Source organism: Aeromonas sp. 55A (assembly GCF_051919665.1).
Classification (GTDB): domain Bacteria; phylum Pseudomonadota; class Gammaproteobacteria; order Enterobacterales; family Aeromonadaceae; genus Aeromonas; species Aeromonas veronii.
Window position 1 is genome coordinate 1 of the sequence record NZ_JBQBEH010000008.1, and the last position, 115,343, is coordinate 115,343.

The following is a 115,343-nucleotide window of genomic DNA, read 5'->3' on the forward strand; positions in this document are numbered from 1 at the left end:
TTTCTAACTCGACTGTTCAGATTGGGTCAACTCACTTCTCCTCTTTCTCATCGATTCTCCCTTCAGTGACAGCCGGTGAGCGTTGTGCATCAGCCGGTCCAGGATCGCATCTGCCAGGGTGTTGTCACCCAAGCTCGCGTACCACTCTTCAGTTGGCAGCTGACTGACTACTACCGTCGAGTATTTCCCGTACCGATCATCCATGATCTCCAGCAGGGCGTTGCGCTGCTCGGCATTCACCGCTTCCAGTCCCCAGTCATCGAGGACCAGTAGCTCTATCCTGGCCAGTTGACCCAGCAGTCTGGCGTAACTGCCATCTACCTTGGCCTGGCTCAGCTCAAGTAGCAGACGCGGCAGCCGGTAGTAACGAGTGCTATGCCCTTGCTGACAGGCTTGGTAGCCCAGCGCACAAGCCAGGTAGGTTTTTCCACAGCCACAGGGGCCGGTAATGAGCAGGTTCTGGCCTCGGCGCAGCCACTCTCCTTGGGCCAGGTTTGCAACCTGTGACCGCTCCAGGTTGCGTGCAGACTGGTAGTCCACCTCTTGCACCGTGGCTTGGAGTTTGAGCCGCGCCTGCTTGACTAGCCGAGCTTGTTTACGTTGCTCCCGGCTCAGTTGTTCGTGTTCGACCAGCAGGCTTAGACGCTCGATGAAGGGCAGCCCTTCGTAGGTACTGGCCTGTTCCAGTTGTTGTTGCACTGCATCCGCCATGCCGGTCAGTTTCAGGTTTCTCAGGCGGGTCAGGGTTTGTTGGGTCATGGGGCGTATCCTCTTTAGTGGAAGCTCTGGGGGCCACGGATGTTCTCGTGCTCTTGCGGTAACTCTGGGTAGCTCAGCGGGCTTTCGGGCAGTTGGTCGCGGCCACTGGTCAGCACCGACTTGAGCTGTTTGAGTCGCACCAGTCCTTCCCGATTAGCCAACTGACAGCAGGCCTCGACCCGTGATGGCGGATACTCCCGGCTAAGACTCAGTAGCCCCAGGCAGAGTCGGTATGCCTGCTCGACATGGGCTTTCTCTTCCAGCCGTTCGCTCACCCAGCACAAGGTGCCCGGTCCGATATCAGCAGCCCACTGCTTGAGACGGCCTGGCGTCCAGCGTTGCTGCTTGCTGTGGCGTTCCGGCATGTGCTCCGGGATCGTGCTCATCCCCGGGATGGTTTTACGCGGATGGCTCGCGACCAGCTGTTGCTGGTGATAGACCTGAAGCAAAGTGTCGCCAGCATGGAGCTCCAGTTGCTGGCCCACATACTGGTGTGGCACCGAGTAGTGGTGCTGCTCATAGCTGACGTGATAGTCGATGTTGACCTTGACCGTTTTGATGGCGACATAGCGATAGGGATGCACCGGCAGTGGTCCCAGCGCCGGGCGGTCCAACTGCTCAAACGCCTCGCGCCGGTTACCGGGCAGTTGCTTGAACGGGCGCTCGTTGAGTTCGTCCAGCAAGGCCCGGATGCACTGGTTGAGCTCGGCCAGCGAGAAAAAGGTCTGGTGGCGCAAGCGGGCGAGGATCCAGCGCTCGACGATCTGCACACCCACCTCAGCCTTGGCTTTATCCTTGGGCTTGTAAGGGCGAGCTGGCATCACTGCCACCTGATAGTGCTCGGCCAACTGCTGGTAGCTGGGGTTGAGCTCGGGATCGTATCGGCAAGCCTTGCTGACACCGCTTTTGAGGTTGTCGGGGATCAGCAGTGCAGGTGTACCGCCGAAAAACTCAAAGGCACGGACATGGCTTTGCAACCAGTCCGGCAGTGACTGTGACCAGGTAGCCTCGGCAAAGGTGTAGTTGGACGCACCAAGCACGGCGACAAAGATCTGGGCCTGACGGACCTCCCCCGTGGAGGGCGAGGCGATGGGCACCGTGGGCCCGCAGTAGTCGATAAAGAGCTTTTCCCCCGCCTTGTGGATCTGGCGCATGGAGCGCTTTTGCAACTGACACCAGGATTTGTAACGGTCGCAGAACTGGGAGTAGCTGTAACAGCTGTTGGGATAGCGCTGGGTGTACTCCTCCCAGAGCAGTTGTTTGGAGACCCCCTTACGCTTGAGCTCCTGATGGACAGAGGGCCAATCCGGTACAACATGGCGGGCCGAGATGGTGGTATCGGCCTGCGGATAGAACAGGGCCGCCAGTTGGCCATCATCAAGCTGGCTAGGTAAGGGCCAGGTCAGGCCGAGCGTCTGGGCACTTTTGAGGAGTTTCTGGATGGAGCCAACGCTGACCTTGGTGCAGCAACTTATCTGGCGAACAGAGAGGTCAGCTTCCAGCCGCAGTCGCAGCACTTCACGAATTTTACGCATTGCAATCCTCTTGGCAGACATAGGCTCTTCCCTGGCAAAAGGGAGAGCGTATCAAAGGTTGTTAAATCAATGCGTTAAGGATGATTCCGGTGAATGTGAACAGTGATTCCGGGATGTTGAACACTGTTTCCGGAAAGGAGGAGCAAAGTGTTCAGGTTGAGCCGGAATGAGCGTTCACATTGGTCCGGAAATGGTGTTCACGTTGAACCGGAATCGGTGTTCATGATCGGCCGGAATATGCAGCAGCAGCGGGCCACTGGAGTATGCACCCGCTTCCCTTGCAAAGCAGACCATTCCTGAACTTGCGGTGGGTATTCCGGCCAATGTGCTGGCACGCCGCCCCGACGTCAAAGCGGCCGAATTGCGGCTGCGCAAGACGCTGGCTAAAGGGGATGAGATCCGCACCAGCTTCTACCCCAGCCTGACCCTGACCGGCAGTGCCAGCACCGCATCCGATAGATTGGCGCAGGTGCTGCAAAATCCGGTTGGTACGCTGGGAGCCAGCCTCGCCCTCCCCTTCCTTGAATACAACCGCACCCAGCTCGCCATCGAAAGCTCAGAGCTGGATTACCAGATTGCTGAAACCGAGTTTCGCAAACAGCTCTACACCGCACTGGTGGAGGTGGAAGACAACCTGGCCGCACGCCACTATGGCCAGCAGCGACTCGATTATCTGCAGGAACAACTGAGTTATGCCCAGGAGGCCGAACGACTGGCCAAGGCTCGCTTCCAGGCGGGTGCAACCGGCGTGCAAGCCTGGCTTGATGAGCAGAACCGGCTGTGGGATGCCCAGCAGAGCCTGCTGGCCCAGCAAAAAGAGCAGCTCACCACCACTGCCAAAATCTATCGCGCCCTAGGTGGCAGCGATAGCGTGACGCCCCGATAACGCCTCCCCCCAATATTCCCCACTCTGCCTGTAGAGTGGGGAATACCATCGCCATCGACCGCACCGAATTCCCTCGCCCACACGGCATACGAACGCCATTGCTCATCATCAGGGGCAGTTACGGCAGCGCAGCCAATTACATGCATCGGCGACCCAGAATATCCCGGCTATACCTTGCGGCTATCTCTATCCCTCACGCACCCTGTGGAGATAACGATTACCGGATATTCCATCAGCAGAGAGCTCGCGGCTCTTGCCGAGCGGCTCCCCGCGAATCATGAGAGACATATCCGAAGCGCATATCTGCACGACGCATACAAATAGCGATATCACGCTGTTAATCCTGCACGACGAAATTAATCGCAAACAAAGAGTGATATTGAGCAAAGTAACAGTGAAGTGAAACGACGCTAAAAAAGGATACAAGCGAGGATGTAGATAACAATGGGGTGAAGGGGCAGATTGGATAACCACGAGTAAAACGGCAAAAATAATGCCGCTCAAAGGCGGCATTATTCAATCTCTGAACCTGACGAATTAGATCAGGAAATCGTTCAGGTCTTTACCCAGTGCTACTTGAGCAGCAATGGCTTTCGGCATACGGCCTTGACCGGTCCAGGTTTTTTCCTGGCCATCTTCTTCGTACTTGTATTTAGCCGGACGCGGAGCACGCTTGCTCTTGGCAGCGCCAGTCGCAGCAGCCGGAGCAGCGGCAGTCGCCAGCAGCTCGCGAGGATCAATACCAGCCTGCTGCAGCATTTCGGTGAATTCATTCAGCTTGCGCTGACGCTCTTCCTGTTCTGCACGCTCCTGTTCAACAGAATCGGCGCGCTCTTGGTAAACCAGGTCAAACTTCTCTTTAGCTTCCAGCAGTTGCTCAAACGGCAGCTCACGAATAGCCGCACGCAGACTGCGAATGTTCAGCAGAACTTTCAGAAACTCGTTCATTATTTCCTCACAAAAAGTCGGTTACAGGGATACCGTTTCAGAATAGCATGGACAATTCGCGAGAACATACAGTTTTTCTATATTAACGTTCTTTTTTTCTTAAATTTCACCATCAAGATCGAATGCTTGCCACTATCAATAACAAACTGGCTGGAATGCAGATCTTCTGGGTAGAGTGGTGATTACCATCTTGTGTTCAAGAAACATCAGTATTTCAAGACTCATTAATTTCCAGTTCAGCATCCAACAAAACTAAGGAAAGTGCGAACAAGTATCCCAAGAACAAAAAATGAAAATTTTAGTCATTTAATATCAATGGGTTACCAGTAAATGCTCTCGTGCCATATGACTTATTCGCACCTTCCCTAACTCTGTAACCTGCTTTATAAGCCTGAGCGAACATTTCTACCATACGTTCAACATCATGTGACAAGACTATGCCTGTCTGTTTAGCAATGAACACGTCTAGAACCTGTCCCTTCACCCGATGATGAAGGGAATACTCCCAATTCACTATCAACCCCTTCAACGCCATCGACAAAATTACATATTAATCAATTGGTTGGAATCGCCACATGACATTTCAAATATGCCTTTCATAGCCCGTTTGACAGACGCATGCGTCCGAAAACAGACTGTTCAGATACTGGTTGTCCAGAAGGGAAAAAATAAAAAAGCCAGCCGTTTTTAAGAGCTGGCTTTCTATGTATCCAAATAGCACTATTTATTTTTAGTTATATTCTTGCCTGATTGGTCAACACCGGTAATCACTGCCTGTGAAGCAGACCCAGTTAAAAGGGGCTCGGTTGGATAGAGCTTAAGTGCTTCAGCTCGCATCGCATTGGCTTCCTCTGTACGACCCAATGCATTAAGCGCGATCACCATATTGGCGTATATGTTGGCACGCGGTGTATGGCGTACGAATGCCTGCCCCCACTCCAGATAAGCTTCCAGTTCGGTCTTGTTATTTGTCTGCAAGCCCACCATCAGACGAACTGAGTTCACATCAAACTCGACTCGGGTCAACCAAGCCATGGGATTGACGATATCAAGTAGCAAGGTCGGCTCTTTATACCCACCCCGTTCATATTTGGTGACTACCCATGCGGTGTGAATTGCTGTGAGCATAAAGGGAACGACCAGCAGCGGGATAGCGATCGCCATAAATCGCAGTAACAGCCATGGGCGGCACTCCATATCCCACCATGATGAGAAACCCTGACTCGCCAGGTTGGTCTCCTCAATTTCGGTATCGATGATATAAATCAGCGTCAGCAACAGCCACCATAACACGATCGCATGGTAGAGAGGGTATTCCGTCTGGGTATGAAGCAATATTGGGGCAACCAAGGCAAGCAGCCCCATGGCATGTACCCAGCGCACACTCGCCAGACGCCATAATAATGCACCTCCCATGATCACCATGCCGACCATGGGTGCAATACCGCCCTCAACAGCCCAATAGAGAAACTCGTTGTGGGGGTGGTCGAGGTTGTAAATTACCATTCCAATATTTGGATCTACATGCCGAGCCTCTGTGTATGCGTGGAAGAATGTGGATTCAAATCCACCATACCCTATTCCCAATAACCAGTTTTGAAAGAGTAAATTCAATGTAAAAGGCCAGATATCTGACCGAGCTCCGCCAGAGAGATATTCGTTCATCCCCCGACTGACACTTGACACCCAATACTGAGAAGCTAATCCAACCACGGCCCCCAGCAAGACCAGACAGAGCATTCGTACCAATAAACGTTGACGATGCAACTGGGGTCCAAGCAGGATAAACGCCAGCAATCCCCCAAGCAGCCCCACCCGAGACTGCAGAACAATCAACAATAGACTGGCGGCGACAATCACCCCATAGCTCACCCTGCGCAACCAAACATGCTCATTGCTGCGTAGCTCCAGCCAAATAGCCAACGCAATCCCGGTGGCCATAAAGGTTGCCATCACATTTGGCTGTTGAAAGATCCCGTATGGACGATTGGCTTTGGCGTCATAGCCAATCCAGTTACCTGGCGTCAACAGATAGAACTGTACCAGACCGAGCACTGCCTCCATAGCGATCGCAATCAGGACGAGATAGAGCAATCGGTCACGCTGCAACCGATTAAATCGCCATTGGTAGAGACCGAACAAAAACAGCAGACCAGCAAACAGCCCCAGCAATCTTGGGATGGCATAATCCTTGAGAGCAAAACCTAGATAGAGCATGGGGAGCAGCATTAAGAGAGCCCCTACCCATAACGCAGCCTGTAATGAAGAAAATACCAGACGCTGGCGTAACGTCACTTGCCACAATCCCAGCCCAATAGTCAACGAGGCAAACACCCATCCCCATGCATTAAAGGGAAGATACAGTCCGGCACCGCCCGGGTTGTGCATAAAAAAGTGCATGCCCAATAGCCAATAAGTGATAAATAGTGCAGAAAAAGCACCATTTATATATTTAATCATCATGCATCCCTAGCGTAATAATTTTAGATCCCAGTATACATTAAGCAGATAATAAAAGAGCGGGCAGTTAACAACTGTCCGCTCTATCTATAGGGAAAACTCTAAGCCCTATGTCTCTGACTTCTATTGCAATTCAGTCAAATCGTAAAGACCATTTCTACGACTCAACATCTGTCCACCGTCACGAGTCAAAGGAACCCATCCAACGGTTCCTTTTGCTGTTGTTGGTTTTAGCAGCATCAAGTCGAAGGGGATCGTTATGTAGATACCTTTGGTAAAGCTACCTTCACCATACTCATCAGCAGAAACATTTGTAAATGTCGCATACCCCCCTAAAATAACGCCCGAATCAAATCGCTTTGAGAAATCGAGAGTAGTGCCTTTATCACCAGCCAAATACTGCCCCACGGCGACTTTGGCGGTGACATTACTCATGAATGGTAACTGCCAATAAGCTGTAACATGACCAGTCATTACATCGTAATCAGCCATTTTCAGAGTATTGTTCCAGTCTCGCTGTTTCACCCAGTTGGCATCAACGCCAATCGCCCAAGTCTTACCATATGGACGATAGAGAACCTCGCTGCCTACACCGGCATACATCATCTCCAAATAACCACCATAAACTTGCCCATACCAATCCCGAGAGAGTGGCTGCATATGAGTTAACTGCAAGTTGTTAAGTAATACATTTGAGGAATCAACATACTCACGAACCCAAGTTCGAACTCGTGGCAATGCCGCCCCATCAGGAGGGGGGGCTTTATAGTTGAACTCATCATAGTTATTAAGCAGATTAAAAAACAACGTCCCTTGCAAGCTGTTGTTTTCACTCATCCGCCAGTCAGCATTGGCATTGATACCGAGCTGGTACATATAGAAAGACTCTGCACCACCAAACGACTGTGTCAGATCAGGATCAAAGGAGTATGAAAAAGATTTACGTCCAGCAGCATAAATGGGTATCCCCTGAACTTCTCTGGCAGCCTGAACAGTCGATTTCTCTTGCTGCTCTTCTCCCAATACTTGCACCACGTTGGCTCGACGAACAGATTGGAGATCAATTTGGGTCTCCTGCAGATGGAAGTTTGCCTTACGCTCAATAATATTCAGGTCACGGATTGTGTTTGGCAAATGATTGGCCGCTAGAAGAGATGTTCGCTTCATCGCCTCACGTTCATCACGATACTTGCTCTGCGTACCAATGATCGTGACTGAGCCTGCCTCAGTATAAAAATCTGTGTCCTGCCACCCTGCATTATCTTTTAGCTCATTCGCCAACGTAGGCCACTTCACGTCAGCAACAGAATCTGGCACCAGGCCTGGTTGATAAACGGGTCTTGGCTGGTCAATCTGGGCAGGTTTCAGCTCGTTAAAGTTGGTCCGCATAGTCACCCCCCACATCAGGGTATTTCCCCTCTGCCAACTCAGATGGCTATCCAAGTTATCAAAAATGCGATATACCGCCCCAACATTCCACGGCGAATCTTGAGAAATATGGCCTGCAAACTCTTTACTATAGTCATTGCCATCATATTCCAGCTTCAACCTAAGTGGCTGCCATGGCGTTTGATACTCAATACCACCGAAGAGTGCTGCAGGCCCATGAAACAGGCTATCAAACTCAAACTTACCGCCATTCCCGGAGTAACTTTCATTCCTTTGACACCAAGCATCTTTGTACTCACAAAACGGGTTTTTAATATTACCGCTTTCGGCCATATTTCCCCAGCCAATACCGATAGTAAAATCAAATGAGCCATACTGTTTACTGGCAGTCAAAAACTCACCGTCAAAAAGACCAGTTCCCATCAGGTCTCTAAAGCCCATAGATACTTGTGGCAGATAGTTAGATTCTTGCCAAAGACGAAACTTAAAATCCATACCCTTATCTTTATGAGATTGACCGCCACTAAAGGTAGGATCATAACTGTATGGCATAGTCCGAGTATCTGTATACCTAAGTGTTGCCTCAAACCAATCAAATGGCTGCGCAGAGATAGACCACCGACGATATTGGTCATTATCAGCATAGTTGGCACTGAATTCGCCAGTCTTAGCCATACGAGCTGTTGGCATCTGCAACAAACCAACACCACCAAAATCACCTTGCGATGGGCCATAAGAATCAAAAATCGACTCTGTAGCGCATACTGCCCCAGAAACAACCCATGAAACAAAAAACGCAATATATTTACATTTAGGAAGCATTATTCAGGCACTCGATTAGCAAGCAAGTTAGCAATGCGAATATTGATATCTCTATATTGTGCGGGCAACACATCGGGGTTAAATCCGACAAACAGCGTCGCCCCAGCCATTGGTTCTCGATGCAGCTGATTCCAGTTAGCCACAGGAACACGACTGATAGAACTATCAGGCTGGATCAGAAATGCTTCACTTGGCTCAGCCCCAGCTAACAAGCTGTAACCCTGCCAATAGTCAGCCAAACCAGCACCAGACTGTAAAGGCTGTTTACTACGACCATTAATCAATCCTACGAAGTAGATAAAATCAGGTCTTGGAGCAACAAAAAGCGTGTAGTTTCCTTTCAGCAGAGGATTACCTTCAGGATCAACTCTACTCTTGGCAGGATCTAAAAAAACTGACAAACGACCACTGACAGGAATTCTATCCAGCTCTTGTAGTAACTGTTGGGTTGACTGGATCAATGCGCCCTGCTCCCCCCCCCTCATCCAAAAAACTTGCAGTAATTTAAGATCTTTGAGTAGGGTCTCTTTAGTTGCCTGGAGCTCTGCCATCTTTCTAGGATTAGCTATCTGTGCACTGCGCCAATAAATATCATTAGGCAGCTTGGTATTAAATAACAGGTCAGCCAGTCTAGCTCCATCATGAACTTCAATCTTGGTTACAGAATGACGTTCATAAATCACGTCTATATCGGCTTGAGCTAAGGCATAAAAAGGCATAAGACCGAGTATCAGATATTTTTTCATAAGGAGTAAGGCTTTAAGATTGTAATTTCAATTACCGGCAAGTCCGGCCCCAACTGCTGCTGGCTCTTCAGTATTCTGCCGGTACTGTGCTCAAACCAATAGTAGTTATGCCAAGATGCACGATTATGCTCAACCGTAATTAATTCATCAATCAACATAACATCATGTGTTCTATCAAGAATTATCAATTTTTCCGGCACTACAGATATAAATTCAGTCCTTATTTTATAGCCACTTAAATAGTCCTTTTCCCACTCTGCATTATATTGCCAATTCATCACGCTTGGATTAATGGTTTTATCAGGTGAGTCTGCAATTTTTTTCAATGGGTCAACCCAAGATGATTTCGTCAAATAGAGATCATTTTCCAAACCCACCGTCTTGTTCAACCGACCTGCATTGGTAACAAACAGCTTATTATCTGCGCTGACCCAACTCAAAGAACCATCGGGATCTGCAAATGCAAGCACCACCAATGCCTGTGGATTATCACCCACGCGCAGATATGCGCTTGCATAAGGCAACTCACGCACTTTCTCTGCAGTTACCACAACATCATCCACCCCCATAAAGGCGTAATGGAGCGTAGCGTAAGTATCAGAACTAGTAGTGGAACAACCACTCAAAAGTAACAATCCCAGATACATAAAAAAACGAGATGAAAACATAGACAGGTCACTCGGTGGAATTGGAAAATGATTGCAAAGTGACAAAAATAAGGCTGCCAATATGGCAGCCTTATTTCAACATCAGAAAACTTACTTCTTGGTAGAAGTTGTGGTGCTAGTACTGGTGGAGTTGTCATTTGCATTAGAAATAACAACTGCTGCCAGTGCTGCTGCACCGACACCAACGGCAACCAGAGTAGTAGTACCCACAGCCGCGGTGCCAGCTACACCAGTGGAACCTGCCGCAGTACCCGTAACTTCTTCAGCCGCAAATGCGTTTGAAGAGAGAACCAATAGAGCAGCCAGAGTCAACGCTGATTTTTTCATTACTAATTTCCTTATTTAAACATGACTTGAAGTATTAACAGGATACCTTGAAACAGACCAATTGACCAGAGTCAGTCGCTCAGATGAGCCCTTTCGTCAGCTCCGAGCCGGACGTGCGATTGCATGGCGTACCAATACAAGTATAACGCCTAGCATGCCGCCAAGCAGCGTCCCCAATACGGTAATCAACGCACGTTTGGGTTTCGCTTTTTCCTCAGCGGCAACAGCAGGATCAAGGGTTTTGAACACGTACTCCTGGTTTACTTCTGTCAACATCAAGGTTTTCGTCTGATCCTCTATCAGTTGATAGAACACCTTCTGCATATCTGCGACCGGGGTTTTCTCGAGCTGAGCTTTGAGATAGGTAATGTTACGTGTCGCATCGCTTTGATCACGCAGCTTCATGGCCTCATTGAGATCGGCGACCAACCAGTCAACCCACTGTTTGGCACGCTCCGGCGAGTAGTAATCCACCGCCACCGTAACCAGCCCCGATTTGGCATCCTGACTGATACTGGCAACATCGCGAAATGCCTTGACCAGCTCCCAGTCCGTTGGTTCAACCGACTTGCCAGGAGGCACTTCGCGCACCCACTTTTTGCTGGCCACATCATAGATCTCTTCATCAATCACCAATTCGCCAGTCGTCTTGTCCGCTTTGACTACGGCCATTAACGGCACTTCCAACTGATGTTGGCGAATAAAATGGCTGAGAAACTGGCGAGATTTCCCAATCTCGACCGCAATAGCCGTCTTGTCCGGCCCCCCACTACTGAGGTTAACCCCCGCTAAGCTGGCAAGCCCGCCAAACTGGGCTGCCATAGCAGCAAGCCCGCCGCCTTGTTGTTCAGCTGAAGGAGCAAGCAGAGCCTCGGAGCGATAAATATTTGGCAGTGAAATAGCAACCAGCACGGCAATGACCGCCCCCACCAGGGTACTGGCGGCAATCCACCACTTACCGCGCCAAAGCGCTGCAAACAATTCACGCAAATCGATCTCATCTTCCCCACCACCGCTCATCGCAACAGGCAAGGGAGGGTGTTCTTTTATCTGTGTCATAACTAGCCAAATCTCAAAAGAGCCAGGTGGCCTTTCCACCTGACTGAATGGACTATCAAATGAGGTGTGGAATTACTTGATGGCACTCCACGCGACACCCAGTTGATAGAGGATCTGGGTAGCAGAAGTCATGATGCTCAGGTTATCCAGATAATCGGAATCAACAGGCACCACGATTGTATCGCCAGGCTCCAGGTGCTTACGACCACCAAACCAGCTATCACCTGGCAACATCACACTGCCATTCGCCTTGATCACATAAATGCGGTCGGTATCTGCCTGCTTCTTGGTGCCACCAGCCCGACTCAGGTAATCGTTGACGCTCAGGCCACCATCGTAGACGTGGGAAGATGGGAACTGCACCATCCCCTGAATTGAGACCACATTTTGCAATGCGGGCACATAGAGCTTGTCGCCATCTTGCAGCATTACATCAGCCTGCTTGTCACCAGACAATATCGCCGGCATGTCGATAGTCATGCGACCGACCGCCTTGCTGTTTTCCAGCTGGTTGACGACCGTCATCGCCTCTGCAGGCGAGCTGGTGTAGTTGGCAATGCTGGATTGACGGCGCAACGTCATCGTGGCGATCTCTTGCTTGAGCTCATCACGCAACAATGCAATACGTTCAGCTTCCTGCTTGCGCAGCGTCTCGCGAGCAAACACTGCACCATTCGGGTTCGCATAAGGGGTTATACCGCCGACTCGCTGGATCAAGTCCTGTAGGCTTTCGCCACGACGAACTGTATAGGTCCCTGGATACTTCACCTCACCAAACACCTGTACGGTTGCTTCTTCACGCCACTGAGGATGAGGCAACACGTTCAAGCTATCTTTTGATTGCACCAAAGGTGAACCGATTACCCGATTTGCAGTTGCCAAATCAAGGCGCTGATTTTCAATCGCAATATCATTCCCTCGTTCGCTAATACGAGACAACTCAATCACATTCGCCTGTTCGTTAAAACCGCCCGCTGCCATGATCAAATCATGGGTACGGCTATAGGGCGTCAAGGGATAGATCCCTGGGTATTTCACCTCGCCGCGCACTTCAGCAATCTGTACCGGCTTGCCTTGTGCAGCTTGCGCTTTCAAACGTTCGAGAACGGGCGCAAGCAGAGTCTGACGAGAAACCCCCACGACTGCCTCTGTTGTGGTTGTGCCAGACACCTCCGCCAACGTCATCTTCTCTTCTTTGGCAAGCTGCGCACGGCTGACCTCAGCCCCCGTAGTGCTATCAATCACATCTACTTGTTGAGCAATACGTTGTTGCGCCTGCCGATTGATACTCGCCGAGGAGGTTCGAGTATTCGCCTGTTGTTTCAATCGGTCGGTTGCATCATTGCTAAAGACAAGTACCTGATCACGCGGTTGCAAGCGAATGTCATCTTCACCACCCGGCATTTGCAGGGCTCGACCCAGATTGAACTGCAACACTTCGATATTGCGCTGGGCATCCACTTCACGGACAACCAGGGCGTAATTCAAATCTGTGACCGAGGTCAGATCACGATCGGCACTTTGTAGAACTCGGCTGATCCGCATTCCAGGTTGGAAGCTGAATACACCTTCACGAACCACGGCACCTTTTACCACAATCGCCTGGCTATATTCGGTACTGCTCGGCTTGACCGTGACCTTATCACCATCGCGCACAACAAACTGGCGATCATGCTGACTTGCCAGATTCAAGTTGAATACCCGCATTCCGGTTTCACCATAACGGGTCACCGAAACCTCTTTGAGCGCAGCAGCCTTCATGCCGCCAGCCAACCCCAGCACATTAACTAGGGCAGCCGGGCCACTCAATTCATAAATAGCTGGGCGTTTAACCAGACCATCGATGCTCACTTCACTCCCTTTGGTAGGGATAAACACGGTGTCACCGGAACGCAAACGAATATCCTGACTGGTGTCGCCCCATACCAGCATCTTGTAGAGGTCGACATCGATCACTTTCTGCCCGGCACGCTTGACCTGGATCTTGCGCAGCGACCCCACGGTGTCGATACCACCTGCGGCTTGCAAAGCCTGGGTCACTGTCGCCATGCCATTGACGTTGTATGCACCGGGGCGATAGGCATCGCCCATCACAAAGACCTGCATGGTGCGCAAAGCACCAAAACTGATAAACGCCTCTACACCAATCTTTTGCTCCTTGATCCGGTTTTCCAGTTCAGTGCGTAGTTGCTGGAAAGTCTGACCACTGGCAGCAATAGGGCCAAGTGATGGGAAGTCGATAAAACCCTCACGACCAATCGCAAGGCTGTAATTCGCATTCTCCTTGCCATAAAGCTGAACCCGGATCTCGTCACCCGGGCCCATCACATAATCATCGGCAACCGGCATATCCACCACAGGCGCATCGGTCAATGGCTCACCAGCAAACACGCTATAGCCAAAAGGTTGTAATGCCCCCTCTTGCGTCGCACCTGCAACCAAGGGCCGCTGAGATGCCTGGCTGTAATCCACTTCGCGTGGAGCCGCCACAGGCGCAGTATTGACCGGTGTGACACTGCTTTGGCTGTTACTCCCTCCCAACTGGGATGGGTCGATACCATACTGAACAGCCAGCGCCTGCTGCTGGGCAGGAGACAGCTGTTTAAATTTGGCCATCATCTCGGGCGTAATTTGTGGCACCGCCATAAGCGGCAAGCCCACCAAAGCCAGAGAAAGAAGCAATCCCTTTTTTTTCATCATGAAAACTCGCAAAGCATCAGAAAATTCAATTATTAGGATTATTCTATCGTATCAAAATAACTCAAAAAGATCCAATAAGAACACCTAAACATTAATATACTCACCACATCAATGTTATATGTATAAGTTTAGACAAGCAAAAATCAATCTAAAAACAAGCGTTCATATTCAGATGCAACATTTATCCACTGATATTTTTTAAAAGCAATATCTTTCATTGCATCACCGAATTCAGCAATATTAAGTTCAGCATTAATCTGGTTTAATAAAGATGCCTCATCGCTAAAATACAACCCTTTATTCTCAGTTGTATATCGATTGAAAATACAATCATACGCATATATTGGCATGCCAAATTGCATAGCTTCGACCAAAGAAGGATTGGTGCCACCAGCAGAATGACCATGCACGTATCCCTTACATTGCCTTCTCATCTTATAGAGCACTGAGATATCATAGACAGGATCAACAATCTCTATATTCGCATAATGCGAAAATCTGCTTTTAAGCGCACGACCATATTCACTCACCTCCCAGTTACCAATAAAGCACAATTTCTCTCTAGATTTAGAAAAAGCAGTCAAAATCAATTCAATATTATTCTCAGGCTCTATCCGACAAAGTGAAAGATAAAAATCATCTTTGACATAATTTTCTTGGTGTTCAACTTGTAGTGCATGATCTCCACCATAAGCAATCACGTCACTGACAACACCATATTCATCCATTACATAATCAGCAATGCCCTGATTATCTGATACGACAATATCTGAAAAGCGAACTGCAAGTTTTTCCGAAAACTTTAAAAATTTTTTCGTCAGCCATCCCCACTTGTCGCGCCGCCATTCCAGCCCATCAATATTCGTAACAATACGTGACGAACTAAGCAACCGATAGATGGGCAAGAATAAACAACCTGACACCCCCAATATTAATGTGACATCAGGTTTTTTCTTAAGGCAAATTATCAGGCTTAATATATCATAAGGTATGCTAGAGACCCCATTTGCCTTGATGGGGAGATATAACAACGACGCATCTTTATAGTTTTCAGACTTTGTTTGATAAGAGTGAGAAGAGCAAAATATATGATATTTTATATTATCTGACTGATAATCGACAAGGTTTTGTACTAAAGATTCAAAACCACCATAGCAAGCAGGTATACCGACAGTACCAATTACAGCAATATTATTCATCAAAGCGAGTCCTGATTATCAATATTTAGCACCGCAAATTATTTATCTGAAAGAGTTAGTAATTTCAGAAATGGGCAATTATATCTTTGTTATGCCAAAATGTTTGTTCTTCGATAGACAGATTGTAATGGGTAGTACACTTATAAAAAGATTACATGTTATCACTGACTGCATAGAGACATGGCTAGGCATTCTGTCATCTATAACAGGACAAATACTCACCCTAGCTATTTCCCGTCCTTAGAGCTCATGTTTAGATTGTTCAAGTCATGTAAAAACATGATATCAGGGGATATCTTGGCCAACAAGAGTATATTTTATAGAGAATGTGCTATTTAAGCTGCTTGGAAGCCCCTAGAGCTTTAAATCTAATCTTTATTTTTTAACCGTAAAGCAAGTTGATATGCTTCTAATGTTTGTTGAGCAGTGTGGTGCCAAGTAAACATAGAAGTAATTCTATTTTTTAAATCAGGATTAAATTCTTTGCTCATAACTGATACAACCCCCTTCCTTATTGACTCAACATCGCCCGGTTCACAATATTCTGCGTAATCCTCAAAATAAAATTTTGTATCCCCTCGATCAGTAACCAGAATATTACAATGCATCATTGCGGCTTCAAGAGAGGATAGACCTGGAGTCTCCATCCAAGAAATTAACGCATGAGCCTTTGCTACATGATACAACTCTGCGAGTTCATCTTGATCTACATGATTAATGAACACCACATTCGTGCCAGCTTCACGAACACATTCATCATAATAGGCTTTACTATTGGGACTTGGCTTACCCACGATCACTAATTGATAGGGTAAATCTTTTACAGCCTTAATAAGGTCTAATTGACACTTTCGGATTTCAACACGAGCAGCACTAAGCAAGCAGCCTTCGAACTTCTTATATTTACCAGAGAATTTTTTTGAATGGTCGAAAACTGATGTATCAACAGCGTTAGCTACCCATAGACCGTTATATACATCAAGCTTCATATCAGAAACAACACGATCGAGCTCAGTAGGACTATTTGGTAAAAGGACATCTATATTTTTTGCAATGAATTGCTGGGAGCGATAATGACCTTTGAATAGGTAACGCAACATCCCAAAATGGAAATTACCATTAAAAATAATTCTTGCAGTAGTTTTTAGATATTCTAGCGAATATTCAGAAACATTATTAGCAATCCATTTCTGAAGGCCTCTCCTAGTTTTTCGATCACATTCATTGTAACTCCCCCAAATGGTTGAAAGTACTGTTGGAATAGAGAGATTTTTTGCTGTTATCACATGATGTAAAATATCTTGTGGATTTCTCAGGTTAAAGAAATGAATTAAATCATAGTCAATGAAATTTGGTTCACTATCATCTGCGATATCAACAATAATTCCTAGCCGCTCTAAATGTTCTTTAGTTTTCAATAACTGTATTGTATCACCACCAGGACCGGAAAAAACTGTCGGCCTTGTAATAAAGAGAACTTTCACTTTCTATAACCTCTTACTGTAGTTATAACGCCCCAAAAAACATATAAACACTAAGGATGTAGAATAAATAATCACATACAGCTTATTGAAGTTATATGTATAAATAAAAGTCAACATAGTAGTAAAAAAGTAAATATAAAAAGGGATTAAAAAAACTTTACCCTTAAAAAAAATCAAATAAAAAGTCAAACCCAACACATAAGATAAAGCTAAAGTAACTATAACACCAAAAAATCCGAAATCAAAAAAAGGAACGCCGAAGCCAGTTGCAGTAAGAACACCATAAAAATCAAATCCTAAAACATCTCTTTGAAAATCAATTAACTCATAAGCATTACCAGTAAAAAGCGAATCAAATGGCAATACAAAGGTAAAATACCCCAAGCCAAAATCAAAATCAGATATTACATACTGATTTAAAATCTCAAAGTTCATCGTAAAAGTAACATATAAATAATAAAGAGGAATCAATATAAAGGTATCACCAAAAAACCAAACTCGCTGAATATCTTCAAAAAGAGTATCACCCAAAAAAATAAAATCCCTATAGAATTTCGCTGCACCAATAAGGTATAGAAAAATGAAAATAATTAGTAAGCACTTTAAAAGTGACAATTTCAGAAAGACACTTCTAACTAGAAAGCATTGTAGAAAAAAAAATGCTATAACACCTCTGTTGCCAACTGCAAAAGATAAAATAATGTGTAATATAGAGAAAAAAACAAATAAATTAAATAAAGACTTAAACTGACCGAAATTAACTTTCCGAGACAAACATTCGAAATATAGATATAATAAAAAAGTGAGGCCTGACATTGCAATCAAATGTACATACCCAGATATAGGAAATGACATTCTTAAAATTTCAAAGTCTTTATTTAAAATAGGAATGGAGCCATATTTCCTGTAAAAAACAAAATGTTCAAACAAAAAAAACATTGTTGAAATAAAAATCAAAAAAATAACTATATATATTGCAATCCTTCTATTACTGGCATTAACCTCACCATCTTGACATACCAAAAAAGTTACAACGCCAATAGGAATTTTTTTCATCCCCCAAAGAATGCCGACAGCCAGTATAAATAGACTTAAGATGAGGTACAGACTAGTACGTTCATCAGGCAATTCTATTTGCGTACTTAATCTGAAAAGATATAATGCTGTTGTGAAACTAACTGCAAAAAAAATAAGAAATGGATTACAGAAATTTGTATGAAGTATTATTTTTTTCATTTCATCTCAACCCTTATAAATTGAAATCTCAATTTAATTTTTTTTATTTTTTAACATTCTAACTCCATAAGTAAGACCCTGAAAGAATGCCATAACACAAGTGAATGATGAATTTTTAAAAGATTTTAAAGTTGAAATTAAAAACATATTTATAAGGTACCTTGAGAGATGAAAGAAATTTATCTCAGAATGCTTCCTATATAATAAAAAAGAATTTCGAGTTGAATAAAATATTGCATTCGGTGTTCTACTTAAGGGATTCAATCTTCTCTCTATAGAGTCGGTTACAACTGAAGTTAGACTATAACCTAATTTTTTTATTCTTAATGATAAATCAACCTCCTCCCAATACATAAAAAAATCATCATCGAAAAGCTTTAATTTTTCTGCTAGGTCTCTTCTTATAATAAAAAAAGCACCAGCCACATAATCCGTAACAACAAATTTTTCACCAGAGTCAGTTAATCTATATTTTTGACTTAATCCGTTTAGTTTTATTGAATCGTAAATCCTTACACCTTCAGAATTAAGTGTTCTTATCATTGACGCACCAACATTTGGATAATTTATCAGTTGCGAGCTTAATGCATTCAATGCCCTCCTACCGACTTTAATATCAGGATTTGCTATTACAATATCACCCAGAAGATTCTTTTCAATTAAATAATTTAATCCTGCATTGTTACCAGCAGCATATCCCAAGTTAGAGTCATTCTCTACAAAATGAATATCTAACTCTCGAGAATATTTATTAGCTAGATTAATTAACTCTAGAGTATCGTCCTTACTGTTTTGTATTAAAATTATTCTAAAAGGGCAGTTCTCTGATAACTTTATTGCATCAAAAAAAAACCTTACATCGTGACAACTATTCCAATTTAAAACGAATACATTTATCACATTCGCCCCTTAATTACACGAAGAAATGAACCAACAAAGACACGTAAATGTTTATATAATGTCGCATACTTTGTAGCTACAATTTTCCTTTGATTTGGCATATTAAAAATAATTAGACCACCTAATTGCTTTGCCATATAACGCACTAATATTGTTGATTTTCTTTCAAATTGTGTAACTTGTACTTTAGAGAGTTGCTCAATATCATAATCAGCAACGGTTATTATATTTTCACGAATCATTTTTGCTACTATAGATTTTCCTATCTCGCTTCTTGCAAGTACAAGACCTTGTCCATCTGACTCAGTAAATAAAGGATATCCCTTGTCGTCACAATTCCAAACGTCAGCACTAACAATATCTGCAACCTCGCCAGTACCATCAGCACAAAGTTTACATCTACTTTGTATTGTTGGTCCGAGAATTTTGCCCCAAGAACGAGAATACTCCATCGTTGTAGAAGTGCTATTCTGCACTAAAGTCGTTTTTCCCGGCCAGCCTTTACCTCTAAAAAAGAAGTTTTCAACAGGCATATCAACATTATAATTTAAAGCTTCAGCGACCCTTCTAACACCTAATCGACTCGGGGTGCCCGCACAGAAGAAACTAACAATTAATTTAACAGCATTTTTTACCTCATTATCTATTGACATTAAGTTACGCAAAGCTACGCAATCACACGGTTTACCAACAAACGCAATCCTCTTGTTAGGATTGTCGCTTAGAGTCTGCAAAAAATACTCTAATGGTGATGCCGGACTATAACGGGATCCTGTAGCTTCAAGTAAATCCTCTCTGGACCTGCTGACTTTAGATATATTCTCTAGTGGATTATGCTTATCTACACCTATCTGAATAACAATATCGACTATATTATAGTCTAATGCATAAAGTAGCGTTTGAGTAACAATGCCACCAGATGAGCCTAAATAGCGTATCTCTTTATCATTTGAATGACCGATATAGGATTGTTCAATTGGCCCCCAGATTGGGTGGCTTGAATTAGTTTTAATACTTGCCTGATTTATGCCTGGGCAAACAGTTTTGAAAATGGCCTGCTCATCTCCGTTTAACTTTTCGCTGCATACAGGGCGATTATATTCCCCCTTATTGACAACAACTTTACTAGGGAATAGAGATGAACACAGACCGCAACCTGTACATAAATCGTTTTTTAAAACTTTCTGAATCACATCCATACTATTATTTCAACACCTCTTCCAAAGCGCTTGTGTATTTTTCAGTCAACTGATTTTTTTTGTCTGTCAAACCTTGAAGCTCTAACTTGATTTGATTTCGATTATTAAAATGGTCAAGATTCATTTTTATAGCATTATTTAATGACAATTCTTTAGCTTCTAAAACATTACCATAGCCTAAAGTTGTATATAATCCCTTAAACTTGCGACTGTAAGCATAAGGCGTAACAGGTACACCACTTGAAAAGGCTGCAATTGTGGCGTGCATTCTTGCTCCAGTGAAATATTCAAAACTGCTTATATAATTTTTCACCTCAATAGGATTCGTAAATCTTGGCGCAACAATACAGCGTGGAAATAACTCAGCCACCTCGATGCATGCAGCATAGTCGTCTTCGATTTTCTGAACGGGTGAGGTAGCTATTACATGAGAAACCAAGTGTATTTCAACATTTTCAATTGATAAGAAACTTTCTATTAGCTCATTAATATAATCTTTATAGTTATGAGCCAAACCAAACTGGTTATCTCTTGTATATCCGCCATTCCAGAGTAATCCAGAAACATTAATTCCAACTTTAATCTTATCACTAACTTCACGAACCGTAGAATAAGGCATGGATAATGCTACATCAGTGCCTAGATGACAAACTCCAAATTCCTTACCAACTTGAAAACTAATATCGTCCCTTGCAAATACTAAACTTGTATTTCTGACAATGAATCTAGATACAACTTCAGCAAACTTAGATTTAAAGGGGCCAATTGTTTGGGGCGACAACACTGATTTTCGAGCAAAAATTGCATTAACTAGCTTAGTAAAGACTTGAATAAGAAAACGACGATTACCATATATATCAGAGAAACTGTCACCGGCTCCAATATCTAATACAAGATCAAAATCTTTTATCATTTTTATATAAGATTTCAACTTTATTGGGTTAGAAATCAATTCTTTGACACTGATTGTTATATGCTCAAATTCACGACCTATTTGAAGCTCTACCAGAGCCTTATTTTTCTCACTGGTGACCTCATTATCACCTATAGTAAAAAACTCAGCATCAATTCCCAAATTTCGACAAACTCAATCAACTAAAATCATATTGCCAATAGAAAGTGCTCCAACCCCCAAATTACCTGAAGATACGTTGTGCCACAAAAAACCTATTTTGACTTTCATTTAATAGCTCTCAAAAACAAAAGAATATAACCCAATAAAACTATCGCGTAATATAAAATAACACCATACACAATTATAGCGATATCTAACCCCAAAGACACCCCCATAATAATCAATGCAAAAAAGGCCAATAAACCAATTATTTGAACGAGGACCCTACTTTTAATCCTTCCTGTCACAACCATATATATCCCCAAACAACTCGATATCCATTTCAAGGATATAGGGACAAACATCAACGGCAATAAATACGAATACGCGATATACTCCTCACCTAAAACAGAAGAAATCAAATATGTATCAAATACACTTAAAAACCAGAATAAAGCTAAACTTATAAAAATAAAAAATGTTGTCCCTATAAATAGGGATTTATGTTTACCTACTTTTACTTCATTTGCTATTTCTCTAAATATAACATTCACAACAACAGCAGATAATGCACTTACCCCATTAGTAATTCGCGTATATGAACTATATATGCCAAATATTGAACTATAATACAGACTAACTAAATACCCATCCAAGACCTGCCAAATATTAGTCAATAAAAAATCGACAGTATAATTAACTTGTTTCAACAGTAATGAGGAATTCCAGGTAAAGTTAAAGCTAAAATAGCTCAACAACTTGAGCCTATAGGTTATAATAATGAAACTTACCATTCTTGAAATAAAAATACAAAACGCAAAAATAATTAAACTGCTTTTACTAAAAACAACAAAGAGACAAAAAAAAGTAAAAACTATATTATTTAATAGCGAAAATTTTAGCTCGCCCGAAAACTCACCTTTTGCCCGTATTTCAGTCAACATAAAATCATAATATCCGTTCACTATGAATGACATACCGACTAGCAACACTACATAGTCAACAGAAAATATGAAATAGATAACTAAACTAACCATGCAAATTATGGAAAATAAAAATTTTAGATAAATATTATCTTTAATTTCAGCTTCATCTGTTATTGCTACACCCCTAAAAAAACGCTGATGAACCCCCAAATCTGAAAAAAGAGTAAGCATGCTCCCAGCTAACAATGCAACACTTAACTCACCAAATAAAGTGGGTCCATAAACTCTTGCCGCTATTAAATAAACAACTGTATTAGCAACTAATCTTAACGAAAATGACAATCCCGAGTATACATAATTTTTTATCATACTAGTAAATCTAATATTCTTTTTGATGCCATTCCATCTCCATAAGGATTATGGGAAAAACTCATTGAATGATATGCTTGCGGATCATTTAGTAATTCAGACAATCCGAAAACAACTTTTTCGACTTCCGTACCAACCAACCTAACGGTACCTGCAGCAACAGCTTCGGGGCGTTCTGTTGTATCACGCATAACTAACACAGGTTTCCCCAGTGAAGGAGCCTCCTCTTGGATACCACCCGAATCGGTTAAAATAATATAGCTACGCATCATTAGATAAATAAATGGTAGGTACTCTTGAGGCTCAATCAAAATAATATTTTCGATATCACCTAAAATGCGGTTAACTGGCTCACGTACATTAGGATTTAGGTGCATTGGGTAGAGAATCTGCACATCAGTGTTGGCTTTAGCTGTGATAGCTAAAGCTTCACATATTCGTTCAAACCCACATCCAAAACTTTCACGGCGATGTCCAGTGACCAAAATTAACTTTTTAGTCTCGTCTAAATATGAGAACTGAGAGGCTAATGTAGCTTGCAGAACGCTATTTTTTTCAATCTTATCTTTTACCATAAGTAGTGCATCAATTACGGTATTTCCGGTAACGACTATGCTATCCTCGGCATAGTTTTCTTGAATCAAATTTTGCTTAGATGTTTCAGTAGGTGCAAAATGGTATTTTGCCAATGCACCAGTGAGCTTGCGATTTGCTTCTTCAGGCCATGGAGAATAAATGTTCCCTGTGCGCAAGCCTGCTTCGACATGTCCTACAGCAATTTGCTCATAATACGCCGCCAAACTAGCAGCAAAGGTAGTTGCAGTATCGCCATGTACTAACACAACATCAGGTTTAAATTCTTGTAGAACCGGTTTTATCTCAAGCAAAATACGGGCTGTAATATCATTTAATGTCTGCCCAGCCTTCATAATATTCAAATCATAATCTGGTTTAATCTCAAATAATGATAATACTTGATCTAGCATTTCACGATGCTGGGCGGTGACACAGACTTTCGCCTCAAAACGTTCATCAGCAGCTAAAGCATGTACCACAGGTGCCATCTTTATTGCTTCTGGTCGGGTACCAAATACCGTCAACACTCTCTTTTTTAACATATCAATAGCCTTTTAAATTCACTTTTAAGTACCTGTTCACCAGATTACGAAATCTGATATGCTTAAAGGATTTGAGAAAGGAACTAATTGTTCTTACTCACCAGCTTTTGATTCATCTTCACGTTGCACTTAAAACTCATTTTCCTGCCAACTTATACAATGCGATACTCACCTTATCGAACCCCAATATTTAACCGATAATACAATAAAGCACCTATCACCAAACATCATAAACTCGCGGCCAGTAATACATCTTACAGTAATAGCCACTGCCTGACTAACTTTTCAAAATATTGTAATATGGTATTCAAAATTAGGCGGGTACAAACATTCACCTTGTGGGCATCTATTTACATTTAAAAGGTAACCGCCAAATTCAATGTAACAGCCTCTTGATCTTTCTTTGACAAACTCACCTTACTTGTCATCGGCCACCTAATCCCGACTAGTGGGTCATCCCAATGGATTGAGCCTTCACTCTGCGGTGAATAGTAATTGGTTGTTTTATACAAAAACTCGGCCGTCTCTGTCAGAGTAACAAAGCCATGCGCAAATCCTTCCGGGATCCACAGCTGTCGCTTGTTTTCTCCAGAAAGATGAACGCCTACCCATTGCCCAAAGGTCGGGGAGCTTTTACGAATATCTACCGCCACATCAAACACTTCACCGGCCACACAACGCACCAGCTTGCCTTGAGCATGAGGCGGCAACTGATAGTGCAAGCCGCGCAATACCCCTTTTGACGATTTGGAGTGATTATCCTGTACAAAAGTCACCGGATATCCTACCGCCTCTTCAAACAACTTGTGGTTGAAACTCTCAAAGAAAAAACCACGTTCATCACCAAATACTTTTGGTTCAAAAATAAGCACATCAGGGATTGCTGTCTTGATTACATTCATCTGTCTACCCGCATTCAATTCAATCTTTATGGGGGCGCAACTTCCCTCCCCCATATCACATCAGGCTTTGGCAACCATTTTTAACAAATATTGGCCGTACGCATTCTTTGCCAGTGGCGCTGCAAGAATACGTATCTGGTCAGCACTGATAAACTTCTGGCGATAGGCAATCTCTTCCGGACAGGCCACCTTCAACCCCTGACGGGTCTCAATGGTCTGAATAAAGTTGCTCGCTTCAATCAGGCTTTCATGGGTACCGGTATCCAACCAGGCATAACCACGGCCCATCATGGCCACCGACAGATTACCTTGCTCCAGGTAGATACGGTTCACATCGGTGATTTCCAGCTCACCACGGGGCGACGGCTTCAGGCTCTTGGCGATCTCCACCACGCTGTTGTCGTAGAAATAGAGGCCGGTGACCGCATAGTTACTCTTGGGCTTCAACGGCTTCTCTTCCAGAGAGATAGCGGTACCTTCTTTATCAAATTCCACCACCCCATAACGCTCGGGGTCATGCACATGGTAGGCAAAGACGGTAGCGCCACTCTCTTTGGCCGCTGCGGCTTCCAACTGTTTCTGCAGGTCATGACCGTAGAAGATGTTGTCGCCGAGTACCAGAGCACAGGGGTCTGACCCGATAAACTCTTCACCCAGAATAAAGGCTTGTGCCAACCCGTCCGGACTTGGTTGTACCTTGTACTGCAAATTCAGACCCCACTGGCTACCGTCACCCAGCAATTGCTCAAAGCGGGGAGTATCTTGCGGCGTGCTGATGATCAAGATATCGCGAATTCCCGCCAGCATCAGGGTGCTCAGCGGATAGTAGATCATCGGCTTGTCATAGATGGGCAGCAGCTGCTTGCTCACCGCCATGGTCACAGGATAGAGACGGGTGCCAGAGCCACCGGCCAGAATAATGCCTTTACGTTTGGTCATGATGCTTGTTTCTTATTTTTAAATTGCAAAAGAAAAGGGTGGCTTGCAGCCACTCCTTTCTGTTTTATCCCTGCCAGCCAGGGAGGCAGTCACTACATCCCAGGCCAGTAATTTACTTACCGAGGATCTCGGTCAACATCCGCTCCACACCGACTGTCCACTCCGGCAGCACCAGATCGAAGGTGCGCTGGAATTTGCCGGTATCAAGGCGGGAGTTATGGGGGCGTTTGGCCGGAGTCGGGAAGGCGCTGGTCGGCACCGCATTGAGTTGTGTCACCGCCAGTTCAACGCCAGCCTCTCTGGCTTTGGCAAACACCAGCTGGGCGTAGTCAAACCAGGTGGTGGTACCGGAGGCAATCAGATGGTACAGCCCGGCGACCTCGGGTTTACTCTGCGCAACACGGATCGCATGGGCGGTGCAATCAGCCAGCAACTCGGCGCCGGTCGGTGCGCCGAACTGGTCATTGATCACTGACATCTCGCTACGCTCTTTGCCAAAGCGCAGCATGGTCTTGGCAAAGTTGGCGCCGCGGGCGGCATAGACCCAGCTGGTACGGAAGATCAGATGACGGGAGCAGAGGGACGCACCTTGCTCACCCGCCAGCTTGGTTTCGCCATAGACGTTGAGCGGTGCAGTTGCATCGGTTTCAACCCAGGGGCGCTCGCCGCTACCATCGAACACATAGTCGGTGGAGTAATGCACCAACCAGGCACCCAATGCTTCCGCTTCTTTGGCGATCGCCGCTACACTGGTCGCGTTGAGCAGCTCGGCAAACTCCCGCTCGCTCTCCGCCTTGTCGACTGCGGTATGGGCCGCGGCGTTGACAATCACATCCGGCTTGACCAGTCGTACCGTTTCGGCCACCCCTGCCGGATTGCTGAAATCGCCACAATAGTCGGTGGAGTCAAAATCAACGGCAGTGATGCGCCCGAGCGGGGCCAGTGCACGCTGCAGCTCCCAGCCTACCTGGCCGTTTTTGCCAAACAGCAGGATATGCATCAGATACGCTCCCCGTAATTCTGCTCAATCCAGGACTGGTAGGCACCGCTCTTGACGTTGCTGACCCACTGCTGGTTATCCAGATACCACTGTACAGTTTTGCGAATGCCAGACTCGAACGTTTCTTGCGGTTGCCAAGCAAGCTCGGCACTCATCTTGGTCGCATCGATGGCATAGCGGCGATCGTGGCCGGGGCGATCCGCCACATAGGTGATTTGCTCACGATAAGAGCCCGCCTTCGGCACCATCTCGTCCAGCAGATCGCAGATGGTGTGTACCACCTCCAGATTCTGCTTCTCGTTGTGGCCGCCGATGTTGTAGGTCTCCCCCACCAAGCCAGTAGTCACCACCTTGTAGAGCGCGCGCGCATGATCTTCTACATAGAGCCAGTCACGGATCTGGTCGCCCTTGCCATAGACCGGCAGCGGCTTGCCATCCAGTGCATTGAGGATCACCAGCGGGATCAGCTTCTCGGGGAAGTGATAAGGGCCGTAGTTGTTGGAGCAGTTGGTGACAATGGTCGGCAGGCCGTAGGTACGGCGCCAGGCGCGTACCAGGTGGTCACTGGAAGCCTTGGAGGCAGAATAGGGGCTGCTGGGGGCGTAGGGGGTAGTCTCGGTAAAGAGCGGCAATGGCTCACCGGCAGCCACTTCATCCGGATGGGGCAGATCCCCATACACCTCATCGGTGGAGATATGGTGGAAGCGGAAGACCGCCTTGCGTACCTCGTCCAGACCGTTCCAATAGGCACGTGCCGCTTCCAGCAACATATAGGTGCCAACGATATTGGTCTCGATAAAGTCAGCCGGGCCTGTGATGGAGCGGTCAACATGGCTCTCGGCGGCCAGATGCATCACCGCATCCGGCTGGTGCAGGGCAAACACCCGATCCAGCTCGGCGCGATTGCAGATATCCACTTGCTCAAACGCATAACGCTCGCTTGTCGATACATCGGCCAGGGATTCCAGATTGCCGGCATAGGTGAGTTTATCGAGATTGATAACGGCATCCTGGGTATCACGGATAATATGGCGCACCACGGCAGAGCCGATAAAGCCTGCGCCGCCTGTTACAAGGATTTTCATTCTATTTATTAGGCCATGTTGAAGTTAAATGCCTCTCTCCGAGAGACAAAAATGAAGGGTGTTAATATGTTCTTAGCCTAGGTTTGATAGTGCACGTGCACTAGTCAATGACTATTGTTACGAACTTGACTCTTGCTGCTTTTTATCCAGCGCCCCACTCGCCAGGCGTAATTAATGGCAAGCACATAACCAGCAATGAACAGCAAATAGATAGCCATCATTGACCATTCAGATAACTTTGCTATTTCAGCCAATATACCCATAAAAACAATACCAACATTACTAACAACCATTAGTAGTAGTGCTTCACGATGGGTAAATCCAGCATGCAACAGAATATGGTGCAGGTGATTACGGTCAGCCTTGAGCGGCGATTGACCTTTGCGAATACGGCGGATCATAATCCCTACCATATCAATCAGCGGCAGCCCCATCAGCCAAAGAGCCATCACAGGCCTGAATGCGGGGCGTTGCTCGGTGACTTGTGAACCATAAATAACCAAAAAACCAATGATGAAACCCAAAAACATAGAGCCAGCATCACCCATAAAGATCTTGCGCTTAAAGGGTGGGATGGTGAGGTTGATTGCCAGATAAGGCACTAGTGCAATTGCAATCACTAAACAGAAATTTGCCATTTCTGGCATGGTATTGCTGAACAACGTAGCCAGCCCAACCAAGCTGATCCCAGCCATTGAGCCCGCGAGCCCATCGATGCCATCCATCATATTGAAGGCATTCACCGCAGCACAAACAGCCAGCACTGCGACAATAACCTCACCCCAAGGCAAGTGAATATCACCGAGTCCCAGTAGGTCACCGAAGTTATGCAAACCGACTTCAGTTGAGAGGCATAGAATAACGATGAGTAACGCTTGCAGTCCGAGTCGTAACTTGGGTGAGATATCGAGCGCGTCATCCACCGCACCAATCACCATCATAGCACCAGCACAGAGTAGTAACATCAACAAAGGAAGAGAAAGCGGCATCGTCATAAAAACACTGAGATACACACCTATACTGACAGCCAAACCACCAATCAGTGGAATGGCCCCCACATGCTGTTTGCGTTGGTTCGGCATGTCTACCAGTTGCAACTTACCAGCCAGCGGACGCAACAATGCGATCGCTAATGCCGTGCCAATAAAAGCTACTAAACCTGACATTTCCATGATTTTATCCCTGTACTATCTCTTTAATTGCACAAAAGAGCGCATCCTTGCGAACTTGAGCGCATCATTAATCTACTAAATCAACCCCGTGTCCTAACGACATCTTACTGAACTGCATAATTGTTCTTATAAAAGCTATTAAAAATAAGATTTCACATCTGTTACAGATCAAGTCTCTGGCATCACGTAAAGCTCGTAGAGATCATTGAATGTGCCTTCCCCTTTCAAATAGTAAAGGGTTTGTTATAGCAATATCTCTGTCAGAGGTTTTTCCACCCCAATACACAATGCTTGGGCTAGCCTCGCGCTAACACTTTGAGCAAACATACAAAATATGCACCACAACAGTAGTGTAATATGTTGTATTTGTTATCGCAGTGTAATATGTTGTATTTATTATCTTTTGCGGCCACTCATTTGACCAAGCAATGTTCGAATTACCGTAAAAAAGATAAGCTACCGCCCCTGAGTTACAGCCCTCAGCCCGCTCAAAAATCTACCTAATTGTCAAACAAATGGTAAGAGACATGACGAGATCATCGCACCACAGCTCAATCCATTACTCGTGGTGTGACCGACAAGACTTGCCGCCTTTCGTGCAAGATATCATGGGTCTTGCCTAATCAACCTATTTAGGGGCACAGAAACACAGATATGCCCTTTCAATAAGGGCCTTATAATACCAGCCGTTTGATGAAATTAGTAGCCAAGTTAGTCCAAATGCAGGTTATTTAACCAAAAGCACAAGCAGCCCAATGACACCAGCATCCAAGCAAATCAGTTTTTTGCAAGCAAAAACTCGATGTTGTGAGAGGGCAACGACACGACATTATCTTGTGATTTGGCCTGTTTTCTGGCAAGCCACACCAGATCACAAATACCATCTGTTGGTTCAAATGCAGCCGGAGCATTCATCAGGATGTCACGTACTTGCTGGTGATCAAAGTGGTGGCAAGCATCATCCAATGACGCTAACAAAGGGCGCAGTCGCGACCAGGGCAACCAGCACTCTTGTGCCACCATGATCCTGGGATGCTCGGTTCCTCTGGCATCATCACCAATCAGTAACTCTTCGTAGAGCTTTTCACCCGGCCGCAACCCCGTTACCTCGATGGCGATATCACCATCGGGCCGCTGCTCATCACGCAGTGTCAGGCCGCTGAGGCGTATCATGCGTTTGGCCAACTCCATGATCCGTACCGGTTGCCCCATATCGAGCACGAAAACATCGCCTCCCTCCCCCATTGCGCCCGCCTGGATCACCAACTGGGCTGCCTCAGGAATGGTCATGAAATAACGAATGATATCGGGGTGAGTCAAGGTGATGGGCCCACCTTTGTCTATCTGTTGTCTAAACAACGGGACTACTGAGCCAGAAGAACCGAGCACATTACCAAAACGCACCATGCAAAAACGGGTTTGATGCTTTTCACGGGTCAACGCTTGCAAGACTAACTCAGCCATACGCTTGCTAGCCCCCATGGTATTGGTCGGGCGTACCGCTTTATCAGTTGAGATCAGTACAAACGTTTCCACTCCGGCTTCAATAGCAGCTTGTGCCGCATAGAGGGTGCCAAAAACGTTGTTACGCACCCCTTCGATGATATTGAACTCGACCAGTGGCACATGTTTGTAAGCTGCTGCGTGGTAGACGGTCTGGATCCGAAAGCTCTGCATCACTGTTTTGAGGCGATGCTGACGCTGCACAGATCCTAATAGCGGTATTAGCTCAGTTGCGATCCCTTCGCGCTGGCACTGCTCACTTAAATTTTTATGCAGGTCATAGAGGGCATATTCAGATAACTCGAACAATACAAGCGTAGAGGGGTGGCACCGCAAGATCTGGCGACAGAGCTCAGAACCGATTGATCCTCCGGCACCAGTCACCATGACAGCCTTACCTGTGATATTGGCCTCCATCAATCTCGTCACAGGTTCTACAGGGTCTCTGCCCAACAGATCGTCGATAGAGACCTCATTGAGCTGATCGATACGTGCAGAACCATTAACCAAATCGGCCATGCCCGGGATAGAGAGCACTTCGCAAGAGAGGGGCTCAAGTGCATTGATCACCTCCTGACGGCGAGCCCTGGTGCTGCTCGGCATAGCCAGCAAGATCTTCTGGACACCATGGAGCTCAATCAGAGTTGGCAGTTGGGCACTGTGATAGACGGTGCATCCCTGGATAACGCAGCCCTGTTTGGCGGGATCATCATCAACAAAGGCGACTGGATAAAACTCATTACCTTGCAGCAATGCCACCTGTAGCTGGCGCCCAGAAGAGCCAGCTCCATAGATCAATACCTGCGTACGAGCCAAACGGGTAGTATTAAGCAAGGCCCGAAAGAACAAGCGCACACCACCGACCAGCAGCACCAGAAAGGAGAGATAGATAACCGATACCGTTCTGGGCAAGAAGATATCGAAGTAAAACGCAGATATAACGAAGAAACAGGTAGAAAGAAATGCCCCTAACAAGATTGTCCAGAGCACTCGAAAACTGACATATCGCAATACCGCACGATACAACCCCAGACGAACAAATAGACCGATACTGACAATGATGATTGCCCCTAGCAGTGCCCAGTGATGAGGGCTATCGATTGGCCAGCTGCGCTCCAGCCTGATCCAGTAGGCCCCCCAATATGTCATTGTGATGAGCATGACATCGACTGTGACAGACACTGCGCGCTTACTAGTCCGGGACAAGGAACCAAGGAAAGTGAGCAACCAACTCCCCATAGGCAACAACTGATGTTTCATTCCGGCACTCCTGCATTCAGGTAATACGCAAGATAGGTTAACGGCAAGTAAGCAATCGACAACCCGAGAAAACCATCGATCTGATCAGAAACAATCATCGCAGCGATAGGCGCAAGCCAGAGGCAATTTATCAGCAGCACCGCCGAAGTCACGCGTCGATGGCTTTGCCAGCGCCTTGCAGCATATTGAAATGCATGAGTACGATGGGCTTCACTCAGGCGGCACTTTAGACGATAGCGATTCAACAAGGTCCAGGTGGCGTCGACTACAAAGACTCCGAGCATAACAAGCCAGCCCCACAGAAATTGAGGGGCAGAAGCGGCATCCAGCAACATCAGAGAAGCCAGCATCAAGCCAAGAAAACCACTGCCGCCATCCCCCATAAAGATCCTGGCTGGCGGAAAATTCCAGCACAAGAAGCCCGCCGCCGAGACCCCCAGTAGCAGGGGCAAACTGGCAGATGACCACTCACCCCCAACGAGATAATGAAATAAAGCCATGAACAGGCAAACGATAACGGCCTCACTGGCCGCCAAGCCATCGATGCCATCCATAAAGTTGTACAGATTGATAAACCAGATCACCCCCAGCCAAGCGATTAGATAACCAAACCAGGCAAGATCCAGCTGCCAGCCAAAGAAGGTCAGCTCTGGCAAACCATCAACAGCAGATACCACCAAGGCTGCCGCCATGCTCTGCACAATCAGGCGGGTTCTGGGCTTGAGAGAGATGTGATCATCGATAAAACCAACCAATGCAATGGCCAATGCTGCAGTCCATATCAAAGCGAAACTACCATGAGATATGCCATAGGGCAGCGGGAGCAGGGCGACAAACAAAGGCGCTGCCAGCAGAAAGGTCGCCACGATAGCCATGCCACCACCTCTCGGAGTAGGCACCTGATGTGAACTGCGATGATTGGGCTGGTCAAGCAAGTGGTTCAGAGCATAACGCCGGAGTAAACCAGTACCAGTAACTGAACAAAGCAGGCACAACATCAAAAAAAGAACAAATGCAAACATCAAGGTGACTCGTTATGGGAAGATGCCATCAAAGATAGGGTCTGAGAGAGCGAACAGGGTGCCGACCATTGTAATCGGCTCTGTGCCTTACTGGTATCCATTTCCAGAGAGCCATAAATACGCTGCAACTTGGAATCAATCCCCAAACAGCGGCCAAGCCCCCTTATCAACCTTGGTGGGGTATAAAACAGCCTACAGGGAACACCTTCTGCATCAGCAATCGCTGCAAGCAACTTTGATGTCGACATCGCGACAGGATCTGCAACCAGAAAGACCTGGTTCACTGCGGCTGGGTGCTCCATCGCATGGGAAATAAAGTCACACAGATTAGGCAACGCCAACAGGCTGCGCGCATTGTTCAGACGGGCAAAGGGTAGCGGGATCCCTTTGCGCACCCACGTCATCATACTGGCAAAGTTAGCCTTCACTCCTTCTCCATAGATAAGAGGAGGACGAACGATGGTAACAGCCATACCACACTCTTTCGCAAGCGCCATCAGCCCTTGTTCCGCATCATACTTCGAGCGTCCATAGGGATCTTCTGGCGGACTCTGCACATGCTCATCAAATGGCTTGCCTGGCTCGGTGTGCTCGCCATTCACTTTGATCGAACTGATAAAAATGAAGCGCTTTACTCCTGCGTCAGCCGCTTGGCGAGCAAGCGTGAGCGTCCCCTCTGTATTCACTGCTCGAAAAGCCGCCAGGGGATCTGTCGCGGTATCCGACATCACATGGACCCTGGCTGCACAGTGAACAACCACATCCACTTGTTGCAATTGGGCCGTCCAGTCGGCATCCTCAGTCAAAGAGGGAGCCTGAACCTGGTAAGAAGCCAGCGGGTAACATCGCACCGCACCTTTCACATTGGCTCCACATCTAATCAGGTGTTCACAGACCGCTTTGCCTACAAATCCGTTGGCACCGGTGACCAAGACTGTACTTTTGATATCTGCCATTACCACCAACGCCAACCGTGAATATTGAAGAACGTCACCATGGAACGCCCAAACATCCAGATATGGCGCCAGCCTTTGCGGGATGCATGACCACCGTGATGAACGACCTTCACCTGAGGGACATAGGCAATCCGGCTGATCTTTCCTGCCCGTAAACTGATGTCAAAATCTTCAAAATAGAGGAAAAAGCGAGGGTCAAATCCTCCGAGCTGCTGCAATACATCTGTGCGAAACAGCATAAAACAACCACTGACAATGGGTGGGTCCCACAGCACGTCATGATTGTTGAGCTGATCTGCCATCTCATATTTTGCCAAGCGCGTCTGGAATAACTTCTTCACACTCGCAGGAGCAAATCCACGCAACAATAGATCAAATACGGTTGGATAGCGTTTGCAGAGCCGTTGTACCTTACCATCCTCCCATGTTGCGAAAGGCGTCAATAATCCGCAATCCGGATGTTGCTCCATAAATTCGAGTGCATTTTTCAGTGCATCCGGGGCGACTTCAAGATCGGGGTTAAGGATAAGATGATATTTAGCATCAGTCTGCAATGCGCGGTTATGGCCAGCACCAAATCCAGGATTTGACTGTGCAAAAATCAAGTCGTGAACACCTATAAAGCTCTTGCTTATATCTTCATTTTGAATAGCAAAATCACTCGATGGAGAGTGATCTACAACTATCAAGGAACTAACAACCCCAGCTTCAGTGATTGCTCTCTGTAGTTTGTTGAGAGTGCTTGCTATCATCGCCTTTTCAGTACAATAAGCGACCACACCAATAGTTAGATAGGACTTGGGCATACTATTTACCATAGCAAAATATTGCGCTCACAAAGTCACAAGTGAAAAAAGATAGAGTTAGCATAGTAACTATATTAACCTTTCATGCCATGATAATAAAAGCTGACTGTACAAGTATCGAGCCAGCGCTTTCTATCGATTATTATAGGTTCATTTGACATGGTTAATTGCATGGTCCATAAAATAGAGAACGCTTAAACCATTAGCTTTACAATACATAAAAATCATTGTATCAATCACAACGAGCGTGAAATTAAAAGCCCACTGCAGACATTACACTAAAACATATGTTTTTAAATACGACATTGTTATTTTGTAAGAATCATCGCATAAACCTACGCTCAATAAAATAAAATGAAAATGACCCCATAAATAAAACCATCACAATAATAGATGTTGATAATAACATTGGTGACGAAATCATGCCCTTCACCTGATTCGCAGCATTTATGATCGGCATGTGATAAAGATAGATGCTGAAACTGATCATGCCGATAAATGATAGACCAGACCATCGACATAAACGAACAAACCATTTATTTCGCTCAAGCATGATAAATGCAAAAATAATCATCCCAAATCCCAAAGCCAAATAGGTTCTGGAAAATACCATCGAAGATACTTCTATCCAAAATGTATCGTCCAAATTTTTAACGAAACTGACAATTAAAATAAAGCCTGTAATAAGCAGCAAAAATGCAACATAGTTCCTTGGATGTTTTGCTTGAACTAAACAATCGGCATAAACAAAGGCGATGAAACAACCTATAGCAAATTCATCCAACATACCAATCACTTGAGTAGACCAGATGAATTCCTGCATGGGTTGACCATTAAAATATAAATAAATAATATAACGCCATAACCAAGCGACTATAAACATACCAAACAATATAATATACTTCTTACTAGTAGAGCGTAAAAAGCAAGCAGTAACAGCCATGAATATATAGAACGAAAATTCAACACCTAACGACCAATAAGCTCCATTAATGGAACCATGTGTTTGTTCTAAATAAGAGTGTATAAATAAAAGGTGCGCTACGGTATGCACAATACCATTGGATGTAGTAATGAAATAAAAACCACTAAATGTAATAGTGAGCAACATAGATACATAGTAAGGTGGTGCGATGCGCAGGAATCTACGTTTAAGAAAATTAATTACTTTCCACTCACGAGGTCTAATTACACAAAGGCAAATAAAAAATCCACTTAACACAAAAAATAGATCAACGCCTACCCATCCCCAATAAAATATATGTGGCCAAACGGCCACACTTAACTCTTCCATGTGATAAAACAATACCAATAAAGCCGCAACACCTCGCAATACGTCCAATGATTCTAATCGAGCAGTCATTTAATAATCTCGTGCATTGGTTTACGACTCAGCAAGCGCTTTATTGCTCTCTGCAATTTAAACGGAATGAAACGTGCCAATGAACTAACAAAGGGCATATTTCTAACTTTCCATAGATACTGTAAAAATTGTTCTTTTCTTGATAACAGTACAGCACTAGGAGCAATATTTAGCTTTTCATTCCACTTCTTGACTAATTTAGAACCATCAACAGGTGTCAAAACTGCCAAGCCACTCAGGTATTTCTCTTGATAGAAGATATCATCTCTCTCTATTTCATCACAAACTTCACTCGACACCACGAAATCGCTTAACTCGGCGCCTTGGGCATAAGCACGCCAAAATGCTGCACAATCAATGGGTTTGATATTCCATGGTAATAGTAAAGAGTGATTTCTATTTTCGATACGCTCGACAAAAGCACCAATATTCGGACATACAACAGGATATGTATGTTCAAGTGCAATGGATAATGTATAACTGTATGTCTCAGGCCATAAAGCAGGGAACCAGACAACATGAGGTTTAATACTATCAAGTTTCTCTTCAAGTTGATCCAGTCTATACGCACCATGATTCACAACCCCACGCAAGGGGCGATAACCATAACCTAGTAGATGAAACTCTATCTTATTTGGATCACACAGCAAGGCGACTTGTTCTAGTAGATCAGCTCCCTTTTCCCGACTTAAAGCACCAAGGATAAGTACACGTAGGGGGTCGCCTGGTTTATGGGCCTGCTTAGGTTCTGGGTAACGATAAGCATCTGGATGGTATGTAATAATTGCCTTGCTAGATAGCTCGCTCTTATTCCCATAAAGCCTACTAAAGCGCTGATATACATCTTGACTAGGATAAATAATTCGCTCAGCTCGAGAAAGTAAGGGAAATATACCGCTGCGCCATTCCTCGCCAGAAACACTGATTTGTGCAGCATCTCTACATATATCATCATAATTTTGATTATCCTCGCTCACAAATTGTCCATAGCGATCTGTAAGCGTTGGATTACCATTTAACATATAATAATCATGAATCGTCACATCATAGGAAATTCCTAGCGAACTAGGTAGCAACCAGGTGCGTGGTGGCAGACCCATGCTATGGTGAAAATGTACACGACTAACTCTGAGGTCTCGCAAGAAGCTCACTAATAATTCATATTCTGTGTGAATATTGAATACAAATGCATCGCTCTTATCACCGTTAAAGGCACTCAAATAAAGATTAACATATCCTTCTCTACCCCCAGGAGTTAGACGGAGAAACAATACCTTTCCCAAATAATATGATGCTAGCTCAGAAACATGTTGAGCTACCCCACCACCGAGGTGATGTGCTACGGCTAAGACTACTGGGAGACCCGTCTCAGCAATGTATCTTACTTTAGCCATCATCCTAGCCTGTCTTGCAGGATCTTGTGCAATGAATGCCATGACATCGCGGGTATAATTAGGGTGTAGTGTATTAAGCAGCTCTAATGCACGAGCTTTTCTTGGATCCCCTTCATCCAGAAAACTGACACCGCCTTTATGGTAGGCAAACACATTTAATTGGTGATAATTCTTCCATCCCAACTTTTGTGCTCGTTGGCACCAATCATTCTCCTCTCCATACCCCTTGCCAAAGGTCTCCTCATCAAAATAACCGACAACATCCAAGCAATCACGCCGGATATACATGCAAAATCCAACCCCTGTTGGTACTTCAACTAGCTCATTTTCGAGGGGCAATGTAGAGAAAAGGCGATCAAGTGCATTAACATCGAGGCCAGAATAAAGAGCATTATCTTGACAAAAATGAGGGAAACTACAGATCGTCGCATTATTAGAAAAAGGTGTCAAACTGGCAACCCGCTCATTGCTGTATGCGGCTTGTTGCATCCGATGCAACCAATCTGAATGAGAGACTTCTACGTCACTATTAAGCAAGAGTACATCTCGATCTTTATGCAAACGCATCCCAAAGTTAACTGTGCCAACAAAGCCCTTATTAACTTCGTTCTCATAAAGTTTAAAACCTAGTACATCGGCTTGTTCTCTCAGCCATGTTGTTAGTTCAGGTTCTGGTGAGCAATCGTTAATAACAATTAATTGTGCCCATTCAGGCATACTTGGCAATAATGATAAAATACACTCTCGGGTCTCTTCCAAACCACGATAAACAGGAATAATAATATCAAGAGAGTTTCTATTTTTCATACTCTTACCTTAAATTTGGATTATGCAATTCAAAGATAACATGGGAAGTTAAAGAACAGATTTCAGAGCAATAAAATCATCTAATAAATGCGTTAGATATGCGCTTTAAAAAAGCAATTAACTTCCAAGCCCTTGAGTTATTAATCTCATCCAAACAAAGTTGTTGCTCAATAATTATTTTTTTCTGTAATGTCGCTATGGACTCTATTTCTTTTATTGTTTTATTAATTGGCAATAGAAGTTTATTAATAACATTTAAAGGGATTGCGTCTATCAAAATATCAAAGTATACATCTTTAATAGCATGTTCAACTGTAAATAAAAGTTGAGGATCTATATTATCAAATATGAAATTTCTATCGATCTTGATATTTGCATTATGTTTTATTAAATTTATAGCTGGAGAAAAATCAACCACACTTACTATTCCACTTTGTTCACCAGGATCCAGCCTTAACTCAACAACATTAGAGAACTTATCTAAATTAAAAGAAACTCTATCATCCGTAAGCCGTGCACATAACGCTTTTTCCTCTGAAAAATCGATGTCTCCAGCTTCCTTTATATATAACTTTACCAGATGCCTCGAATCTCTTTTTGATTTTAATTTCTCAATGTTAACCTCAGCTATACAACGTTCGCGAGGGGCTAGCGTAAATATGAACTGATATACGTTCCCATAAACACGCTCATCAAAGTTAATCGGCGTTGTTTTTGTAAAATATTTAGAAAACTCTGTCTGCAAAACCTCGGCATAATAAGCAGCCTCTTTTATAGCAAAAAATCCACTATCATTCACCATATTCAAGAGATTTTGATAGGTAAAAAATCGGATGTGCGTATCATCCAAAAGGCCGGTATCTCGGTAATTAAACTCCTCATTAAATAACTCCAATAATACACCATCATGCCCAACATTAGGTACAGATATAATAACAACCCCATTATTGGAAAGGAATGACTTAATTGATTGCAATACTTTACTGGGCGAATACAAATGTTCTAGCACATCAGCAAAAATTATAAAATCATATTTATTGCCGTCTAGCTTGCTTTCCCATTGGTAATTTTCAATATTACCCAGCTCACTACCTATTAGAGCATGCCTCGCGTAGAATGATGCTTCTTTACCTGCGTTTTCATCTAATTCAATGATATCAACTATACAATCCAATGACTCTTTTAAGTATCTAGTTAAGCGACCGTGAGCAGGACCAAACTCTAAAACTCTTGCTTTGGGGCGAATTTGTTTTATTATTATTGATAAGCTGTTTTCGGTTTCAAGATCCAACTCAACGTTGTATTTACTCATTATGGTGTTTCGCTCCATTCATGAGGAATAACAAATACTCCCTCAGCTTCATATTCCCCAGCAACTACTATTTCTCTGAAACGGGCTCTATATTCAAAAGGAATTGTGGCTGTTTTTTCCATGATCGCACAATCAAAAAAATATGTTCCACCTAAAACACGAATACCACAAGTATACTCTAATCGGTAGCAATTTATTCCTTTTACCCAAGGTATTTCTTTTTTATCGAGCAGTGTATTCAAACCACAAATATATTTATTATCAAGACTATGTAGAGCGATACCTAACACAGGGCTATCGATAGAGTCATCAAATACTTCATATTCAATATCAATGAACAACGGAGTATATTTACTAACCCGACTAACGATGTGACCACAATCATCTTTGATAGTTAATTTTTTTATAGTAACTACAGCGTTAGGATTGAACTGTTCTTGAGTTTGCACATCATTGTTGCTTTTTAACTCACTTCCCGAAGTGGGTGCGTCAGCAATTTTCAAAAAATCAAGGTAGCGGTCGGTAACTTCATTTACATTGCCGCTAAGCTTTATTTTTCCATCTAAAATCCAAATTGCCTTATTACAAAATCGTTTCACACTATTTATATCATGAGATACAAACAAAATTGTAATTCCCTCTTGCATCATCTGATGCATTCTATCCATACATTTATGTTGAAACGCCTGATCTCCAACAGCTAGGGCTTCATCAACAATTAGAATGTCTGGACTAACATGAATAGCAACGGAAAATGCCAACCGAGCAAACATACCACTGCTGTACATCTTAACTGGCTGGTGAATGAATTCACCTATATCAGCAAAGGAAAGAATTTCATCACATCTATTCCGCATCTCATCATGTGTAAACCCCATCAAAGCACCTTGAAAGTATATATTCTCCAATCCAGTATACTCAGCATTAAAACCAGCGCCTAACTCTAGAAGGGAAGATATTTTTCCATTAACTTCAACGTTCCCAGAGGATGGAGTTAACACACCGGTAATTATTTTAAGTAAAGTACTCTTACCCGCACCATTTTTACCTAAAATACCGACTGTTTCACCCTTATTTACGGTAAAGCATACATCATTGAGCGCATGATACTCATGATGATATTTTTTATTAAAAAAATTCAAAGCTTCTTTCAAACGATCCTTGGGCTGATCATATAGTTTATAACTTTTGCAAATGTGTTTGACGGAAATTGCGATTTCATTTTTCATTTTATAAAACATCCGCAAAGTGAGGTCTTAACTTTTTAAAAACTGAAGAACCTAAAATTAAAATAGTTAGCGTTAATAACCAAAAACATAGAATTTGTGCAGGCTTTTCCCAAAACCAAACGTTATCAATCAAGCTATCTCTAAAACCCTGTACAATATAATAAATGGGATTTAGTTTAAAGATCCACTGCAAACTATTAGGCAACATATTTAATTGCCAAAAAATAGGAGTTAACCAAAAGCCAAACTGTATAACCATCGATATGATTTGAGTTAAATCATTAAAAAACACAACTATGCTGCTGGTTAACCATGCAACTCCTAACATCATTACTGTTGCACAAAAAACATAATAAAAAAGTTGCAACCAATATAAGTTTGGTTCATATCCATATAAAATAAACATTACCAACATGAAAGCTACAAAGAATGCATGAACGATAAATGCTGAGCACAACTTAACTATAGGTAATAAGCTTACTTCAAAAACAATTTTCTTAACTAGGAAAGCATTATCTTTTATAGAGTTAGTTGTAATGCTTAAGCTCTCACTAATGTAAAACCATGGAATCATTCCAGATATAAGCCACAATATAAATGGAGTGTCATTAATGGGGCCATTTCGAAAGCCCATTTCAAACACGAACCAAAAAATAACTATTGTGAAAGTCGGTTGAATAAAAGCCCAAAAAACACCAAGCAAGTTATTGACATACTTACTTCGAAAGTCGTCTTTCACTAAAGAAATCAGTATGTTTCTATTGGATAGAATGGATTTTATAAAATTAACAATTTGCTTTGACATATTAATTCGCCTTTTTGCGGCAAAAATCACAACATGAGAAACATGGTTGATCAATAGTTTTCAACTGAGATGTAATTAAAATAATCAGCATCAAGGAAAGATAAACCAGACTTATCCTTTTTAGATATATTTGGACGTCCATGACATGGCCATTCAATATTCAAGAATGTATCACTCCAAATAATTGCACGCTCACACTGTGGAGCATAGTAATTGGTTGTTTTGTACAAAAACTCAGCCGTTTCTGTCAGTGTGACAAAACCATGTGCAAACCCTTCCGGGATCCACAACTGTCGCTTGTTTTCCTCGGATAGGTGTACTCCAACCCATTGTCCAAAGGTCGGTGAGCTTTTGCGGATATCGACCGCCACATCAAATACTTCACCAGCTACACAACGCACCAGCTTGCCTTGAGCATGAGGCGGCAACTGATAGTGCAAGCCGCGCAATACCCCTTTTGACGATTTGGAGTGATTATCCTGTACAAAAGTCACCGGATATCCTACCGCCTCTTCAAACAACTTGTGGTTGAAACTCTCAAAGAAAAAACCACGTTCATCACCAAATACTTTTGGTTCAAAAATAAGCACATCAGGGATTGCTGTCTTGATTACATTCATCTGTCTACCCGCATTCAATTCAATCTTTATGGGGGCGCAACTTCCCTCCCCCATATCACATCAGGCTTTGGCAACCATTTTTAACAAATATTGGCCGTACGCATTCTTTGCCAGTGGCGCTGCAAGAATACGTATCTGGTCAGCACTGATAAACTTCTGGCGATAGGCAATCTCTTCCGGACAGGCCACCTTCAACCCCTGACGGGTCTCAATGGTCTGAATAAAGTTGCTCGCTTCAATCAGGCTTTCATGGGTACCGGTATCCAACCAGGCATAACCACGGCCCATCATGGCCACCGACAGATTACCTTGCTCCAGGTAGATACGGTTCACATCGGTGATTTCCAGCTCACCACGGGGCGACGGCTTCAGGCTCTTGGCGATCTCCACCACGCTGTTGTCGTAGAAATAGAGGCCGGTGACCGCATAGTTACTCTTGGGCTTCAACGGCTTCTCTTCCAGAGAGATAGCGGTACCTTCTTTATCAAATTCCACCACCCCATAACGCTCGGGGTCATGCACATGGTAGGCAAAGACGGTAGCGCCACTCTCTTTGGCCGCTGCGGCTTCCAACTGTTTCTGCAGGTCATGACCGTAGAAGATGTTGTCGCCGAGTACCAGAGCACAGGGGTCTGACCCGATAAACTCTTCACCCAGAATAAAGGCTTGTGCCAACCCGTCCGGACTTGGTTGTACCTTGTACTGCAAATTCAGACCCCACTGGCTACCGTCACCCAGCAATTGCTCAAAGCGGGGAGTATCTTGCGGCGTGCTGATGATCAAGATATCGCGAATTCCCGCCAGCATCAGGGTGCTCAGCGGATAGTAGATCATCGGCTTGTCATAGATGGGCAGCAGCTGCTTGCTCACCGCCATGGTCACAGGATAGAGACGGGTGCCAGAGCCACCGGCCAGAATAATGCCTTTACGTTTGGTCATGATGCTTGTTTCTTATTTTTAAATTGCAAAAGAAAAGGGTGGCTTGCAGCCACTCCTTTCTGTTTTATCCCTGCCAGCCAGGGAGGCAGTCACTACATCCCAGGCCAGTAATTTACTTACCGAGGATCTCGGTCAACATCCGCTCCACACCGACTGTCCACTCCGGCAGCACCAGATCGAAGGTGCGCTGGAATTTGCCGGTATCAAGGCGGGAGTTATGGGGGCGTTTGGCCGGAGTCGGGAAGGCGCTGGTCGGCACCGCATTGAGTTGTGTCACCGCCAGTTCAACGCCAGCCTCTCTGGCTTTGGCAAACACCAGCTGGGCGTAGTCAAACCAGGTGGTGGTACCGGAGGCAATCAGATGGTACAGCCCGGCGACCTCGGGTTTACTCTGCGCAACACGGATCGCATGGGCGGTGCAATCAGCCAGCAACTCGGCGCCGGTCGGTGCGCCGAACTGGTCATTGATCACTGACATCTCGCTACGCTCTTTGCCAAAGCGCAGCATGGTCTTGGCAAAGTTGGCGCCGCGGGCGGCATAGACCCAGCTGGTACGGAAGATCAGATGACGGGAGCAGAGGGACGCACCTTGCTCACCCGCCAGCTTGGTTTCGCCATAGACGTTGAGCGGTGCAGTTGCATCGGTTTCAACCCAGGGGCGCTCGCCGCTACCATCGAACACATAGTCGGTGGAGTAATGCACCAACCAGGCACCCAATGCTTCCGCTTCTTTGGCGATCGCCGCTACACTGGTCGCGTTGAGCAGCTCGGCAAACTCCCGCTCGCTCTCCGCCTTGTCGACTGCGGTATGGGCCGCGGCGTTGACAATCACATCCGGCTTGACCAGTCGTACCGTTTCGGCCACCCCTGCCGGGTTGCTGAAATCGCCGCAATAGTCGGTGGAGTCAAAATCAACGGCAGTGATGCGCCCCAGCGGCGCCAGTGCGCGCTGCAGCTCCCAGCCTACCTGACCATTTTTGCCAAACAGCAGAATATGCATCAGGCACGCTCCCCGTAATTCTGCTCAATCCAGGATTGGTAGGCACCGCTCTTGACGTTGTTGACCCACTGCTGGTTATCCAGATACCACTGCACAGTTTTGCGAATGCCAGACTCGAAAGTTTCTTGCGGTTGCCAAGCAAGCTCACTGCTCATCTTGGTCGCATCGATGGCATAGCGACGATCGTGACCGGGACGATCCGCCACATAGGTGATTTGCTCACGATAAGAGCCCGCCTTCGGCACCATCTCGTCCAGCAGATCGCAGATGGTGTGTACCACCTCCAGATTCTGCTTCTCGTTGTGGCCGCCGATGTTGTAGGTCTCCCCCACCAAGCCAGTAGTCACCACCTTGTAGAGCGCGCGCGCATGATCTTCTACATAGAGCCAGTCACGGATCTGGTCGCCCTTGCCATAGACCGGCAGCGGCTTGCCATCCAGTGCATTGAGGATCACCAGCGGGATCAGCTTCTCGGGGAAGTGATAAGGGCCGTAGTTGTTGGAGCAGTTGGTGACAATGGTCGGCAGGCCGTAGGTACGGCGCCAGGCGCGTACCAGGTGGTCACTGGAAGCCTTGGAGGCAGAATAGGGGCTGCTGGGGGCGTAGGGGGTAGTCTCGGTAAAGAGCGGCAATGGCTCACCGGCAGCCACTTCATCCGGATGGGGCAGATCCCCATACACCTCATCGGTGGAGATATGGTGGAAGCGGAAGACCGCCTTGCGTACCTCGTCCAGACCGTTCCAATAGGCACGTGCCGCTTCCAGCAACATATAGGTGCCAACGATATTGGTCTCGATAAAGTCAGCCGGGCCTGTGATGGAGCGGTCAACATGGCTCTCGGCGGCCAGGTGCATCACCGCATCCGGTTGGTGCAGGGCAAACACCCGATCCAGCTCGGCGCGATTGCAGATATCCACCTGCTCAAACGCATAACGCTCGCTTGTCGATACATCGGCCAGGGACTCCAGATTGCCGGCATAGGTGAGTTTATCGAGATTGATAACGGCATCCTGGGTATCACGGATGATATGGCGCACCACGGCAGAGCCGATAAAGCCGGCACCGCCGGTCACGAGAATTTTCATAGATATGCGTTCTCTTGCGAGGAGTGAATACGGAATTGGGTATCGGGGATATGGAATAGAAAACAGCTGTATTAGCGCCAAAAATCAGCAAATAACGTGTATTGCCAAAACCGCATGACACAACCGTCATGCATATACGTTGAACAAAAACCAAGGATAACACCATGGCTACCGCCCCTGGGTTACAGCCCCCAGTTTGCTGCTTTTAACCAGATTTTGCTTGCTGTTGGTCATCGTACCCTCCAGCATTTTTATGTTTTGATGGTCGATAACAGTGTTACCCGCTCGCATTTTATAGCCAAAAGAGGGTGTACAAAACCAAACGACACATAGTCTACCAGCCCGATAAGGGGCAGATTCTATCTCGTTTTCTGGAAACCTGCACAGCAAAAGTGCTTTCCATAACGGCCAAGATAGGATTCAATAGAGAATCAAAAAACTATTATGAACTTTTCAGGATCACCATTCAAAATCGAACAGATCACAGCCAAGTTACCGTTTTTCAGGCGAAAAAAATGGGGCAACCGCTCGTGTTGCCCCATTTTATAGTCAGCTTTAACTGGCTCATTTATCAAATTGTGATCTGTCGCTCAGAACAGATGGACACGCTTTTGCTCAGTCACCTTTTGACTCAACCGCTGCAGCCATGCGCGCCTCTTTGCTCTGGTGGCTGGTGAAGTAGCGCATCACCAGCACGAAGAAGAGTGGCACGAAGAAGATGGCCAGCACGGTGGCACTGATCATCCCCCCCATCACGCCGGTACCGATGGCGTTACGGCTGCTGGCGCCCGCGCCGGAGCTGATCACCAGCGGCAACACCCCGAGGATAAAGGCGAGCGAGGTCATCAGGATCGGGCGCAGACGCAGACGCGCCGCCTCCACCACCGCCTCACCCAAGCCCATCCCTTTGTCGTAGAGCTCTTTGGCAAATTCCACGATCAAAATCGCGTTTTTCGCCGACAAGCCTATGGTGGTGAGCAGACCGACCTGGAAGTAGACGTCGTTCTCCAGCCCGCGCAGGGTGGCAGCCACAATGGCCCCCAACACCCCGAGCGGTACTACCAGCATCACCGAGAACGGAATGCTCCAGCTCTCGTAGAGGGCCGCCAGACAGAGGAACACCACCAACAAGGAGATGGCGTAGAGCGCGGGTGCCTGTGAACCGGCCTGACGCTCCTGGAAGGAGAGCCCGGTCCACTCGATACCCACCCCTTCCGGTAGCTGTTTCACCATCTGCTCGATGGCGGCCATCGCATCACCGGTACTCTTGCCAGGCGCCGCTTCACCGACGATCTCCATCGCCGGCACGCCGTTATAACGCTCCAGACGCGGCGAGCCGAAGCTCCACTCGCTGCTGGCAAAGGCGGAGAAGGGCACCATCTGACCGGCACTGTTGCGCACATACCAGAGTTTCAGATCTTCCGGGTTCATCCGGAAGGGGGCATCCGCCTGCATGTAGACCTTTTTGATCCGGCCACGGTCAACGAAATCATTGACGTAGGACGAGCCCCAAGCGGTAGCCAGGGTGTTGTTGATATCCGCGATGGAGAGCCCCTGCGCCAGCGCCTTCTCGTAGTCAATCTTGATGTCGAGTTGCGGCGTATCTTCCATCCCGTTCGGGCGTACCCGCACCAGGGTGGGATCCTGCGCCGCCATACCGAGCAGCTGGTTACGCGCCGCCATCAGCTTGTCGTGACCGATACCACCGCGATCCTGCAGGAAGAAGTCAAAACCGGTCGCCGTCCCCAGCTCCGGGATCGGAGGCAGGTTGAAGGCGAACACTTGCGCCTCCTTGATGCTGAACAGATAGCCCATGGCACGACCGATAATGGCATTGGCGCTACGATCCGGGCTCTTGCGCTCGCTCCAGTCCTTGAGCTTGATAAAGGCCATACCCGCATTCTGGCCACTACCGGCGAAGCTGAAGCCGGATACGGTCAGTACGGAGTCAACATTATCCGTCTCGTTTTTCAGGAAGTAGTCGCGCATATCCGCCAGTACCACCTCGGTGCGCTGCTTGGTGGCCCCCACCGGCAGTTGCACCATGGACATGATGACCCCCTGATCCTCTTCCGGCAGGAAGGAGGTGGGCATCCGCATAAAGAGCACTGCCAGTACCGCCAGCATGGCACCGTAGATCAGGCTGTAGCGCACTCCCTGTTTGATCACCTTGCGCACGCCGCTCTGATAGCGGTTGGTACCCGCATCAAAGGCGCGGTTGAACCAGCCAAAGAAGCCGCGCTTGGCACCAAACTCGCCATGTTTCATCGGCTTGAGCAGGGTGGCACAGAGCGCCGGGGTCAGGATCAACGCCACCAGCACCGACAGCACCATGGCCGAGACGATGGTCAGCGAGAACTGGCGATAGATGGCACCGGTCGAGCCGCCGAAGAAAGCCATCGGCACGAACACGGCGGAGAGCACCAAGGCGATCCCCACCAGCGCGCCGGTGATCTGGGTCATCGACTTGCGGGTCGCTTCCAGCGGGGAGAGATCTTCCTCGCTCATCAGCCGCTCCACGTTCTCTACCACCACGATGGCGTCATCCACCAGCAGGCCGATGGCCAGCACCATACCGAACATGGTGAGGGTGTTGATGGAGAAGCCAAACGCCGCCATCACCCCGAAGGTACCAAGCAGCACCACCGGTACCGCAATGGTCGGGATCAGGGTGGCGCGGAAGTTCTGCAAGAACAGATACATGACGCAGAACACCAGGAAGATCGCCTCGATCAGGGTCTGCACCACCTCCTCGATGGAGATCTTCACAAACGGCGTGGTGTCGTAGGGGTAGACGATCTCCATGTTGGCCGGGAAGTAATCCGACAGTTCATTGAGCTTGGCACGCACCTTCTCGGCGGTATCCAGCGCGTTGGCACCGGTCGCCAGCTTGATGGCGACCGCGGCGGTAGACTGGCCGTTGTAGAGCGCATCGGCGTCATAGCTTTCGCCCGCCAGCTCGACCCGGGCCACATCTTTCAGCCGTACCTTGGAGCCATCCTGATTCACCCGCAGCAGGATGTCGTTGAACTGCTCCACGGTAGATAGGCGGGTCTGACCCATGATGGTGGCGGTGAACTGCTGATCTTCCACCGATGGTGTGCCACCCAGCTTGCCAAACGCTACCTGGGCGTTCTGCGCCTTGATGGCCGCCTGCACATCACCTGGGCTCATCTGCACCCGGTTGAGCTTGTTGGGATCGAGCCAGACCCGCATCGAGTACTGGCTGCCGAACAAGGTGATATCCCCTACCCCGTCCAGACGACTCAGAGGCTCCTTGATGTTGGAGACCACATAATCCGCCAGATCGTCGTTGTTCATCGAACCATCGCTGGAGATGAAGGCCGCGACCATCAGGAAGCTACTGGAGGTCTTCTGAACCCGGATCCCCTGCTGCTGAACCTCTTGTGGCAGCAGCGACATGGCTTGCTGCAGCTTGTTCTGCACCTGCACCTGGGCGATATCGGGATCGGTACCCGGCTGGAAGGTGAGGGTCACCGACACCCGACCCGCGGAGTCAGACTGGGAGGACATGTAGAGCAGGTGATCCAGCCCGGTCATGTTCTGTTCGATGATCTGGGTCACCGAGTCTTCCACCGTTTTGGCGGATGCGCCCGGATAGCTGGCAGAAATACCTACAGCAGGCGGCGCAATGCTCGGATACTGGGCGACCGGCAATTTGATGATGGCCAGGCTGCCCGCCAGCATGATCACCAGCGCGATCACCCAGGCAAAAATGGGTCTGTCTATAAAAAATCGAGCCATGAAGCGACTACTCCATCCTACTTGTTGGCCGGGGTGTTGGACGCAGCTTGAGCAGACGGTGCATCAGCCCCCTGCTCGGCGGGATTGACCACGGCGCCCGGTCGTACTTTCTGCAAGCCAGCCACGATCACCCGCTCGCCGGAGGTGAGCCCTGACTCCACCACCCAGTTGCTGCCAACGACACGGCTCAGCTGCACGTTGCGCAGCTCCACCTTGTTGTCAGCGGTCACCACCATCACGGTGGCACCGCCATTGGGGGTGCGAGTCACGGCCGTTTGCGGCACCAGCAGCCCTTGCGCCCGCTCACCCTCTTGCAGGGTGGCGCGCATAAACATGCCGGGCAGCAGCAGCTGATGAGGGTTGGGCACAATTACCCGCAGGGTCACCATGCCGGAGGTCTCGTCTACGGTCACATCGGAGAACTGCAGCGAGCCCTCTTCGCCATAAGTGGAGCCATCTTCCAACTGGAAGGTTACCTTGGCCCCCTTCTGCTCGTCCTGGGTCAACTTGCCCTCGGCGACCAGTCGCTTCAGGCGCAGCAGATCAGCGGTGGACTGACGCACATCCACATACATGGGATCGAGCTGCTGAATGGCGGTCAGGCTGTCAGCCTGCTGGGCAGTCACCAGCGCCCCCTCGGTCACCGCGGATTTACCGATGCGGCCACTGATGGGGGCGGTGATGCGGGTGTAACCGAGATTGATCTCGGCAGTGCGCAGGGCCGCCTTGCTCGCCATGATCTCCGCTTTGGCCTGCTTCCAGCTGGCGTCGGCGTCGTCATAGTCCTGACGGCTGATGGATTTGACCTTGAGCAGCTCCTGATAGCGCTGCGCCTTGAGGCGGGCACTCTGCTCGTTGGCCTCGGCCTTGGCCAGATTGGCTTTGGCGCTGGCGACTGCCGCCTGATAAACAGCTGGATCGATCTGATAGAGCAGATCGCCCGCCTTCACATCACTTCCCTCGGTAAAGAGGCGCTTGAGGATGATGCCGCTCACTTGCGGACGCACTTCGGCCACCCGCAACGGGGCGCTGCGGCCGGTCAATTCGGTGGTCAGCATCAGCGGACCGCTCTGCAGGGTCACCACGTTGACCGCCGCGGGGGGCATGTCGCCCTGTCCCTGGGGTGCGCCCCCCTTGTCACCACAACCTGCCAGCAAGCCTGTAGCCAGCAAGGCAAGACCAACTGAACGAGCAAGAATATGTTTATGCATGAAACACCTGAGCCTTTGCCAGTCAATGAACAATCAGGGCCGCATGGGCCCTGTTGGTAAATAGTCGAAAGATGAGGCAATATACATACATTCATAAATGTATGTAAGTGACTTTTTGCTTGCATGAGGCACAAATTTCGATGGCCAGACGAACCAAAGAAGAGGCGCAGCAAACCCGCTGCCACATCATGAGCACGGCGCTGGATCTGTTCTGCTCTCAGGGCCTGGCCAAGACCAGCCTGACCGACATCGCCAGGGCGGCAGACCTGACCCGCGGGGCCATCTATTGGCACTTCAAGAACAAGGATGAACTCTTCATTTCGCTCTGGCAGGAGCTCTGCAGCCCCCTTGCCCACCAGCTCGATGCCTGCCTCAATCCAGATGAGCCGGATCCGCTGGGGCAACTGCGCCTCTTCTTCGAAGGGGTGCTCCACAGCTTCATTCACAATCCGGCCCAGCGGCAGATGTTCACCATACTGTTCAATCTCGAATCGCTGGAGGGGGAAGCCATCTCACTGCGCGAGCATATCCGCAGCCAGTCCGCCAACTTCTTTCGGGACCTGGAGACCACCCTGGCCAATGCGGTACGGCGGGGGCAACTGCCCGCCAACCTCAACCTGCAGCGCGCCGCCACCCTGCTCCACTGCACTCTGGATGGCTACATCATCAACTGGCTCCACTTTCCGGGGCGGATCGACCTGCAGGGCGAATCCGCCTTTATGATAGAGAGCATGTTCACCATGCTGGCCCAGCCCCACGGGCCTGCCTGCTGCCGCTAACCGGCTCCGGCAACTTCATCACATCCAAATCGGGGCCTGACCGCGCGCTTTGGCAGTCAGGCCCCGATTTGTTACCCTGTGCGCCCCCTGCTTGAGGTAACCCCTGTGCCACACTCTGACGCCATCCCCGCTTCCTGGCCATTGAACGACCAGCACGCCCGCGCTCGGGCTGCCTTTGTGGCGCGTCTCAAACCCGGTGCTCACCTGCTCAATGGTCAATGCGGTATGGGGGAGGATCTGTGCTGGCTGCGTGCAGAAGGGTATGTGGTCACCGCCTGTGACGCTGTGCTGGCCGACGCCAAAGTTGCCTCGCAGCAATCCGGGCAAGCTGTGCGGGTCTGCCCGCTGGCGAAGATGCTCTCGGTGCTCCCTTACGATGGCATCTGGTTAAGCCGCCCTCTTGATAGCGACGCGGCCACCCTTGTCCCCCTGTTGCAACAGCTGGCGACCCTGCTCAAAGCGGGCGCTCCGCTCTGCTTCCCCCTGCCGCCAAGCGGCAAGATAAGTCACGATGAGCTACAGCAACTGGTCACCACATCCAGGATAGCGCTGCAACTGGCGCCAATAGAAACCCCCTCGACCAACACGCCATCATGCACAGGTCAACACGCCAGCCAGTACGTCATGTTGCTGCGTGGCGATCATCAGGCCACCTAACGGGCTAATTCATCACGGATTTTCCCGTTCAACGCCAAGCCGACAGCTAGTCGGCGATCTTGGCTCTCGACAATATTTAACTCGGCGTTAACGCAGAAAAGGCAGACATAACACGGCTTACGTGTTAAAAAGTGTGATTAATATCAAATTTTAATAACAAAACAGACAATACAACCAACTCCGGATTTCCTTATGAAACTTGTCCTGAAACTCATTGCTGGCATCCTTGCCGGTCTCTTGCTCGGTCTATACGCCCCTGAGTGGGTGGCGCGCGTGCTGTTTACGGCCAAGACAGTGATAGGTCAGCTCATCACCTTCACCATTCCGCTCATCATTCTGTTCTTTATCATGAGCGGCATCGCCAGCCTGCCGAAAAACTCCGGCAAGCTGCTGGGCAAAACCGTGGCCCTCTCCTACTGCTCCACCATTCTGGCGGGGCTGTTCGCCTTTACCGTGGCGAGCCACCTGATCCCGCAGTTCACCACCGCTGCCGAGCCCACCACGGCCACGGCCATCAAACTCGCCTCCTACGTCAATCTGGAGATCCCGCCGCTGTTTGGCGTGATGTCGGCACTGGCCGCTGCCTTCGTGTTCGGCATCGGCATCAGCGCCACCCAGGCCACCGATCTGCGCCGGGTCGCCGATCAGGGTCGTGACATCATCGACCGCCTGCTGGCCAAGGTGATCATTCCGCTGCTGCCATTCTATATCGCGGGCGTCTTTGTCGAGATGACGGTGGAAGGCACCGTATTCGCCACTCTGAAGACCTTCGGCGTGGTGCTGGTGATGGCGATCCTGATGCACTGGATCTGGCTCTCCGTGCTGTTTATCGGCACCGGTCTGGCCCTTGGCCGCTCACCGGTCCAGCTCATCAAGAACATGCTGCCCGCCTACTTCACCGCGCTGGGGACCATGTCGAGCGCCGCCACCATTCCGGTCGCCCTGCAGTCGAGCAAGAACAACGGCGTGAGCGATGGCATCGCCAACTTTACCGTGCCCCTGTGCGCCACCATTCACCTCTGTGGCTCCACCATTACCCTGGTCACCTGTGCCACCGCGGTGATGTTCCTCTCCGAGCATCTGGCCATTCCGGGTATCGAGACCATGCTCCCCTTCATCATGATGCTGGGGGTGATCATGATCGCCGCCCCGGGCGCCCCGGGTGGTGGCGTGATGTCGGCACTGGGTCTGCTCACCTCCATGCTCGGCTTTGGTGAAGCCTCCATCGCCCTGATGATCGCCCTCTATCTGGCGCAGGACAGCTTCGGCACCGCCTGCAACGTCACCGGTGACGGCGTGATCGCCCTGTGGGCGGATCGCTTCGCCAACGGTAGCGAGAGCGCAGCTCCAGTGGCCGAGGCCGAACAGGCGTAAGCTCGCCGGGATAGCTCGACCATCCTCTGCAAAACCGCAGGCCCGAACCATGTTCGGGCCTGCGTCGTTTCTGCCACCTTCACAGTGTTTGTGCGTATTCCTCCTCCCCCTCTTTACCCCCCTCTGCCGTAAACAGCACTCGCGCTGCCCGCTGCATCAGACAAAATTATTGGCATATGCCACATATGAGCGTATAAATGGCTTATGCCAATTAGGAGCCACCATGCCAAGACCCAAGATTGCCCGCCAGATCTGTGGCCGCCCCGCCAACAGCTGCTTCAAACCCAACGGCCGCCCCATGCATCAGCTGGAACAGGTCACGCTGGCCCCTGACGAGTTCGAGGCACTGCGCCTCGTCGACCTTCAAGGAATGCAGCAGCAGGAGGCCGCCCTGGTGATGGGGGTTTCCCGCCAGACCCTGGCCAATATCCTGAAAAAAGGGCGCTACAAGGTGGTGGAGTGTCTGAGTCTGGGCAAGGCATTGATGATGCAACCCGCCGAGCCCGACCACCCAACCAGTGGAGAAGAGCCGACATGAATGCTGTCACAACCATGACCACCAACCCCAGCAACAGCGCCCTGATGCTGAGTCAGGGGCTGCTGGCCGGCCACTTTACCCGTGCCGAGCAGCTGCAAATTCTTAACCCCGAAGGGAACGTTATCGCCACCCTGACCAACCCGGCCGCTGCCGAAGGCTGCCACGGCAAGCAAGCGCTGCTCGACGCCCTCACCCACTATCAGGTGGGTCAGGTGGTGGTGCGCAATATCGGCGAGCGAATGCTGAGTCGCCTGCTGGCGGCCAATATCCGGGTGCTGCAGTGTCGCTCTGCCCGCCTGCCGCTGCCCGCGCTGCTAGCCTCCACCAATTTGCAACCTCTTACCGAGGCCAGTCAGGGCCGTCCATCTCGTCGTCATCAGAGCAAGGCGACTATCCGTGCCATCCAGCCCGTCGGCGCAGGCTCGAGTCATGGCCATTGTCACGGTGGTTGTAACAGCAGCTCAGGTCACTGTTGCGCCAGTGGTGGCCATCAGGCAGATAGCCCACGGCAAGGCCATACTTGTTGTCAAGGCAGTGAGGGCGCAGGCCAACAGGGCGGTTGCTGCCATCATCACTGATGCCATCGCCGTGCATGTCATCACCATCAAGGAGAAGAGATCATGTCCATCTGGTTGTTGAGCCTGCTCGCCTCGTTCGTACTGATCCTGGCCATGGGTACCATCATCTGGTGGCGCCAATATCAGCTTGCCCAGAAACGGGAAGATAAAGAGGTGCGCCCCTGTGGTTGCTCCAGCGCCTGCGCGGATCACCTCTACCAGATCAGCGAGCCGACGCCCAAAAAACAACCTGACTGCACACGCCATAACCGCAGATAGAAGGTCGGCAAAAAAAGGGCGCATGAAATAGAAAAGGCGCATAAAAGGGAGGGGGCACCTGCTGGTGCCCCCTCCCTATTTATTCCTCGTCATGCTTGAACCGCCTCTTTCCCCCTTACGCTCATCACACGCGCTCAACCCGGCTCTGCGCCACTGGCCGCCACACCTGATGAACTGGCGGGATCCTGATACTGCTGATAGATGGCATAAAACTCGGCCTTGTTGTGCAGGGCCGCAGCGACACAGGTGGGATCAAACTGGCTGCCGGCATGCTCCTCCAGATAGGCAAACGCCGTCTCGAACGGCCAGGCCTGCTTGTAGGGGCGCTCGCTGGTCAGGGCATCAAAAACATCAGCCACCGTCACGATACGCGCCGCCAGCGGGATCGCCTCCCCCGCCAGGCCCAGCGGATAACCGGTGCCATCAAAACGCTCATGATGGCCTGCGATGATGTTGGTCAGCATATCGGTGTGGTGAATGCCATCGAGGCCAAACTCATTGATCATCAGGCTGATCATCTCTCGCCCCTTGCTGGTGTGAACCTTCATGATCTCGAACTCTTCCGGGGTCAGCTTGCCCGGCTTGAGTAAAATGGCATCCGGCACCGCGATCTTGCCGATGTCGTGCAGCTCGGAGAAGAGGTAGACAAACTCCACCTCCTCGTCGCTCAGCCCGCAAGTCGGGGCCAGCGTCTTGGCGATCAGTCGGGAGTAGGCCGACATCCGATGCAGATGGTTGGCGGTCTCCTCATCCCGATAGCGACTGAACTCCCGTGCCGTGGTCAGCGCGCCGCCGAGGGTCTGAATAGAGAAGAACTCCACCGCAATGATGGCGGACAACATCTGGGCATAGGCCGACAGTTCGCTTTGGATCGACTCATCGAAATAGCCCGGCTCCATGGCATCGCAAAACAGAAAACCAAACAGCTTGCTGTTGAACAACAGCGGCTCGGTATAGCTGGAGGCATAGCCCGCCTCCAGCAGCTTGCGGCTGTGTTCCGACGCGGAACCACGCAGGGCATCGAGATTGCCAAGCACCCGGGGGTGCTTGTGCTCCGCCAGATAGCGCAAGGAGGGAACATCGCTCAGCTTCACCTCATACTGCACCAGCGGCGAGGGCCCCTCGGTGCTGTGAGCGAAGGTCTTGAGCTGATCGGTATGGGGATCGTAAATCGCAATGGCCACCCGACTCAGCTTGTCAAAACGCTCGCGTAGCGTAGCGTGCAGATTCTGCATTCTTTCGCCAAATGAACTTTCCATTGCCTTCTCCACCGGATCACCATGATGGGAGTATAGGGGCACCCGTGACAGGGTTCCCAGCCACAGACCGCGAAATTGACTAATAAGTCAGCAATGCATATTGCCAGCCACAAACCTGTGCAGCAGGGACTGCGCGCCAGTCAGGGCTCCACCATCAGCCGCTATTCGCACGGCCCAATCCTGCCCACTCGGAGATATTGTTCAGTTCTGCCATGCTGGCTGTATAGTTTTTGGTTAACCATTCCGGTAAAATCCGCGCCCTTAAAGAAGAGCCACCTAAGAGTGATTGAGCGATGTCCAACACAAAACAGGCCCCCAAAGTAGGATTCGTCTCCTTGGGTTGCCCCAAAAACCTGGTCGATTCAGAACGCATCCTGACCCAGCTGCGTACCGAAGGGTACGACGTGGTGCCCAGCTATGACGATGCCGAGCTGGTCGTCGTCAACACCTGCGGCTTTATCGACAGCGCGGTGCAAGAGTCGCTGGAAGCGATCGGCGAAGCGCTGGCCGAAAACGGCAAGGTGATCGTCACCGGCTGCTTGGGTGCCAAAGAGAACCAGATCCGCGAGATCCACCCCAAGGTGCTCGAGATCACCGGCCCCCACGCCTATGAAGAGGTGCTGGGTCACGTCCACAAATATGTGGAGAAGCCGCAGCACAACCCCTTCACCAGTCTGGTTCCGGCCCACGGCGTCAAGCTGACCCCGCGCCACTACGCCTATCTGAAGATTTCCGAGGGGTGCAACCACCGCTGCACCTTCTGCATCATCCCCTCCATGCGCGGGGATCTGGTGAGCCGCCCCATCGGCGACGTGCTGGCAGAAGCCAAGCGCCTGAAAGAGGCGGGCGTGAAGGAGCTGCTGGTGATCTCCCAGGACACCTCCGCCTACGGCGTCGATGTGAAACACCGCACCGGTTTCTACGACGGTATGCCGGTCAAGACCAGCATGGTCGCCCTGTGCGAAGAGCTGGCCAAGCTCGATATCTGGGTACGTCTGCACTACGTCTACCCCTACCCACACGTAGATGACGTCATCCCGCTGATGCGCGATGGCAAGGTACTGCCCTACCTCGATATTCCGTTGCAGCACGCCAGCCCGCGCATCCTGAAACTGATGAAACGCCCGGGTACTGTCGAGCGCACTCAGGAGCGGATCCAGAAGTGGCGCGAAATCTGCCCGCAGATCACCCTGCGCTCCACCTTTATCGTTGGCTTCCCGGGCGAGACCGAGGAAGATTTCCAGATGCTGCTGGACTTTATCGACAAGGCGGAGCTGGATCGGGTCGGCTGCTTCAAATACAGCCCGGTCGAAGGGGCGCTGGCCAACGAGCTGCCGGACCCGGTGCCGGAAGAGATTCAGGAAGAGCGCTTCCAGCGCTTTATGGAGCTGCAACAGCAGGTCTCCATCCGCAAGCTGGCCCGCAAAGTGGGCCAGGAGATGACCGTTATCATCGACGAAGTGGACGAAGAGGGTGCCACTGGCCGCTCCTTCGCCGATGCGCCGGAGATCGACGGTCTGGTCTACCTCAACGGCGAAACCGGCCTCAAGCCGGGCGACATGGTCAAGGTGCGGATCGACGAATCCGACGAATATGACCTGTGGGCCAGCCTGATTAGCTAACCCTTGCTGACCACCGCTCAATGAAAAAGCGCCTTCGGGCGCTTTTTTATGCTTCCAGATTGCACTTCTACACCAGTAAGCCCCACTTTGCGGTACAAAACTGGCATATCCGTATGCAAGGGTGTGTAATAGTCGTTTCTGTTTGGCGACGACTCGAAATCCCATGCAACTCAAACCCCTTCTCAAGGGACGCTTTCAGCCCCACTGGCAGGCCAGTCATGATCTTATCGTGCAGGTAGTGCAATCCTGCATCACGGAGCAGCATCTGATCCCCGAGGGGGAGCCCCTGATGCGTCAGGGGGAGCTATTGCGGGATCTGGTGCTGGTACCGGGCGGCCGCATCGCCATGGGCCACACCGCCATGAATGGCCGCCGCTTTCAGCTCGGCACCCTGGAGTGCGACAACCAGCTGTTTGGCGAGATGGAGTTCTTCACCGGCTACCGCTGCCAGCTCGACATCATCGCCGAGGAGCCGCTGGAAGTGGCCCGCATCGACGGCGAGCAGCTGGAGCAGGCGCTGGTCGCCCACCCCAAGGTGGCGCTCTTCTTTGCCACCGCCATTGCCATCGACTATCAGGACACGGTGGATATCTTCACCTGCCGCATGCTCTACCCCATCAGCTACAACATCGCCCTCGACCTCTATCACAGCCACTGCCACCACAACCCGGTGAGCGGCTTTCGCAAGGGGTATCAGGAGGCGGAACGCTTCGGCACGACCGACCGGGTCTACCGGCGGGCGGTGAAAGAGCTGATGGAGAAGGGACTGGTGGAGCGCGGCGAAGAGGGATTGCAGATCCGCGATCTGGCGGGGCTCAAGGCCTTTCTGGAGCAGCCATAAGTCGCAGGCCTCAGTTGCCGACTGAGCAGCAACAAGCGGAACAGCAACAAAAAAGAGGGGCGGTTTATACCGCCCCTCTTGCTGTTTACTCCCCCGCTCAGGCGAGACAGGGCTGAGGCCGGGCCATGCGCAGCGAGGCTACCAGCATGACGAGGATCACGGCGTAGATAAGCGGGATGGCGTACATCACCGCCTGCAAGCCGATCACCTGCTCGAACATGGCGCTGATGGCCGGGCTGAACATGGCCCCCGCGCTGCCGCTGATGAGGATGTAGGAGACGTTCTTGCTCGACGCCTGGCGCACAAACGACACCCCGTAGGCGATAAAGGCGTTGTAGAGCGCCGCGCAGACAAAGCCGTAACCATAGGTGAGGTATGGCAACTGGCTCAGGTTATCGGTGGTGACGATGAGCGCCGTCATCCCCATCGCCAGGGTGATGATCACCAGCAGGAAGGTTCGGATCGCAATGCGGGTCACGATGGCGGTGGAGACCAGTGCGCCGAGCAGGGCAGCCGTCCAGTATTGGGTGATGATATTGCCCGCCTCCTCGAAGGGGATGCCGAACTTATTCTTCACGAACATGGGAGCCCAGGTGAGGAAGGTGTAGAGCGCCAGCATGCCGAGAAAGAGCCCCAACCCGCCGCTGATGATGCCGAGGTTCCACTCCGAGTGCTCGTTGCCTGCGCTTTCGCCACCCGCCTCGCAGCTGCGGAAGTTGGTCAGCACCGCCACCAGCATGGTCGCCAGCGCCACCACGCCCACCGCCAGATAGCTCCAGCTCCACGCCATGGCGTGAGTCAGGGTGTAGGTGGTGATAAGCGGGAAGACCACCCCGGCCACGTTGAAGGTGGCATCCTGCACCACCAGCATGGTGCTCTGCATCCGCGCCTGCCAGACGCTCACCACCAGCGTCCCTGCAATGCAGAGTCCCACCCCGCCACACAGGCCGATCACCGTCATGGCAGCCATCACCACATAGAGCGAGCCGGTCAGATGGAGCGAAGCCGCCGCCAGCGCGATCAGGCCGTAGCAGAGCAGGGTCATCCGCTTGAGCCCCACCTTCTCGATAAGGAAGAAGGCGGCAATGGTGCCCGCCAGCGCCCCGCCGTTGAGCAGGGAGAAGATGGAGGCCACATGATTGACGTCGGCGCCGAACTTGGCGGCGATGGGGTCGATCAGCATGCCGAACTGGGTCGCAAAACCGGCCATCACAAAGTTGGCCAGGAAGCTGATGGCAGTGAGGGAGAGCTTATTGTTCATATTGGATCTCTCTTGGGGTCAGGGTGCGTGCAGGGGTGGGCGGACTGCGGCGCTTACAGCGCGGTGTGCAGCGCCAGCTCGATCATCTGGTTGAAGGAGAGTTGCCGCTCTTCGGCAGTGGTCTCTTCACCGGTCAGGCAGTGGTCGGAGACAGTCAGGATGGCGAGCGCCTCTATCCCCTGCTGATGGGCCAGCCCGTAGAGACCGGCCACCTCCATGTCGATGCCAAGCACTCCAAACTTCTCCAGCGCCGGAATGAGGTTTTCGTCCGGATCGTAATAGAGGTCGCCGGTGAAGATATTGCCCACCTTGACCGGAATCGCCTTCTCCTGCGCCTTGGTAAACGCCTTGTGCAGCAGGGCAAAGTCGGCCGAGGTCGCCATCTGGTAACCGGCGCTGCGCTTGGCATTGGTCGGGGAGTCGGTGCCCGCCGCCTGCGCCAGAATGACGTCACGCATCTGCACGTGGCGCTGGGTCGCCCCCAGACTGCCGATGCGGATGATGCGCTTGACGCCGAAGTCATTCACCAGCTCGTGGGCGTAGAGCACCATGGAGGGGATCCCCATGCCGTGGCCCATCACCGAGATGCGCTGGCCGTTGTAGTAGCCGGTGTAGCCCAGCATGTTGCGCACATTGGTCACCTCGCGCGCGTCGGTCAGAAAGGTCTCGGCGATATAGCGGGCCCGCAGCGGGTCTCCCGGCATGATGACGGTCTCGGCGAAATCGCCCGGGTTGGCATTGATATGAGCGGTCATTGTTGTTGTGCTCCAGTTTGACTCGTGTGGATGAGGGCATCCTAGCCCCCGCCCCCTCGCCCCTTGCAGGACAAAAGTCCTGTTGCCCCGATCGAGATCCCAGTTCCGGCAACTTGTTGTCGCTACATCGCATACCGCATGCTTTTCGACGTTGCTTGCTAAGGCTTGCCCATCACAGCCACCCGCCATTCCCGACCTACCAGCATAAAAAAGCGGGAGGGTAACGGCCCTCCCGCTCGATAGACCCTGCAACTGACGCTGCGGGCCGATGGCATTGTTCACTCTGCCGGTTGACACGCAATGCCAGCCATGGGCTGGCTAGCTCAAATCATGCAGTGCCTTGCCAAGGGGCGGCGTGAGGCGCAGATCCGAAAAACGCACCGCCAACCCCTGCCGCTCGGGGGTGCAGCACATCACCCCGATAAAGCAGCGCTCGCCTGGCGGGAACGGAGCGAGCCGCAGCAGTGGCCACACCTCACCATCGGTGGAGTATTGCAGACGCAGACAATCGGCCAGCCGGGTCAGGCGCAGCCAGAAACGGCGCGGATTGCCGCTGAAAATACCGGTGGCCCAGTCAGATCGCTGATTGGTGAGCACGCTGCCGATCATCGGTTGGGCATCGTTGTACTCTATCCCCGCTTTGAGCCAGTGCGCCTCGTCTTGCAGCAACATCAGCCCCGCCTGATCGTAGAGGGTCGTGAACTCCCCTTCGACACAGACCTGAAAGGTAAATTCCCCCTCGACCTCACAGCCATAGAGATGCCCACTGTGGCGCTCGAAACCATACCAGGTGCTGCGCCAAAAATCGGTCTGCTTGTCCGTTACCACCAGCAAGCCGTCGCTTGTTTTGTGCCATTCGGCCGGTTCATTGAGCCAGAACCATTCAAGCCCTTCCCTCATCCTCTTTTGCTCCTGTTCTCGCCATGTTTCCCGTTGTCACCGGCCCATAACACTCGGGCGCGCTCATACTATCGCTGGCCATTCGGCCACGAGCCCCAGCTGCGAGCGGCCAACCAAAGGGACTCCATTGTGTCGCCATCATGACTGGCGAGCAAGCCGTTGGGGCCAACCTTGCAACCGATAGGCGATCGGGCAAGTAAAAGGGGGCCCCTATTGCACGACGATAAGACATCTCGATATGGGCTCGAGTCGACTAACAGGTGGTCGATAGAGGGGACGCTTCAAGCCCGCCAACATCAGATGGCATATCAGGCATCACACGAAACGAAAAAGCCCAAGCAATTTAATTGCTTGGGCTTGGTATGTGGCGGAGAGACAGGGATTCGAACCCTGGGTGGCATTGCTGCCACAATTGATTTCGAGTCAATCCCGTTCGGCCACTCCGGCATCTCTCCGTGGGATGAGATTTTTACCCGAGCTGGACCGAGGATGCAATAAAAATTTCTTAGATATCAAATGGCTGAATCAGCTATCTGGGAGCAGGCTCACAATGCTTCACGCACGGCCTGCGTTGCGAGGCCACTCTTGTATGGCTCTGTATCCACCCGCTCGCACACCCGGCCATTATCCACGTCGTGATATTCCCCCATTGCCATGAGGCGCCTCTTTTTCCTGCTTGGCACTCAAATTTATGGGTGATGCCGATTTTGGCTGGTTTCCTATGTATCCCCAAATCATTGCGGGTGCGCGGCAAGCTGGTAATCATGGGCTGATTGAGGAACAATCGCGCCATCCTGGCGGCTGTGTTGATGATGTTCCGCCCCGATTGAACTGATGGATCTCCTTATGCGATTGCCGAAACTCATGCCCCTCTCCATAACGCCCGCCCTTTCCCTGCTGCTGGCAGCGATCCTGCTCTGCGCCACGCCGGCAGAGGCCAAACGCTACCCGCTGCCACCTGCCGGGAGTCGCCTCATCGGTGAGCTGGAGGATTACATCATCCAGCAGAATGAACATCTGGAGCTGGTTGGCAAAAATACACAAATTGGATTTTTGGCGCTGCTTGAAGCAAATCCGGGTGTAGACCCCTATTTACCCAAGCCGGGCACCCGCTTGACGCTGCCCACCCAGATGCTGCTGCCTGATGTGCCTCGCGAGGGGATCGTCATCAATCTGCCCGAACTGCGCCTCTACTACTTCCCCAAAGGGAAGAGCGAGGTCATCGTGCTGCCCATCGGGATTGGCGATATCGGCCGCGAAACACCCGAGATGACCACCACCGTCATCGAGAAGAATCCCAACCCGACCTGGGTTCCCGGCCCCATGGTGCGCAAATCCTGGCTGGAGCAAAAAGGGATCACCCTGCCCGCCATGGTGCCCCCCGGCCCGGAGAATCCCCTTGGCAAGTTCGCCATGCGCCTTGGCTATGGCAAGCGCGACTACCTGATCCACGGCACCAACAAGGATTTTGGCGTTGGCCTGCGGGTAAGTGCAGGCTGCATCCGGCTGCGACCTGACGATATTGAGGCCCTGTTCAAGATTGTGCCGATCGGCACGCCGGTTCGGGTCATCAATCAACCGGTCAAGGTCGCCATCGAACCGGATGGTCGGCGCTGGCTGGAGGTACACTCCCCGCTCTCCCGCACCGAAGAGGAGCTTGAAAATGGCGCCCCGCTGGTGCTATCTCCGGCCATAGAGAGCTTTATCAGTGCACCTGACGTGATGCAGGATGAGGTGACGGCGGCGCTGGAGAGCAAAAATGGCCTGCCCCGCCCCATCAGCAGCCAACTTGTCAGTGGTTAAGTCATCAGCGTCCGAATCGCACCGGAGTCACCTTACCTCATGAAATTCCTGCCCCTCCTGCTCCTGTTGGCCTGTCACTCCTTGTGGGCCAAGGACATTCTCTGGATGAACAATGGCGATCGTCTGACCGGCAACATCGAGGAGGTGACCGAACAGTCGGTGCGCATCGCCCTGCCCTACAGCGGCGCAGTCACCGTCCAGCGGGAGGCCATCAAACGCTGGCGCATCGATAAAGAGGACAAACCCAAGGCGACGGCAAAGGGTGGGCTCAAGCTGTTCGAGGATGACCAGGATGAACGCAACGCCTGGCTCTGGACCGGCAGCGGCGATCTCAATGTCAAACTCAAACAGAATGACAAGCAGACCAACAACGTCAACCTCAAGTGGAAAAGCGAGCTGGCCAATCTGGACTGGCGTTACAGCTTCTCCGGTGAATATACCTATGAGACCGCTGACAACGTCACCGACAGCCATGATTATCAGCTCAACCCTACGCTGGACTACTTCTTCAACCAGCAGTGGTTCTTGCGCACCTCACTCGATGCCGAATATGACATGCTGGATAAAGATCGCTATCTCTACATGGACTATGGCTCGGGGCCTGGCTATCGCTTTTGGAACGACAAGCGCCGCCGACTGGAGCTGATGGCCCAAGGGGGGCTAAGTCGGCTCTACTTCCGTGAAGATAGCAAGATCACCGGCGTTTTTCTGGGTGAACGGGTCATAGACTACCCCTTCGCTGGCCTGAACTGGGATTATCGCCAACCTTTCTCCCTCTGGCAGGAGAAAATGGAACTGTTCAGCCAGGGGCGCTATCTGAAATATCTGGCACAACCCTCCCCCTATGTCACCCGTAATCAGGACCTGAAAGGCAGCATAGGGTTGCGCTACTACTTCAATGACCATCTGCGCCTCTCCTGGTCGAGTGAGCTGAATTGGGAAGATGCTGACATCCTTGTCGACACAGGCAGCCCGGAACCCCGCGAGAGCGAATTAAGACACCTGCTCAGCCTTGGCGTCAGTTTCTAGCCCCGGATCCCCAACACGCAAAGAGGAGCCAATTCGGCTCCTCTTTGCTTTAGGCAGACAGGCTCGCTAGATCAGCCCCCAGGCGGCAATCTGGTAGATCCATACCATCGCCAGCAGGGTGCCGACCAACCCCATGATGACGCCGATGCGCACCATCTGGTGACTCTCCACCAGACCGGTGGCGTGGGCCAGCGCATTGGGCGGGGTACTGATGGGCAGCGACATCCCGAGCGAAACCGAAATGGTGACCGCCAGGATCAGGGTGTGACTGCCGCCCCACTCTGCCAGCTCCGGCATACTGACCGCCAGTGCCGCCACCAGTGGCAGCAACAGATTGGCGGTTGCGGTGTTGGACATGAAGTTGGCCATCACCACTGCCAGCAGACAGGCACCAATCAGCACCGCCAGCGTGGAGTATTCGTGGAACGGAATGTGGGTGATGAGCCGCTCGGCCAACCCGGAGTCCTCCAGCGCCAGCCCCAGCGCGATACCACCCGAGACCAGCCAGAGCACATCGAGGGAGATCTTGTGCAGATCGTCCTTGGTGATGATGCCGGTGGTCAGGAACACCGCTACCGGGATCATGGCGACCACGTAGGAGCTCATGCCATGCAGATCCCCCAGCAGCCAGAGCACTATGGTGGTGATAAAGGTGAGGTAGACCACCCAGGCGCGAGGGGTCTGCATAAAGCGCCCCTCAATCTTGAGATCCATCCGCTTGAGGGAACTCGGGAAGAAGCGCCCCAGCAGGAACCAGCCAAGCAGCAACAGCAACACCACAAAGGGCACCGCAAATCCCATCCACTGACCGAACGAGATGGCATGCTCGCCGGTCAGGTATTTGAGGGCCACTGCGTTGGGCGGAGTGCCGATGGGAGTGCCGATCCCGCCGAGGTTGGCCGCCAGCGGAATGGCCAGCACAAAGCCGATTTTGGCCGGGTCCTTGTCGGGAAATGCCGCCAGCACAGGGGTAAGGATGGCCAGCATCATGGCGGTGGTGGCGGTATTGCTCATAAACATGGAGAAGGTGGCGGTGATCAACATCAGCCCCAGCATGACGATCCGGGGATCCTGACCAAACGGGCGCAGCAACACCCGCGCCAGATTGACGTCCAGATGGTACTTGGTCGCCGCAATGGCGAGGAAAAAACCGCCGAGAAACAGCATGATAACCGGCGAGGCAAAGGTCGCCATCACCTCGGTGGACTTGAGCAGCTCACCAAAGCCCGGTTCAGCCTTGTCGGCAGTCATAAACCAGAGCCCCTTGTCGGAGAGCAGCAGCAGCTCCAGCACGATGATCAGCACCGAGGTAGCAAAGATAGGGATGGGCTCCAGGATCCAGCAGAGGGCGGCCAGCACGAAAATGGCCACGACCCGCTGCTCGATGACGGTGATCCCCTCCAGCGGGATCCTGTGGGTCGGGATCAGCAGGATGGTGAGGCTCAGCAGCAGTGGCAGAATAATCTTGTTATTGATGGGCACTATTGTCTCCAGGATCGGGAGTAAGAAGCCAATAGTGGCATAACATGCTATCGCCTCATGCCGCCAACTCGCTAAAATGAGAGCTGGCTAACTGCACGGCGCCCCGTTTTGTGAGTCATATCAAGCTGGGGTCGGCGCGCTATGGCTGACGCCTCACCCCTTGCAACAAACAGGCAAAAAAACGGGCCCGCTGTTCGTTGCACACGACAGCGGGCCCGTTTCACCATTCATGCCGATGAGGGGGCTCAGAAGTAGATGCGGGTCACCGACTCGATGACGCAACCTGGGCGGCGGATCCCTTCGATCTCGACCTTGATCTCTTTGAGCAGCTCCAGCCCACCCTTGATGGGGGTGACCCGGGCCAGCTTGGTGCGGGCGCGGATGTTGCTGTCCACCTTGATGGGATACGGGAAGCGCACCTGATCCAGCCCGAAGTTCACCACCATGCGGGCGGTCGGGAACTCGGGGGTGGCCTCATCGACCGAGCCAGTCAACTGTGGCAGCAGCGCCAGGGTCAGGAAGCCGTGGGCGATGGTTGTCTTGAAAGGCGACTCGGCGGCCGCACGCTCCGGATCGGTGTGGATCCACTGGTGATCCCCGGTCACTGCAGCAAACTGATCGATCATCTGCTGGCTGACGTGCAGCCACTCGCCGACATGGGTCTCTTCACCAATGCGGGCCTGCAGGGCGGCATAGAGCTCGGCCGCCTCGGCCCCCAGCTCAACAGCGGGTTCCTGAGCCACGGCAGGCTGACCGTTGGCTACTTGTGCCACGGTTGCTGCATCCTGTTGCTGCTCGCTCTGGGGCTCGGCTTGCAAGTCCAGTACACGCCCCAGCAAAGGGTGAAGATGTGCCTTTTGCTGAAACTCACGCCAGTAGTCGCGGATCGCCGGAGAGAGCCAATCCTTGAGCTCAAAGGGGTGCTGCGCCAGAATTTCGCGCTTGCGCTTCAGAAAATCGACAACTTTCATCTACCGATCCCTATTTGATTCAATGCCTGTAAAGAGGTCTAACCAGTCCTATTTTATTAAAGTTTCAGCTGTAAGTGCAAAAAAATCTCGGCGTACACCTGTACCAAGGCGGAAGTAACTACTTACACCATGTAAACCAGCACGATCTGCCAATGAGGAAATCGATTGCCAAAGATGCCGCCAGCAGGGGAAACTCGCGGGACTCATCATGAAAAAAGGCCCTCATCGGGCCTTGTGGTGGGGAGTCAGCGCGCGCTCGACCAGCCGCTACGCAATCCCTCTTCATCCAGGAAGGACCAGGCGAGGATCCGGCTCACCTTGTTGCCCTGCGCCATGTCGATCACCCGTACCTGACGCGCACCCACTCGGCTCAACGCCTTTTTCGCCCCCGGCAGGTTCTCTTTTTTCGACACCAGCGAGCTGAACCAGAGGCACTGAGTGGCAAACTCCTTGCTCTGGGCAATCATGTTGGCCAGAAACGCCGCCTCGCCCCCTTGGCACCAGAGCTCGGCCTTCTGGCCGCCAAAATTAAGCACAGGGGCGCCTGTCACCTCCTTGCCCAGATTGCGCAGCTTGCGCTCCGTCCCCTTGCTCGCCTCTTCCAGCGATGCATGGAACGGCGGATTGCACAGCGTCAGGGCGAAGCGCTCCTTCGGCCCTATGATGCCGCGAAACACATGGTTGGGGTTACCCTACAAACGACACTCAATCTGGTTGCCGAGTCCGTTGCTCTTGGCCAGCAGGGTGGCCGCCTTGACCGAGACCGGATCGATATCCGATCCCACAAAACGCCAGCCATATTCGCGGGCACCCAGCAGCGGATAGATGCAGTTTGCCCCCACCCCGATATCCAGCACCCTCACCCCCTTGCCGGTAGGGAGCTGGCCTGCGCTCTCGGCCAACAGGTCGGCCGCCCAGTGCAGGTAGTCCACCCGTCCCGGGATAGGCGGGCAGAGGTAACCGGCAGGCAAGTCCCAGTGGGCAATCCCGTAGTGATGGGCCAGCAGGGCGCGATTGAGGGTCTTCACTGCATCGGGATTGGCAAAATCGATGGTGCGGGTGCCGTAGTCATTGATAAAGACGTGGGCAGCCAACTCGGGAGTTCGCAGGCAGAGCGCCTCAAAGTCGTAACCCGCCTGATGGCGATTACGGGAGTGAAGTCCGGATTTGCGGTCGCCCGACTTGGGGCCACCGGCTGATGGGATGCGGGATTTCATGCTGAGCCTGCCGAAGAAAACGGGCCCACACTATAGTGATTTGACTCGGGAAAGTCTAAACGAGGGCAATAAAAAACCGGGCTATCGAGCCCGGTTCAAGTGAGGTTGGAAAAACAGTCCGTACTGCGAGCCGTTTGTCCAGCCTGACTCAGATATCGATCCGGCGAGCTTGCCAGAACTTGTTGCGCCAATATTGGCTATCCAACTTGGAGCGCGTAACACCGGCTCGGGTCGAGGCATGGATAAATTCACCATTGCCGACATAGATACCAACGTGGTTGAGACGACGATTGATTTTGAAGAAGACCAGGTCACCCTCGACCAGATCCTGCTTGGAAACGCGCGTCCCTTCATGGACTTGGGAGCGGGTATCGCGGGGTAATTCGATACCGACGGCATTGCGGAACACTTCACGGGCAAAGGCGGAACAGTCGATACCGCGCTGGCTGCTGCCACCCATCCGATACGGAACACCACGCCACTCTTTATATACAGTCAGGATTTCATTCACATCGGGTGTCTGGGAAGCTTCCGGTTCGATGACAGGTTCAACCATGGAAACTTCGATCTTGCTCGCGACCTCGGGTTGGGGTGCCGAGGCACAACCCACCATTCCGAGCGCGACCAGCAGTAGCATCAGGTGGCGCAATCCTTTATCCCCGCTAAATAGTAAATCTTGTTAAAATACGGCCCCAAAGGGCAATTTATAAGGCAACAGCACCCGACTATATCCAAGAATTCTATCGAGGCAAGTGAAAATCCCTATCAAGCTCACATTTTTGCAAGGAAATGCACGATTTTTCATAATTAATGTGATCATGCCCAAACAATATACAATCGCAAAAAGAGCCTTGGGCCTCATAGATAACTGGCTTTTATCCCTGCTTCAGCACCTTTTTAAAGTGAAAAATCATGATCGAAACCGATCTTTTTTTGTTAAAACCGGCCAGGGTATGCCAGGAACTGCTTGCTCAATTGCCTGAATGGCTGTCAACCGATGAGCAACATATCTGGCAAGCCATGACCCATCCCGAACGGCGTCAGGAATATCTGGTGAGCCGCTCCCTGCTGCGCCAGCTATTGGCTGAGCGGCTGCAACAACCCGCCGCCAGTCTGCAATTTTGCAACGCCCCCCACGGCAAGCCCCGACTGCATGATGATGCTTGGCAGTTCAATCTGAGCCACAGTGGCAGCTGGCTGGTGTTGGCGCTCTGCCCGCATGGGCCGCTTGGGGTGGATATCGAACTGGGCAAACGGCGGCATCATCCCCTCCCCCTGGCCCGCCGGTTTTATGCACAGAGTGAATATGAGTGGCTCTGCGCACTGCCTGCCCAAGAGCAGGAGAGTGCCTTCTACCGGCTCTGGTCGCGCAAGGAGGCGGTACTGAAAGCCCACGGTGGCGGCATAGCGGCGGGGCTGGAGAAGGTACGATTTATCCCGGAGGAAGGATGGCGACTCGACAACCGACTCGATGACACCCCTTATCAGGTACAGGATTGGCCCTTTGCCAGCGGCTGGCTCAGTCTCGCGGCGACGGCAGCCCCCGTGACCTTTTACCGGCTGGATGAGCGCTTGAATTGCCACTCGCTTAACCCCATGTTACTCAACACCCTTTCTGAAGAGTCCAACTCATGATCGTCGACATTACTCCCCAGAATTTTCACGCTGAACTTATCGATGCGTCCATGAAGAAGCCGGTCGTCATCTATTTCCATGCTCCGCAGATGCCGGAGTGCCAGGGGATGACACCGCTGATCGAATCACTGGTTGGGCCCGCCAATGAGCAGGTCACCCTGGCCAAGGTGGATATGAACGATCCCCAGTTGCAGCCGCTGGCCAGTCAGCTCGGCCTGCGCGCCCTGCCCGCATTGGTGCTGTTCCATCAGGGTCGCCCTGACGAACAGGGGATCATCGAAGGACCGCAGGATGAAGCCACCCTGCGTCACTATTTCGCCGCCTTCGCCCCCAAAGAAGAGGAAGAGTTGCTGGCCAAGGGGCAACAAGCACTGGCTGACGAGCAGCCCAGCATCGCTTATGCCCATCTGACCAAGGCACACCAGCTGGCTCCTGAACGTCACGACATCAGCCTGTGGCTCATTCAAGCTGCGCTCGACCTCAACCTGCTGGATGAAGCGCAGGAGCGCCTCGGCACCATCCCGATGGCGGCGCAAGATAGCCACTTCCATACCTTGAGCTCACGGCTGGCGCTGGCCCTGCAAGCGGCAGACAGCCCGGAGCTGCGCGCGCTGGAAGCCCGCCATGCAGAACAGCCTGATGATTTTGCCCTGACTCAGGAGCTGGCGGTTCAATACAACCAGGCAGGCCGTCAGGAAGAGGCGTTGGGACTGCTGCTGGAGATCCTCAAGCGGGATTTGGCATTCGGCGATGCCAGAAAGACCTATCTCGATATTCTGGCGACCATGGGCAGCACACCGGCGGCGCAGAGCTACCGTCGCAAACTCTATAGTCTGCTCTACTGATCGGAATCGAACTGGCTGGTAATGATGGGGGAGTGCCGGGAGACCGGCATGACCTCATGGGTCAAGTACGAAGAAGGTATTGTGGAAATAAGTTGCTGTGGGAATAGTGGAGATACAGTGAATTTCAGGCAAAAAAAAATGGCGCAAAACTGCGCCATTTTTCTCGCATGGATTACTTCTTGTAGGAAGTAGCCATGTTGTCGATGCGCTGGTTAGCACGCATAGCTTCTTGCTTGGCTTCGGCAACATCAGCAGCGATTTTGGACTGATCAGCACGAACTGCGCTAACATCTTGAGCCAGTTGGTCAACTTTGTTAGACAGATTCTGAACGGAAGTTTCCAGTTCGCTGGTGTTTGCACAACCGCCCAGCAGAGCGGACAGACCAACAACACCTACCAACAACAATTTTTTCATTTTTAAAGCTCCCTTGAACTCGCCAGACGTTTAGCAAGCGGCGTGATTATGGCACAAAAAAATCCTACTTTGCATAGTCCCCACCACAGATAAATGCATTAAAACCCTCATTTTTTTTTGAATGAACAGTTTTTGTCCAGATTCGTCTAAAAAATGAGTGCCGTGTGGTGGGGGCACGGACAAAGGTTAACCAAATTTTTGCCTTATTACAATTTCGTATGAGGCTCAGGCTGTACGTTCTGACAACAATTGACGATATTGCACCAGATCCTCGATGGTCAGCACCGGCATCTGGTGCTTGCGACCGAACGCAACCAGATCTGGCAGACGCGCCATCGAGCCATCTTCTTTGGTCAATTCACACAACACACCAAACGGTTTGAGACCAGCCAGCAGCATCAGATCGACCGTCGCTTCGGTATGACCACGGCGGGTAAGCACCCCACCGGTTCGCGCACGCAACGGGAAAACATGACCCGGGCGGTGCAGATCACCCGGTTTGGCGCCGTCTGCGATGGCTGCACGGATAGTGGTGATGCGATCAGCCGCCGAGACACCGGTCGTGACCCCCTGCGCCGCTTCGATGGTCACGGTAAAGGCGGTCTGGTAGTGGCTGGAGTTGGCCTCCACCATCATCGGTAGTTCGAGCTGGCGAACCCGCTCGTCGGGCAGGCAGAGGCAGACGATGCCGGAGCACTCGCGGATCATCAGCGCCATCTGTTCATTGGTCATGGATTCGGCGGCGAAAATGAGGTCGCCCTCGTTCTCCCGATCTTCATCGTCGGCCACCAGCACGCCGCCTCCGGCACGCAAAGCAGACAGCGCCGCTTCGACACGGGCAACGGGATCACCGAATTCACTGAGTAGAGACTGATTCATGGTAAAACTCCTAAACAAGACAAGGACCAGAATCAGGGCATGGAAAGGCAGACAGAGACGGGCATGCAGCGGCCAGCCCACAAGGGCCAACACGGCAAGGTCTGTCTTATCCTCTTTCATCCGGACTATGACCGTCGGCTCCGGCATCTCACCGGATCTGCTGACCCCGACCTGGCAATCAGCCGGGTCGGGCGCTCGCGGGCTCCCCGAGTCAATCGGGATACCGCCGGTGGGGAATTGCACCCCGCCCTGAGAATAAGCGCAGACAGCCTAAAGAAAAACGGTTGCAGATACCAGCCAAAATCCCCCGCAGGCTGAAAAGCGTTTCAACATTGCGCCCGGGATCCCGCTCTGCGGCCTGCTCGCCAGCGTGCGAGGCTATGACTGGCGAATTTCTTTATGGCGCGGATCGGTTTATGGCATAGTTCCCGAAACCAAAAAACAGGGCCCGAAAAGAGAGCCTGAACAACGCTGCCGGCGCAGACAGCAGCGCCAACACCACAAACGGAAAATGACAGAGATGGAAAAGAAAATACTGCTCACGGATTGCCCGGATGCCAAAGGGCTCATCGCCAAGATCACCAACATCTGCTACAAGCACCAGCTCAACATCATCAAGAACGATGAGTTTGTGGATCACGAGAATGGCCGCTTCTTTATGCGTACCGAGCTGGAGGGGCGCTTCAACGACGAGACCCTGCTGGCCGACCTCGATGATGCCCTGCCCACCGGTGCCCAGCGCCGTCTGGTCAAGGCGGGCAAGAAGCGCATCGTCATCCTGGTGACCAAGGAGACCCACTGCCTCGGCGATATTCTGATGAAGAACTACGCGGGCGCGCTGGATATGGATATCGTCGCGGTGATCGGCAACTACGACACCCTGGCCGAGCTCACCGGCAAGTTCGATATCCCGTTCCACACCGTCAGTCACGAGGGTCTGAGCCGGACAGAGCATGAGGAGCAGGTTCGCGCCATCATCGACAGCTATGAGCCTGACTATGTGATCCTGGCCAAGTACATGCGGGTGCTGACTCCGAGCTTCGTCGAGGCATACCCGCGCAAGATCCTCAACATCCACCACTCCTTCCTGCCCGCCTTCATCGGTGCCCGCCCCTACCGGCAGGCGTTCGACCGTGGCGTCAAGCTGATCGGCGCCACCGCCCACTTCGTGACCGACGATCTGGATGAAGGCCCCATCGTCGAACAGGACGTGATCCACGTCGGTCACGCCTTCAGTGCGGACGACATGGCCAAGGCGGGTCGGGATGTGGAGAAATCGGTGCTGAGCCGCGCGCTGGAGCTGGTACTGAACGAGCGGGTGTTCGTCTACGGCAACAAGACGGTTGTCTTCAAGTAATCCGCCCACACGGCCCGTATGCAAACGCCAGAAACAACAACGGCTCCCGCGGGAGCCGTTGTTGTTTCTGCGCCGAGTGTCAGAGCGGCAGATCGTTTACCGTCACCGCGCCCTTCTCCAGCTTCAACTCGGAGGTCAGCGCTTGCTTGTCGGCCTTCAGATAACCCATCTGGGTCAGCTGATCGAGCATGGGGGCCAGTTGCGGCACCGCCTTGCCCAACTTGTCGCTGAGGCTGGCATGCAGCACGCCGGAGAGGGCCTGCATCCCCGCGTCGCTGTTGAACAGCTGCTCCAGCGAGGTAGAGGCCAGCTTCACGTCCCCCTTCATGGTCACCGCCTCACCGTTGAGCTTGGCGCTGAGATCGGCCAGTTCAAGGGTCGCGCCACGTTTGAGCATCTTGTCCAGCGCCTGCTGGATGGCGGCATCTTCAACTCCCTTGCCACCGGCGGCCTGCAGCCCCTGATACCCTTCCAGATCCAGACCGTTGAGGTTGAGCGCCAACTTGCTGTCGGTCACCGCCAGGGTGTCGGTCTCGTTCTCCAGATCCAGCTTGGCAATTTTCATCTGATAGCTGCTGGAGAGGGTCTGGGCATCATCACCGGTCAGCTGAGTCTCGGTAGTCATCCCCTGCAGGGCAACCTTGACGCTGTCAGGCAGTTGTACCGTGAGGGCCGAGAGGGTCATCTCGCTCTGGGGCGAGAGGAGCACACCGCTGATCTCGGCAATGTCGGCACTCCCTTTCAGATCGGCAAGCACCAAGTCCATCTTGCTCTGCTCTTCGTGAACTGTCATCCCCTGCCAGGTCATGGTGAGGTGACCATTCCCCTCCAGATTGCCGTGGAACTCACCGCTCAGGGGCAGGAAGCTGAACTCGTCCAGCCCCTGTTTGATCTTGAATTCATTGGCCCAGAAGCGGCTGCTGTTCCCCTGGGTCCAGAGGCTGGTTGCCGACTCCAGACCAAGTTGCCACTGCTCCATACCCAGTGCGGTGAAAACCGGCGCCAAGGTGCCATTATGGGTATCGAGCAGGAAGTGGCTCTTGATGTAGAGCGGCAGTATCCTGCTCTTGACCACCAGTTGTAACTCGATGGGCTGACTGCCCTCCAGCTCGCTATCGATGGAGGCCAGCTCCTCGGGCGTCACCACGACCTTCAGGACCCCGTCACGGGTGAAGAGGCTGCTGCTACTCGGCTGCCACTGCATATCGATACCGGTCTCTTGCTCTACCTTGGCGATCTGCTCCGCCATGATGCTGTCGAAGCTGTTGCCCGTGTACCAGCACGCAGCCAGACCACCACCTACCAGTGCCGCACCCACGGCGAGGGCCACTATCTTTTTCATATATCCATGTGTCTCCAGGGAGTTGTCACTGCACTCTACGGGGCGGACTCGGGACTAGGCAAGTCCAATCAGAGGGCGAGCCAACATTCTTGTGGCTCGCCATCACCTCACAGCAAGGGGCTGAAGAGATAGAAGATGTTCTCCATCGCCTTCTTGTACCAGGGGCGGGCCTGCCATTGGGCCAGGGTCATCGGGGTGGCTTCCGCCATATAGCCCTGTACCAGCCGGGTCATCTGGGCCACGAACGAGGGGTTATCCACCAGCAGGGTCACCTCGAAGTTGAGCCAGAGGCTGCGCCGATCCAGATTGACCGTCCCCACCAGCGCGAAGTCATCATCCACCAGCACGCTCTTGGTATGGAGCAGACCGGCATCGTAGCGGTAGATCTCCACCCCGGCCGCCAGCAGCTCCTCCATAAAGGCGTTGCAGGCGTAATTGGCCATGATGGAGTCGTTGCGTGCCGGCAACACCAGCTGCACCTGCACCCCGCGCGCCGCCGCCGAACTGAGTGCGGCCGCCAGCGGATCGTCGGGCACAAAGTAAGGGGTCGTCAGCACCAGATGGCTGCGCGCCTGATAGATGGCCAGCAGCAGGCTCTGCTGGATGCAGTCGCCGCCGACGAAGGGGCCGGACGGGATCAGCTGGGCGCGGTAGTTGGTCTGGGGCCAGGCCTCCGGCTCATGCTGCAGACTGTCGAGCAGCCGCTCGCCGGTCTCCATCTCCCAGTCCCAGACAAAGATCGACCACATCAGCGGCACCATGGGCCCCTGCACCCGGATCATGATGTCGACCCACTGGCCGACCCCGGCATCCTGCTTGAAAAAACGGGGATCCACCATGTTCATGGAGCCGGTATAGCCGACCTTGTCATCGATCACCACCAACTTGCGGTGCATTCGCAAATCCTGCCGCTGGAACGGAATGCGCCAGGCGCCGACCGGCAGCACCTCCACCAGCTTGACCCCCGCCTTGCGCAGCTTTTTCGGCCACCCGGAGCGGAAGAAGTGCTTGCTGCCCACCGAATCGAGCAACAAACGACAATCCACGCCGCGCAGCGCGACTTCCATCAGTGCTTCACACACCTCGTCGGCATCACCGCCGGGGTGCCAGATATAGAACTCCAGATAGCATGAGAGCGTCGAGCGGCGAATATCCTGAGCAATCTCATGCAGGATCTGGTCGGGTTGGCTGAGCAGAGTCATCCGGTTACCGGAGAGCATGGGCATGGCCAACCGCCCCTGGATCAGATCGTGCAATGGTTGGGCCTTTTCCCCCACCTCGCAGCAATGCTGGGGGAAAAGGCGGGCCAACTGACGAATCCAGATAGCGTAAGGGCGATACATGGCCTGTGCCCGCTCGGCGCGGCGGCGCCCCAACTTGATTTCACCAAACAGCAAGTAAAAGCCGACGCCGGCAAACGGAATGGCGTAGATCAGCGCCAGCCAGGCCAGCGACACCCCGATGGGGCGGCGTTTCATCACTACCCGAAACGACACACCCGCGACGATAACGGTATGAAAAAGCAGTAGCAGCCACCCCAGAAAGCGGGAGAACAGCAGGTGGAGATCATGTTCCAGACCGTTTAGCAACGGTAACTCCTTTTCATCAACAAACAGTGGTCGGCAGATCCTGCCAGTCAGGAATGGTATGCTGTAAGGCAAATCCATTCTATCAGGTTGCCCCCATGATTCTGCAATCCATGCTGCTCAGCCTGGCCATGCTAGGTCAAGGCTCATATGACATCAATGAGCAGCAGATCAATCAGTACCTGCAATCCCAGGTGCAAGTCGACAAACAGCTGGAGCTGCCCGGCATCATAAAGGCCCATGTGAAGCTGGAGCAGAGCGATGTCCAGATTGGCCGTCAACAGCCAGACACCGCCCGAGTCTATGGCAAGGGCAAGCTCAAGATCGCCCTGCCCGACAATACCGAATATGACGCCCGCCTGCAGATGACCTATGAGGCAAGACCCCGCTATGACAAGAGCCAGAGCGCGCTGTTTCTCGACAACATGAAACTGGTGGAGTACAAACTGGAACCGGAGGCGGCAGAGAGAAAGTTCGGGCTGATGCTCAACATGCTGCTGCAGAGCATGGAGAAGCGTCTTGAGAGCAAACCGGTTTACCGACTGGATGACAAGGATCCGCAACAAGCCTGGCTGAAAGAAAACCTGCTGGGGCTGGAGCTGTCACCGGGCAAGATCCACCTGCTGACCAAACCTCGCTAAACCGCTCAATTCAGGAGGGGCTGGGTGGTATCCCGTACCAACAGCTCCACCTGATACCCCTGCTGCTGCTGCCGCTCGTAGAGGGAGAAAAGCGACCCGCTCAATTGATTGAGGGGCATATCGGCAAACCCGGCTTTGAGATAGAAAGGCTTCTCGAAGGGCAGCGCCTGACAGACCACAGGTTTGTCCAACAGACCGTGACAGGCGTGCTGCAACAGCCGAGATCCCAATCCCAGCGACTGGTAGTGGGGCAACAGGCGAAAGCCGCACAGATGGTAAAACTCCTCCTCGTCCCGCAGCCGTACCGCCCCCACCAGCCAGTGAGCATCACGTACGACAAAGATCCGCTCGGCCAGATCCGGCACATAGTGGGAAAACGTCGTCTCGTAATAGTCCTGATAAGGGAGAGGTCGGCGTCGCAGTACTCTTCGAAAGTGAGTTCCATCGCCAGCTTGCTTGTCACAGACAAATCCTTTGATAATCAGTTATTAGTGCCAGATACGGTGCGCTAATCCGACCACATGACGCCAGCACGATAGCATGCCTTTCGTCAACAAAAAAGCGGACGTCGTGGGCAGCTTGCTTACCCGGTGGAAGAGGCCATGACCCACCGCCCGACTGCCAAAACTGTGCTTTATGATGACAATCCTTTATTGCGGCGGATACTTTGATCCCGGTCACCGAATCGGATCATTTGCCCCCTGTTGGCAGCTTGTTCTGCCCTCGTCATGATGCTTTACTCAACATGGTCATCACAAGAAGGAGTATTAGGGTTGAAAGCATGGATGCTGGCAGGGCAGATGGTGTTGATCCCCTTGAGTGGATGGAGCCAGACGCCCCCTCCCGCGGAGGTGGTCTTCCTGACCGCAGCCCCCTCTCCCTTGCGCCCGGTCAATCATGCTGCGCCCGCCCCACAACCCGAAACCGCTCAAACGGCGGCAACCGCCGCTGGCGGCAAGAAGCAGATCCAGGTCTATAAATCGGTGCAGCAAAACGGGGTGGTACGCTACTCCGACATGGCGCCCGAACAGGGCCATTACGAGCTGCTGCTGTTCAACGACTGCTTCGCCTGCGACCCCAAATCCAGCGTCAACTGGCAGACCACAGGGCTGTTTCTCTATGACTATGCCAGCACCATCAAGGCGGCCGCCAAAACCTATCAGGTTGAGCCGGCGCTGATCCGGGCGCTGATCCATGCGGAATCCGCTTTCAATCCGCTGGCGGTCTCCCGCAAGGGGGCGATGGGGCTGACCCAGCTGATGCCCGCCACAGCGCGGGAGTTGGGGGTCGGCAATGCCTTGCTGGCGGAGCAGAATATCTTCGGCGGAGTGAAATACCTGGCGGGACTGCTCAAGCAGTATGATGGCAACGTGGCGCTGGCGACAGCGGCCTACAACGCCGGCGCGGGCGCCGTACAAAAACATGGCGGTATCCCGCCCTATGCGGAAACCCGTGCCTATGTGGAGCGCGTCCAGCTCCTCCACCTGCGCTACAAAGAGATGCTACAGGCTAAAGGGCTCTGAGGTTAGCCTCGGCTAATGCTCTTTTCCCGCCCCTCCAGAAACAAAAAACACGCCCGCAGGCGTGTCGATACCACACTTTGTTTCGCAAATGATTACTTCTGCTCAGTCGCCACCAGGCGATAAGCCAGCGCACCCAGAATGGCACCGACAATCGGGGCAACCCAGAACAGCCACAGCTGGCTGATAGCCCAGTCACCGACAAACAGCGCAACACCGGTACTGCGGGCCGGGTTGACCGAGGTATTGGTCACCGGAATGCTGACGAGGTGGATCAGGGTCAGGCACAGACCGATGGCGATCGGCGCGAAACCGGCAGGCGCACGGCTATCGGTGGCGCCCATGATGACGAACAGGAAGAAACCGGTCATCACCATTTCGCACACCAGTGCGGCAGTCAGACTGTAACCACCCGGAGAGTGCTCACCGTAGCCGTTGGAAGCAAAACCGGCAGAGAGATCAAACCCGGCCTGACCGCTGGCAATCACGTAAAGCACGGCAGCAGCGGCAATGCCACCCAGCACTTGCGCCACGATATAAGGCAGTACACCGGATGCCGGAAAACGACCACCCGCCCACAGACCAACGGTCACGGCCGGATTGAGGTGGCAACCGGAGATATGGCCTATGGCAAACGCCATGGTCAGCACGGTCAGACCGAAAGCCAGCGAGACCCCCAGCAGACCAATCCCGACGTGAGGGAAGGCTGCAGCCAGCACGGCACTGCCGCACCCGCCCAATACCAGCCAGAAAGTGCCCATAAACTCAGCAGCAACAGGTTTCACATTATTTCTCCCATTTGAGATAACACCGAACAAGACCCGAGAAGGGCCCATGCTTGAACAAGCGCAGCATTATGGGAGTGTGAGTCCAGATTGCGAACCCGGCAGGCAGGGCTCACTGAATGTGATATTCGTCACAATTTGTTGATTAGATAAGAGATTTATCATTAAGACAGCTGGCTGCACGTCTCATGCCCAAGGGCGTCATGCGACAACTTGTGACACCATTTAGCTCGAGTGCTCATCCCTTGAGCGATAAAAACGGAGGCATGGTCAGTCTCCTGCCGGGGCAAAACGGCTGACAACCTGCCCCTGATACTCAATCCACTCCATAAACATGGCGACGGGGCGGGCATAGACCTGACCATCCTGCTCGGATTGATAAATTACCAGCTGCTCCTGGGTTTCGGTATGCAGAGCCAAGGCAAGCACTTGATAGTAACCCCCCTTGAAGTGACGATAGCGGCCTGGAACGGGTGCTTGCATGGGAAAACCTCGCAGAAGTGAACACCGATGAGGAACCACATAAAGATGACACCATGAGTGCCATTCAACTCATCGAAAAGGGGGACGAAGACGATTTTTTACACAAGCCAATCGTGCCACAGGATCCGGATATTGCAACACAGTCAGGCAGCTTTGTTAATTCGTTCCCCATGTTTCACTAGTTAACCTTGGTTAGCACCAAAGATCGTGCTGAATTTAACGTTCTAGCAACCCTGTTTTAGGGCTAAAAATCAGGGAATTCTTCTAAAAAGAGGATTGTTCTAGCATTCAATTCTGTGAAGAATAGGGGAAAAGAAATTTGATACTAAAAATCGCCTTTTTCGCCAACGCGTCCCTGTGGGGAAGGAATCACTGTCACCATGTTCACAATCGACAAGTCGCACAAGCTCGACGATGTCTGCTATGACATCCGCGGCCCGGTGCATAAAGAGGCTCGCCGTCTCGAAGACGAAGGCCACCGCATTCTCAAGCTCAACATCGGCAACCCGGCCCCGTTCGGCTTTGATGCGCCGGAAGAGATCATCAAGGATGTGATCCTCAACATGCCGCTGAGCCAGGGCTACTGCGACTCCAAGGGGCTGTTCTCTGCCCGTAAAGCGGTGATGCAGTACTACCAGCAAAAAGGGATGCGCAAGGTCGATATCGACGACATCTACATTGGCAATGGCGCCAGCGAGCTGATCGTGATGGCGATGCAGGCGCTGCTCAACAATGGCGACGAGATGCTGGTGCCCTCCCCCGACTACCCGCTCTGGACCGCTGCCGTTACCCTCTCCGGTGGCCATGCGGTGCACTATCGCTGCGACGAAGGGGCTGACTGGTACCCGGATCTCGACGACATCCGCGCCCGCATCACCCCGCGCACCCGCGGCCTGGTACTGATCAACCCCAACAACCCGACCGGTGCCGTCTACGGCAGCGAGTTCCTGCTGGAGGTGATCGAGATTGCCCGCCAGCACAATCTCATCATCTTCGCCGACGAGATCTACGACAAGATCCTCTACGATGATATCTCCCACACCAGCGTCTGCACCCTGTGTGACGATGTGATGGTGGTGACCTTCAACGGCCTCTCCAAGGCCTACCGTGCCTGCGGCTTCCGTCAGGGCTGGATGGTCATCACCGGTCCAAAAGGCCGTGCCCGCGGTTACATTGAAGGGCTGGAGATGCTGGCCTCCATGCGACTGTGCGCCAACGTGCCGATGCAGCACGCCATCCAGACAGCGCTTGGCGGCTACCAGAGCATCAACGAGCTGATCCTGCCGGGCGGCCGCCTGCGCAAGCAGCGGGACAAGGCGTGGGAGCTCTTGAACGAGATCCCCGGGGTATCCTGCGTCAAACCCAAGGGGGCGCTCTACATGTTCCCGCGCCTCGACCCCAAGGTGTATGACATACGCGACGATCAGAAGATGGTGTTCGACCTGCTGCAACAGGAGAAGCTGCTGCTGGTACAGGGCACCGGCTTCAACTGGCCGGCGCCGGATCACTTCCGGCTGGTGTTCCTGCCCCGCGAAGAGGAGCTGGAGGATGCCATCGGCCGCCTCGCCCGCTTCCTCAAGGGCTACAAGCAGTAAGCAAGGCTCATGAAAAAGGCTCCCGCGGGAGCCTTTTTGTTATCTGTGGTTTTATCCGTGCCATCAGCCGTGCAGCAGGGCACCGGCTACCAGCACCGCCATGGTGATGAGGGCTACGCCGATGATAAAGGGCAGCACCCAACGCACGAAGCGATCGTAGGGGATCTTGGCGAGCGCCAGACCGGCCACCAGATGAGCGGCGGTGGGGGCAAACAGGTTGATCCAGCCGGAGGCGGACTGATAGGCGGTGATCACCAGATCCCGGGAGATGCCAGAGAAATCCGCCAGCGGCCCCATCAGCGGCATGGAGACGGTCGCCAGTCCCGAGGTGGAGGGGATAAAGAAGCTCAGGATGATGTGCACCAGATAGGCCATCAGGATGAAGACCGACGAGGAGAGTCCGCTCACCAGCCCCTCGGCCCAGTGCAAGATGGTGTCGATGATGACGCCCTGCTCCATCACCACATAGATGCCGCGCGCCACCGCCACCACCAAGGCCACCCCGATAAGATCCCGAGCGCCGCTCAGGAAGGTCGCAACGTAGTTGGACTCCGGCATCCGGTTGATCAGCGCGATCAGGATGGAGGCGCTGAAGAACAGGGTGGAGAGCTCATCAAACCACCAGCCAAAGGTGGGCAGCACATCGATCCCCAAGTCCGACCAGGGCACCACCGCATAGATCATCAGCAGGAAGGTGCCGAAGAAGACCAGCATGGTGAGCTTCTGTTTGCCGGTGAAGGCGAGGTTGCCGCTCTTCATCTGGGAGAACTCGTCGTCATAGACGATATCGGCCAGCACGGAGCGGGACTTGTCCTGCTGCACCTGCTTGGCGTAGCGCATCACGAACCAAGAGGCAAAGATCACCAGCAGCAGCCACTGGATGACCCGCAAACCGATCCCCTCACCGATGGGAATGCCGGCAAAACCGGAGGCGATACCGGTGGCAAACGGGTTGACGGTGGAGGCGAGCACCCCGACCCCGGAGCCAAGCAGGATAATGCCCGCAGCCACCATGCGATCGAAGCCAGCCGCCATCATGACCGGCACGATCAGCGCCCAGAAGGCTACCGTCTCCTCCGCCATGCCGAAGGTGGAGCCGCCGAGGGCAAACAGGGCGATCAACACAGGAATTAGCAGCCGCTCACGCCCGGCAAAGCCGCGCACAATGGCCCCCACCCCGGCATCAAGCGCACCGCTTTGCATGGTCACAGCGAGAAAACCACCGATGATGAGCACGAACAGCGCCACATCGGCCGCCTTGTGAAAACCCTGGATGGGCGCCTTGAGCACCTCGAATACCCCTTGCGGGTGGGCGGGTAACTCGGTGTAGCTGCCGGGCACCGGCAACAGCCGCTCGTCGCCGCTGTAATCGGCCACGGCCGCTGCCGCCACCGGCTGCTGGGTCTTGGCGGTGACATAGTCATATTTGCCCGCTGGCAGCACCCAGGTCAGGGCGGCCATCAGGGCGATGATGATGAAAAGCAGGGTATAAACAGTGGGGAGTTGGCACTTCTTGGGCGCCTCGTTTGGAGTGGTCATAGCTTCCGTACCTCGGCAATGCCGTCTGTGATCCGATCAGCGCAAGACTAGCGGGTTTGATAGGGGAAAAAGGTGATCGCTGATAATAAAATTCCGCAAATTAGCGGAATGTTTGCCAAAAAAACAGGGCCCCGCGGGGCCCTGTTTTCACTTGAGTCAGACTCAGAGCTCGACCACGTCGAATTTCACATCCGGATTTACATCCGCATCGTAATCGACCTCGTCCAGACCGAAACCGAACAGGCGCAGGAACTCCTGCTTGTAGCCGGTGTAATCGGTCAATTCGGAGAGGTTTTCGCTGGTGATGGATGGCCACAGGTCGCGGCAGGTCTGCTGCACATCTTCACGCAGTTCCCAGTCATCCATGCGGATGCGAGCCTGATCGTCCAGCGCCATGTCGGACGCGTAGAGACGGGTGCGCATCATGCGATCTACCTGCTCCATGCAACCCTCGTGAATGCCCTTCTCCTTCATGATCTTGAAAGCCATGGAGATATAGAGCGGCATCACCGGAATGGCGGAAGAGGCCTGGGTCACCACGGATTTCAGCACGGCCACGTGAGCGGTGCCGCCCTTGGCAGCCAGGTCGCCACGGATGGCGGCAGCGGCGCGGTCCAGATCTTCCTTGGCGCGGCCCAGAGTACCGTGCCAGTAGATTGGCCAGGTCAGATCGGTACCGATGTAGGAGTAGGCCACGGACTTGGCGCCGTCAGCCAGCACGCCAGCATCACGCAGGGCGGCCATCCACAGCTCCCAATCCTGACCACCCATCACGGTGATGGTGTTCTGGATCTCTTCCTCGTTCGCCGGCTCGACGGTGGCGGTGATGATCTGGTCCTTGTTGGTATCGATGGCGGTGGTGGTGTAGACCTCACCGATCGGTTTGAGGGCAGAGCGCACCACTTCGCCGGTTTCCGGCATCTTGCGCACCGGAGAGGCCAGGGAGTAAACAACCAGATCGATTTGACCCAGATCCTGCTTGATGAGCTCGATCACCTTGGCGCGGCACTCGTTGGAGAAGGCATCGCCGTTGACGCTCTTGGCGTAGAGACCCGCCTCTTTGGCTGCCTTGTCGAAGGCGGCAGAGTTGTACCAGCCAGCGGTACCGGTCTTGGACTCGGTGCCCGCTTTTTCAAAGAAGACGCCGAGGGTGGCGGCGCCGCTACCGAAGGCAGCCGCAATCCGGGAGGCCAGGCCATAACCGGTGGAAGCGCCGATCACCAGCACCTTCTTGGGACCATTCTCGATGGTGCCCTTGGCCTTGGTATAAGCGATCTGGCGACGAACATTGGCTTCACAACCGACCGGATGAGTGGTGGTGCAGATAAAGCCGCGAACCTTGGGTTTGATGATCATATGGGGTCTCGGATCCGTTTAATGGATGAAATCGGGGCATAAGATACCTCATCTTGCCGCGATAAGGTGCTCTGATGTGTTGAACTGCGGCAAAAATGGGCATCCGAAGGTGGCAATCATGGTCCATGCCATGGTGCCACCTCACGGCAACTAGCAGGCAATGCGGGTGATGTGGCCATCCTGCAGCTTATAGAAGGCATCTTGCGGCAACTCCTGTGACCAGGTCGCCTCATAGTCGAGATCGGCATAGACGCCACGCAACATGGCACCGAGCAGACCGTGGGAGATAACAATGGCCCGCTCGGCGATGGCAGGATCCTGCAACCACTGGTGTGCCCGGCGCTGAATGTTCTCGAAGCTCTCGGCCCCCGGTGCCTGCAGATACCAGTCCCCCTTGCCGGTATCGAGCTCGGGGTGGGCAAGACGCAGCGCCGGGATCTGGCAGCTCTCCCACTCCCCCATGCCGAGCTCCATCAATCGATCGTCCCAGACGATGCGCTCTGCCGCCAACCCCAACTGCTCGCACACCAGCAGTGCAGTCTGACGGGCACGACCGAGCGGGCTGGCATAGACGGTCCAGCGGGCTGGATCTACCAGTTCGCCAGCAAGCCGCCGCCCCATGGCGATGGCTTGCGCCTCACCCTTGTCAGTCAGCTCGGAGTTGCAACGCCCCTGTAGACGTTGTTCGGCATTGAAGCGGGTCTGGCCGTGGCGCAGCAGATAGATGAGTCGGGACATGGTTTCTCCAGCACGTTCAGAGAGATAGAAAAATGAAGGGGACGATGATAGCAGATGAGCCCGGGGGATGGCCCAAACAGAGAGGCTAAAACAGGCGTAAAAAACGGGTCAGTGCCGACCCGTTTGTTGCCAATTTGGCCAGATTAAACCGGCTCAGCCCTTCTTGATCTCCCGCAGATAGCGGTAGATGGAGTGGACCGAGATGCCGAGCTGACGCGCGGCAATCTGGGCGCTGTCTTTCAGTTCGAAGATCCCCATGTCGTGCAGCTGGTTGACGATGACCCGGGTCTTCTGGGACGGAGGCACCGCCTCGTTGCCGCGCACCTCGGCACTGACGGTATCTATGGTGCTGTTGAGCGCTTCATCGATGTTGCGGGCGAACACCTCCGGGGTGGCATGGCTCTCGTGGGGATGCATGCACTCCGGCATCATGGTGCGCAGCACGGATTGCAGCGGGGCATCCATGTCGCTGTTGATACAGAGCAACCCGATGGCCCTGTGCTCCCCGTTGCGGATCACGGTCGTGATGGAGCGCAGGGTCTTGCCGGTGGCGCACTTGGTCATGTAGGGGCTGGAGATATCCTGCCCGCTCTTGAGCTTCATCATCGCCAGGTTGGTGATGGGGGCGCCGACACTGCGGCCGGTGATATGACCGTTGGCAATCTTGACGATCGAGGGATTGCGCGCATCCAGACTGTGGAGCAGCACTTCGGTGTGCTGACCATACATGGCGGCGATGCCATCCACTATGTTCTCCATCGACTTGAGGATCTCAAAATCGCTCGGACTCAACTCTTGCAGCTTCACAATGGGACCTTCTTGCAAGGGTTGCTGCCGGACAATGGGCGCCGGGCAGCAACCGACAGGGACATCAGGCGGACATGATATCAATAATGGTGCTGTCTGTGGCAGACATGCCCTCCTTCACCATCTGGCCGACGTTGCGGATGGTCTGATCCACGTCGCCGGCGACGATCCCCTGCCCCGACACCGAGTGGCTGTTGAGGGCCATCAGGAAACCGCGCACCGCCGCGCCGGAGGAGGTACTCACCTTCATGGCGCAGGAGGCCTTAGCCCCGTCGCACACCATGCCGGCACTGTCGCTCAGCACATTCTGGATGGCGAAGCAGGATTGCTCTAAGCTGCCGCCGGCCAGATAGACCATGGCCATGGAGGCGGCCGCGCTGGTCACGGTATTGCCACAGAAGGCCGACAGCGGCGGATAGTGGGACTTGATATAGATGGCGCCCAGATGGCTCATGATGAGGGCGCGAGCCAGCTGCTCTTCGCTGGCCGCAAAGCGCTCGGCAATCACCATCACCGGAATGGTGGCGGCAATGCCCTGGTTGCCGCTGCCGAAGTTGCTCATGGCTGGCAGGGTCGCGCCCCCCATGCGGGCATCGGAGGCAGCCGCCGTCATCATCACGATGCGGTTCATCACATCCTCGCCAATGAGACCGGCATCGATGTTCTGCTGCATGGTGCGCCCGATCTCGAGACCATAGGGGTTGTTCATCCCCTCGGCGGAGAGCTTGCCGTTAAGCTCGGAGGCTTTGAGGATGAACCTGATCTGCTCGAACTCCACCCGGGTGGCGAACTCGTAGATGGCGGCGATGCTGATATCGACGCCATCGCAGATGGAACCGGTTGCACCACCCTGGCTCTGATCGGCGGTGAAGGTCACCTCGCCATCGCGGCGCTGCTCGACGATGCGGGTATGGCCGCCGCAGAGGGTCACTTCGGCACTGTGCTCTTCACCCTTGTCATCAGTGCCATAAACGGTCACGCGGCAGAAGATAAACTCGGGGGCGGCGGTGCGGCTCACCTGCACCTTGCCGGCATCGATCATCTGCTGGGCACGATCCACCTGTTCTGGCTGGATCGCGGCCAGCACCTCCAGCCCGGCATCGGCGTTGCCGCCGATGGCACCGGCCGCGGCCGCAATGGCCAGACCGATCTTGCCGGTGCCCGGCACATAAACACCCATCGAGTTTTTATAGAGATTGTCCGACACCGCAACCTCGAGGCGACCGGGCTCACAGCCCAGTTGCCGGGTGGCGACAGCCGCGGCATAGGCAGCGGCGATTGGCTCGGTACAACCCAGCGCTGGTTTGACAACCTGTTGAATAATCTGCAGATACTGCTGCCACGCTTGTTTCATCACTTGAACCTTTTTATCAGCATTAACGAGCGATATGGGCGATCGCTTCCACTTCAACCTTGACGCCCATCGGCAGATCCTTCACTGCGAAGCAGCTGCGCGCCGGACAATCTTTCTGGAAATAGGCTTTATAGACCTCGTTGAACGCGGCAAAATCGCTGATCTCGGCGAGGTAGCAGGTGGTTTTGAGCACGGTATCCAGCGAGCCGCCAGCGGCTTCCAGCACGGATTTCAGGTTTTCCAGTGACTGGCGGGTCTGGGCGGCAATGCCCCCTTCCACCACACCACCCTGCTGCTTGCAGACCGGCAACTGACCGGAGGTAAAGATAAGGTCGCCATAGGCAGTGCCGTGGCTGTAGGGACCGATAGCGTCAGGTGCCGCTGCTGCTGTGATGATGCGTTTCATATAGCCACTCCTGTTTGTGCAATTTTTTTTGCAATCATGAATCTCGTTCCGTTCAACATTATTTGCTTTTTATTTTATCCATTCAACAAAAAGATACAAAAATGGCGTTTAAAGGCACCTTTCGGCCTCAATATAAACCGTGATCACCATCCTGATTTGAACAAAAGTACTCTTATGGGCATTGTTTATGACAGTTTCATTCAACTATATTTGCGCCGCTTTCCCACATCCCTACAAAAAAGAAGGTTTTAATGGACGCGCATAGCACTACACTCGCCAGCCCCGTGATGGGCACGCTGGAATGGAAAGAAGCGATTCGCTTCGACAGCACCGACTGGGGCTGGATCATCATGAGCATCGGCATGGCCATCGGCGCAGGGATCGTCTTCCTGCCGGTACAGGTGGGTCTGATGGGCTTGTGGGTCTTTCTGCTCTCGGCGGTGATCGGCTACCCCGCCATGTACATGTTCCAGCGCCTCTTTATCAACACCCTGGCCACTTCGCCGGAGTGCAAGGATTACCCCAGCGTCATCACCGGCTACCTTGGCAAGAACTGGGGTGTGCTGCTCGGCGCGCTCTACTTCGTGATGCTGGTGATCTGGGTCTTCGTCTACTCCACCGCCATCACCAATGACAGCGCCTCCTTCCTGCAGAGCTTCGGCGTCACCGACGGCCTGCTCTCCGAAAACCCGCTCTACGGTCTGGTGCTGATATGCGGTCTGGTGGCTCTGGCCTCGCGCGGCGAGAACCTGCTGTTCAAGATCTCCACCTTTATGGTGCTGACCAAGATCAGCGTGGTCGCAGTGCTCGGCCTTATGATGGTGGACAAGTGGGATGCGGCCAACATCACCGCCATTCCCGCCGCCGGTGACTGGATGAAGGATGCCATCATCATGCTGCCCTTTACCCTCACCTCCATCCTCTTTATCCAGAGCCTGAGCCCCATGGTGATCTCCTACCGCTCGCGGGAAAAGTCGCTGGAAGTGGCCCGCTTCAAGGCGATGCGCGCCATGAATATCGCCTTCGGCATCCTGTTCGTGGTGGTGTTCTTCTACGCGGTCTCCTTCACTCTGGCCATGGGCCACGATCAGGCGGTCAAAGCCTCTGAAGAGAACATCTCCGCGCTGGCGATGGTAGCCCAGGGGATGCCCGGCCAGACCCTCAAGCTCCTGAGCCTCACCCTCAACATCTTCGCGGTGATGACCGCCTACTTCGGCGTTTACCTCGGTTTCCGTGAAGCCTGTCAGGGTCTGGCGATGAACCTGCTGCGCCGCGTCATGCCGGAAAACCGCATCAACAAAGGATTGGTGGGCAAAGGGATCATGGTGTTTACCGTCATGCTCTCCTGGGGGGCCATCGTGCTCAACGCACCGGTACTGAGCTTCACCTCCATCTGCAGCCCCATCTTCGGCATGGTGGGCTGTCTCATCCCGGCCTATCTGGTCTATCAGGTACCGGCGCTGCACAAGTACAAGGGCACCTCCCTCTACATCATTATCGTCACCGGCCTGCTGCTCTGTGTCTCGCCCTTCCTGGCGTTCAACTGATCGGTTTCCCCTATCGACCACGGGTTACCTTCGGGTAGCCCGTTTTTTATTGGCGCAACCCGCCTCTCTGCCGCTGCGGCTGCCAAGTCGCCCCGCGGGGGCAAAAAGCCAAGGGGATCACAACTTGCAAGCTGACCTCCCCCAAGGGGTCTGGTGCGGAGTAATATTCAGGCATCACCGCATGCCCCCGTCTTATCGGGTATCGAGGCCTCATATGAAATGGATTTTCAACCCGGCCATCAAGCTGGGCAATCAGCTCTCCTTCAAATACAAATTCCTGCTCTGGTCCTGCCTGATGCTGCTGCCGCTGGCATACAGCATGGCCAATCTGCTGGGGCGGTTGCAGGATGACAATGCACAGGCGCGCAAGGAACTGGCTGGCGTTATCAGCCTCGCCCCCGTGCCTGCGATCGAACAGGCGCTACTCACCCACCGCAATCTGGTCACCCAGCACGCCTACGAACAAGACCCGGTGGGAGAGGATAAGGTTAAAGCCGCCGCCCAAGCCGTGGACGATAGCTTGCGCGCCTTTGCCGATACGCGTCAGGAAAATCCCGCTTTCGACGCTCTCAAACAGGAGTGGGCCGCTTTGCAGAGTGAAGTGGGCAAGCTGGAAGTGGAGCAGAGCAATCTGCGCCACGACAAGCTGCTGACCGAGGTGCGCCATCTCTACAAGCACATTACCGCCAGTAGCAGCCTGATCCAGGATCCGGCACTCGGCACCTACTACATGGTGATCCTCACCAGCGAACGTCTGCCGCAGCTGCGCGACTTGCTGGCCCAAGTACGGGATCGCGCCGCCACTATTGCCGATTTCGGCCTGTTTCAGGCGGAAGGGTACAGCGGCCTGCGTTTTCGTCTCGACCTGATCAGCGCCACCCTGCAGGAGCTGGAGGCAGACCTGACCCTGCTCTACCAGATTGAACCAGCCTACCGCGCCGAGCTGGGTCAGCAGACCGATACCCTGCTGCAACAGGTGCGTCAGGGGGTCGAGACCATGGAAAACAAGATGATGAAGGATCAGCTGGTGCAGCTCTCAACCAAGGAGGTACTGGCACTGGGGGATGGGCTCGATAGCACCATTAACGCGCTGGCAGATCAGGTACGCCAGCGCATGGAGGTCGATCTGCGCCAGCGGCTGGCCGCCAACCAGCGCCACTTCTGGTGGGTCACAGCGCCGCTGACCGCCAGTTTGCTGCTCTACCTCTACCTGATGATCGGCGCCTATCTCTCCCTGCGCGAAACCGTAGGGCGGGTGCGTGATATCGCCGCTCGGGTCAACGCCCAGGATCTCAGCCAGCATATCGAGATAGTTGGTCAGGATGAGCTGGCCGCCATCAGCCGGGATTACAACATCACCCTAGATACCCTGCGCACCCTGATGCGACGGGTACGGGAAAATGGCGTCACCGTGGTGGAGAGCGCCACCGAGATCGAAGCGCGCACCTGCCGCTCACAGGAGGTGATTGCTGATCAGCAAGGAGAGACCCATCAGGTAGCCACCGCTATCAAGGAGCTGGCCGCCACCTCACAAGACATGGCGGGCAACGCCCTGCAAGCCGCCCGCATGACCCAGGAGGCGCAGAACGTGGTCGGTCAGGGCGAGGATGTGGTGGAGCGCACCATCAAGGCCATCGACCATATCAACCGCGAGGTGCTGCGCACCGCCGATACCATCGGCCAGCTGGAGCAGCAGTGCAGCCAGATTGGCGGCGTCATCAGCGTGATCCGCGGCATCGCCGAACAGACCAACCTCCTGGCCCTCAACGCGGCCATCGAAGCGGCCCGGGCCGGTGAGCAGGGTCGCGGCTTTGCGGTGGTGGCCGACGAGGTGCGGTCTCTTGCCAACCGCACCCAGGGGGCTACCGTCGAGATCCAGCAGATGATTGAACAGCTGCAATCCGGCGCACGCGCCTCGGTCACCGCCATGTCGGCGGCCAGCCATGAAGCGCAGGAGGGGGTCGGGCTGGCGCAGGAGGCAAAACAGGCCTTCGGCGCCATCACCGAGAAGGTGGATCGGATGGTCGATACCAACGCCATCATCGCCAGCGCCATCGAGCAGCAGGGCGCCGTGGTCAACGAGATCGAACGCAACGTGGTGCGCATCTCGGATGGCAGCGACGAGGCGCTGCAAGTGGCCAACGCCGCCCGCGATGCCGCCCGCCAGATCCACCAGCTCACCGAACAGCTGCGCGCCATGGTACAGAGCTTCGTGCTGTAACAGAGCGCTGACAAGCCGGGCTCAACGTGAGCCCGGCATTATCCCGGTCTCGCCCCTGCCCACAACATCTCGGTTGCTCGGATCATCCAGAAAATCTCTGCGGCCCACTTGCCGGGCAAACGCCAACAAAGTAGTCTCGAACGAAAACAAAATGCGGCATTCCCGACACGCACGGTCTGCGATGTCGAGGGAAACCAAGCCGCCTGCGAGCCACAGATTAAAACCAGCGTCACGTCATCTATCACCCGCTTCAAGCGAGGGTTTACCCATGGCCAGATACCAGTTTTTTACCATTCCGGCGTCCAATCGGCAGCAATACACCTTTATCGACATGGCGTCTCCGACTTTTCTGAGTGAAAAGGCGGCACTGCTGACCCAAGGATTCGAGGTGGAGGAGGACTTTATTGACGCGACCACTCCACGGGAGGCCGTCGAGAAGTACCAATCCAATTTTCTCTATGTAGCGGATGAGATAGGCAAGTCCGATAGCAGCTACGCCGCGGCCGTCGCCATGCTGGAGATTGGCAAGGGGTTATTGGGCAATAAAACCCGCTGAGATAAGGCACCGCGGTGAAGAGTGGTGGCCATCGTGGCAACGCGCCCGATGGCCATATGGCAAGACATCAATTCGGTAAGTCAGAAGCGCCCCAGCTGCTGGAGCATCTCGATCAGCTCCTCTTCGCTGCTCGGCTCATAGGCCAGCTGAAGGCTCGGCGCGGCGCCTCCCATCAGCATGTAGACGTTGGTGCTGCAGTGGTCGTAGTGATACCACTTACCGTCGATACAGACGTCGGTATAGCATCTCGGGTCCCTTTTCAGTTCCATATACACATCCTTTTGTTACATCCCATCAACATCACTTCTGACCGTAAAATAACCACCGAGGTTCACGCTTGATGCAGATCAAGGGAAGCGACTGAAAGGGACAGATATCAGCCAGATCTGTGGCCTGCGGATGCCCCGAGCCACCATAGTTATCCGAATGAAGACAGGCCGAGTGCCCCGTCATATCGCCGGATGATCCCCGGTAACAAAAACGGCGCCCGCAGGCGCCGTTTTTCATTTTCCCTCAAAAGCGAGGGGCAAACATAAGGCTTATTCGTCTTCCAGATAGGCGTAGCCTTGCAGGCCCAGCTCCAGCTCGTCGAGCAGGGCTTTGCGAGTGGCATCGTCCAGCGCCGGGTGAGCGGCGATCCGCTGGTAGTTTTCGCGGATCACGGACGGGTCGATGTTGACGTAACGCAGCAGCTGGTCGACGGTGTCGCCACGCACCACGTTGCGAATGTCCATCTTGCCCTCTTCGTCCAGCCACACTTCCGCGCAGTGGGTGTCACCGAACAGGTTGTGCAGATCGCCGAGGATCTCCTGATAGGCACCGACCAGGAAGAAGCCGACGTGGCACTCTTCGTTTTCGCCATAAACCGGCATCGGCAGGGTGCTCTCGACCCCCAGACCGTCAACATAGTGCTCGACCTGACCGTCGGAGTCACAGGTAATATCCATCAGGATACCGCGACGGCTAAGCGGACGATCGAGGCCGGCCAGCGGCATCACCGGGAATACCTGACCGATACCCCAGGCATCCGGCAGGGACTGGAACAGAGAGAAGTTGGCAAAGCACTTGTCCGCAAGCTTTTCACTCAGTTCGTCAGCCAGCGCACGGTGGTTGCGGTTGACCGGGTTGAGCATCTCTTTGAGCGCCAGACAGGTGTTCTGGTGCAGCATCTCGGCCCAGGCACGCTGTTCAAGGTTCAAGAGGCCCATGGTGTACTGGGTATTCACGTCACCCAGATCGGCAACCGAGTCGTGGAAGATCTCCAGCAGGGAGGGATCTTCGCTGCGCAGATCCAGCCAGCCTTTCCACATGTTCTGCAGAATGGTCGGCGCATCTTCGTCCGGCGCGCTGATGTCGTTCATCTCCACACCTTCGGCACCAATGATATTGGTGACCAGCACGGCGTGGTGGGCAGTCAGGGCACGGCCGGACTCGCTGATGATGGTCGGGTGCGGCAGATCGAACTCGCGGCAGACATCGCCGATGCCCCATACCACGTTATTGGCGTACTCGGAGAGGCTGTAGTTGGCGGAGCAGTGGCTCTGGGAACGGGTTCCCTCGTAGTCCACCCCCAGGCCACCACCGACGTCCACGACTTCGATGTTGGCACCGAGGCGACGCAGTTCAGCGTAGAAACGGCCGCACTCGCGGATGCCGCCCTGAATGTCGCGGATATTGGCGATCTGGGAACCCAGATGGAAGTGCAGCAGTTGCAGGCAATCCAGCTTGCCCAGCCCGCGCAGACGCTCGATCAGCGCCAGGATCTGGGAGGCGGAGAGACCAAATTTGGACATGGAGCCACCGCTCGATTCCCACATGCCGGAGCCGGTGGAGGCGAGCTTGGCACGCACCCCGATGTTGGGCTTGATGTTGAGACGAGCTGACTCGTCCAGCACCATTTCCAGCTCGGAGGGCTTCTCCACCACGATGTAGACCTTGTGGCCCATCAGGTTGCCCAAGAGGGCGTGGCGGATATATTCGCGGTCTTTGTAACCGTTGCAGACGATCACCGAGCCTTGCTCATGGTGATGGGACAGCACGGCAAGCAGTTCCGGTTTGGAACCAGCTTCCAGGCCAAGCCGGGGCTTGTCGCTGTAGGACTGGCTGATGGTCTCGATGACACGACGCTGCTGGTTTACCTTGATCGGGTAAACGCAGAGGTAGTCCCCTTCATAGCCAGACTTCTCGATGGCCTGACCAAAGGCGTTGAACAGCGCATCGACCCGACTCTTGAGGATGTCAGGGAAGCGCAGCAACACGGGGGTGGTCAGCCCGGACTGACGCAACTGTTCGATGGCGTCAGAGAGCACGATATGCGCGTCAGGGCGTGATTTGTCGGGGGCGACGGTCACATGACCGGCGTCATTGATATTGAAAAAACCCGCACCCCAGTAGGGAACGTTGTAGACCTTCAAGGAGTCCTTGCTGGACCAGTTAGTCATGGGCTATGCCTCGCAAATGAGCGACCCAAAGTCGCCTTCGTTACCCTCAATCACATCCAGACCATCTAGTGCAGAGTACGGCGAGCGCTGCTATCACGAGACGCAGCCACCCAAACCAACCCTTTGCACATCGCGGCAAGCCAGAGGCTGCCTGGTGGATCTTGGGGAAGTAACGAGTCTTGATGTGGGGCTGGTGGCTTTACATCAAGCTCAACGGTATGCGGTGCCACTATGCCGTAGCGCCGCGGTACTTTGATGACAGACGACATCAGCCACGCCGTCAGTTCATCATTCGGCAGCGATCCCGACAGAAGGAGAGGGTTCCAAGGAAGAGAAGCGAAGGCGCCAGCACGCATGCGTGTTGATAGACGACAACAACCACAGCCCACCTCACCATCAGTGACCGCCCATGACAAGGGAAGATGATGAGCCGGTGGCCCACTCGGTCAAATGAAGGATGAGAGTCTGTTGTTCTCCCTGATACCGGAGCCTAACCGGTATTAAAGAAACCATTCCCCAGCAGTGTCTGTCGTTTCTGCGTGCCTCGCCCTATAGGCGTATGATCGGTCGGGTTTCTGGCGGCTCTGCCTGCTTCAGGGTTGCCCTTGGATCGGCGCGGAGTGTACACACTTACCGCGGGCAGTGACAATAAAAAATAGTGTTCAAAATCCCCTTTTAATAAGTCGATCAAATCTTGCTGGCGGGCAGGCGGGCTCTGGGATGGCGCAGGTTATGCGACAGCCCGGTTTCCCCTTGAAAAGTATGTGAAAACGCCATGATTGGGCTGACGCCTTGCTGTGCGGTCGCTGAGGGGAATTTGGTCGCCACCGCCAGCGCCTAAATATCGCAATAAATGCCACATTTATGCGATCTCCCTCCCGGACGTTGCCCCGCGCGCCGCACATTCGCCGCTCTTCCCTTGCGTCAAAAAATGGGAAAAACCTGCGCTGACGCAATGAGTGCCCCGCACGGATTGGCCACAATGACCGCTCACAATCGGTTAGAGGCTGACTAATGGATACCCTGCTTGAGCGTTTTCTGCGTTACGTAACTTTTCATACCCGCTCCGATGAGACCAATCCAGCCTGCCCCAGCAGCGAAGGCCAACTGATCTTTGCCCGTGCCCTGCAAGAAGAGATGAAGGCGCTGGGGCTAACCCGGGTCACCCTGGATGAGCACGGCTACCTCACCGGCTGCCTGCCGGGCAACCAGCCGGACGCCCCCGCTATCGGCCTGATTGCCCACATGGACACCGCCGACTACGAGGCGGAGCACGTAGTACCGCAAATCATCGAAAACTATCAGGGCGGCGACATCTGCCTTGGCAAGGGTGACGAGGTGCTCGCCATTCGTGACTACCGCTTCCTGAAAAACTACCTGGGTCAGGATCTCATCACCACCGACGGCACCACCCTGCTTGGTGCCGACGACAAGGCGGGCATCGCCGAGATCCTCACTACCATCGACCACCTGCAGGCCCACCCCGAGATCCCCCGCGGCGATATTTGGGTCGGCTTTACTCCGGATGAGGAGATTGGCCGTGGCGCCAACCTGTTCCCGCTGGAGAGATTCCCGGTCAAGTGGGCCTATACCGTGGATGGCGGCGAACTGGGCGAGCTGGAGTATGAAAATTTCAACGCCGCCAGCGCCACGGTTCGTTTTATCGGCAATAACGTCCACCCCGGCACCGCCAAGGGGAGCATGATCAACAGCCAAACCCTGGCCGCCCGCTTCCACGCCGCCATGCCAGCCGACGAGACCCCGGAGTGCACCGACGGGTATGAGGGCTTCTTCCATCTGGCCCAGATGAGCGGCACCGTGGAGGAGAGCACCCTGCACTACATCATCCGTGACTTCGACGACGAGCACTTCGCCGCGCGCAAAGCCGAGATGCAGAACCGGGTGGCCGCCCTGCAGGCCGAGTATCCGAAGGCCCGCATCGAGCTGACCCTGACCGACAGCTACCGTAACATGCGCAGCCAGATCGAGCCGCACATGCATATCGTCGAGCTCGCCAAGGCCGCCATGGAGGCCGCCGACGTGGTGCCGAAGATCAAGCCCATTCGCGGCGGTACCGATGGCGCCCGTCTCTCCTTTATGGGTCTGCCCTGCCCCAACCTCTTCACCGGAGGCCACAACTTCCACGGCAAGCACGAGTTCATCCCGCTGCAATCCATGGAGAAATCGGTCGCCACCCTGGTGGAGCTGGTGCGCCTCACCGCGGCTTGGCGCGGCTAATCGAGTCGCTATCCTTACCACGACCACCGAGGGGGGGAGCCGGTTAACCGGCTCCCCCCTTGCTATCTGGCCATCACCCATCAAGAAAGGGAAACCGGGGAGGGTCGCTCAGGAGCAACTGGCCGCCGCTGCCATCAAACTGTCATCCCGCTGACATGTCGCGGGAACAGTGTCACATCATGCTGGGAGCAACGGATCGCCGGAGCCCCCCAGATGTTCACTATCGATACCCTGCTGACCCAGCACTTCCCCCGCCTGCTTGGCTACCCCCTGCTCACCCCGCTGTTAAAGCGGCTGCTGGGCTGGCTGCTCAACGAACGTGCCTTTGCCGACTTTGCCGCCCGCTACCCGCACCTGCGCGGCCTCGACTTTGTCGAGCAGGCGCTGACCCAGCTCGATTTCGACTATCGGGTCAGCGAGGCGCAGCTGGAGCATATTCCCGCCAGCGGCCGGGTCATTCTAGTCGCCAACCACCCCATCGGCTCGCTGGACGGACTGGCGCTGCTGCAACTGCTCGGCCGCATCCGCCCCGATGTGAAGATCGTCGCCAACCAGCTGCTGGCCCAGCTCGCGCCGCTGCGCCCCTTGCTATTGCCGGTGGACAACATGGAGGGCAAGACCGATCGGCAAGCCATCCTCGCTATGAATGAACACCTCGCCCATGAAGGGGCGCTGGTGATCTTCCCCGCAGGTGAAGTCTCGCGGCTTGGCCTCAAGGGGGTGAAAGATGGCCCCTGGCAGGCAGGCTTTATCAAGCTGGCCCAGCGCACCTGCACCCCGCTGGTGCCCATCCATCTGGGGGGGCGCAACAGCCTCTGGTTCTATCTCGCCTCCTGGCTCAACAAGCCCGCCTCCGCCCTGTTGCTGGTGCGTCAGCTGTTTCGCCAGCAGGGGCAGACCCTGCCGGTGACCATAGGGGCGCGCATTCCACTCGGCAGTTTTCAGGATCTACCCGCCAAGACGGCGGCGCGGCTGGTGCGCAACCACCTCTACCGGATTGGCCGTGGCAAGGCGGGACGGCTGCAGACCGAGGCCCCCATCGCCCTGCCGGGGGATCGCCGCCAGCTCAAACAGGCCATCGAGAGCTGCGAACAGCTCGGCACCACCCCGGATGGTCAGGGGATCTACCTCTACCGCCGCCACGAACTGAGCCACTCGGTGATCCTGCGCGAGCTGGGGCGACTGCGGGAGATCGCCTTTCGCGCAGTGGGGGAAGGGTCTGGCAAGCGGCGGGATCTCGATGGTTTTGACAACGACTATCACCACCTGATCCTCTGGGATCCGGCCCGACTCGACATTATCGGCGCCTACCGCTTTGCCCCGGTGGCGGAGCTGCTGGCCAGCAAGGGGAAGGATGGCCTCTACAGCCACACCCTGTTCGGCTTTGAGGATAAGTTGCTGCCCCGGCTGGAGCAGGCTATCGAGCTTGGCCGCAGCTTTATCCAGCCCGCCTACTGGGGCAAGCGGGGGCTCGATTATCTCTGGTTCGGCATCGGTGCCTATCTGGCCCGCTATCCCCGCTACCGCTACCTGTTTGGCCCGGTGTCGCTCTCCGGCAGCCTGCCGCCGGCGGCCAAGGATCTGCTGGTGAGCTTCTACCGCCAGCACTTTGCCCCCGAGCTGGCGCTGGCCCCCTCCCGCCGTCCCTACCCCGAGACGCAGCCTCTGTTCGAAGGGGTGGATTACGGCGCCGATCTCAAAGCACTCAAGGCCCGTCTCGACAATCTGGGCTGCGCCATCCCCACCCTCTACAAGCAGTACTCCGAGCTGTGCGAGCCGGGCGGGGTGCAATTTATGGACTTTGGTATCGACCCCGACTTCAACCACTGCATCGACGGGCTGGTGTGGGTCGATGTGAGCCGCATCAAGCCCCACAAGCGGGCCCGCTATATCGGCAGTCATCTGGCCGAGCCGCGCTCATAGCCCTGCAGGCGCCAGGCAAACAGCCAAAGGCAAAAAAGGAGAGAGAGGCCATCGCCTCCCTCTCCTTTCGCTCTCATGCTCAGCACCTTTTCGAGGCGCTCGGCCCATCTGGCGTTACTCGGCAGCCTTGCGATCCGAGTGGCCGAGATCCCGCTCAGGGGCGATAACATCGCGCACCCGCTGCTTGATCTCCTTGGCCTCGGGGAAGCCGTCATCGACCACCCGATCCCACACCTGCACCCCGTTCACCAGAATGCGGAACTCCCCCTTGCTGGCCGGCACCAGCGCCACCTCCCCCAGATCGCTGTCAAAGGTGGAAAGCAGCTCCTGCGCCAGCCAGGCGGCGCGCAGCATCCAGCGACAGAGGGTGCAGTAGCGGATTTCGATGCGGGGTTTGCTGATCAGGGTTTCAGACTCGGTCATGAGTGACTCCATAAAAAAGCGGCCAATGGCGGGAAATGGCGTACCGCCACCCAATGGCCAATCCCGGTTCGGTCAAATCAGCGCTGATCAACCCCATGAAAATCGGCCAGCCAATGGCGGGCAATGGTACGCATCGCCGATTCTGGCAGCTCGAACAGGCCGGGAGCAAGAGGGCCTGCCGCCAGCATCCGGATCCCTTCCATGATCTCCGCCAGCACCAGATAGACATATTCGCCAATCACGGCGCCATGGACGAAGTTGACCGCCTCGCCCCGGTTGAGCAGGTAGATCTGGGTACCATCCGGCCGGTTGAGGGCCAGCACATGGGGGCACACCTCTTCGCTCGGCCACGGCAACTGGGCCAGCGAGAAGGCAAACTCGTCATCGGCCGAGGTGACCGAGGCGACCATGGTGCCGGGGCGCAGCGCCTGCAGATCCGCCAAATCCAGCGAGCCGTTGCCGGTAGAGCAGATCACCAGCTCGGCGCGGCTCAAGGCTTCAGCCTTGGTGATCAAGCGAAAACCGTGAGAGAGCGCTTCGACCTGTCGCAGCACATCTGTTTCCACCAGCCCGAGATGAAGATTGCGACAGCGCAGGTCGCGGGCGATGCTGCGCCCCACCTTGCCATAGCCAAACAGCACGGCTTCGCAGACGTTGAAAGTACGGTTGAGATTACGAGCCAGCGACTCCGCGGAGTAGACCACGCTCAAACCAATCTGGATATCCTCGGCCTGCTTGAGGGGGCTGCGCGCCACCGACACCACCGGGGTCGCCAGCACCTCCTGCTCATAGCGTTGATGGCCGTTCTCGGTCATCTCCACCACCCCGAGGAAACGGGGCCCGAAGTATTCACTCAAGATCACCTGGGTTTTGGCAAAGTAACCGCCAATATCGAGGATCAGCAACCGCTCGTGGGGGGCCACCAGCGGCGCAATCTGCTGGATTATGCTGTCGGGATCATTGGTCCAGTGCCTGTTAAGGGGCTGTACCGGATAGTGCCGGGATACCCACTCGAAGGTAGGTCCGTGTACCGATTTCGGTTTGGGTAAAATCGCGCCAATCCGCCCAATCTGACCGAGGGCATCGATAAAACGGGGGCGATCGGGAAGCAGGTGAGTGACCAGCAGAATGCAGAGACCATCGATACGTCCCTGTCCGGTGAAATGGCGAAAAAACAGATGCTCAGATCCTTGACTGCGCAACTGTGGCCTCCTTATGTGCCGCAAAGCAGGCAAACAGAACCCGGCGCGGCCGGGTTCTGTGTGTGTCCAAATAAAATGAAAATCCTTTTTATCTGAAACACATATGGGGCTCAATCATTATCTGCCAAGAGTATGAGCGAGTATGCAAAAATGACTGTAATTGCCTGTTTTTCATGCAAAAATCAGTACAAAGAAGCAGCAGGCCACACCCACCACAGGCTGAGCCCGGTTCCCGCCGCGGCGAGCAATATCAGCCCACCCCAACGCACTGGCAACGGTTTGTCACGCAATGCCCACTCTAGCAACGGCAGCAACCAGACCGGCAGCAACACCACCAGCGGCACCTCCACATATTGCCAGGCCAGCATCTGGACGAAGGCGAGGGCCAGCGCCAGACCGGCGGGTGCTACCTTGATGTCAACAAAGGTGGCAAGCAGGGCGCGAAAACCGGCGAAAGCGGCCAGCGCACCGGCCAGCTGGGCAATCAGCAGGCTGCCATCGATGCCGATCACCAGCGCCAACCAGATAAAGCCGAGGGCAAACCCGAGCCCCTCGCGGCTGTCACCGCGCAAGGTGCTCCAGCCAAACCAGAGGATGGCGGGCAGTAGCGCCAGCCAGATCCCGGGTTCGCTCGCCAATACCGAGGCCAATCCCTGCCACCACACCAGCGCACTGAACACGGCAAAGAGCAGCAGTGAACCGCGCAGATCGTTCACCTGAGCCGCAATGGCGGGCACCAGCAGGGTCAGCGGCAGCCACTGCCACGCCTTGGCCGGAATACCATAGAGACCGCCGAGCAAGGAGCCCACCAGCCAGAGCGCCAGCGCGCCCCACAGATAACCCAGTCGCGGCCAGCGCCACGATAGCAAAGCGGCTCCCAGAGGAGCCGCCAGGGTTTGCAGCAGAAGTTCCGCGCCCATTACTTGCGCACGCCTTCGACAAACAGGTTGATGTTCATCTCGTCCGGGATGCCGGGCAGCATGTAGCTCACGCCAAAGTCACTGCGCTTGATGGTGGTGGAGGCGTTGAAACCGCTGCGGTAGCCGCCCCAGGGATCCTTGCCTTCGCCAATTTTGACCAGCTCGAAGGCCACTTCCTTGGAGACACCGTGCAAGGTCAGCGTCCCTTTCAGTACGCCTTTATCCTTGGTGCCCTCGTAAGCGGAGCTGACGAAGGTCATCTTGGGATACTGCTTCACGTCGAGGAAGTCCGGGCTGCGCAGATGTTTGTCGCGGGCTTCGTGGTTAGAATCGACGCTGGCGGCATCCACTTCAAAGCTCGCCTTGGCGGCCGCCGGGTTGGCGTCATCCATGCTGAAGGTGCCGCTGAAGGTGTTGAAGCGACCCACCAGCTCGGAGAAACCCAGGTGACCCACCTTGAACTGCACCGTGGTGTGCGCCGCATCCACATCGTAATCCGCCGCCATCAGAGGGGTAGCCATAAACAGGCAGGAGGCCAGCAGAGCCTTGGTCATTTTCATCCGTTCGTTCCTTCATCTTGGGGTTCACATCAGTGGTTAAAATGCTAACCTCGTTCTGAAGATGAATAATCAGTGATTTATTAAATTCATTATTTACTGAGGATGGAAAATGGACCAAATCGCCGCCATGCGCACCTTTATCAAGGTGGTGGAGTGCCAGAGCTTTACCAAGGCCGCCAACCAGCTCGGCATCTCGGTCGCCATGGCCTCCAAGCTAATGCAGCAGCTGGAGGAGTCCCTCGCCACCCGGCTGCTGTCGCGCACCACCCGTCAGGTCAATCCCACCGAAGCGGGCCAGTTCTACTACCAGCGCTCCCTCGCCCTGCTGGCGGAGTTGGAAGAGACCCACAGCCAGCTGACCCACCACAACCAGCAGCCGAACGGCACCCTCAAGCTCTCGGTGCCGATGGACTTTGGCTATCTACACCTCTCCCCGGCCCTGCCGCTGTTTCGCCAGCGCTTTCCCGATCTCAAGCTCGATATCGAGTACAGCGACCGGCGGGTAGCGCTGGTGGAAGAGGGGTTCGATCTGGCGCTGCGGATCGGCCACCTCAGCGACTCCTCGCTGGTGGCGCGCCAGCTTGCCACCATTCGGGTCGAGCTGTGCGCCAGCCCCGCCTATCTGGCGCGCAAGGGCAGACCGGAAAAACCCGAGGATCTCAAGCAGCACGACTGTCTGATCTACACCCTGACCCAGCCGGAGTGGCACTTCAAACGGGGAAACGAGCAGCAGAGCATCCGGCCACAGGGGCCGCTGCGGGCCAACAACGGGGTGGCGCTGACCCGCGCCGCTTGTGATGATCAGGGCATCATATTGCAGCCCACCTTTATCGTGGGGGAGGCGCTGCGGTCAGGGCAGCTGGTCAGCCTGCTGCCAGAGTGGGACAAGGGAGATGTGGGACTTTATGCGGTCTATCCGCACCGCCGCTTCGTCTCGGCCAAGGTGCGCTGCTTTATCGAGTTCGTGCAGGAGCGCTATCTCGCCCCGCAACAGTGGGATAAGCCGGCATGATTGCCAGAGCAGAGGATACGGCCTGACTGTCCGGCCTGCTGGTCCGGCTTGAAACCTAACGCTGGCCGGATGCGTTGGTGGATGCGGCAACAGGGGTGAGCTTGGCTAGCAGACGCTCCTGCTCGGGGTGCAACTGCCAGCGTGGCAGTCGGGTGCGGACAACCGACAACTGCTGCTCACTGAAGGCATAGGGGAGCGCCACTTCAATCTCGGGGCAGTCAAACATGGCGGCCAGCTGCAGGATCAAAATGAGGTTTGCCTCGTCGGTCTTGTGCTTGTTGACCCGTTTGCGGATCTCGTGGCGCAGCTGGGTTTCGGGGTCCTGGGTCATCGCCTGCCAGCCGAAACCGAACAACGGCACCAGCGCGCTGACAATCCCCAGCGCCGTCATCGGCTGCTTGGGGGGATGATAGAGTGCGTTGAGATCCAGCAGAACAGGATTCTGACGAACCTCACCCTCACCAAATAAAATCGTTTTCGTCATTGGATTACCCGTTATATTCCACTAGACTGCGCCGCATATTTTACCCCGATATGCCAACGAGGTGCTGATGCTAAGCGATATCGAGATCTCCCGCCAGTCCCCCCGTCTCTCAATCCACGCGCTGGCCGACCGCCTCGCCATCCCCCAGCACCTGCTCAGCCCCCATGGCCACTACAAAGGCAAGCTCAGCCTCGACCTGCTCAAGTCTCAGCCCAAACAGCGCGGCAAGCTGGTACTAGTGAGCGCCATAACCCCGACCCCGCTCGGTGAAGGGAAGACGGTGACTACCCTTGGCCTCTCCATGGGGCTCAACCATATCGGCCAGCCCAGCATCGCCACTATCCGCCAGCCGAGCCTCGGGCCGGTATTCGGGGTCAAGGGGGGCGCTGCCGGTGGCGGCCACGCCCAGGTGGTGCCGATGGAGGAGATGAACCTCCACCTCACTGGCGATTTTCACGCCCTGACGGCGGCCCACAATCTGGCGGCGGCAGCCCTCGATGCCCGCCTGTTCCACGAACAGAAACTGGGTGCCGAGTTCACCGCCAAAACCGGCCTCCCGCGGCTCGATATCGATGCTGACAACATCCTCTGGCCGCGCACCCTCGACATGAATGACCGCGCCCTGCGCCACCTCACGATTGGACAGGGGGGCGCTGCCGATGGTGTGGAACGCAGCGATCGTTTCGTCATCACCGCCGCTTCCGAGCTGATGGCCATTCTGGCGCTGGCGAGCGATCTGAAAGACCTGCGCCAGCGCATCGGCCGCATCCAGCTGGCCCGCGATATTCACGGCAAGCCCATTACCGCCGAACAGTTGGAAGTAGCGGGCGCCATGACGGTGCTGCTGAAAGATGCGCTGCAACCGACCCTGATGCAGACCACCGAGCAGACGCCGGTGCTGGTACACGCCGGCCCCTTTGCCAATATCGCCCACGGCAACTCCTCGGTGATCGCCGATCGCATCGCCCTTGGTCTGACCAACTATGTGGTGACCGAGGCGGGTTTTGGCTCCGACATGGGGTTGGAGAAGTTCTTCAACATCAAGAGCCGCCAATCCGGCATTACCCCTGCCTGCGTGGTGCTGGTGGCCACTGTGCGCGGCCTCAAGGCCAACAGCGGCCTGCTCGATATCCGTCCGGGTCAGCCGCTGCCAGCCAGCCTGCAAGGGGAAGATCTGCCGACCCTCAAGCAAGGCTGCGCCAACCTCGCCTGGCATATCCGGAACGCCCGCCGCTACGGGGTGCCGGTAGTGGTCGCCATCAACCGCTTCCCCACCGACAGCGAGGCCGAACTGGCGCTGCTGGCCCATGAAGCCCAGCAAGCCGGCGCCTGTGGCGCAGCCATCTCCAACGCCTTCACCCAGGGTGGTGCCGGTGCCAGCGAGCTGGCCCGCGCCGTGATCGCCGCCTGCGAGCAACCCGGTAAGGTGAAACTGCTCTACCCCGACGAGGCGAGCCTCGATGCCAAGCTGGCGACCCTGGTGGAGTGCGGCTACGGCGGCCGCGGAGTGCAGCTCTCCGACAGAGCGCGCCAGCAGCTGGCGCAACTCTCCGCCGAAGGGTGGGATCACTTGCCCATCTGCGTAGCCAAAACGCCGCTCTCCATCAGCCATGACCCCGCCCTCAAAGGGGTACCGACCGATTTCGAGGTGCCCATCGACGAGGTGAAGCTCTGCGCCGGTGCCGGGTTCGTCTATGCGCTGGCGGGCCCCATCATGACCATGCCGGGGCTGGGTAGTCTGCCTGCCTATCGCCATATCGATATTGATGAAGATGGAGAGATCATTGGACTTAGCTAAAGGTCAGTGAGGGGCTAGCGTCGGCCGATTACGCTTCGCTAATCGACCCTACGCTCAACAAACCAGCCAGAAACAACAAGGCCCCGACAATTGCGGGGCCTTCTGTTACCCATGCATCAACCCTTAGAGGGTGAAGCGCTGGGTCATATGGTGCAGGGTGTTGGCCAGCTTGCTCAGCTCGACGCAAGCCTGGGCGATCTGATGAGCGCCCTGGGCATTCTCGTCAGCGGCATTGTGAATGTTGACGATGCTGCGATTGAGCTCTTCGGTCACCGCGTTCTGCTCTTCGGTGGCGGTGGCGATCAGGGTGTTCATGTCGGTGATGCGCACCACGGCACCGTTGATGGTCTCGATACTGGTACCGGCATCCCGCGCCAGACCGACGCTCTCCTGCATCTGGTGACGACTCAGCTGCATGGCGTTGCCCGCCTCGGCGGCGCGGCTCTGCAGCAGCTCGATCATCTTGCTGATCTCGGCGGTGGAGTCCTGGGTACGCTGGGCCAATGAACGCACTTCATCCGCAACGACCGCAAAACCACGCCCCTGCTCACCGGCACGGGCCGCTTCGATGGCCGCGTTAAGGGCCAGCAGGTTGGTCTGACCGGCGATATCGCGGATCACATCCAGCACCACGCTGATGTTGGCGCTGTCGGCCTCCAGCTGCTGCACTACTGTGCCTGCTTGCTCAATCTTGACCGACACCTCTTCGATGCTGGCAATCGAACTGCGTACCACTTCGCTGCCGGCAGCAGAGGTGCGGGAGGCATCCTTGGCGGCGCTCATGGCATCCGTGGTGTTGCGGGCCACTTCGTTGACGGTGGACTGCATCTCGTTCATGGCGGTCGCCACCTGGGAGACTTCGTTCTGCTGGATAGCCATGCCGCTGGCAGACTGGCTGGAGATGGCGCTCACCTCCTCCACTGCGCTGCTGAGTTGGCTCACGGAGCCGGCGATCTCGCTCACCAGATCGGAGAGGGAACCCTGCATCCGGTTGATGGCGGAACCCAGCTGACCCAGTTCATCACGGTTGAAGCGGCTGTCACGGATCCACTGCTGCAGTTCGCCCTGACCCAGATCGCCATTGGCAATACGCTGGGCCTGACGGGCCAGCATGATCAGCGGGTCGCGAATTTGGCGGGTCAGTACCATGGAGAGCACCACCACCAGGATCAAACCGATCACCAGCGCGATGGTGACACTCAGATTGGCGGATTGATAAGAGTCGACAATGTCGCTGCGGGATTCAGACGCATAACCATGGTTAATCTGGATAAGGGAGGCCACTGACTTGCTCAGCGCGGTGTAAAGGGGAACCCCCTCCTCAAGGAAGATGCGTTGGGCTTCGGCAAGCTGATCGCTGTCTTGCAGCTGTTTGACTCGCTGGTGCAGGGCGACGTAACGATCCCAGTCAGATTTCACCGTATCGAAGGTACGGCGCTCCGCCACATCCTCAGGCCAGATCGTCTTGTCATGGGCAATCAGCTGCTGCGCGATCGAGTTAAGCTGTTGACTGGCAATATTCCGATATTCAGCCCTTTTCAGCGGCTCGGCAGCCACCACGAAATAACCCAGCTCATAACGACGCAACTCACCGAGAGAATCCCCGATCGCGCTGGTGCGATTGACCGCTGGCAAGATGCTGTCGGTAAACCGGATGGCAACATCATTCATGTTGCCAAACTGGACAAGGGCAAAACCGCCGATAAAGGCGACCATCAAACCGAGCACGGCAAAGCCGGCGGTGAGTTTTTTACCTATGGTCATGGTACTGGTATTCATGGGATATCCTGGTGGTCGTTAAATTCGTAGCACTCGTCCGGTTCACGCCCTCCTGGCATGAACTATCTGGCCACCTGTTCAGTGGCGCACCATCCAACCTTGATGAATATCTCTGAATTCCATGAGCGGCAGCGAGAGCCGTGAGGGGGCGCTAGAGTAACCGGATTGTGATGGTTCGGAAAGAGTCTGTCCGGTTACTTTTTGTAAGGTGAAAACGAGGGGTTTTTCGTGTTCGATTAAATATACCGCTCAGATGAATAAATCGGAAAAATGCATAACGTTTGCATAAGGCAAGCAGCGCGGGTCAAACCGTTGCAGGCCGCCACTCTCATCCGAGACCAATGAAAAACGCCAGCAATGGCTGCTGGCGTCTCGTTTATTCAGCGTGGCGGTTACAAAACAACCGCCATCTTATCCGCGCAGGCCACCGAGAAACTCGGCCCGGGTATCGGGCTGGGTCTTGAACACCCCGCCGAGGGAGGTGGTGGTGGTATAGGAAGTGGAGTCCATCACGCCGCGTGCCTTGACGCAGTAGTGGGTCGCCTTGATGCTGATAGCCACATCCTTGGTACCGAGCAGGGTCTGCAGCGCCAGCAGGATCTGCTGGGTCAGCCGCTCCTGCACCTGGGGACGGCGGGCGAAGAATTGCACGATGCGGTTGATCTTCGACAGGCCAATTACCTTGCCCCGAGGGATATAGGCCACATGGGCCATGCCGTCGATGGTGACGAAGTGGTGTTCGCAGGTGCTGGTGAGGCTGATGTCCCGCACCATGATCATCTCGTCCACCTGCATCTTGTTCTCGATCACCGTCACCTTGGGGAAGGTGGAATAGTCGAGGCCTGAGAAGATCTCGTTGACGTACATCTTGGCGATGCGATGCGGCGTCTCGGCCAGACTGTCATCGGCCAGATCCAGTCCCAGCGTCTCCATGATGGAGCGCATATGGCCTTCGATCTTCTCCCGCTTTTGCTGGCTGTTCAGCTCGTTGGTGACCAGGGGAGTTTCCAGTCCCTGGGCTTCGAGGGCAGCCCTGACCAGCAAGGCTTCCGGACTTAAGGTTGTCATTATCTTCTCTCCCACGCTCAGGGACTGTGAGGGCCGCTCAAGGAGCAACCCCTTATGTTATGGCGGCGTACAGGGCCGACGGTATCGCTGTAATGGTAGCCACACAGGATGTGACGGCCATCTGTTATGGCGGCATAGTAAACGGCCATTACCGCCAAGATTCAAGTCAACTTGTGCGTCACCTCATACTTTATGGCCATCTACCCCCGTTTTTGCGCCGATTACCCCGAGATTCCCTCGAGATAACCTGCCCATCCCCGGGGATTTTTGTGATAATCCCGCCTTCAATCATAGAAAGAGGTCATGACGATGGGATTTGATACCAGCGGACTACTCCCCTTAAGCGATGCCCTGCAAGGGATGCTGGAACAACTCGCCTGCTGCTGCGACAGCGAGCAACTCCCCCTGCCAGCGGCCCTTGGCCGGGTTCTTGCCAGCGACATCGCCTCTCCCCTCGCCGTGCCCCCCTTCGACAACTCCGCTATGGACGGTTATGCCGTGCGCCTTTCGGATCTCACTGCTGGCACCCCGCTCATCATGGCGGGCAAAGCGTTTGCCGGTCAGCCCTATCAGGGCGAGTGGCCCGCCGGCCACTGCGTGCGGATCATGACCGGCGCCCCGGTCCCCGCAGGCACAGATGCGGTGGTAATGCAGGAAGAAACGCAGGCCGACGGCGATCGGATCACTTTTCTGGCACAACCCGAACCGGGCCAGAACATCCGCCGCGCCGGCAGCGATATCGGCAAGGGCGCCTGCGTGCTGCCAGCCGGTACTCGCCTCACCCCAAGAGAGATGCCACTGCTGGCCTCCCTTGGCGTGGCTTCCGTCGCGGTGCGCCGACCGCTGAAAGTGGCCATCTTCAGCACCGGCGACGAGCTCAAACCGGTCGGTACCCCGCTTGCCCACGGCGATATCTATGACTCCAACCGCTACGGCGTGCGGGCCATGCTGGCGCGCATGGGCTGCGACTGCCTCGACCTTGGCATCATCCCCGACGACCCGGCCCAGCTACGCGCTGCCTTTATCCGCGCCGACGAAGAGGCCGATGTACTCATCACTACCGGCGGCGTCTCGGTGGGGGAAGCGGATTTCACCAAACAGCTGCTGGACGAGCTCGGCGAGATTGGCTTCTGGAAGCTGGCCATCAAGCCGGGCAAGCCGTTTGCCTTCGGTCGTCTGCCCCGCGCCTGGTTCTTCGGCCTGCCGGGCAACCCCGTCTCCGCCATGGTCACCTTCGACCAGCTGGTGCAACCGGCGCTGGCCAAGCTGGCGGGCCAGCAGTTCGAGCGCCCGCTCCAGCTGCAAGCCATTGCGGCCGAGCCACTCAAAAAGAGCCCGGGCCGACTCGACTTCCAACGCGGCATCCTGAGTCAGGGACCAAACGGCCTCGAGGTGCGCAGCACCGGCTCGCAGGACTCCGCTGTGTTCAGCTCCCTGTCGCGAGCCAACTGCTACATCGTTCTTGAGCGCGAGCGGGGCCGCGTCGCAGCGGGCGAGACGGTGACCGTGGAGCCATTCGGGGGATTGCTGCTGTGAGCGAGATCCTGAGCGACGCCGAACTGCTGCGCTACAACCGCCAGATCATCCTCAAATCCTTCGATTTCGAGGGACAGGAGGCGCTCAAGCAGGCCCGTGTGCTGGTGATCGGCGCCGGTGGCCTTGGTTGCGCCGCCAGCCAGTATCTGGCGGTGGCCGGGGTTGGCCAGCTCACCCTGGTCGATTTCGACAAGGTGGAGCTCTCCAACCTGCAGCGTCAGGTGCTGCACAACGATGAGCGCATTGGTCACTACAAAGTAGACTCAGCAGCGCAATCGCTGCGTGCCCTCAATCCCTGGCTCAACGTGGAGACCCACGCTGCCGTGGCCGATGAGGCGCTGCTCGATACCCAGCTGCCCCGACATCAGCTGGTGCTCGATTGCACCGACAACCTGGCCATTCGCAACCTGCTGAATCAAAAGGCACGCCAGCACAGGGTGCCGCTGGTCAGTGGCGCCGCAATCCGGCTGGAGGGACAGCTATGCAGCTTCACCTGGCAGGAAGATGAACCCTGCTACGCCTGCCTCAGCGCCCTGTTTGGCGAGCAGGCTCTCACCTGTGTCGAGGCGGGAGTGCTCGCCCCCGTGGTGGGGCTGGTGGGCAGCCTGCAAGCACTGGAAGCTATCAAACTCTTGGCAGGCATGGGCAAAAGCTACAGCGGCCGCCTGCTGATGATCGACGGCCTAAGCGGCACCTTCCGCGAGATGAAGCTGCCCAAGCGTCCCGACTGCCCCGTCTGCTCCCATCCTTGACGCAAACGGGATCAAAAAAGCCGAACCCTGTGGTTCGGCTTTTTGGTACCTGCACCTAACAGCCCCTTCCTCAATGGGTCGTGAGGATCCGTTGCAACAGGTGATTAAAGCCCGAGGGGTCTTCCGCAGGCCAGGCGTGGTGGCCGTTGGGGGTGTGGATGGTGGCGTTGGGCAAGGCGGCAAACTGCTCTACCCGTTTGGCCAGCGGCAGGTAGTCGTGACTGGTGGAGATGATGGCCACCGGCTGCCAGATGGCGCCGAGCCGGGCGCGTACCGACCAGCCGGGTAACGCCTCCAGCAGCGCCTTGTAGGTTTTCTTTTTATTGCGCACGAAACGCAGCCGGAAGGTGTGGCGCACCTGTGCCAGATCCGGGCCCGGGAAGAGCTCGCGTCCCAGCCACCAGGCGAGCGGGCGCATACCGAACCAGCGCAGCCACTTGAGGCGCTGGGCGTAACGCTCCTGCTCTTTGGGGCTCTCCAGCAGAAACTCGCTAAAACCGTTGACCAGCACCAGTCCCTGCACCTTGTGGGGCAGTTGCAGTGCCAGCTCCAGCGCGACCATGGCCCCCAGCGACAATCCCACCACCCAGGCGGGTTCTGGCTGTGCATCGAGCCAGTTCACCACATCGGCTGCCAGGGTCGCCACATCGAACGGCCCCTCCTGCATGCTCTGGCCGTGGCCGCGCAAGTCCAGCGCTACCACCCGGTAGTGTTCGGAAAACCGTTCGATCTGCGCCTGCCAGTCGAGGCTCGAGGAGCCCAGCCCATGCAGCAGCAACAGCAAGGGGCCCTCTCCCGCACTGCGCAGGGCAAGACCATTGAATTTCATCACCTGATTGCGGCGCATCAGTGTATTGCCTCTCGATTCATCACCTGAACCATCTCTTGTTGTTATGTCACCGTGGTTATCCTGCCACGGCACGGCGCCCAATCAGCCTTCGCTGACCAGACTCACCGCCTTGATATAAGCGTAGATCTGCTGCTCCGGCGACAGCGCCAGCCGCCTGGCGGAGCGGCTGGTGATCCGGGCCAGCAGTATCTGCTCACCCAGCGCCAACTGCAACAGGGTCTGGCCGGGGCGCACCTCGCGCACCGCCAGCAGACGGGTGACGAGACAGTTGGAGAGACTGGAGTGCTCGATGGGTGCCGTGGCAATCACCACATCGCGCCCCGCCACCTTGATCTGCAAGGGGCTGCTCTCGTCCGGCACCTGGGTCATGGTGACCCGCAGTCGCTGCTCACCGAGTTGCAGGGTCGCCATCTGCTCGTCGTCATCATAGTGGGCCAAGGTGGCATTCAGCATCACCCCGGCATCGTCACGGCTGGCGAGCGAGAGATCGGTTCGGGCGAAGATCTCGCTCGGCCGACCTTGCGCCTCGACCCTGCCACTTTCCAGCAACACCAGCTGATCGCAGAGCAGGCTCACCTCCTCCATGGCGTGGCTGACGAAGATCATCGGGATACCGCTCTCCTGCTGCAAGCCCTTGAGCACATGGGCCTGATGGATGCGGCTGCGCCGATCGAGCGCCGAGAAAGGCTCATCGAGCAGTAGCAGATCGGGTTCGGCCAGCAGCGCCCGCCCCAATGCCACCCGCTGGCGTTGCCCACCCGACAAAGCATGGGCAGGCTGCCCCAGCAACTCGGCAAAACCGAGCCGAGCCGCCAGCGCTTCGGGCTGCCAGCGCCCTCGCCCCTTGCGGGCCGCCAGTTGCAGATTGCCGAGCACCGTCAGATGGGGGAAGAGGCGCGAGTCCTGAAACACCAGTCCGATCCGGCGCGCTTCGGGCAGCAGTTGAGCATACTCCCGAGCGAGCCACCGCAAGCGATCCCCGCTTTGGCGATCGAGCCCGGCGATGATGCGCAGCAGGGTGCTCTTGCCGCAGCCGGAGGGGCCGAACAGGCCGAGGATCCCCCCCAGTTCGAGGGTCAGTGCGCAGTCGAGGGTAAAAGGGCCAAACTCGCGTCGGGCATGGAGGTTCAGGGCATGGCGGTGCGGCACGTTCACAGGCGGCATAGTGGCGGGCTGGTTCATCCAAACACTCTCCGCTGTCTGCGCTGCAACACACCATAGACCAGCACCAGCATCACCAGCGAGAAGGCCATCAGGCCGCCCGCCAGAATATGGGCGTTCTGATAGTCCATCGCCTCCACATGATCAAACAGGGCGATGGAGAGCACCTGGGTTTCGCCGGGGATATTGCCGCCAATCATCAGCACCACGCCAAACTCCCCCAATGTATGGGCAAAGCCGAGGGCCGCCGCCATCACAAAGCTCGGCAGGGTCATCGGCAAGATGATGTGGAAGAAGCGTTCCAGCGGGCCGAGCCCCAAAGTAGCGGCGGCCTCCAATTCCTTGTTGCCCATGTTGACGAAGGCGGAGGTGAGCGGCTGCACTACGAACGGCAGCGAATAGAGGATGGAGGCAAACAGCAGGCCGAGAAAGCTGAAGGCAAGAGGGGTACCAAAGGTGTCGCGCCACCAGGCGCCGAAGCCATATTCAGGGGAGAAGGCGAGCAGCAGATAAAAACCCAGCACTGTGGGGGGCAGCACCAGCGGCAGCGCCACCAGCGCCTCCACCAGCGGCCGCAGCCGATTCTGACTGCGCGACAGCCACCAGGCCAGCGGCGGAGCCAGCAACAGCAAAATCGCTGTGGTACTGGCCGCAAGCTTCAGGGTGAGCCAGACCGCCAGCAGATCCCCTTCACTCATTGCCGACCTCCCGGTTGATAAATGCCTCCAACGGCATGGTATCCATCCTTATTGCAAAGAGTGGCCGACCCGAAGGCCTACCACTCAGAGTATTACGTCAGCCCTATCCCTTATTGGGGCAAGGCATAACCCGCTGCCTTGATCTGCGCCTGACCCGGCCCCTTGAGCCAGGCCACCAGCGCCTCGACCGCACTCCCTTTCTTCAATACCAGCCCCTGCTGTTCGATGGGGGGATAGAGGTCAGCCGGTACGGCCCAGGCTTCGCCAGTCTTGCCCGCTTCCACAAGATTGGCCCAGGCGACAAAGCCCAGTTCGGCATTGCCGGTGTCGACAAATTGCCAGGTCTGGCCGATGTTGGCGCCGGTCAGCAGCCGGTACTGCTTGGGATCGATCTTGAGATGGGTGAGAGTCGCCATGGCGGCAGCACCATAGGGTGCGGTGCGGGCATTGGCGATGGCGAGGTTGCCTTTCCAGCTACGCAGGGTCGCCTCGTCAGGGGCCGGCCCCCCCTTCTTCCACAGCCCCAGCTGGCCAATGGCGTAGGTGAAGCGATCGCTCCCCTTGCGCTCTTTTTCCAGCTTCTCGGGGGTCGCCGCATCGGCGGAGAGGAAGAGATCGAACGGTGCGCCGTGACTGATCTGGGTGTAGAGCACCCCGGTGGCGGCAGACGAGATGGTCAGGGTGTGGCCGGTCTTGGCGGTGAACTCCTTGCCGATACGCTCTATGGTGCCCTTGAAGTTGGCCGCCACGGCCACTTTCACTTCATCGGCCTGCACGGCACCGGTATGCAAGGTGGCGGCGCAGACGCCTGCGATGACAACAGATAACAGCGGTTTCATTCCCTTTCTCCTGATGGGGCCCGCACATCCGCGCCCCTTGGCGGGGCTGTGGTTCCCGTTGAACCTGCGCCCCTCGTGATGAACAGGTCAGGCTTGCCAGCGGGCAGCGGCGGCGTTGTCGCGATCAAGTGCCTCGACCCAGCGTTGCACACCCTCGGCGGTCAGCTCTTTTTTCCAGAACGGCGCCCGGGTTTTCAAGAAATCCATGATGAAGTGACAGGCATCAAAGGCAGCGTCGCGGTGGGCACTGCTCACCGCCACCAGCACAATCTGATCGCCAAGCCACAGCTCGCCGATACGATGAATGAGGGTACACTCCTGCAGCGGCCAGCGGCGGCGGGCCTCCTGCACGATATCGGCCAGCGCCTTCTCGGTCATACCGGGGTAGTGCTCGAGGGCCAGCCCCTTCACCTCCTCCCCCTGATTGAAGTCGCGAACCTTGCCAACGAAGGTGACGATAGCGCCACTGTCGGGGCGGGTGGCGAGGCGGGCATATTCGTCCGCCAGCGAGAAATCCTCCCGCTGCACCAGAATGCGATCTGTGATGGTGGCGTCGCTCATCCTCAACCTCCGGTCGTTACTGAAGGGAGAGGGAAGAAGGCCACTTCGTCAACACTGCTCAGCTCAGTGGTGTGATCCGCTGTCATTATCTCGCTCATCCTTAACCTCCGGTCACCGGCGGGAAGAAGGCCACCTCATCGCCATCGTTGATGGGGGTATCGAGGGGCACCAGGGTCTGATTGACCGCCACCAGCAGTTTGCCCGCCTCGAGGGCGAGCGCCCACTTGTCGCCGCGCTCACAGAGCGCCGCGCGCAGTTGTTCGGCAGTGGCGTAGTCGCACGGCAGGCTCAGCTCATCGCAGGCCACCAGCTCTCTTACTTGCGCAAAAAAGAGTACCTTGATCATGCTTGCTCCCCGCTATTTGACCCCAGCTGAAAATGGCCGGACTTGCCGCCCTTTTTCTCTACCAGCCGCACCTGTTCGATCACCATGTCCTTTTGCACCGCCTTGCACATGTCGTAGATGGTCAGCGCCGCTACCGACGCGGCGGTCAGCGCTTCCATCTCGACACCAGTCTTGCCGGAGAGCTTGCAGAGGGTGCGGATATGCACCTTTTGCTGCTCGGGCAGCGGCACTATCTCCACCTCGACTTTGGTCAAGGCCAGCGGATGGCAGAGTGGGATAAGATCGGAGGTCTTCTTGGCGGCCATGATGCCGGCGATGCGGGCGGTGGCGAACACGTCCCCCTTGTGGTGCTGGCCGCTCAGGATCAGCGCCAGCGTCTCGGGGGCCATGGCAACAAACGCCTCGGCACGGGCTTCGCGCTCGGTCACCTGCTTGTCGGTCACATCCACCATATGGGCTTCACCGCTCTGGTTCAGATGCGTCAGGTTGGGCTGGGTCTGCTTGGTATCGGTCTGGTTCATCACTTGCTCTCAGAGGTGGGAGACAAAGTTGCACGGCTTGGTGCGGGCATCGAGCTGATCGCGGATCAGTTGCTCCCAACCCAGCTGGCAAGCGCCGGTGGAGCCGGGCAGGCAGCAGATCAGGGTGCGATTGGCGAGTCCCGCCAGCGCACGGCTCTGCATGGCGGAGCCTTTAATCTCGGCAAAAGAGAGTTGACGGAACATCTCGCCAAAACCCTGTACGGTGCGCTCGAACAGCACACCGACCGCTTCCGGCACCCGGTTCTGTTCGTTGAAGCCGGTACCGCCGTTAATCAGTACCACCTGCACCCCCTCATCGGCGATCCACTCGCTCACCCGCGCGCGGATGCGAAACAGGTTGTCCGGGCAGAGCGCCCGATCGGCCAGCTGATGGCCCGCGTCGGTAAGGGCCGAGACCAGATAGTCGCCCGAGCTGTCATCGGCGGCGGTGCGGCTGTCGGAGACCGTCAGCACGGCGATCTTGAGGGGAATAAATGCGTTGTGTTTCTGTCCCATCGGGCAGCTCCTTGTGGCTATGGGCCGTCAACGAGGCAGGAAGAGAAGGGGTATGAGAGGCCAGCTGTCAGGGCGCAAAAACGGACGCAGACAGGGGTGACCAACTTGCTCAAGCGTGTGACGGCGGGCTGATTCTATCAAAGGTTTCACGAGATATGGGATTTAAAAGACACACAAATCTGATGCTTGTCCCATATATGAACAAAACGCAGGCCGGGCAAACCCGGCCTGTCGTCGCAGGATCAGAACCCTTTCACCCCGGTCATGTCGGGCAGCTGGTGAGCTATCCCCTTGTGACAGTCGATGCAGGTACTTTCACCACTGGCCAGATTGGTAGAGTGCATCTTGGCGGCACGCTGCCCCTGCAGGGAGAAGTCCATGTACTCGAAGTTGTGGCAGTTGCGGCACTCGCGCGAATCAGTCTCTTTCATCCGCTGCCACTCCCGCTCCGCCATCTCGCGTCGGTGTGACTCGAACTTCTCGCGGGTATCCACCTTGCCGGTGATCATGCCCCACAGCTCCTTGGAAGCCTGCACTTTGCGGATGATCTTGTAGGTCCACTCATGGGGTACGTGACAATCCGGGCAGCTGGCCCGCACACCGGAGCGGTTGGCGTAGTGGATGGTATCGCGATACTCCTCGAACACGTTGTCCTTCATCTCGTGACAGCTGGTGCAGAAGGCCTCGGTGTTGGATGCTTCCATGGCGGTGTTGAAGCCACCCCAGAAAATCACGCCACCGAAGAAGCCCATCAGCAGGATGACCCAGAGAGCCGCCTTCGATGGTGACTTGAAGGTGGTCCACAGACGCTGGATAAAGCCGGGT

100 protein-coding genes, 1 tRNA gene, 3 pseudogenes and 1 riboswitch (1 of these 105 running past the window's edge) are annotated in these 115,343 nt (G+C 54.0%); of the genes and pseudogenes, 26 read left to right on the plus strand and 78 right to left on the minus strand.

Translation table 11 applies throughout. From position 1 onward, the window contains the following. Window positions 1-3: 3 nt before the first annotated feature. Window positions 4-759 (minus strand): IS21-like element ISAs29 family helper ATPase IstB, encoded by a 756-nt coding sequence (istB, locus tag ACTG2G_RS03780; RefSeq protein WP_059296348.1) that lies wholly within the window; start codon window positions 757-759, stop codon window positions 4-6. Between the two features lie 14 nt (window positions 760-773). Next, window positions 774-2,315, minus strand: a complete 1,542-nt coding sequence (istA, locus tag ACTG2G_RS03785) for an IS21 family transposase (RefSeq protein ID WP_059296349.1) — start codon at window positions 2,313-2,315, stop codon at window positions 774-776. Window positions 2,316-2,538: 223 nt separating this feature from the next. Between istA and ACTG2G_RS03790 the strand changes: the two are divergent. Continuing rightward, window positions 2,539-3,180: pseudogene (locus ACTG2G_RS03790) on the plus strand (TolC family protein); the annotation flags it as partial. 537 nt (window positions 3,181-3,717) lie between these two features. Here ACTG2G_RS03790 and ACTG2G_RS03795 read toward each other — a convergent pair. From ACTG2G_RS03795 to ACTG2G_RS03970, 36 genes are all read right to left on the minus strand, one after another. Next, window positions 3,718-4,128, minus strand: coding sequence for an H-NS family histone-like protein (locus tag ACTG2G_RS03795; protein ID WP_005344269.1), 411 nt, complete (start codon window positions 4,126-4,128; stop codon window positions 3,718-3,720). A gap of 720 nt (window positions 4,129-4,848) precedes the next feature. Further along, window positions 4,849-6,588, minus strand: a complete 1,740-nt coding sequence (locus ACTG2G_RS03800) for a PglL family O-oligosaccharyltransferase (protein ID WP_335838271.1) — start codon at window positions 6,586-6,588, stop codon at window positions 4,849-4,851. A gap of 123 nt (window positions 6,589-6,711) precedes the next feature. After that, the gene (locus tag ACTG2G_RS03805; protein ID WP_335838243.1) at window positions 6,712-8,799 is read right to left on the minus strand and encodes a YjbH domain-containing protein; all 2,088 of its coding nucleotides are present in this window, start codon (window positions 8,797-8,799) and stop codon (window positions 6,712-6,714) included. Then, entirely contained in the window at window positions 8,799-9,545 is a 747-nt protein-coding gene (locus tag ACTG2G_RS03810; RefSeq protein ID WP_335838244.1) for a capsule biosynthesis GfcC family protein, read from the minus strand. The genes ACTG2G_RS03805 and ACTG2G_RS03810 overlap by 1 nt, the downstream gene beginning before the upstream one ends. After that, window positions 9,542-10,213, minus strand: a complete 672-nt coding sequence (locus tag ACTG2G_RS03815; protein WP_335838245.1) for a YjbF family lipoprotein — start codon at window positions 10,211-10,213, stop codon at window positions 9,542-9,544. The genes ACTG2G_RS03810 and ACTG2G_RS03815 overlap by 4 nt, the downstream gene beginning before the upstream one ends. 90 nt (window positions 10,214-10,303) lie before the next feature. Then, entirely contained in the window at window positions 10,304-10,540 is a 237-nt protein-coding gene (locus tag ACTG2G_RS03820; protein WP_439985138.1) for a hypothetical protein, read from the minus strand. 96 nt (window positions 10,541-10,636) lie between these two features. Continuing rightward, complete coding sequence (locus tag ACTG2G_RS03825) at window positions 10,637-11,599, minus strand: Wzz/FepE/Etk N-terminal domain-containing protein (RefSeq protein ID WP_439985139.1); 963 nt, start codon at window positions 11,597-11,599, stop codon at window positions 10,637-10,639. A 72-nt stretch (window positions 11,600-11,671) separates the two neighbouring features. Continuing rightward, on the minus strand, window positions 11,672-14,299 hold the full coding sequence (locus ACTG2G_RS03830; RefSeq protein ID WP_439985140.1) for an SLBB domain-containing protein: 2,628 nt from the start codon (window positions 14,297-14,299) through the stop codon (window positions 11,672-11,674). A 143-nt stretch (window positions 14,300-14,442) separates the two neighbouring features. After that, window positions 14,443-15,498 carry a DUF1972 domain-containing protein gene (locus ACTG2G_RS03835; RefSeq protein ID WP_439985141.1) on the minus strand — a complete coding sequence of 352 codons (1,056 nt, stop codon included), beginning with the start codon at window positions 15,496-15,498 and terminating at the stop codon, window positions 14,443-14,445. Window positions 15,499-15,866: 368 nt separating this feature from the next. After that, entirely contained in the window at window positions 15,867-16,982 is a 1,116-nt protein-coding gene (locus tag ACTG2G_RS03840) for a glycosyltransferase family 4 protein (protein ID WP_439985142.1), read from the minus strand. Between the two features lie 3 nt (window positions 16,983-16,985). Further along, a complete protein-coding gene (locus tag ACTG2G_RS03845; RefSeq protein ID WP_439985201.1) occupies window positions 16,986-18,218 on the minus strand; it encodes an O-antigen polymerase in 1,233 nt (410 codons plus the stop codon). Between the two features lie 33 nt (window positions 18,219-18,251). Then, on the minus strand, window positions 18,252-19,118 hold the full coding sequence (locus ACTG2G_RS03850; RefSeq protein ID WP_439985202.1) for a glycosyltransferase: 867 nt from the start codon (window positions 19,116-19,118) through the stop codon (window positions 18,252-18,254). Continuing rightward, entirely contained in the window at window positions 19,115-20,317 is a 1,203-nt protein-coding gene (locus ACTG2G_RS03855; RefSeq protein WP_439985145.1) for a Coenzyme F420 hydrogenase/dehydrogenase, beta subunit C-terminal domain, read from the minus strand. The genes ACTG2G_RS03850 and ACTG2G_RS03855 overlap by 4 nt, the downstream gene beginning before the upstream one ends. A gap of 4 nt (window positions 20,318-20,321) precedes the next feature. Beyond that, on the minus strand, window positions 20,322-21,392 hold the full coding sequence (locus ACTG2G_RS03860) for a polysaccharide pyruvyl transferase family protein (RefSeq protein WP_439985203.1): 1,071 nt from the start codon (window positions 21,390-21,392) through the stop codon (window positions 20,322-20,324). Between the two features lie 104 nt (window positions 21,393-21,496). Then, window positions 21,497-22,666: a hypothetical protein gene (locus ACTG2G_RS03865; protein ID WP_439985147.1), complete on the minus strand. Its 1,170-nt coding sequence runs from the start codon at window positions 22,664-22,666 to the stop codon at window positions 21,497-21,499. Further along, on the minus strand, window positions 22,663-23,784 hold the full coding sequence (gene wecB, locus ACTG2G_RS03870) for a non-hydrolyzing UDP-N-acetylglucosamine 2-epimerase (protein ID WP_439985148.1): 1,122 nt from the start codon (window positions 23,782-23,784) through the stop codon (window positions 22,663-22,665). Before wecB ends, ACTG2G_RS03865 begins: the two co-directional genes overlap by 4 nt. Before the next feature lie 356 nt (window positions 23,785-24,140). Next, window positions 24,141-24,686 (minus strand): dTDP-4-dehydrorhamnose 3,5-epimerase, encoded by a 546-nt coding sequence (gene rfbC / locus ACTG2G_RS03875; protein ID WP_439985149.1) that lies wholly within the window; start codon window positions 24,684-24,686, stop codon window positions 24,141-24,143. A 60-nt stretch (window positions 24,687-24,746) separates the two neighbouring features. Further along, window positions 24,747-25,625 (minus strand): glucose-1-phosphate thymidylyltransferase RfbA, encoded by an 879-nt coding sequence (gene rfbA / locus ACTG2G_RS03880; protein ID WP_439985150.1) that lies wholly within the window; start codon window positions 25,623-25,625, stop codon window positions 24,747-24,749. A 112-nt stretch (window positions 25,626-25,737) separates the two neighbouring features. Beyond that, window positions 25,738-26,625, minus strand: a complete 888-nt coding sequence (gene rfbD, locus ACTG2G_RS03885) for a dTDP-4-dehydrorhamnose reductase (RefSeq protein WP_335838261.1) — start codon at window positions 26,623-26,625, stop codon at window positions 25,738-25,740. Continuing rightward, complete coding sequence (rfbB, locus tag ACTG2G_RS03890) at window positions 26,625-27,710, minus strand: dTDP-glucose 4,6-dehydratase (protein ID WP_439985151.1); 1,086 nt, start codon at window positions 27,708-27,710, stop codon at window positions 26,625-26,627. Before rfbB (ACTG2G_RS03890) ends, rfbD (ACTG2G_RS03885) begins: the two co-directional genes overlap by 1 nt. Before the next feature lie 104 nt (window positions 27,711-27,814). Next, entirely contained in the window at window positions 27,815-28,882 is a 1,068-nt protein-coding gene (locus ACTG2G_RS03895) for an undecaprenyl-phosphate alpha-N-acetylglucosaminyl 1-phosphate transferase (protein ID WP_439985152.1), read from the minus strand. A 777-nt stretch (window positions 28,883-29,659) separates the two neighbouring features. After that, window positions 29,660-31,645, minus strand: a complete 1,986-nt coding sequence (locus ACTG2G_RS03900; protein WP_439985153.1) for a polysaccharide biosynthesis protein — start codon at window positions 31,643-31,645, stop codon at window positions 29,660-29,662. After that, window positions 31,642-32,667, minus strand: coding sequence for an MraY family glycosyltransferase (locus tag ACTG2G_RS03905; protein WP_439985154.1), 1,026 nt, complete (start codon window positions 32,665-32,667; stop codon window positions 31,642-31,644). The genes ACTG2G_RS03900 and ACTG2G_RS03905 overlap by 4 nt, the downstream gene beginning before the upstream one ends. Further along, on the minus strand, window positions 32,667-33,623 hold the full coding sequence (locus ACTG2G_RS03910; RefSeq protein ID WP_421386261.1) for a UDP-glucose 4-epimerase family protein: 957 nt from the start codon (window positions 33,621-33,623) through the stop codon (window positions 32,667-32,669). Before ACTG2G_RS03910 ends, ACTG2G_RS03905 begins: the two co-directional genes overlap by 1 nt. Further along, the gene (locus ACTG2G_RS03915; protein WP_265784316.1) at window positions 33,623-34,429 is read right to left on the minus strand and encodes a glycosyltransferase family 2 protein; all 807 of its coding nucleotides are present in this window, start codon (window positions 34,427-34,429) and stop codon (window positions 33,623-33,625) included. The genes ACTG2G_RS03910 and ACTG2G_RS03915 overlap by 1 nt, the downstream gene beginning before the upstream one ends. Before the next feature lie 322 nt (window positions 34,430-34,751). After that, a complete protein-coding gene (locus tag ACTG2G_RS03920; RefSeq protein ID WP_265784317.1) occupies window positions 34,752-35,792 on the minus strand; it encodes an acyltransferase family protein in 1,041 nt (346 codons plus the stop codon). Continuing rightward, the gene (locus tag ACTG2G_RS03925; protein WP_439985155.1) at window positions 35,789-37,993 is read right to left on the minus strand and encodes a glycosyltransferase; all 2,205 of its coding nucleotides are present in this window, start codon (window positions 37,991-37,993) and stop codon (window positions 35,789-35,791) included. The genes ACTG2G_RS03920 and ACTG2G_RS03925 overlap by 4 nt, the downstream gene beginning before the upstream one ends. Window positions 37,994-38,069: 76 nt before the next feature. Next, window positions 38,070-39,305, minus strand: a complete 1,236-nt coding sequence (locus ACTG2G_RS03930) for a class I SAM-dependent methyltransferase (protein WP_439985156.1) — start codon at window positions 39,303-39,305, stop codon at window positions 38,070-38,072. Continuing rightward, a complete protein-coding gene (locus ACTG2G_RS03935) occupies window positions 39,305-40,534 on the minus strand; it encodes an ABC transporter ATP-binding protein (RefSeq protein WP_206900194.1) in 1,230 nt (409 codons plus the stop codon). Before ACTG2G_RS03935 ends, ACTG2G_RS03930 begins: the two co-directional genes overlap by 1 nt. 1 nt (window position 40,535) lies before the next feature. Beyond that, window positions 40,536-41,339 (minus strand): ABC transporter permease, encoded by an 804-nt coding sequence (locus ACTG2G_RS03940; protein WP_439985157.1) that lies wholly within the window; start codon window positions 41,337-41,339, stop codon window positions 40,536-40,538. A 50-nt stretch (window positions 41,340-41,389) separates the two neighbouring features. Continuing rightward, a complete protein-coding gene (rfbC, locus tag ACTG2G_RS03945) occupies window positions 41,390-41,959 on the minus strand; it encodes a dTDP-4-dehydrorhamnose 3,5-epimerase (RefSeq protein WP_439985158.1) in 570 nt (189 codons plus the stop codon). A gap of 60 nt (window positions 41,960-42,019) precedes the next feature. Continuing rightward, a complete protein-coding gene (rfbA, locus tag ACTG2G_RS03950; protein ID WP_439985150.1) occupies window positions 42,020-42,898 on the minus strand; it encodes a glucose-1-phosphate thymidylyltransferase RfbA in 879 nt (292 codons plus the stop codon). 112 nt (window positions 42,899-43,010) lie between these two features. Then, window positions 43,011-43,898 (minus strand): dTDP-4-dehydrorhamnose reductase, encoded by an 888-nt coding sequence (gene rfbD, locus ACTG2G_RS03955; RefSeq protein WP_335838261.1) that lies wholly within the window; start codon window positions 43,896-43,898, stop codon window positions 43,011-43,013. Beyond that, a complete protein-coding gene (rfbB, locus tag ACTG2G_RS03960) occupies window positions 43,898-44,983 on the minus strand; it encodes a dTDP-glucose 4,6-dehydratase (protein ID WP_439985204.1) in 1,086 nt (361 codons plus the stop codon). The genes rfbD (ACTG2G_RS03955) and rfbB (ACTG2G_RS03960) overlap by 1 nt, the downstream gene beginning before the upstream one ends. A gap of 615 nt (window positions 44,984-45,598) precedes the next feature. After that, window positions 45,599-48,748 carry an efflux RND transporter permease subunit gene (locus ACTG2G_RS03965; RefSeq protein WP_439985205.1) on the minus strand — a complete coding sequence of 1,050 codons (3,150 nt, stop codon included), beginning with the start codon at window positions 48,746-48,748 and terminating at the stop codon, window positions 45,599-45,601. Between the two features lie 17 nt (window positions 48,749-48,765). Beyond that, entirely contained in the window at window positions 48,766-49,959 is a 1,194-nt protein-coding gene (locus ACTG2G_RS03970; protein ID WP_236320364.1) for an efflux RND transporter periplasmic adaptor subunit, read from the minus strand. A 140-nt stretch (window positions 49,960-50,099) separates the two neighbouring features. Here ACTG2G_RS03970 and ACTG2G_RS03975 point away from each other — a divergent pair, with 140 nt between their 5' ends. The 6 genes from ACTG2G_RS03975 (at window position 50,100) to ACTG2G_RS04000 (ending at window position 54,143) form a co-directional block, all read left to right on the plus strand. Further along, entirely contained in the window at window positions 50,100-50,738 is a 639-nt protein-coding gene (locus ACTG2G_RS03975) for a TetR family transcriptional regulator (RefSeq protein ID WP_005350268.1), read from the plus strand. A 105-nt stretch (window positions 50,739-50,843) separates the two neighbouring features. After that, window positions 50,844-51,395 (plus strand): hypothetical protein, encoded by a 552-nt coding sequence (locus ACTG2G_RS03980; protein WP_421386248.1) that lies wholly within the window; start codon window positions 50,844-50,846, stop codon window positions 51,393-51,395. A 192-nt stretch (window positions 51,396-51,587) separates the two neighbouring features. Further along, entirely contained in the window at window positions 51,588-52,769 is a 1,182-nt protein-coding gene (locus tag ACTG2G_RS03985; protein WP_421386247.1) for a dicarboxylate/amino acid:cation symporter, read from the plus strand. A gap of 223 nt (window positions 52,770-52,992) precedes the next feature. Further along, entirely contained in the window at window positions 52,993-53,307 is a 315-nt protein-coding gene (locus ACTG2G_RS03990; protein ID WP_005338107.1) for a DUF134 domain-containing protein, read from the plus strand. Continuing rightward, the gene (locus tag ACTG2G_RS03995; protein WP_421386246.1) at window positions 53,304-53,885 is read left to right on the plus strand and encodes a NifB/NifX family molybdenum-iron cluster-binding protein; all 582 of its coding nucleotides are present in this window, start codon (window positions 53,304-53,306) and stop codon (window positions 53,883-53,885) included. The genes ACTG2G_RS03990 and ACTG2G_RS03995 overlap by 4 nt, the downstream gene beginning before the upstream one ends. A gap of 42 nt (window positions 53,886-53,927) precedes the next feature. After that, entirely contained in the window at window positions 53,928-54,143 is a 216-nt protein-coding gene (locus tag ACTG2G_RS04000; protein ID WP_201995220.1) for a hypothetical protein, read from the plus strand. A gap of 134 nt (window positions 54,144-54,277) precedes the next feature. Here ACTG2G_RS04000 and ACTG2G_RS04005 read toward each other — a convergent pair whose 3' ends face one another. Continuing rightward, window positions 54,278-55,402 carry an HD domain-containing phosphohydrolase gene (locus ACTG2G_RS04005; RefSeq protein ID WP_216951702.1) on the minus strand — a complete coding sequence of 375 codons (1,125 nt, stop codon included), beginning with the start codon at window positions 55,400-55,402 and terminating at the stop codon, window positions 54,278-54,280. A 293-nt stretch (window positions 55,403-55,695) separates the two neighbouring features. Here ACTG2G_RS04005 and rimO point away from each other — a divergent pair, with 293 nt between their 5' ends. Next, entirely contained in the window at window positions 55,696-57,024 is a 1,329-nt protein-coding gene (rimO, locus tag ACTG2G_RS04010; protein WP_421386245.1) for a 30S ribosomal protein S12 methylthiotransferase RimO, read from the plus strand. Between the two features lie 163 nt (window positions 57,025-57,187). Beyond that, window positions 57,188-57,865 carry a Crp/Fnr family transcriptional regulator gene (locus tag ACTG2G_RS04015; RefSeq protein WP_216951704.1) on the plus strand — a complete coding sequence of 226 codons (678 nt, stop codon included), beginning with the start codon at window positions 57,188-57,190 and terminating at the stop codon, window positions 57,863-57,865. Window positions 57,866-57,962: 97 nt separating this feature from the next. Here ACTG2G_RS04015 and tsgA read toward each other — a convergent pair whose 3' ends face one another. The 4 genes from tsgA to ACTG2G_RS04035 all read right to left on the minus strand — a co-directional run bounded on the left by tsgA (window position 57,963) and on the right by ACTG2G_RS04035 (window position 61,236). Further along, a complete protein-coding gene (tsgA, locus tag ACTG2G_RS04020; protein ID WP_439985206.1) occupies window positions 57,963-59,126 on the minus strand; it encodes an MFS transporter TsgA in 1,164 nt (387 codons plus the stop codon). A 53-nt stretch (window positions 59,127-59,179) separates the two neighbouring features. Further along, a complete protein-coding gene (deoD, locus tag ACTG2G_RS04025) occupies window positions 59,180-59,881 on the minus strand; it encodes a purine-nucleoside phosphorylase (protein ID WP_005303072.1) in 702 nt (233 codons plus the stop codon). A 318-nt stretch (window positions 59,882-60,199) separates the two neighbouring features. After that, window positions 60,200-60,781, minus strand: coding sequence for a DUF1349 domain-containing protein (locus tag ACTG2G_RS04030; protein ID WP_421230694.1), 582 nt, complete (start codon window positions 60,779-60,781; stop codon window positions 60,200-60,202). Window positions 60,782-61,146: 365 nt separating this feature from the next. After that, window positions 61,147-61,236 (minus strand) — tRNA-Ser (locus tag ACTG2G_RS04035). A gap of 391 nt (window positions 61,237-61,627) precedes the next feature. On the opposite strand from ACTG2G_RS04035, the gene ACTG2G_RS04040 reads away from it, so the two are divergent. Both ACTG2G_RS04040 and ACTG2G_RS04045 read left to right on the plus strand, forming a co-directional pair. Next, the gene (locus tag ACTG2G_RS04040; protein WP_421386244.1) at window positions 61,628-62,584 is read left to right on the plus strand and encodes a L,D-transpeptidase family protein; all 957 of its coding nucleotides are present in this window, start codon (window positions 61,628-61,630) and stop codon (window positions 62,582-62,584) included. A gap of 39 nt (window positions 62,585-62,623) precedes the next feature. Continuing rightward, on the plus strand, window positions 62,624-63,613 hold the full coding sequence (locus ACTG2G_RS04045) for a DUF481 domain-containing protein (RefSeq protein ID WP_421351254.1): 990 nt from the start codon (window positions 62,624-62,626) through the stop codon (window positions 63,611-63,613). Window positions 63,614-63,679: 66 nt separating this feature from the next. On the opposite strand, the gene ACTG2G_RS04050 is transcribed toward ACTG2G_RS04045, so the two are convergent. The 4 genes and pseudogenes from ACTG2G_RS04050 to ACTG2G_RS04065 form a co-directional block, all read right to left on the minus strand. Next, the gene (locus ACTG2G_RS04050) at window positions 63,680-65,095 is read right to left on the minus strand and encodes an SLC13 family permease (RefSeq protein ID WP_421386243.1); all 1,416 of its coding nucleotides are present in this window, start codon (window positions 65,093-65,095) and stop codon (window positions 63,680-63,682) included. 245 nt (window positions 65,096-65,340) lie between these two features. Further along, the gene (locus ACTG2G_RS04055) at window positions 65,341-66,066 is read right to left on the minus strand and encodes a MaoC family dehydratase (protein ID WP_058059927.1); all 726 of its coding nucleotides are present in this window, start codon (window positions 66,064-66,066) and stop codon (window positions 65,341-65,343) included. A gap of 245 nt (window positions 66,067-66,311) precedes the next feature. Continuing rightward, window positions 66,312-67,283: pseudogene (gene rlmF, locus ACTG2G_RS04060) on the minus strand (23S rRNA (adenine(1618)-N(6))-methyltransferase RlmF). 148 nt (window positions 67,284-67,431) lie between these two features. Next, a complete protein-coding gene (locus tag ACTG2G_RS04065) occupies window positions 67,432-67,920 on the minus strand; it encodes a C40 family peptidase (protein WP_005334331.1) in 489 nt (162 codons plus the stop codon). A gap of 275 nt (window positions 67,921-68,195) precedes the next feature. Between ACTG2G_RS04065 and ACTG2G_RS04070 the strand changes: the two genes are divergently transcribed. Continuing rightward, entirely contained in the window at window positions 68,196-68,918 is a 723-nt protein-coding gene (locus tag ACTG2G_RS04070; protein WP_371153773.1) for a 4'-phosphopantetheinyl transferase family protein, read from the plus strand. Further along, on the plus strand, window positions 68,915-69,763 hold the full coding sequence (locus ACTG2G_RS04075) for a tetratricopeptide repeat protein (protein ID WP_335830296.1): 849 nt from the start codon (window positions 68,915-68,917) through the stop codon (window positions 69,761-69,763). Before ACTG2G_RS04070 ends, ACTG2G_RS04075 begins: the two co-directional genes overlap by 4 nt. Before the next feature lie 172 nt (window positions 69,764-69,935). On the opposite strand, the gene ACTG2G_RS04080 is transcribed toward ACTG2G_RS04075, so the two are convergent. Both ACTG2G_RS04080 and ribB read right to left on the minus strand, forming a co-directional pair. After that, window positions 69,936-70,178, minus strand: a complete 243-nt coding sequence (locus ACTG2G_RS04080) for an Lpp/OprI family alanine-zipper lipoprotein (RefSeq protein WP_005334342.1) — start codon at window positions 70,176-70,178, stop codon at window positions 69,936-69,938. Between the two features lie 225 nt (window positions 70,179-70,403). Continuing rightward, window positions 70,404-71,057, minus strand: a complete 654-nt coding sequence (ribB, locus tag ACTG2G_RS04085) for a 3,4-dihydroxy-2-butanone-4-phosphate synthase (protein ID WP_005353300.1) — start codon at window positions 71,055-71,057, stop codon at window positions 70,404-70,406. 104 nt (window positions 71,058-71,161) lie between these two features. Then, window positions 71,162-71,318, minus strand: a riboswitch (FMN riboswitch). A 259-nt stretch (window positions 71,319-71,577) separates the two neighbouring features. On the opposite strand from ribB, the gene purU reads away from it, so the two are divergent. Further along, window positions 71,578-72,414, plus strand: a complete 837-nt coding sequence (gene purU / locus ACTG2G_RS04090; RefSeq protein WP_005344188.1) for a formyltetrahydrofolate deformylase — start codon at window positions 71,578-71,580, stop codon at window positions 72,412-72,414. A gap of 79 nt (window positions 72,415-72,493) precedes the next feature. Here purU and ACTG2G_RS04095 read toward each other — a convergent pair whose 3' ends face one another. Both ACTG2G_RS04095 and cls read right to left on the minus strand, forming a co-directional pair. Beyond that, window positions 72,494-73,756, minus strand: a complete 1,263-nt coding sequence (locus ACTG2G_RS04095) for a DUF945 family protein (RefSeq protein ID WP_421386242.1) — start codon at window positions 73,754-73,756, stop codon at window positions 72,494-72,496. A gap of 107 nt (window positions 73,757-73,863) precedes the next feature. After that, window positions 73,864-75,345 (minus strand): cardiolipin synthase, encoded by a 1,482-nt coding sequence (gene cls / locus ACTG2G_RS04100; RefSeq protein ID WP_266134494.1) that lies wholly within the window; start codon window positions 75,343-75,345, stop codon window positions 73,864-73,866. Window positions 75,346-75,440: 95 nt separating this feature from the next. Between cls and ACTG2G_RS04105 the strand changes: the two genes are divergently transcribed. Next, window positions 75,441-75,983: a DUF1439 domain-containing protein gene (locus ACTG2G_RS04105; RefSeq protein ID WP_227340965.1), complete on the plus strand. Its 543-nt coding sequence runs from the start codon at window positions 75,441-75,443 to the stop codon at window positions 75,981-75,983. 5 nt (window positions 75,984-75,988) lie between these two features. Here the strand turns inward: ACTG2G_RS04105 and ACTG2G_RS04110 are convergent. Then, a pseudogene (locus ACTG2G_RS04110) lies at window positions 75,989-76,428 on the minus strand (GNAT family N-acetyltransferase). 328 nt (window positions 76,429-76,756) lie between these two features. Between ACTG2G_RS04110 and ACTG2G_RS04115 the strand changes: the two are divergent. Beyond that, window positions 76,757-77,506, plus strand: coding sequence for a lytic transglycosylase domain-containing protein (locus ACTG2G_RS04115; RefSeq protein ID WP_421386241.1), 750 nt, complete (start codon window positions 76,757-76,759; stop codon window positions 77,504-77,506). Window positions 77,507-77,598: 92 nt separating this feature from the next. Here ACTG2G_RS04115 and aqpZ read toward each other — a convergent pair whose 3' ends face one another. Continuing rightward, window positions 77,599-78,288 carry an aquaporin Z gene (gene aqpZ / locus ACTG2G_RS04120; protein WP_005334357.1) on the minus strand — a complete coding sequence of 230 codons (690 nt, stop codon included), beginning with the start codon at window positions 78,286-78,288 and terminating at the stop codon, window positions 77,599-77,601. Between the two features lie 270 nt (window positions 78,289-78,558). Then, window positions 78,559-78,771: a DUF1653 domain-containing protein gene (locus ACTG2G_RS04125; protein ID WP_270905124.1), complete on the minus strand. Its 213-nt coding sequence runs from the start codon at window positions 78,769-78,771 to the stop codon at window positions 78,559-78,561. Between the two features lie 380 nt (window positions 78,772-79,151). Between ACTG2G_RS04125 and ACTG2G_RS04130 the strand changes: the two genes are divergently transcribed. Further along, window positions 79,152-80,366, plus strand: a complete 1,215-nt coding sequence (locus ACTG2G_RS04130) for a pyridoxal phosphate-dependent aminotransferase (RefSeq protein WP_005334367.1) — start codon at window positions 79,152-79,154, stop codon at window positions 80,364-80,366. A gap of 63 nt (window positions 80,367-80,429) precedes the next feature. On the opposite strand, the gene ACTG2G_RS04135 is transcribed toward ACTG2G_RS04130, so the two are convergent. The 6 genes from ACTG2G_RS04135 to ACTG2G_RS04160 form a co-directional block, all read right to left on the minus strand. Beyond that, on the minus strand, window positions 80,430-81,905 hold the full coding sequence (locus ACTG2G_RS04135) for a YfcC family protein (protein WP_421386240.1): 1,476 nt from the start codon (window positions 81,903-81,905) through the stop codon (window positions 80,430-80,432). A gap of 162 nt (window positions 81,906-82,067) precedes the next feature. Next, a complete protein-coding gene (gene fabV, locus ACTG2G_RS04140; protein ID WP_005361765.1) occupies window positions 82,068-83,261 on the minus strand; it encodes an enoyl-ACP reductase FabV in 1,194 nt (397 codons plus the stop codon). 150 nt (window positions 83,262-83,411) lie between these two features. Continuing rightward, window positions 83,412-83,999, minus strand: a complete 588-nt coding sequence (locus tag ACTG2G_RS04145) for a histidine phosphatase family protein (protein ID WP_421386239.1) — start codon at window positions 83,997-83,999, stop codon at window positions 83,412-83,414. A 153-nt stretch (window positions 84,000-84,152) separates the two neighbouring features. After that, window positions 84,153-84,806 (minus strand): helix-turn-helix transcriptional regulator, encoded by a 654-nt coding sequence (locus ACTG2G_RS04150; RefSeq protein ID WP_005334376.1) that lies wholly within the window; start codon window positions 84,804-84,806, stop codon window positions 84,153-84,155. Window positions 84,807-84,870: 64 nt separating this feature from the next. Then, a complete protein-coding gene (locus tag ACTG2G_RS04155; protein WP_429204019.1) occupies window positions 84,871-86,160 on the minus strand; it encodes a serine dehydratase subunit alpha family protein in 1,290 nt (429 codons plus the stop codon). A 22-nt stretch (window positions 86,161-86,182) separates the two neighbouring features. Beyond that, window positions 86,183-86,566, minus strand: coding sequence for a Rid family detoxifying hydrolase (locus tag ACTG2G_RS04160; RefSeq protein WP_005344164.1), 384 nt, complete (start codon window positions 86,564-86,566; stop codon window positions 86,183-86,185). Between the two features lie 251 nt (window positions 86,567-86,817). Between ACTG2G_RS04160 and ACTG2G_RS04165 the strand changes: the two genes are divergently transcribed. The 3 genes from ACTG2G_RS04165 to ACTG2G_RS04175 all read left to right on the plus strand — a co-directional run bounded on the left by ACTG2G_RS04165 (window position 86,818) and on the right by ACTG2G_RS04175 (window position 90,890). Next, window positions 86,818-88,113: a hypothetical protein gene (locus tag ACTG2G_RS04165; protein ID WP_421386237.1), complete on the plus strand. Its 1,296-nt coding sequence runs from the start codon at window positions 86,818-86,820 to the stop codon at window positions 88,111-88,113. Between the two features lie 214 nt (window positions 88,114-88,327). Next, window positions 88,328-90,334 carry a methyl-accepting chemotaxis protein gene (locus ACTG2G_RS04170; RefSeq protein WP_266134500.1) on the plus strand — a complete coding sequence of 669 codons (2,007 nt, stop codon included), beginning with the start codon at window positions 88,328-88,330 and terminating at the stop codon, window positions 90,332-90,334. A 268-nt stretch (window positions 90,335-90,602) separates the two neighbouring features. Next, a complete protein-coding gene (locus tag ACTG2G_RS04175; RefSeq protein WP_005361772.1) occupies window positions 90,603-90,890 on the plus strand; it encodes a hypothetical protein in 288 nt (95 codons plus the stop codon). Window positions 90,891-90,970: 80 nt separating this feature from the next. Here the strand turns inward: ACTG2G_RS04175 and ACTG2G_RS04180 are convergent, their stop codons facing one another. Beyond that, window positions 90,971-91,159 (minus strand): hypothetical protein, encoded by a 189-nt coding sequence (locus tag ACTG2G_RS04180; protein WP_005334402.1) that lies wholly within the window; start codon window positions 91,157-91,159, stop codon window positions 90,971-90,973. A 270-nt stretch (window positions 91,160-91,429) separates the two neighbouring features. Further along, window positions 91,430-93,331: a biosynthetic arginine decarboxylase gene (gene speA, locus ACTG2G_RS04185; RefSeq protein WP_005344160.1), complete on the minus strand. Its 1,902-nt coding sequence runs from the start codon at window positions 93,329-93,331 to the stop codon at window positions 91,430-91,432. A 1,014-nt stretch (window positions 93,332-94,345) separates the two neighbouring features. Between speA and pepT the strand changes: the two genes are divergently transcribed. Then, window positions 94,346-95,569 carry a peptidase T gene (gene pepT, locus ACTG2G_RS04190; RefSeq protein ID WP_216951721.1) on the plus strand — a complete coding sequence of 408 codons (1,224 nt, stop codon included), beginning with the start codon at window positions 94,346-94,348 and terminating at the stop codon, window positions 95,567-95,569. A 213-nt stretch (window positions 95,570-95,782) separates the two neighbouring features. Continuing rightward, a complete protein-coding gene (locus ACTG2G_RS04195) occupies window positions 95,783-97,492 on the plus strand; it encodes a lysophospholipid acyltransferase family protein (RefSeq protein ID WP_439985207.1) in 1,710 nt (569 codons plus the stop codon). Window positions 97,493-97,606: 114 nt separating this feature from the next. Here the strand turns inward: ACTG2G_RS04195 and ACTG2G_RS04200 are convergent, their stop codons facing one another. The 4 genes from ACTG2G_RS04200 to ACTG2G_RS04215 form a co-directional block, all read right to left on the minus strand. Next, entirely contained in the window at window positions 97,607-97,915 is a 309-nt protein-coding gene (locus ACTG2G_RS04200) for a SelT/SelW/SelH family protein (RefSeq protein ID WP_005344153.1), read from the minus strand. Between the two features lie 77 nt (window positions 97,916-97,992). Then, window positions 97,993-99,117, minus strand: coding sequence for an adenosylhomocysteinase (locus ACTG2G_RS04205; RefSeq protein ID WP_421386234.1), 1,125 nt, complete (start codon window positions 99,115-99,117; stop codon window positions 97,993-97,995). Between the two features lie 182 nt (window positions 99,118-99,299). Further along, entirely contained in the window at window positions 99,300-100,037 is a 738-nt protein-coding gene (locus tag ACTG2G_RS04210) for a hypothetical protein (RefSeq protein WP_421386233.1), read from the minus strand. Further along, window positions 100,037-100,597 carry a YceI family protein gene (locus ACTG2G_RS04215; protein ID WP_021229336.1) on the minus strand — a complete coding sequence of 187 codons (561 nt, stop codon included), beginning with the start codon at window positions 100,595-100,597 and terminating at the stop codon, window positions 100,037-100,039. The genes ACTG2G_RS04210 and ACTG2G_RS04215 overlap by 1 nt, the downstream gene beginning before the upstream one ends. Before the next feature lie 109 nt (window positions 100,598-100,706). Between ACTG2G_RS04215 and ACTG2G_RS04220 the strand changes: the two genes are divergently transcribed. Continuing rightward, entirely contained in the window at window positions 100,707-101,609 is a 903-nt protein-coding gene (locus tag ACTG2G_RS04220) for a LysR family transcriptional regulator (RefSeq protein ID WP_267511560.1), read from the plus strand. A 55-nt stretch (window positions 101,610-101,664) separates the two neighbouring features. On the opposite strand, the gene ACTG2G_RS04225 is transcribed toward ACTG2G_RS04220, so the two are convergent. Next, complete coding sequence (locus ACTG2G_RS04225) at window positions 101,665-102,093, minus strand: hypothetical protein (protein ID WP_421386232.1); 429 nt, start codon at window positions 102,091-102,093, stop codon at window positions 101,665-101,667. A gap of 67 nt (window positions 102,094-102,160) precedes the next feature. Here ACTG2G_RS04225 and ACTG2G_RS04230 point away from each other — a divergent pair, with 67 nt between their 5' ends. Beyond that, window positions 102,161-103,891: a formate--tetrahydrofolate ligase gene (locus ACTG2G_RS04230; RefSeq protein ID WP_429204014.1), complete on the plus strand. Its 1,731-nt coding sequence runs from the start codon at window positions 102,161-102,163 to the stop codon at window positions 103,889-103,891. A 123-nt stretch (window positions 103,892-104,014) separates the two neighbouring features. On the opposite strand, the gene ACTG2G_RS04235 is transcribed toward ACTG2G_RS04230, so the two are convergent. Both ACTG2G_RS04235 and folE read right to left on the minus strand, forming a co-directional pair. Next, the gene (locus ACTG2G_RS04235) at window positions 104,015-105,670 is read right to left on the minus strand and encodes a methyl-accepting chemotaxis protein (RefSeq protein ID WP_201907410.1); all 1,656 of its coding nucleotides are present in this window, start codon (window positions 105,668-105,670) and stop codon (window positions 104,015-104,017) included. A gap of 411 nt (window positions 105,671-106,081) precedes the next feature. Beyond that, window positions 106,082-106,738, minus strand: a complete 657-nt coding sequence (folE, locus tag ACTG2G_RS04240) for a GTP cyclohydrolase I FolE (protein WP_042054628.1) — start codon at window positions 106,736-106,738, stop codon at window positions 106,082-106,084. 309 nt (window positions 106,739-107,047) lie between these two features. Between folE and moeA the strand changes: the two genes are divergently transcribed. Further along, a complete protein-coding gene (moeA, locus tag ACTG2G_RS04245) occupies window positions 107,048-108,274 on the plus strand; it encodes a molybdopterin molybdotransferase MoeA (RefSeq protein ID WP_439985887.1) in 1,227 nt (408 codons plus the stop codon). Next, on the plus strand, window positions 108,271-109,026 hold the full coding sequence (moeB, locus tag ACTG2G_RS04250) for a molybdopterin-synthase adenylyltransferase MoeB (protein WP_439985208.1): 756 nt from the start codon (window positions 108,271-108,273) through the stop codon (window positions 109,024-109,026). The genes moeA and moeB overlap by 4 nt, the downstream gene beginning before the upstream one ends. A 70-nt stretch (window positions 109,027-109,096) precedes the next feature. Here moeB and ACTG2G_RS04255 read toward each other — a convergent pair whose 3' ends face one another. From ACTG2G_RS04255 to ACTG2G_RS04295, 9 genes are all read right to left on the minus strand, one after another. Then, entirely contained in the window at window positions 109,097-109,873 is a 777-nt protein-coding gene (locus ACTG2G_RS04255; RefSeq protein WP_162517520.1) for an alpha/beta fold hydrolase, read from the minus strand. A gap of 84 nt (window positions 109,874-109,957) precedes the next feature. Further along, window positions 109,958-111,058, minus strand: coding sequence for a molybdenum ABC transporter ATP-binding protein (modC, locus tag ACTG2G_RS04260; protein ID WP_421386228.1), 1,101 nt, complete (start codon window positions 111,056-111,058; stop codon window positions 109,958-109,960). Next, the gene (gene modB / locus ACTG2G_RS04265; protein ID WP_139746750.1) at window positions 111,055-111,735 is read right to left on the minus strand and encodes a molybdate ABC transporter permease subunit; all 681 of its coding nucleotides are present in this window, start codon (window positions 111,733-111,735) and stop codon (window positions 111,055-111,057) included. Before modB ends, modC begins: the two co-directional genes overlap by 4 nt. 110 nt (window positions 111,736-111,845) lie before the next feature. Further along, the gene (modA, locus tag ACTG2G_RS04270) at window positions 111,846-112,574 is read right to left on the minus strand and encodes a molybdate ABC transporter substrate-binding protein (protein WP_421386227.1); all 729 of its coding nucleotides are present in this window, start codon (window positions 112,572-112,574) and stop codon (window positions 111,846-111,848) included. An 87-nt stretch (window positions 112,575-112,661) separates the two neighbouring features. Then, window positions 112,662-113,135, minus strand: a complete 474-nt coding sequence (gene moaE, locus ACTG2G_RS04275) for a molybdopterin synthase catalytic subunit MoaE (RefSeq protein ID WP_421386226.1) — start codon at window positions 113,133-113,135, stop codon at window positions 112,662-112,664. A gap of 100 nt (window positions 113,136-113,235) precedes the next feature. Next, window positions 113,236-113,481: a molybdopterin synthase sulfur carrier subunit gene (moaD, locus tag ACTG2G_RS04280; RefSeq protein ID WP_005353453.1), complete on the minus strand. Its 246-nt coding sequence runs from the start codon at window positions 113,479-113,481 to the stop codon at window positions 113,236-113,238. Continuing rightward, window positions 113,478-114,002, minus strand: coding sequence for a cyclic pyranopterin monophosphate synthase MoaC (gene moaC / locus ACTG2G_RS04285; RefSeq protein WP_429204007.1), 525 nt, complete (start codon window positions 114,000-114,002; stop codon window positions 113,478-113,480). Before moaC ends, moaD begins: the two co-directional genes overlap by 4 nt. Before the next feature lie 9 nt (window positions 114,003-114,011). Beyond that, a complete protein-coding gene (moaB, locus tag ACTG2G_RS04290) occupies window positions 114,012-114,518 on the minus strand; it encodes a molybdenum cofactor biosynthesis protein B (protein WP_005344126.1) in 507 nt (168 codons plus the stop codon). 242 nt (window positions 114,519-114,760) lie between these two features. Further along, a protein-coding gene (locus tag ACTG2G_RS04295) for a cytochrome c3 family protein (RefSeq protein ID WP_005353459.1) crosses the window boundary here: on the minus strand, window positions 114,761-115,343 show its 3' portion. It continues 8 nt past the right edge of the window; only the last 583 of its 591 coding nucleotides appear in the window; its start codon lies off the right edge, out of view; the stop codon is at window positions 114,761-114,763.

Excerpts from the sequence above, each read along its gene's own strand:
- rfbA (WP_439985150.1), bottom strand. The coding sequence starts at position 42,898 with ATGACCAAACGTAAAGGCATTATTCTGGCCGGTGGCTCTGGCACCCGT.
- ACTG2G_RS04015 (WP_216951704.1), top strand. The coding sequence starts at position 57,188 with ATGCAACTCAAACCCCTTCTCAAGGGACGCTTTCAGCCCCACTGGCAG.
- ACTG2G_RS04235 (WP_201907410.1), bottom strand. The coding sequence starts at position 105,670 with ATGAATACCAGTACCATGACCATAGGTAAAAAACTCACCGCCGGCTTT.
- ACTG2G_RS04070 (WP_371153773.1), top strand. The coding sequence starts at position 68,196 with ATGATCGAAACCGATCTTTTTTTGTTAAAACCGGCCAGGGTATGCCAG.
- rfbD (WP_335838261.1), bottom strand. The coding sequence starts at position 26,625 with ATGCATATCCTGCTGTTTGGCAAAAACGGCCAGGTAGGCTGGGAGCTG.
- ACTG2G_RS04040 (WP_421386244.1), top strand. The coding sequence starts at position 61,628 with ATGCGATTGCCGAAACTCATGCCCCTCTCCATAACGCCCGCCCTTTCC.
- modC (WP_421386228.1), bottom strand. The coding sequence starts at position 111,058 with ATGAACCAGCCCGCCACTATGCCGCCTGTGAACGTGCCGCACCGCCAT.
- tsgA (WP_439985206.1), bottom strand. The coding sequence starts at position 59,126 with ATGAACAATAAGCTCTCCCTCACTGCCATCAGCTTCCTGGCCAACTTT.
- ACTG2G_RS03810 (WP_335838244.1), bottom strand. The coding sequence starts at position 9,545 with ATGAAAAAATATCTGATACTCGGTCTTATGCCTTTTTATGCCTTAGCT.
- ACTG2G_RS03825 (WP_439985139.1), bottom strand. The coding sequence starts at position 11,599 with ATGACACAGATAAAAGAACACCCTCCCTTGCCTGTTGCGATGAGCGGT.
- speA (WP_005344160.1), bottom strand. The coding sequence starts at position 93,331 with ATGACTAACTGGTCCAGCAAGGACTCCTTGAAGGTCTACAACGTTCCC.
- ACTG2G_RS03975 (WP_005350268.1), top strand. The coding sequence starts at position 50,100 with ATGGCCAGACGAACCAAAGAAGAGGCGCAGCAAACCCGCTGCCACATC.
- rfbC (WP_439985158.1), bottom strand. The coding sequence starts at position 41,959 with ATGAATGTAATCAAGACAGCAATCCCTGATGTGCTTATTTTTGAACCA.
- rfbD (WP_335838261.1), bottom strand. The coding sequence starts at position 43,898 with ATGCATATTCTGCTGTTTGGCAAAAATGGTCAGGTAGGCTGGGAGCTG.
- pepT (WP_216951721.1), top strand. The coding sequence starts at position 94,346 with ATGGATACCCTGCTTGAGCGTTTTCTGCGTTACGTAACTTTTCATACC.
- ACTG2G_RS03900 (WP_439985153.1), bottom strand. The coding sequence starts at position 31,645 with ATGAAACATCAGTTGTTGCCTATGGGGAGTTGGTTGCTCACTTTCCTT.
- ACTG2G_RS04105 (WP_227340965.1), top strand. The coding sequence starts at position 75,441 with ATGATTCTGCAATCCATGCTGCTCAGCCTGGCCATGCTAGGTCAAGGC.
- ACTG2G_RS03795 (WP_005344269.1), bottom strand. The coding sequence starts at position 4,128 with ATGAACGAGTTTCTGAAAGTTCTGCTGAACATTCGCAGTCTGCGTGCG.
- ACTG2G_RS04230 (WP_429204014.1), top strand. The coding sequence starts at position 102,161 with ATGCTAAGCGATATCGAGATCTCCCGCCAGTCCCCCCGTCTCTCAATC.
- rfbB (WP_439985151.1), bottom strand. The coding sequence starts at position 27,710 with ATGAAAATCCTTGTAACAGGCGGCGCAGGCTTTATCGGCTCTGCCGTG.
- ACTG2G_RS04220 (WP_267511560.1), top strand. The coding sequence starts at position 100,707 with ATGGACCAAATCGCCGCCATGCGCACCTTTATCAAGGTGGTGGAGTGC.
- ACTG2G_RS04255 (WP_162517520.1), bottom strand. The coding sequence starts at position 109,873 with ATGCGCCGCAATCAGGTGATGAAATTCAATGGTCTTGCCCTGCGCAGT.
- wecB (WP_439985148.1), bottom strand. The coding sequence starts at position 23,784 with ATGTTAAAAAAGAGAGTGTTGACGGTATTTGGTACCCGACCAGAAGCA.
- purU (WP_005344188.1), top strand. The coding sequence starts at position 71,578 with ATGGAAAAGAAAATACTGCTCACGGATTGCCCGGATGCCAAAGGGCTC.
- ACTG2G_RS04065 (WP_005334331.1), bottom strand. The coding sequence starts at position 67,920 with ATGCTACTGCTGGTCGCGCTCGGAATGGTGGGTTGTGCCTCGGCACCC.
- ACTG2G_RS03965 (WP_439985205.1), bottom strand. The coding sequence starts at position 48,748 with ATGGCTCGATTTTTTATAGACAGACCCATTTTTGCCTGGGTGATCGCG.
- ACTG2G_RS04130 (WP_005334367.1), top strand. The coding sequence starts at position 79,152 with ATGTTCACAATCGACAAGTCGCACAAGCTCGACGATGTCTGCTATGAC.
- ACTG2G_RS03935 (WP_206900194.1), bottom strand. The coding sequence starts at position 40,534 with ATGAAAAATGAAATCGCAATTTCCGTCAAACACATTTGCAAAAGTTAT.
- rfbC (WP_439985149.1), bottom strand. The coding sequence starts at position 24,686 with ATGAATGTAATCAAGACAGCAATCCCTGATGTGCTTATTTTTGAACCA.
- ACTG2G_RS04210 (WP_421386233.1), bottom strand. The coding sequence starts at position 100,037 with ATGGGCGCGGAACTTCTGCTGCAAACCCTGGCGGCTCCTCTGGGAGCC.
- ACTG2G_RS04180 (WP_005334402.1), bottom strand. The coding sequence starts at position 91,159 with ATGGAACTGAAAAGGGACCCGAGATGCTATACCGACGTCTGTATCGAC.
- ACTG2G_RS04055 (WP_058059927.1), bottom strand. The coding sequence starts at position 66,066 with ATGAAAGTTGTCGATTTTCTGAAGCGCAAGCGCGAAATTCTGGCGCAG.
- ACTG2G_RS04215 (WP_021229336.1), bottom strand. The coding sequence starts at position 100,597 with ATGAAAATGACCAAGGCTCTGCTGGCCTCCTGCCTGTTTATGGCTACC.
- ACTG2G_RS03855 (WP_439985145.1), bottom strand. The coding sequence starts at position 20,317 with ATGGATGTGATTCAGAAAGTTTTAAAAAACGATTTATGTACAGGTTGC.
- ACTG2G_RS04200 (WP_005344153.1), bottom strand. The coding sequence starts at position 97,915 with ATGACCGAGTCTGAAACCCTGATCAGCAAACCCCGCATCGAAATCCGC.
- ACTG2G_RS03915 (WP_265784316.1), bottom strand. The coding sequence starts at position 34,429 with ATGCCCAAGTCCTATCTAACTATTGGTGTGGTCGCTTATTGTACTGAA.
- ACTG2G_RS04080 (WP_005334342.1), bottom strand. The coding sequence starts at position 70,178 with ATGAAAAAATTGTTGTTGGTAGGTGTTGTTGGTCTGTCCGCTCTGCTG.
- rfbB (WP_439985204.1), bottom strand. The coding sequence starts at position 44,983 with ATGAAAATTCTCGTGACCGGCGGTGCCGGCTTTATCGGCTCTGCCGTG.
- ACTG2G_RS04160 (WP_005344164.1), bottom strand. The coding sequence starts at position 86,566 with ATGAAACGCATCATCACAGCAGCAGCGGCACCTGACGCTATCGGTCCC.
- istA (WP_059296349.1), bottom strand. The coding sequence starts at position 2,315 with ATGTCTGCCAAGAGGATTGCAATGCGTAAAATTCGTGAAGTGCTGCGA.
- ACTG2G_RS03930 (WP_439985156.1), bottom strand. The coding sequence starts at position 39,305 with ATGAGTAAATACAACGTTGAGTTGGATCTTGAAACCGAAAACAGCTTA.
- ACTG2G_RS03940 (WP_439985157.1), bottom strand. The coding sequence starts at position 41,339 with ATGTCAAAGCAAATTGTTAATTTTATAAAATCCATTCTATCCAATAGA.
- rfbA (WP_439985150.1), bottom strand. The coding sequence starts at position 25,625 with ATGACCAAACGTAAAGGCATTATTCTGGCCGGTGGCTCTGGCACCCGT.
- deoD (WP_005303072.1), bottom strand. The coding sequence starts at position 59,881 with ATGACCGCTCATATCAATGCCAACCCGGGCGATTTCGCCGAGACCGTC.
- folE (WP_042054628.1), bottom strand. The coding sequence starts at position 106,738 with ATGACAACCTTAAGTCCGGAAGCCTTGCTGGTCAGGGCTGCCCTCGAA.
- ACTG2G_RS03905 (WP_439985154.1), bottom strand. The coding sequence starts at position 32,667 with ATGTTTGCATTTGTTCTTTTTTTGATGTTGTGCCTGCTTTGTTCAGTT.
- ribB (WP_005353300.1), bottom strand. The coding sequence starts at position 71,057 with ATGAATCAGTCTCTACTCAGTGAATTCGGTGATCCCGTTGCCCGTGTC.
- ACTG2G_RS04195 (WP_439985207.1), top strand. The coding sequence starts at position 95,783 with ATGTTCACTATCGATACCCTGCTGACCCAGCACTTCCCCCGCCTGCTT.
- ACTG2G_RS04095 (WP_421386242.1), bottom strand. The coding sequence starts at position 73,756 with ATGAAAAAGATAGTGGCCCTCGCCGTGGGTGCGGCACTGGTAGGTGGT.
- ACTG2G_RS03865 (WP_439985147.1), bottom strand. The coding sequence starts at position 22,666 with ATGATAAAAAATTATGTATACTCGGGATTGTCATTTTCGTTAAGATTA.
- fabV (WP_005361765.1), bottom strand. The coding sequence starts at position 83,261 with ATGATCATCAAACCCAAGGTTCGCGGCTTTATCTGCACCACCACTCAT.
- ACTG2G_RS03830 (WP_439985140.1), bottom strand. The coding sequence starts at position 14,299 with ATGATGAAAAAAAAGGGATTGCTTCTTTCTCTGGCTTTGGTGGGCTTG.
- ACTG2G_RS03985 (WP_421386247.1), top strand. The coding sequence starts at position 51,588 with ATGAAACTTGTCCTGAAACTCATTGCTGGCATCCTTGCCGGTCTCTTG.
- ACTG2G_RS03910 (WP_421386261.1), bottom strand. The coding sequence starts at position 33,623 with ATGGCAGATATCAAAAGTACAGTCTTGGTCACCGGTGCCAACGGATTT.
- ACTG2G_RS04165 (WP_421386237.1), top strand. The coding sequence starts at position 86,818 with ATGGACGCGCATAGCACTACACTCGCCAGCCCCGTGATGGGCACGCTG.
- moaB (WP_005344126.1), bottom strand. The coding sequence starts at position 114,518 with ATGGGACAGAAACACAACGCATTTATTCCCCTCAAGATCGCCGTGCTG.
- ACTG2G_RS03800 (WP_335838271.1), bottom strand. The coding sequence starts at position 6,588 with ATGATTAAATATATAAATGGTGCTTTTTCTGCACTATTTATCACTTAT.
- modB (WP_139746750.1), bottom strand. The coding sequence starts at position 111,735 with ATGAGTGAAGGGGATCTGCTGGCGGTCTGGCTCACCCTGAAGCTTGCG.
- ACTG2G_RS03820 (WP_439985138.1), bottom strand. The coding sequence starts at position 10,540 with ATGAAAAAATCAGCGTTGACTCTGGCTGCTCTATTGGTTCTCTCTTCA.
- ACTG2G_RS03805 (WP_335838243.1), bottom strand. The coding sequence starts at position 8,799 with ATGCTTCCTAAATGTAAATATATTGCGTTTTTTGTTTCATGGGTTGTT.
- ACTG2G_RS04225 (WP_421386232.1), bottom strand. The coding sequence starts at position 102,093 with ATGACGAAAACGATTTTATTTGGTGAGGGTGAGGTTCGTCAGAATCCT.
- ACTG2G_RS03815 (WP_335838245.1), bottom strand. The coding sequence starts at position 10,213 with ATGTTTTCATCTCGTTTTTTTATGTATCTGGGATTGTTACTTTTGAGT.
- moeA (WP_439985887.1), top strand. The coding sequence starts at position 107,048 with ATGGGATTTGATACCAGCGGACTACTCCCCTTAAGCGATGCCCTGCAA.
- ACTG2G_RS03995 (WP_421386246.1), top strand. The coding sequence starts at position 53,304 with ATGAATGCTGTCACAACCATGACCACCAACCCCAGCAACAGCGCCCTG.
- ACTG2G_RS04175 (WP_005361772.1), top strand. The coding sequence starts at position 90,603 with ATGGCCAGATACCAGTTTTTTACCATTCCGGCGTCCAATCGGCAGCAA.
- ACTG2G_RS04170 (WP_266134500.1), top strand. The coding sequence starts at position 88,328 with ATGAAATGGATTTTCAACCCGGCCATCAAGCTGGGCAATCAGCTCTCC.
- ACTG2G_RS03845 (WP_439985201.1), bottom strand. The coding sequence starts at position 18,218 with ATGAAAAAAATAATACTTCATACAAATTTCTGTAATCCATTTCTTATT.
- ACTG2G_RS03925 (WP_439985155.1), bottom strand. The coding sequence starts at position 37,993 with ATGAAAAATAGAAACTCTCTTGATATTATTATTCCTGTTTATCGTGGT.
- ACTG2G_RS04155 (WP_429204019.1), bottom strand. The coding sequence starts at position 86,160 with ATGAAACAAGCGTGGCAGCAGTATCTGCAGATTATTCAACAGGTTGTC.
- ACTG2G_RS04125 (WP_270905124.1), bottom strand. The coding sequence starts at position 78,771 with ATGCAAGCACCCGTTCCAGGCCGCTATCGTCACTTCAAGGGGGGTTAC.
- ACTG2G_RS03895 (WP_439985152.1), bottom strand. The coding sequence starts at position 28,882 with ATGGAAATGTCAGGTTTAGTAGCTTTTATTGGCACGGCATTAGCGATC.
- ACTG2G_RS04005 (WP_216951702.1), bottom strand. The coding sequence starts at position 55,402 with ATGGAAAGTTCATTTGGCGAAAGAATGCAGAATCTGCACGCTACGCTA.
- ACTG2G_RS04030 (WP_421230694.1), bottom strand. The coding sequence starts at position 60,781 with ATGAGGGAAGGGCTTGAATGGTTCTGGCTCAATGAACCGGCCGAATGG.
- ACTG2G_RS04135 (WP_421386240.1), bottom strand. The coding sequence starts at position 81,905 with ATGACCACTCCAAACGAGGCGCCCAAGAAGTGCCAACTCCCCACTGTT.
- ACTG2G_RS04045 (WP_421351254.1), top strand. The coding sequence starts at position 62,624 with ATGAAATTCCTGCCCCTCCTGCTCCTGTTGGCCTGTCACTCCTTGTGG.
- ACTG2G_RS03990 (WP_005338107.1), top strand. The coding sequence starts at position 52,993 with ATGCCAAGACCCAAGATTGCCCGCCAGATCTGTGGCCGCCCCGCCAAC.
- ACTG2G_RS03970 (WP_236320364.1), bottom strand. The coding sequence starts at position 49,959 with ATGCATAAACATATTCTTGCTCGTTCAGTTGGTCTTGCCTTGCTGGCT.
- ACTG2G_RS04075 (WP_335830296.1), top strand. The coding sequence starts at position 68,915 with ATGATCGTCGACATTACTCCCCAGAATTTTCACGCTGAACTTATCGAT.
- ACTG2G_RS03835 (WP_439985141.1), bottom strand. The coding sequence starts at position 15,498 with ATGAATAATATTGCTGTAATTGGTACTGTCGGTATACCTGCTTGCTAT.
- rimO (WP_421386245.1), top strand. The coding sequence starts at position 55,696 with ATGTCCAACACAAAACAGGCCCCCAAAGTAGGATTCGTCTCCTTGGGT.
- moaC (WP_429204007.1), bottom strand. The coding sequence starts at position 114,002 with ATGAACCAGACCGATACCAAGCAGACCCAGCCCAACCTGACGCATCTG.
- ACTG2G_RS04145 (WP_421386239.1), bottom strand. The coding sequence starts at position 83,999 with ATGTCCCGACTCATCTATCTGCTGCGCCACGGCCAGACCCGCTTCAAT.
- modA (WP_421386227.1), bottom strand. The coding sequence starts at position 112,574 with ATGAAACCGCTGTTATCTGTTGTCATCGCAGGCGTCTGCGCCGCCACC.
- istB (WP_059296348.1), bottom strand. The coding sequence starts at position 759 with ATGACCCAACAAACCCTGACCCGCCTGAGAAACCTGAAACTGACCGGC.
- moaD (WP_005353453.1), bottom strand. The coding sequence starts at position 113,481 with ATGATCAAGGTACTCTTTTTTGCGCAAGTAAGAGAGCTGGTGGCCTGC.
- ACTG2G_RS04000 (WP_201995220.1), top strand. The coding sequence starts at position 53,928 with ATGTCCATCTGGTTGTTGAGCCTGCTCGCCTCGTTCGTACTGATCCTG.
- ACTG2G_RS03920 (WP_265784317.1), bottom strand. The coding sequence starts at position 35,792 with ATGACTGCTCGATTAGAATCATTGGACGTATTGCGAGGTGTTGCGGCT.
- moaE (WP_421386226.1), bottom strand. The coding sequence starts at position 113,135 with ATGAGCGACGCCACCATCACAGATCGCATTCTGGTGCAGCGGGAGGAT.